Raw genomic sequence first — 114,862 nt, 5'->3', positions numbered from 1 at the left:
ACCATCAACAAGGGCCGCGCTTCCTACGAGCCGAATTCCATCGATGGCGGCTGGCCGAAGGAAACTCCCGAAGCCCCGAAGGGCGGCGGCTACGTCAGCTATCCCGAGGAAGTGTCCGGGCCGAAGATCCGCAAGCGCGCCGAGTCGTTCGGCGACCACTTCTCCCAGGCGCGGCTGTTCTTCAACAGCATGAGCGACGCCGAAAAAGCGCACATCGTCGCGGCTTACAGCTTCGAACTCGGCAAGGTCGAGCGCCTGTACATCCGTGAGCGCCAGGTGCACGAGATTCTCGCCAACATCGACCTGGATCTGGCCAAGCAGGTAGCAGCCAACGTCGGTGTCGACGCGCCGAGCGGGCCGACCGTGCAAGTGCCGGAAATCTCCCTCAAGGCGTCGCCGGCCCTGAGCCAGATGAACCTGCTGCCGGGCAATATCAAGTCGCGCAAGATCGCGATCCTGATTGGCGATGGCGTCAAGCAGGCGGATATCGATGCGCTTACCGTCGAGCTGGACAAGCAGGGTGCGCAGTTCAAGCTGCTGGCGCCGAGCGCCGCGCCGGTGAAGAGCGACGCCGGCAAGCAGCTGGTGCCCAACGACTCCATGCAGGGCCTGCCTTCGGTGGCCTTTGATGCGGTATGGGTGCCGGGTGGTGCGAGCTTCGCCAAGGCCCTGGAGGGCGATGGCGTGGCACTGCATTACCTGCTCGAAGCCTACAAGCACCTCAAGGCCATCGGCCTGTGCGGCGAATCGGCCGACCTGCTCAAGCTGCTGCGCCTCAAGGAAGATGAGGGGCTGCTCACCGGGAAGGCGGGTAGCGGGTTGGTTCAGCCGTTCACCGCGGCCATCGCCAAGCACCGCGTGTGGGCCCGCGAGCCACTGACCAAGGCGATTCCAGCCTGACGTGAAAAAGCCCCTGTACCGCGAGGTGCAGGGGCTTTCAGCTGGGTATTAGAAGCTTTTCACAATCGTCCGGCCCGACTCCAGCGCTTTGCCTGCAAAGTGGCGGCAGAGGCCGGTGAGCAGAACACTTTTGTAGGAGCGGCTTTAGCCGCGAGTTCTTTGTTCGCCTTGATAAAAAGCTCGGGGCTAAAGCCCCTCCTACGCGTTACGCGAACGGCCGCTTCTGCCTTATAGCTGCCTCTTCAACGTTGCCTGAAAATCGTCAACTGATTCTTAGCTCATCAGCACGTGCGCATGCTGCTGACAGGTACGCTGGGCACGGGCGCGCAGTTTGGCGCGTCGCGGTGCATGCTGGCGACGCCATACCGGATCGCTGGGTGAGGCGGGCAGGGCAGGGAAGTCTTCGGCCAGCTGGGCTTCGAGCTGATGACGTTTGAGCAGGCGCAACATGCCCCACAACATGGCCGCCGATACCAGTAACCAACCGGAAATCATCAACAGAATATAGCTTTCAGGACTCATGGGGCCTCCTCGGCCTGCGGGCGAGAGTCGACGTGCAAACGCTGTTTGACGCTCGTCCCCTGCAGGCATTGGTCTATCACGCTGCAGGCGTATTGTTGCAGCGTCATGAATGCATTTGGCTCTTTAACGGGGGCATCGACGAGCGTCCACGCCAGTGGCGATTTATGCAGGCTGTGTTGCAGGTGTTCGAGTTTCTCGGTCGGTAGCCCGTCATCGCGATCCAGCCAACCGTGCTCACCGATCAGCATCAGGCGTTCGACCCGCGCCGTCGGCAGCCCTTCGAGCAAGGCGATGATGGCGTCGTAGGTGCGTTCGAACCCCCCGATATGCAGCGAACGGCTGTTCAGCACCATGATCACCGCATCCGTGCCGGCCACGCTTCGCGCCACGCTGTCAGCGTCGAACGGCGTGCCGCTTTTGGCCGCCAGACCTGGGCGTGCAGCGATATCGGTCGGGTCATCGACGATCACCACGACCTGCAGACCGCGCTCCAGCGCGACGTCCTGCAACGCGTCGTTGACGCGATCCGGTGCGCCGTAGAGGGCGATTTTCTCGATGGGGCCAAGGTTGCTCATGATCGTGCTCAAGTCTGTCGCTGCTGGCCGGGTTCCTGGTCGGCCGCATCACCCATCGGCTTCACTTCGATATCGGTGATCTCGCTGGGCAGCTCGCTGCTGTGCAGCGATTCGATGTGGTAACGGGCCTGTTCGGGCGTTAGCACCGAGGCTGCAGCCTGCACTTCCGTGGATTTCTTCTGCTTGCCAAGCCGGTAGCTGACGAGAAAGTAGTGATTTCTGGACATCCGAACCTCCTTTCGTCGTGCGCCTCGGACGCGAGGCGGCGTGCTCGCCTGTCAGGACAATAGAGAAGCCGGCGTTGCATGGCGTTCAGGTTTTTCGCCCAGCGGTAAGCTGGCAAAAAAGGCAAACCTCTGGTCGAGGCACGGGTCGATTGCACAGGCGCGGGCGAGCGCAGCGCTGGACTTCATGAGCGAGCAGGCTGGAGCAACAGACTTGAGTTTCTGGGACGCGGTACTGGCCACGCTGGCCAGCGAATTTTCCGATCTGAGTACCCCCGAGCAGTTGACCCAGGTCACCCTGCGGCTGCTGCTGGCGGCGCTGCTAGGCGGCTTGCTGGGCTTCGAGCGAGAAACCAGCGGCAAGGCGGCCGGCGTGCGCACCCATATGCTGGTGGCCATCGGCTCGGCGATGTTCGTGCTGGTGCCGGCGCAGATGGGCGCCGAGCACGATGCCATGAGTCGGGTCATCCAGGGCCTGGTCGCCGGTATCGGCTTCCTGTGCGCCGGCACCATCATCAAGGGCGACTCGATGACCGAGGTGAAGGGCCTCACCACCGCCGCCGGCATCTGGCTGACCGCGGCCATCGGCATCACCATCGGCATGGGGCGCGAGGCCACGGCGGTGCTGGCCACGCTGATGGCGCTGTTCATCTTCAACACCGTGCCGCACCTGATCGCCTGGCTGGAGAAGCGCGCGCGTAGATGACGGGAACGTCTGCGAGCTGGCAGCGCTCTTATGGAGTACCTCGTGAAGATGGGAGCTGGGTATGTTCCGTAATTTCAAGGGATGCATTGCCTGGACGGACGCCATGAAGGACGGCCAACACTACGTTGGCCTGATCGAGTACCAACCCAAATGCGCCGGCGCTGCCGTGCAGTTGCTCTGGGTGCCAGCACTGGGCTCGGTGTGCGAGAGCGAGGCGGAAACCGCCGCCGACAACATGCTGCGCCAGATCCGCGACATCACCATCGACGGCGACGTGATCTACCGCGACGGCGTCGCGCTATAGCCCCATTCCCTCCCGGCGCGAGCCCGCGCCGTTGCCGCCGGGCCCTCCGGCGGATCACTGAAACTTTTGTTTTTACCGGCCAGTCACCCGTAAAGGCCAACATTACGGGAGATCGCCACATGGCGCGTGCAATCTGGAAAGGGGCGATCAGTTTCGGGCTGGTTCACATTCCCGTGTCGCTGGTTTCGGCCACCGAATCCAAGGGCATCGACTTCGACTGGCTGGATGCGCGCAGCATGGAGCCGGTTGGCTACAAGCGGGTCAACAAGGCCACCGGCAAGGAAGTCGACAAGGAGCACATCGCCAAGGGCGTGCAGGTGGAAAAGGGCCGCTACGTGATCATCAGCGAAGACGAGATTCGCGCTGCTCACCCCGAGTCCACCCAGACCATCGACATCTTCGGTTTTCTCGATGCCGAGAACATTCCCCTGCAGAACATCGAGCGCCCCTATTACCTGGCGCCGGACAAGCGCGGCGAAAAGGTCTATGCGCTGCTGCAGCAGACCCTCAAGAGCTCCGGCAAGGTGGCGCTCGCCAACGTGGTACTGCACGTCAAGCAGCACCTGGCGGCGGTGATGGTCGACGGCGATGCGCTGCTGCTGGTAATGCTGCGCTGGCCCGATGAAGTGCGTGGCCTGGATACCCTGGAGCTGAGTGCGGCGGTGACCGGCGCCAAGCTCAGCAAGGGCGAGCGCGATATGGCCAAGCGCCTGGTGCGTGACATGAGCGTCGAGTGGTCGCCCGATGAGTATCAGGACACCTTCCGCGACAAGATCATGAAACTGGTCGAGAAGAAGGCCAAAGCCGGCAAGATCGAAGACGTGGAAAGTGGTGAGCGCAAGCCGCCGAGCAAGAGCGCCGACGTCATCGACCTTACCGATCTGCTCAAGCGCAGCCTCGAGGGCAATTCCAGCAAACCGGCGCGCAAACGCTCGGCCAAGTGAGGTAAGCGGCCATGGCCAAGGCAACCAGTGCATACAACCGCAAGCGCAATTTCGACTCCACCAGCGAGCCCCGCGAACCTGCGCGGCGCAGCCGGGCCAAGGCGGGTGCATTGACGTTCGTGGTGCAGAAGCACGATGCCCGAAACCTGCACTACGACTTTCGCCTGGAGCTGGAAGGCACCCTGAAAAGCTGGGCCGTGCCCAAGGGGCCGAGCCTGGACCCTAAGCAGAAGCGCCTGGCTGTGCATGTCGAGGATCATCCGCTGGCTTACGCCAGCTTCGAGGGCAGCATTGCCGAGGGCAACTATGGCGCAGGCGATGTGATCGTCTGGGATCAGGGTATCTGGCAGCCCGAGGGCGATCCCGTCGCGGCGTATGAGGCCGGCAAGCTCAAGTTCACCCTGATCGGCGAGAAGCTCAGTGGTGCCTGGACCCTGGTGCGCACCCGCCTGAAAGGCAGCGGCGACAAGCAGCAGTGGCTGTTGATCAAGGAGCAGGATGACGTGGCCCGGCCCGCCGACGAGTACGACATCGTCAGCGAGCTGCCGGCCAGCGTGATCAGCGGCGAGCTGGTGGGTGGCATGGAAAAGCCCGCCGCCAACCAGGCGCGCGAGAGCCAATCGCGCAGCAAGGCACCGGCCAAGGCGAGCCGCAAGAAAGCCGCCAAGATTGCCATGCCGGATAGCCTGTCGCCCGAGCTGGCCACCCTGGTTGAGTCGCCGCCGGCCGGCGACTGGCTCTACGAGATCAAGTACGACGGTTACCGGATTATGGCCCGCGTCAAAGGCGGCGAAGTGACGCTGTTCAGCCGCAACGGCCACGACTGGACGGCGCGCATGGCGCCCCAGGCCAAGGCGCTGGAGAAACTGAGGCTTGGCGACAGCTGGCTGGACGGCGAGGCGGTGGTGCTCGACAAACAGGGCATGCCGGATTTCCAGGCCCTGCAGAACGCCTTCGATGACGCGCGCAGCGGCGACATCCTGTATTTCCTGTTCGACGCGCCCTGGCTCGATGGCGTCGACCAGCGCGAATTGCCGGTCGAGCAACGCCGCGAAGCGTTGCAGCAGAAGCTGCCTAAACGCAAAGGCCCGCTGCACTTCTCCGAGGCCTTCGAGGTCGATCATCAGAGCGTGCTGGGTAGCGCCTGTGCCCTGGGTCTGGAAGGGGTGATCGGCAAGCGTGCCGGCAGCCCCTATCGATCCTCGCGCAGCGCCGACTGGATCAAGCTCAAGTGCCGGCAGCGCCAGGAGTTCGTGGTGGTCGGTTTCACCAAGCCCCAGGGCAGCCGCTCGGGTTTCGGTGCGCTGCTGCTGGCGGTCAACGAGGCGAAGGGCCTGCGCTACGCTGGGCGGGTCGGCACCGGCTTCAACGAGGCGCTGCTCGCCAATCTGCACAAACGCATGAAAGCGCTGGCGCGGGATGACTCGCCGCTGCACAAGCAGCCAGGCGCGGCCCAGCGCCGTGGCGTGCAGTGGATCGAGCCGCAACTGGTGGTCGAGGTGGCCTTCGCCGGCTGGACCGGCGAGGGCCTGGTGCGCCAGGGCGCCTTCGTCGGCGAGCGCAGCGACAAGCCGGTCGAGCAGATCGTCGAGGAACAGCCGGCGTCAGCCAAGGTCGTGGAAGAGGGCGCGTCAGGAAATGAAGAGCCCGGCAAGGTTTCGCCGCGCAAGGGGCGTGAGCAGATCGGCGAGGTGTCGGTCAGTCATCCAGAGCGTGTCATCGACGAGCAGAGCGGCACCAGCAAGGCGCAGCTCGCACGCTTCTACGCCGAGATTGCCGACTGGCTGCTGCCCGACGTACGCAATCGGCCGGTCTCGCTGTTGCGCGCGCCAGGCGGCGTCGGCGGCGAGCAGTTCTTCCAGAAGCATGCCGAGCGCTTGGCGATTCCCAATATCCGTCATCTGGATGCCGACCTCGACCCCGGTCACGACCGGCTGATGGCCATCGACAGCGTACCGGCCCTGGTCGGCGCCGTGCAGATGGGCACCATCGAATTGCATACCTGGAATGCCGCCTACGCCAGCATCGAGCGGCCGGACCGGCTGATCCTCGACCTCGACCCGGACCCGGCGCTGCCCTGGCGCACCGTGCTGGAGGCCACGCGCCTGAGCCTCTCGGTGCTCGACGAACTGGGCCTGGAAATCTTCGTGAAAACCAGCGGCGGTGCTGGCATGCATCTCGTGGTGCCGTTGGCCCGGCATGTCGACTGGGACACGCTGAAGGCCTTCGGCAAGGCAATTTCGCAGTTCATGGCCAGCGAGTTGCCGGATCGCTTCAGCGCTCGTATGGGCCCCAAGAATCGCGTCGGCAAGGTTTACCTGGATTATCTGCGCAACGGCCGCGGCGCCAGCACCGTGGCTGCCTATTCGGTGCGCGCGCGGCCCGGCCTGCCGGTATCGGTGCCGATCAGCCGCGAAGAACTGGGGCAGTTGCGCGACTCGAAACAGTGGCATATCGGCAACCTGCAACAGCGGTTGGCCAAGCTCGATGAGGATCCTTGGACCGGTTATGCCACTCGCCAACGCATCACCAAGGCCATGTGGAGGAAGCTCGGTGTCGAGGCGCCCTGAGATCCTTTTTACGATCTTGGGGCTCGACTTCAGCGCTTTGATTGCAAAGTGGTGGATTGACCGATCGCGATCTTGTAGGAGCGGCTTTAGCCGCGAGTTTTTAAAGGCAAATAAAGAGCTCGAGGCTAAAGCCTCTCCCACGAGTGAACGACCGCTTCTGCTTTTTAGCACCTTATTCAATGCCGCCTTAACGGTCGTGTGCAGGTTCTGAGACACAGCTGCCTCGCCTCGGAAACTATGAACTTTGCCAAAGCCGCCAGGTTCGGAGATAGACAGGTCGCGGCACCCGGGAATCCTTGCGCCAGAGAAGGGCGACGGGTGCCGACGGCACACCGCATTCAGCCAGGTACTGTCGCCTGCAGCCCGTGGCGCGCCACGGCGCAACAGCTTATACGCCTGCCAGGCGTGAGGAGCCCGTTTCGATGCCATCTGCTTATTCGCAAGCCGACTTTCTGCAGGAACCGGTCCGTTTGAATCACGGAGAATTGTCGCTGGAGCGTGCGTTGCAGTTGCCGCGCCTGGCCATCGAGGAGGTCGAGCCGCAGGTCGAACAGGGGCGTTTCGCTGCCAAGGCCATCGCCGGGGATCGGGTCACGGTCAGCGCGCTGATCTTCGCCGATGGCCACGACAAGCTGGCCGGTGAGGTGCTGTGGCGCGACATGGGTGCGTCGGACTGGCATCGCGAACCACTAGTGGATGTCGGCCTCGAGCGCTGGCAGGCCGAGATCACTCCGCAGCGTGTCGGCGAGGTGGAGTTTCTCATCGAGGCCTGGTGGGACATCTACGCCAGTTACTGCTACGAGTTGTCGAAGAAATTCGGCGCCGGCGTCAACATTAACCTCGAACTGCAGGAAGGCCAGGCCTTGCTGCGCGAGGCCGCTGACAGGGCCGAGGGTGATCTGGCCATCAGCCTGCAGGCGCTGTGCGACGAGTTGCTGGAATTGCAGAGCTTGGACGAGCGCGTAGCGCTGCTGCTGGCGCCCGAAACCGCTGCCCTGGTACGCCGCGCCGAAGGCCATCCGCATCGCACCCGCAGCGCTACCTATCTGCTCGACGTGGAGCGCCCGCTGGCGCGCTTCGCCAGCTGGTACGAGCTGTTCCCCCGTTCGGAAACCGACGACCCCGAGCGCCATGGCACCTTGCGTGACGTGATCAAGCGCCTGCCGGCCATTCAGGCCATGGGCTTCGACGTGCTGTACTTCCCGCCGATTCATCCCATCGGCACCACCCATCGCAAGGGTCGCAACAATTCGCTGAGCCCTGGCCCGGACGATCCCGGCAGCCCCTACGCCATCGGCAGCCCGGACGGCGGCCACGAGGCCATTCACCCGCAGCTCGGCACCCGTGAGGATTTCGTCGCGCTGGTTGAGGCGGCCCGCGAGCATGACCTGGAAATCGCCCTGGATTTCGCCATCCAGTGCTCGCCCGATCACCCATGGCTCGAGCAGCATCCCGGCTGGTTCAGCTGGCGCCCGGACGGCACCATCCGCCATGCCGAAAACCCGCCGAAGAAGTACGAGGACATCGTCAACGTCGACTTCTACGCCAGGGATGCGGTGCCCGACCTATGGCTGGCGCTGCGCGACGTGGTGCGCGGCTGGGTGGAACTGGGCGTGTACCAGTTCCGGGTCGACAACCCGCACACCAAGCCGCTGCCGTTCTGGGAATGGCTGATCGCCGATATCCGCAAGACCCATCCGCAGGTGATGTTCCTCGCCGAAGCCTTCACCCGCCCTGCGATGATGGCGCGCCTGGGCAAGGTGGGCTTTACCCAGAGCTACACCTATTTCACCTGGCGCAACACCAAGGCCGAGCTGGAAAGTTACCTGACCCAGCTCAACGAGGCGCCGTGGCGCGATTGCTATCGCCCCAATTTCTTCGTCAACACGCCGGACATCAACCCGTACTTCCTGCACCACAGCGGCCGCGCGGGCTTTCTGATCCGCGCCGCGCTGGCGACCATGGGCTCGGGGCTGTGGGGCATGTATTCGGGCTTCGAGATCTGCGAATCCCTGCCGGTACCGGGCAAGGAGGAGTACCTGGATTCGGAGAAGTACGAGATTCGGGTGCGCGACTATCAGGCGCCGGGCAACATCGTCGCCGAGATCGCCCAGCTCAATCGCATTCGCCGGCAGAACCCGGCGCTGCAGACCCATCTGGGGTTCCAGGCCTACACCTGCTGGAACGACAACATCCTGTACTTCGGCAAGCGCACCGCCGACCGCGAGAACTTCATTCTGGTGGCGGTCAGTCTCGACCCGCACAACGCCCAGGAGGCGCACTTCGAGTTGCCGCTGTGGGAACTGGGCCTGGATGACCACGCTACTACCCACGGTGAAGACCTGATGACCGGCCACACCTGGCACTGGCACGGCAAGACCCAGTGGATGCGTATCGAGCCCTGGCACCAGCCGTTCGGCATCTGGCGCATCCGCGTGGCGAGCTGAGGAACCGTTCGATGGCACGCCGAGCCTGGCATTGCACCTTTCCTGATGACCGCTGCGGAGCGGGCCACTCGATGGCCGGTTCACTCGGTCGTCCTCTGGCATCTATTGGCTTCTGCTCGCCGAGGAGGCGCACATGACCAGCTCGCACTCAACGTCGGTCGATCCCATGCCGGAGCTGACCACCCTGGTGATCAACGACCAACTCGCCGAGCTGTTGCAACTGCCGGCTCGCGCGACTCTTGAGCAAGAGTCCCTGCCGGCTTACCTACCCAAGCGGCGCTGGTTCTCCGGCGGGGCCGAGGACGTGAAGCAGTTGAAGCTGCTGTATGCCGTCCCGTTCGGCAGCGCGGATCAACCTTACGTGCTCGCTGAAGTTGAGGTCGTACGCCAGTCCGGCAGTATCGAACACTATCAGGTGCCGCTCGGCTACGTGGGCGAGCAGGACGCCGGCAGCGACCTGCCGCAACAACTGGCCCTGGCCCGGCTGCGGCGCGGTAGTCAGGTAGGGCTGCTCACCGACGGCTATACACTGCCGGGTTTCGTGCGCCATGTGATGGGCCAGTTGAGTGCGCGCCGCGTGCTGGGCTGGCAGGCTAGTGAGATCCAGTTCGTGCCCACTGCGCGCCTGCAGGAGCTGGGCGACCTCAGCCATGCCGAGGTCAAGCTGATCTCCGCGGAGCAGTCCAACAGCTCGGCGATCATCGATGAACAGGCCGTGCTCAAGCTGGTACGTCGCGTGCTGCCGGGCATCCACCCGGAGGCGGAGATCGGCGGCTACCTGACGGCGGCGGGCTTCGCGCACATCGCACCACTGCTGGGCGAAGTGCGCCGCGTGGACGAGCAGGGCGTGCCCCACACCCTGATGATTCTGCAGGGCTACCTGAACAATCAGGGCGATGCCTGGCAGTGGACGCTGAACAACCTGGAGCGCGCGGTTCGCGAGGAACTCGCCGGCGGGCATGTCGAACAGGACAACCGGCATGGCGCCCTGGCCGAGCTGGAAACCTTCGCCGTCCTGTTGGGCAAGCGTTTGGGTGAGATGCATGTGGCCCTCGGCCAGGCCAGCGACAACCCTGACTTCGGCTACCACGAGACCGGCGACGCCGAAGTGGCCGAGTGGTCGCAGAACATCACCGCGCAAGTACGTGAGGCGCTGAAGGTAATCGCCGAGGGGCGCGGACACTTACCGGGTGAAGCCGCCAACCAGGCGGACTGGCTGGCCGCCCGCCATGAGCAGATTCTCGAACGGGTCGAAGACCTGGCGCGACGGTCGGCGGGTGGTATTCGCATGCGTGTGCATGGCGACCTGCACCTGGGCCAGGTACTGGTGGTGCAGGGCGACGCTTACCTGATCGATTTCGAGGGCGAACCGACTCGCACCCTGGAAGAGCGCCGCGCTTTCTACAGCCCGCTCAAGGACGTCGCCGGCATGCTGCGCTCCTTCGACTACGCGGCCGCCATGGCCATGCGCAGCGCCCAGAGCGGTGACGTCACTGCCGAGGCCGAACAGGCCCGCCAGCATATCGCCGGGCTGTATCGCAGCCAGGCCAGAACCGCATTCAATGAAGCCTACCGGCTGGCGGCAGCCGATCTGCCCCACGCCTGGCACGACCGCGAAGGTGAAGTGGCAGCCCTGGCGCTGTTCTGCATCGAGAAGGCGGCTTACGAAATTCTGTATGAAGCGCGCTATCGTCCTGATTGGCTGGAAGTTCCGGTGCAAGGGTTGATAGAGCTGAGCAACTATCTCTTGGGGAGCGGTAAACGATGAGCAATGGAGAAACCGAGCGCCAGGTGGCGGGTATCGAGCGCGCCGCCGTCGAGGCCCTGATACGGGGCGAGCATGGCGATCCGTTTTCGATTCTGGGCCCCCATGCGTTCGCCCACGGGCTGACCATTCGCGCCTACCTGCCCGGCGCCCTTGGTGTCGAGCTGATCCACGCGGTGAGTGGCGAGGTGCTCGGCACCCTGGAACAGTCCAGCGTGCCGGGGTTGTTCAGCATCCGCATCGAGCAGCAGGTGCCGTATCGCTATCGCATCCAGTGGGGCACCGGTGTACAGGAAACCGAAGACCCTTACGCCTTCGGTCAACTGCTCGGCGAGATGGACCTGTACCTGTTCGCCGAGGGCAATCACCGCGAACTGGGCAAGAGCCTGGGCGCCCAGTTCACCACCCATGAAGGCGTGCAGGGTGTGCGCTTTTCGGTGTGGGCGCCCAACGCGCGTCGGGTATCGGTGGTTGGTCACTTCAACGGCTGGGATGGCCGCCGCCATCCGATGCGCCTGCGCCAGCCCAGCGGCGTGTGGGAACTGTTCATCCCACGCCTGGCGCCGGGCGAAGTCTACAAATACGAGATTCTCGGTCGTGACGGCCTGCTGCCGCTCAAGGCCGACCCCATGGCGCTGGCCAGCGAGTTGCCGCCGGCCACTGGTTCGGTGGTCTCCGCGCCGCTGCAGTTCGACTGGCACGACGCGCATTGGCTCGAGCAGCGCCAGGCCCAGCAGGGCTACCAGGCGCCGATGTCGATCTATGAATTGCACGCCGGCTCCTGGCGCCGCGAGGGCGGCGAGAATGGCCGCCTACTGAGCTGGCGCGAGCTGAGCGAACAGCTGATTCCCTATGTGCAGCAACTGGGCTTCACCCATATCGAGCTGATGCCGATCATGGAGCACCCGTTCGGCGGCTCCTGGGGGTATCAGTTGCTGTCGCAATTCGCGCCGACCGCCCGTTACGGCAGCCCGGCGGATTTCGCCGCCTTCGTTGACGCCTGCCACCAGGCCGGCATCGGCGTGATCCTCGACTGGGTGCCCGCGCATTTCCCCACCGACGCCCATGGCTTGGGCCAGTTCGACGGCACCGCGCTGTATGAGTACGCCCATCCCTTCGAAGGCTTCCACCAGGATTGGGATACCTACATCTACAACCTGGGCCGCACCGAGGTGCACGGCTTCATGCTGGCCTCGGCGCTGCACTGGCTGCGCACCTATCACATCGACGGCCTGCGTGTGGATGCCGTGGCCTCGATGCTCTATCGCGACTATTCGCGCAAGGAAGGCGAGTGGATCCCCAACCGCTTCGGCGGGCGCGAGAACCTGGAAAGCATCGACTTCCTGCGCCACCTCAACGACGTGGTCGCCCAGGAAGTGCCCGGTGCCTTGGTGATCGCCGAGGAATCGACCGCCTGGCCCGGCGTCAGCCGACCGACCCAGGAAGGCGGCCTGGGTTTCTCCTACAAATGGAACATGGGTTGGATGCATGACAGCCTCAAATACGCTGCCGAGGATCCGCTGCACCGTCGCCACCATCACCATCAGCTGACGTTCGGCTTGCTGTACGCCTTCTCCGAGCATTTCGTGCTGCCCATCTCCCACGACGAAGTGGTGCACGGCAAGCGCTCGCTGCTCGACAAGATGCCCGGTGATCGCTGGCAGAAGTTCGCCAACCTGCGCCTGTACCTGAGCTTCATGTGGAGCCATCCGGGTAAGAAGCTGCTGTTCATGGGCTGCGAGTTCGGCCAGTGGCGCGAGTGGAACCACGACCACGAGCTGGACTGGTATCTGCTGCGCTACGGCGAGCACAAGGGCGTGCAGCAACTGGTCAGCGATCTCAATGGGCTGTACCGCCATGAGCCGGCGCTGCACCAGCTCGATGGCAGCGCCGAAGGCTTCGCCTGGCTGATCGGCGACGACGCCAGCAACAGCGTGTTCGCCTGGTTGCGCCACGACAAGGACGGCGCGCCGCTGCTGGTGGTGCACAACTTCACGCCCGAGCCGCGCAACGGCTACCGCATCGGCGTGCCGAAAGAGGGCGCCTGGCATGTGCTGCTCAACAGCGATGCCGAGCGTTACGCCGGCTCCAATGCGGGCTGCCAGGGTGGGCTGTTCAGCGAGTCATTGGCCAGCCATGGCCAGCCCCAATCGCTGAGCCTGGATCTGCCGCCACTTGGCACGCTGGTGATCAAGCCGCAATGAAACGAGAAAGGGTGGACCGATTGCTCGGCCCACCCTTTCTGCTTTCAAGCGCGGGACTTGTTCAGGCCCCTGTAGCCGTCACACGTAAGCTTGTGCGGCAAAACCTCGTGGCAGGCGATTGCGGCCGGGCAGGTCGGTCAGGTGCTGCTGCCAGGAAGTGCGCCAGTCGGTACGCGGCTGTGCGACCTTGGCCTTGCGGGCGGCGCGTCGCGAGGCATTGCGGGCATCACGGCGCGCCTGCTTGTACACCTCGGTGTTGCGGCAGTTGCGGCATTTCACCTGGTTGAGTTCCTTGCTGGAGGCCAGCTTTTCGCCGTGGGTGCCGCAGGCGAGATGACCGTCGATCTTGTAATGGGTAACCATGTGGATCTCCTTGCTCATATCGATCCTGGAGCGCAACTCGCTCCGCGTCCGCAGGCCAGGCGTTACGGGCCTTCGTGAGGGGTAGACCGCTTCGCTTGTGAATGGGTTCTGATTGTTTTGCCCAGCCCAGAGGGCGTTACGGACGGGTATGCCCGGCAAATAATCGCGGACACCGCAGCGTTGCCGTTGTCAGAGCTTCGAGCTTTCCATTGCGAGGAGTCATCGGTGACGCCCCATTTCCTGCGTTCATCTGCTGCGCTATTGGCCGTGTTGCTGGCTGGTTGCGCGTCCCAGCCACGTGAGCCGGTGCCCAAACCGGCCGAAGTGCGCGCGCAGATCGTGCGGCTGATGCCGATGAACACGCCGGATCGGGAAGGATGGGCCGCGGATATCTACGCTGCCTTCGCCGCTCAGGAGATCGCGCCGACCACCGAGAACATCTGCGCCGTGCTGGCGGTGACCGAACAGGAATCGACCTTCAACGCCGACCCGCCAGTGCCGGGGCTAGCCAAGGTCGCCCGGGCGGAAATCGATCGACGCGCAGCCAGTCTGCACGTGCCCCGGCTGCTGGTGAACGCGGCGCTGCGCATCCAGTCGCCGACCGGCAAGACCTACCAGCAGCGCCTGGACAGCGTGCGCACCGAAAGGCAGCTGAGCGAGATCTTCGATGACTTCACCGGCATGGTGCCGCTGGGGCGCCAGCTGTTCGGCGGGCTCAATCCGGTGCACACCGGCGGGCCGATGCAGGTGAGTGTTGCCTTTGCCCAGGCCCATGCCGAGAGCTATCCCTATCCGCCAGACGGCTCGATCCGCCGCGAGGTATTCAGCCGTCGTGGCGGCATGTACTTCGGTATCGCTCATCTGTTGGGCTACCCGGTCAACTACCCGAAACAGCTGTACCGTTTTGCCGACTTCAACGCCGGCTGGTACGCCAGCCGCAATGCGGCGTTTCAGAATGCAGTCAGCAGTGCGTCGGGCATTCCCCTGGCGCTGGATGGCGACCTGATCATTCACGGCAGCAGCAAGGTCAGCGCCACCGAGCTGGCAGTGCGCTCCCTTGGCATGCGGCTGAATCTCAGTGACCGGGCGATTCGCCGGGATCTGGAGCAGGGCAGCAGCCTGGAGTTCGAGGACAGCCGCCTGTACGAGCGGGTTTTCGCCCTGGCCGACGAGGCCGAGGGCAAGCGGGTGCAGCGCGAGTTGTTGCCGGGCATCGTGCTGGAAAGCCCGAAGATTACCCGCCGCCTGACCACCGCCTGGTTCGCTGAACGCGTGGATGCGCGCCACCAGCGCTGCATGGCGCGGGCCCGATGAACGGCTGCTCAAAAGTTCCAGAATGGGAGCAGCAGGTCGGTTAGCATGACCCGCTCACATCCCGTGGCGCTGGAGCAGGCATGAGGGCGCAGAGTTGGGTCGACCTAGCCCAGGACACAGAAACCGGTATCGAGACCATTCGCGCGCATTTTCGCGGCCATGCCTACGATCCCCACTGGCACGACGCCTACCTAGTCGGCTTCACCGAGCAGGGCGTGCAGCAGTTCAATTGCCGCAAGCAGTTGAACAGCAGCCTGGCCGGCCAGGTGTTCATGCTCGAGCCTGGCGAGTTGCACGACGGCCACGCGCCGGAGCCGGAAGGCTTCACCTACTCGATGCTGTACCTGGATACCCAGTGGCTGGAGCGTGAACTGCGCAGCCTGTTCGAGCAGGCACCGGCCGACTGCCTACCAGCCTTTGGCGCCACCCTGGCCAGTGACCCGCGCCTGCTCGCAGCGGTGGTCGAAGCGTTCGGCGCCCTGCATGGTCGGGATCTGCGCATGGTCAGGCAGTCCGCCCTCGATAATCTTCTGGCGCGTCTCACCGAGCGCCTGCATTGGCGCCGCCGCCTGGAGGTCGACCCGCGCCTGCCGCTGGTGGCCCAGCGTGCGCGGGACTTCCTGCATGACCAGCACACCCGCGATATCGGCCTGGATGACCTGGCCGCCGCCTGCGGCGTGGACCGCTTTCGGCTGAGCCGCGCCTTCAAGGCTACCTTTGGCCTCGCGCCCCATGCGTACCTGGTGCAACTGCGCCTGGCTCGTGCGCGGCACCTGCTGGCCCGTGGCGAGCCGCCGGTGCAGGTGGCGGCGATTCTCGGTTTTGCCGACCAGAGCCACCTGGGGCGCTGGTTCCGTCGCGCCTACGGCATCACCCCGGCGAACTACCAACGGCGCTGCTCAAACCTTCCAGACCGCTGAGGCGCCAGCGTCGATGATCAGGGCTCGGATCGTACAGGAGCCCGTCATGACCCAGTTGTTGCCCTTCATGCTGTTCGCCTTCGTTGCCTCCATCACCCCGGGGCCCACCAACGTGCTGGTGCTGGGCAGCAGCGCCCGCTATGGCGTGGCGGCTACATTGCCGCTGGTGCTCGGTGCCTGTGTGGGCGCGGCGGCCATCGTGGTGGCGGTCGGGCTTGGCCTGGGTGAATTGCTGCAACGGCACCCGCGTCTGCAATGGGCGATGGCCTGGTTTGGCGTGCTGTGGCTGAGCTACCTGGCCTGGCGCATTTTCAGCAGCCCTGCGGCGGCGCTGGATGGCTCGGCGGTGACGGCGGACGAGAAGTGCCTCGGGCTGTTCGCTGGCGCAGCGTTGCAGTTGGTCAACCCAAAAACATGGATGATGGCCCTGGCGGTGGTCAGCGTGTTCGCCACGCCGGGGCCCGGTCAGGCGCTGCGGGTAGCGCTGCTGGCGGCGATCTTCCTGGCCATCTCCCTGCCGTGCCTGGGTTGCTGGGCGTTGCTGGGGCGCGGCGCCGCACGCTTGTTCACGTCGGCCCGCGCCATGACCCGTTTCAACCAGATCATGGCCGTGCTGCTGTTGGCCTCGGCCTGGCTGGGTGCGCCGTTGTAATCGTTCACGTTCCTCGACGTGGCGGGGGCGAATGGCGCAAGGTCTATTGGCTGAAGCTTGTAGCTTCGTAGGATGGGTGAAACCCATCAACGCTAGATGGGTTTCACCGATCCTACATGTAGCAAATGAATTCATGTGGGAGCGCGCCATGCGCGCGAAATAGCGGCAACGCCGCGCCCAAGTCAAGACTCACGAAATTCTTCCAAGCGCCGACGCTGTTGCCCCAGTTCATCGAAATTGTCCGCGGCCAACCAGCGTACGAAGGCCTCGCGAATCGGCGGCCAATCGCCATCGATGATCGAGAACCAGGCGGTGTCGCGGTTCTGGCCCTTGATCACTGCATGCTGGCGGAACAGCCCCTCCTGGGTGAAACCCAGCCGCTCGGCGGCACGCACCGAGCGCGCGTTGCGTGCATTGCATTTCCATTCCAGGCGCCGATTGCCGAGCTCGTCCATGGCCTGCCTCATCAGCAGCCAGATCGCTTCGGTGGAGGCGGGCGAGCGCTGCATGGCGCGGCCAAAAGCGATATGGCCGATCTCGATGCAGCCATCGGCCGGGGCGATGCGCAGGAAGCTGAGCAGCCCTACGGCACGTTTCGACGCGGCGTCGATCACCGTGAAAAACAGGGGATCGTCGCTCGCCTGCTTGCCGGCGAGCCAGGCGTCGAAGGCACTGCGTTCGGCGAACGGGCCGTAAGGCAGATAGTCCCAAAGTGCCGAGTCGCTGTCCGGGCCTTGCAGGGCGAGCCATAGGTCTTCGCCGTGGCGCTGGGCGTCGAGCGGCTCCAGACGCACGAAGCGGCCGTCCAGTGGCGCACGGGGCGGTGGTGGGACGGGTTTCCAGTCGAGCAGGGAATCGTCGGTCATGGTCGGCTCCTGATCACAATTTCTTGCGGTACTGCACGAAGCCGGGCCGTTCGGCGATGCGGTCGTACAGCTGCATGGCGGTGGTGTTGCTCTCGTGGGTCAGCCAGTGCACCCGCGAGGCGCCGGCCTGGCGGGCCTGGGCGTATACGTGTTCGATCAGAGCGCGGCCGATGCCGCTGCCGCGCACCTGCTCGTCGACGAACAGGTCCTGTAGGTAGCAGTAGTTGCCCTCGGTCCAGCAGGAGCGATGGAAGATCCAGTGCACCATGCCGATGGCGCGGCCGTCCTGCCAGGCCAGGGCCGCGTGCATCGGCTCATCGGCGGCAAGGAACCGCTGCCAGGTCAGCGCAGTGGTGGCCTCGGGAATTTCGGTGGCGTAGAAGCGTTGGTAGCCCTGCCAGAGGTGCAGCCAGGCGTCGTGATCGTCAGCGGCAACGGCGAGTATTTCCATGCTCGGGTCTCCTGTGTTTATCGAGTGATTCAGTCAGCCATGCGCTGCGCCAGGGCGCGGTCGCGGGAATCGAGGCTGGCGGCGAGGCCGTCGTGTACGCCGTGCTGGTCGGCTTCGCTGCGGTTTTGGCCGAGCTTCCATTTACCTTCCAGGCGCTCGATGGGCAGGGCGAAGCCGACGATGGCGCGCAGCATGCCGTCGATGTAATCGCGCGGTGCGTCATCGATGGCCCAGGGTTGGGGGCGCAGGCTTTCGTGGCGGTCGGTGAGCTCGCCGAGGAGGTTCCGCAGGCGTTCGGCGTCGTCGAACACTTCGGCGCGGCCATAGGCGTGCACGGCGATGTAATTCCAGGTCGGCACCACCTTGCCGTGCTCGGCCTTGGCCGGGTACCAGGACGGGCTGACATAGGCATCGGCGCTGCTGAACACCACCAGGGCTTCGCCGCCTTCGGCCAGCAAGCGCGCGTGCGGGTTGGCTCGCGCCAGGTGGCCATACAGCGTGCCGTACTCGCCTTCTTCTGGGCGCAACAGTAGCGGCAGATGGCTGGCCTGCAGGCCGTTTTCGCCATGGCTGATCAGGGTGGCCAGGCGGCAGGCCTGGATCTCCCGGTGCAGAGTAGCGAGGTCGTTCTGACGAAAGGCGGAGGGTGTGTACATGGGCCGTTTCCTGAAGGGAATGACGTCATCCTAGATTTGTGATTGGTCTGTTGTAAGATCCATTTTCAGTGACTTTCATGGAGCCAATCGATGGCCGCTTCAGCTCCGCTTCCCGTCGACCTCACCGGCCTGTGCCTGCAGCCCGGCGCGGGCCTGGCGCGTCAGCTGTACCAGGCGCTGCGCGAGCGCATGCTCGACGGGCGCCTGCCGGGTGGCACGCGTCTGCCGGCCAGCCGTCAATTGGCCGAGCTGCTGGGCGTGTCACGCAACACCGTCAGCCGCGCCCTGGATCAGCTGTATGCCGAGGGCTACGTGCAGGCGCGGGTCGGCGACGGCACCTATGTGGCCGATCTCGCCGCCGGCGCGCCGCTGCCTGCGGCGATCCTGTCGAGCGAGGTCCGCAGCAGTGCCTTGCAGCGGCTGCAGAACTTTCACCTGCCGCCGCACCTGCCGGGGCCGCCACGGGCATTTCGCGTCGGGGTGCCGGCCTTCGACCTGTTTCCCTATGAAACCTGGGCGCGCCTGGCTGCGCGTTTCTGGCGGCGACCGGCACCCGCGCTGCTGGGCTACGGCGACCCGGCGGGCGATGCGCAGCTGCGCGAGTTGATCGCCGCCTACCTGCGCAGCAGTCGCGGCCTGCAGTGCGACCCGGGGCAGATCGTCATCACCTGCGGTGCTCAGCAGGCCATCAGCCTGTGCACCCAGTTGCTGCTCGAGCCCGGCGACCGGGTCGCTCTGGAGGATCCCGGCTACCGCGCCGCGGCCCACGCGTTCAGCGTCGCCGGGGCTCGGCTCGAAGGCATCGGTATCGACAGCGAGGGCCTGGATGTCGCCGCCCTGGAGCGGGCCGGGCCCTGTCGGCTGGCCTATGTCACACCATCGCACCAGTACCCGACCGGGGTGACGCTGTCGTTGCCCAGGCGTCTGGCACTGCTCGACTGGGCCGATCGCAACGATGCCTGGATCATCGAGGACGACTACGACGGCGAGTACCGCTACAGCGGCACACCGCTGGCCCCGCTGGCGGCATTGGATCGCGGCCAGCGCGTGCTGTACGTAGGCACCTTCAGCAAGATCGTCTTCCCGGCGCTGCGCCTGGGCTATCTAGTGGTGCCGCCGCGCCTGGCCCAGGCCTTCGCTCGGCGGCGCGGGGTGGATATGCGCCACTCCGATATCGGCACCCAGGCAGTGATGGCCGAGTTCATCGCCGCCGGGCATTTCCAGCGGCATATCCGCCGCATGCGCAATGCCGCCCGGTCACGGCGCGACGCCTTGCTGGCCGGTTGGCCGGATCAGGTGCCTGGCTGCTCAGCGCTGCCCGAGGTCCATGCCGGTCTGCACCTGAGCGTGCGCTGCGAGAGTCTGGCACGCGAGCGTGAACTGATCGCGGCGGCTGCCAACGTTGGTGTGGAAATCAACCCGCTGAGCGTGCAGTGGCTGCCAGAAGGGCGCACACCGCCGGATCAGCGTGCAGGGTTGGTGATGGGTTTTGCGGCGGTACCGGAGCGAGACATCTTCGAGGCGCTGCACGCCCTGCGCCGGGCGTGGGGCCTGCAGGCCTAGTCGCGCCCCGTCCTGTCAGGCAGGGCGCGGCTCTTCAGTGTTTTCCTGGCCAGCGTTCTGGCGCAGCTTCTTGGCGCGTTTTTCCAGCACCAGGTAGACCACGCAGGCAACCGCCAATGGCAGCAGGAAGTAGATGGCCCGATAGCCGATCAGTGCGGCGACGATGCTGCCCTTGGACATCTCGTGCTGCAGCATGGCGATAAATACCGCCTCGATCACTCCCAGGCCAGCGGGGATATGGGTGATCACCCCGGCGATGCTGCTGATCATCAGGATGCCGAGAATCGTCGGATAGAAGGCTTCCTCGGGCAGCAGCAGGTAAATGATCAGCGCCATCAGCGACCAGTTCAGCGCACCGAGGCCGGCCTGCAGCAGGGCCATGGGCAGCGACGGTAGGTTCAGCTCGTGGCCGCGGATCGTCCAGCTGCGGCGCTTGGAGAACTGGCAGGCCAGGAGATAACCGATGCCCACGGCGAGCAGCGCCAGGCCGATTATGCGCAGGCCCGTGGCACCGATCGCCCAGCCTTCTGGCAGCTTGAGCAGGCCAAAGGTGAATAGCACGCCGGCCAGCAGGATGTAGCCCAGCCAGTTGGTGATCAGGCTCATGCTCAGCACCCGGGTGATGGTCGAAACCTTCAGACCCAGGCGCGAATACAGGCGATAACGCAGCGCCACACCGCCGACCCAGGAACTCAGGTTGAGGGTGAAGGCGTAGCACACAAAGGTCAGCGGCAGCACCTGGCGGGTCGGTAGGCCGTGCTGGGTGTAGGCGCGGCCGATCAGGTCGAAGCTCGAATACACCCCGTAGCTCAGCGCTGTCACGCCCACTGCGGCGAGCAGGATGGTCGGGCTAAAGCCGCGCAGCGCCTGGCTGACTTCCTGCCAGTCGAGGTTCTTGACCAGCATGAACAGCAGCGCCGGCACCAGAATGAAAAAGCACAGGGTCAGCAGGCGCTTGGCCCAGCGCCACGCCGGCTTGCCCTGCTTGTCGTCGGGTTTGCTCACGAGACTTTCTCCTGGTCGACCTGCAAGGTGCCGCACTGCGGCGCTTCGATTTCGGGTTTGAGCAACTTGATGCGCGGCGAGTGGGCCGGGAACCAGCCAGCGATGGCCGGGAAATGGCGCAGGAAGTGAAAGCACAGGAAGATCAGCGGTGCGCGCCACCAGTAACCGCGCATAACCCGCTTGAGTGGCACGGATTTACAGCTCGATTCGGCCAGCTCGGAAAGGTGTTCATGCAGGCGGCGGTTGAGCGCCGCGTCTCGCACGATCACGTTGGCTTCCAGGTTGAGCGACAGGCTTAGCGGGTCGAGGTTGCTCGAGCCGATGGTGCACCACTCATGGTCGGCCAGCGCCACCTTGCCGTGCAGCGGGCGCTGGCAGTATTCATAGATGGTCACGCCATCGCGCAGCAGGTAGTTGTAGGTGAGCCGCGAGCACAGGCGCACCAGCGGCATATCCGGCATGCCTTGGAGGATCAGCGTCACTTTCACACCGCGCCGCGCCGCATTGCGCAGCTCGCGTAGCAGCCGATAACCGGGGAAGAAGTAGGCGTTGGCGATGATCAGCCGATGCTGGGCGTTGCGAATGGCGTCCAGGTAGTGCTGCTCAATGGTGTTGGTGTCGTCGCCATTGTCGCGGATGGTCATCAGCAGGCGGCTGTTGCCGGCGTGGCGGTGCTGGCCGGGCTGGCTGCCTCGGTGCGGCGTCGCCGGGCGGTCATCGCGGGCGTCGAGCAGGCGCACGGCGGCGGTGTGCAGGTCTGCGACGATGGGGCCACGCACACGCACGGCATAATCCTGCTTGGCCATCGGCCCGTAATCGGCGATATGGTCCTCGCCGTAGTTGATGCCGCCGATGTAGGCGACCTCGTTATCGACCACCACGATCTTGCGGTGCAGGCGGCGGAACAGGTTGAGGCGCATGCCAAACGGGCGCTTGCCCGGGTCGAACATGTGTACACGCACACCGGCAGCCACCAACGCTGCGACGTACTCGGTGGAGAGGTCCGCGGTGCCGTAGCCGTCCACGGTGATCTCCACCTCTGCGCCGTTGCGTGCCGCGGCGATCAGCGCCTGCTGCAGCTCCATGCCGATCTTGTCTTCGAAGATGATGAAGGTTTCCAGCAGCACTTGCTGGCGGGCATTGCGGATGCTCTCGAATACGGCGGGAAAGAAGTCCTCGCCGTTGATCAACAGGTCGATCTGGTTGCCATCACGCCATTCGTACTTCATAGCCGTATCTCCACAGCCAACGGTGCATGATCGGACAGGTGCGACCAGGGTCGGGTCGACAGCACCTGCGGGTTGTGAGTGGTGGCGTTGCGCACGTAGATACGATCCAGGCTCAGCAGCGGCCAGCGCGCGGGGAAGCTCTTGGCCGGTTTGCCATGCTCGCTGACGAACGCCTCCTTCAGGCCGCTGGCGGCCAGCAGGCCATCGGCGCGCTGGCGCCAGTCGTTGAAGTCGCCCGCCACGATCACCGGCGCGTCGGCCGGCAGACGATCGAGCACCTTGCAGAGCAGGCCCAGTTGCTGCTTGCGATGGATTTCGCGCAGGCCCAGGTGCACGCAGATGGCGTGCACTTCGGCGTGCCCCGGCACGTCGAGCACCGAGTGCAGCAGGCCGCGCTGCTCCTGGGTGCCGATGGAGATGTCGAGGTTCTCGTGGCGCAGGATCGGAAATTTGGAGAGCAGGGCGTTGCCGTGGTCGCCATGGGGGTACACGGCGTTGCGGCCGTAGGCGAACTGCGGCCACATGCTGTCGGCGAGAAACTCGTACTGCGGGGTCGGCGGCCAGTTCTCGTAGCGCTTGGCGTGGTGCTCGTGGGTGCCATGCACTTCCTGCAGAAACACCATGTCGGCCGACAGCGTGCGCACTGCATCGCGTAGCTCGGGAAGGATGAAACGCCGGTTCAGCGCGGTGAAACCCTTGTGGGTGTTGACCGTGAGAATCTTCAGCGTGTGAACCGCGCTGGCCAGTTCCGTGGGTGCCGGTTGGTGGGTGGTCATGGGCTTACTCCTGGCGACCGGCCGGGTGCGTTGGGCAGTTCCCGGGCTAGGTCGAACTTCTCTAACAGCGCGTGGGCGTCGTAGGGGGCGCGGACCTTGAGGTCGTTGTCGAAATAGCAGTACACGTCGCGCGACTTTCGGGCGCGCGGCTTGTGGCTGTCGATCAGCTGCGCGTCGCCGGGCTGCTGGCCACGGCTCCAGGTGGCGATGCGCTGGTGCCAGTGGTCGATGGCGTCTTCGTCGTAACCGCTTTCGTAGAGCTTCTTGTTACCGTGCAGGCGCAGGTACACGAAGTCGGCAGTCAGATCCTCGGCGTACGGCCACTTGCCGGCGCTGTCGGCGAACACCAGCACGACCTTGTGTTTGCGCAGCAACTTGATAAAGGCCGGGTCGCAAAAGCTCGGGTGACGGATTTCCACGGCGTGGCGCAACTTCTGGTGGTGATGCACCTGCAGGCTGCCGTCATGAAGGCGGTCGGACTTGCGCGCGCTACGTAGGGCCTGCTCGGAGTCCTGCGGCAGCAGGGCGAGAAAGTCGGCGAAGCGCTGCTCGTCGAACGCCATGCTCGGTGGGAACTGCCAGAGGATCGGCCCGAGTTTCTCGCCCAGCTGCATCGGCCCCGAAGCGAAGAAGTTGGCGATGGGCGTGGCCACGTCATCGAGGCGGCGGATATGGGTGATATAGCGCGGCGCCTTGACCGCGAAGCAGAAACCGTCCGGCGTCTCAGCGGCCCAACCGGCATAACGCTCGGGCGTTTGCAGCGCATAGAACGAGCCGTTGATCTCGATGCTGCTCACCGCTCGGGAGGCGAATGCCAGCTCCTTGCGCTGCTTCAGCCCTGCGGGATAGAAGTCGCCGCGCCAAGGCGCATAACGCCAGCCGGAAATACCGATACGGATGTGCGTCATTTGCCGACACCATCCGCTGTGCGATCAGTGCCTTCATTACTTATCGTTTGCCCGCTGTTCATCAGGGCTCGCCAGCCTTATCGCGCGCGTTATGCAGGCCGTGTTCATTGGCGAAGACGCCGCTGAGCTCGCCACTTACCAGGTCGCCGCTCGGCATGCACTCCATGAGGGCGTCGTCCTCGGAGAGCAGCGCCAGCAGCTCGTCGTACTCGCCATCTGTCAGCAGGGCTTGCGCCTCGTGGATGGCTTGGCTCGGCGTGACGGTCTGCACGCCGGGGAGCATCAGGTCGCTGACTTTCATGCGGTACTCCTGGCGATGGTCGTGGTGGTTTGGCGAATGGTCCGCGCGCAGCAGGCGCGCGGGCGTCGTTAAATTTCCGACTGGGTCAGCCAAGAGGCGGTTCAAGGTTTTTGCCCGCCGCGGGGGTAGGATCTGTTAACGCTGTCGCGTAATCCGAAGGGCCTCGGCGCGGTCGTGCGCAAGCGTTAACAGGCCCTAGAGCAGCGAGCGCAAGTAATCGCCAAAGCCGCCGCGGGCGCGGCAGTCCAGGCGGGCACTGGTATACACGCGCGGCAGCGCGCTCCAGGCGATGCGCGCGCCGATGCGCTGGAAGGCGGCGACCAGTTGCACGTCCTCGTCGACGACGATGTTCTGGAAACCCCCGGCGCGGTGGTAGGCGGCTGCGCTGAACGACAGATTGGCACCGTGGATGTGCCGATGTCCGTCGCGGTCTTGGTAAGCGCTCAGGTAGCGGCTCTGTACGTCGTCATCCAGTTCGCCCCATTCGGCGACTTCCACGGTGCCACAGACCATGTCGGCCTGCAGTTCGCGCTGGCGCACCAGCCAGTCGGCGGCGACCCGGCTGTCGGCGTCTGAGCAGGCAATCCAGCTGGCGCCGCGCTGCAGTTGCCAGGCCACGCCAGCGGCCCGCGCCTGGCCGACGTTGCGTGCCTGCAACGCAAGGCTCGCGACCGGGTAATTGGCGACCACGCTGGCCGAGCCGTCGCTGCAGCTGTCGAGCACCACCAGAATGCGCACCGGCTGGTCGAGCGCGGGGTGAGCGGCAGCTTGGAGCAGGGCGTCGAGGCAGGCGTCCAGGCTCTGTTCCTCGTTATGGGCGGGGATGACGATACCGATCACGCCGGCGGCTCCTGCGTCGTTTCCGGCGCCAGGCCCTCGCGCTGGGCGACCGACGTGGCCTCCGTGCCCCACACCTCGAGCAGCAGGTCGGCATCTTCATGGCGCAGCAGGCGCGGCAGGCCGAGGCGTTCGTGCAGGCGCTGGTGAACCTGGTCGCCGCTCAACGGGCATTCGTCGATCGGCCAACGCCAGTGGCAGGCCAGCAGGTTGCCGCCGGTGTTCAGGGCGGCCCGGGCGCAGTCGATCAGGCGATCGAGATCCTGCGCGTCCAGGTAGTAGCACAGCTCGCTGAGCACGATCAGGTCGAAACGCCCGGCCGGCCATTGCTCCGGCAGACGGGTTTGCAGCAGGCGTACGTTGCTGCGGTGCGCGAGGCGATTGCTCGCCAGCTCCAGGGCGATGGCCGAGGTATCGCTGCACAACAACTGCGTGCAACGTTCGGCCAGGCGCGCGCTGAGCTCGCCGTTGGCGCAGCCCGGCTCGAAAATGCTGCCGTAGTGGCTGCGCGGCAGGGCGGCGAGGGTTAGGTTGCGCTTGCGCTGTTCGTACCAGCGCTCGCGAAACGACCAGGGGTCTTCGCTGCTGCGGTAGAGGTTCTCGAAGTAGTTGTCGGCGACGCTCATAGAAACACCACCTCGAAGGGCTGTTGCAGGCGTTCCACCGCCGTGCCGGAAAGCACCGGCTCGTGGCCGCTATCGGGGTCGTCGTAGAGCTGGCTGGCGAAGGCCTGGATGGCGTGACGCTTGCGCGCCTGGGCCCACTTGTCGAGCTGCAGCTTGCGGGCGCGCTCCCACGGAATGCGCGGGTCCTCGGGGCTCGCCCAGTGCCAGGCCCAGATCGGAATCTCGTGGGCGCGGGCGCCGCATTCCAGGGCGGCCGTCAGGGCCGCGCGGCCAACGGCTTCGTGGTCGGCATGGCCATCCTCGCGCCAGGTGGCGAATACCACGTCGCTGGGTTGCAGGTAGGTCTTGAGAAATTCGCGCAGCTGCGCTTCGCAAGCGCCCACGCCGGTATCGGGAAAGCCGCCGTGCACCCACTGCACCTGATTGAGCGGCAGGCCGAGGCGCTTGAGGGCATCGGCGCTCTCCTGGGGGCGCACGATGCTTAGGCGTTGCGGGGTCCAGTAAGTCGAGCCCGGGTGGCTGGCGGCGCCATCGGTGACCGAGATCAGTAGAGTCTGCCGTTGCGCCTGGGCCAGCAGTTGCAGCAGGCCGCCGCTACCGAGGATTTCATCGTCCGGGTGGGGGGCGATGATCACCGCTCGACAGCCTTCGGGTACCAGTTGCACGCAGGTGATATCGGCCACCTGGGCCAGGCGCCGGGAGGTCTTCCAGGCTTGCGGCGAGGTGCCCTGGCCCTGGATCGGATTGGTGTTCATAGCATCCAGCTCTCTTGTGGTTGGCGGGCCGCGAGCACGCCGAGGGCCGCGAGGTCGCGTTCGGCATGGCTCTGGCGCAGGAACACCGGCAGGTCGGCCAGCAGCCTCGCCAGCACCGCGTCACGGCAATAGGGGGCAGCGCCGAGGGCACGGCCAACGTGGTCGATCACCGTGGTCGCGCGGTGCTCGACGATGGCGCGCACGCGGCGTACCGGCAGTTCGGCGTCGGCCGTGGGGTTGGCGTCGATCCAGGCGGCGCAGTCGCGTAGGGCACTGGCGGCGGCGGTCAGGGCGCAGTCCACATGGCCAAGGTGGGCGAGGGCGTGGGGCTCGTCGCGTTCGCTGCAGTGCCGGCGCAGCGCTTCGCCCAGGCGGCTCGCTGCACCGTACCAGCAGGCGGCGATGCCCGCGCCGCCTTGCCAGAAGCCTGGCCTGGCGAGGTAGCCGCCCGGCGGGCCGATCAACTGGCCATGGGCATCGTCGAAGCGAATCTCGACGCTCCCGGTAGCCGCCATGCCCACGGCCTGCCAGCCGTCATTGGTAATCTGCACGCCGGGCTGTACAAGGGCGACCGCCACCAGTTGCTGTTCACCCTCGGCATTCCACGCAGTGAGCAGGCCATGGCTGAGCACCTTGGCGCCCGAGCACCAGGCCTTGCGGCCGTGCAGACGCACGCTGCCGCCGTGCTGCTCGGCGGCCATCAGCGTCACGCGGGCCTGGGGTGGCTCGGCGGCCCACATGCCCCAGGTGGCATGCTCGGGCGCCTGCGCGCCGAAGTGCGCGAGGATCGCCAGGGCGTCGGTGTGGCCTTCATAGAGTTTGCACAGGCTCAGGTCCCATGCGGCGACCGTGGCCAGCGCCTGCCAACGTTGCAGGGTGCGGCCACCGCCGGGTTGCGGTAATTGGTCGAGGCCCGCGGCGCACAGCCCTTGCAGGGCGTGGCCGAGGGTCTCGGGGTGATGCAGGGTTGGGTGCGGCCACTCGTTCAGCAGGGCGCCGAGGCGTTCCACCAAACGGGTGCCGCCCCCGGTCATGCCAATTTTTCCTTTTGCAGCTCGAACAGCACCAGCGAGCGATGGGTGACGGTGAATTCGTCACCGAACTGGAACACTTCGTCGTCTTCCGGCTCGTCGATGCGGTTGGTATCGAGCATGCACGTCCAGTGGCTGCCCTGGGCAACTTCCGGCAGGCGGAAATTGACCACGTCGTGGTGCGAGTTGACCACCATCAGCAGGGTCGCGTCGGCGCCGCTGCGGCGGATACCAGTCGGCTGGGCGCGACCATCGAGCAGCATGCCCATGCAGCGGGCATGGGGGTCGTGCCAGTTGTCCTCGTTCATCTCCTCGCCACTGGGCGCCAGCCAGGTGACATCCTTGACGCCGAGCTCTTCGTTGAAGGCGCCGACGAAGAAGCGGCCACGACGCAGGATCGGGTAATTCATGCGCAGCTTGATCACCCGGGTGACAAATTCCTGCAACTGCTTGCCGCGCTCGCCCAGATCCCAGTTGATCCAGCCGATCTCACTGTCCTGGCAGTAGGCGTTGTTGTTGCCGTGCTGGGTGCGCGCGAACTCGTCGCCGGCCACCAGCATCGGCGTGCCCTGGGCGAGGATCAGCGTGGCCATGAAGTTGCGCATCTGGCGGAAGCGCAGGTCGTTGATGGCCTCGTCGTCGGTCGGGCCTTCGACGCCGTGGTTCCAGGACATGTTGTTGTTGCTGCCGTCCTGGTTGTTCTCGTCGTTGTCCTCGTTGTGCTTGTCGTTGTAGGAGACAAGGTCATTGAGGGTGAAACCATCGTGGGCGGTGATGAAGTTCACCGACGAGAACGGCCGGCGACCACGCTGGTTGTACAGGTCGCCCGAAGCGGTCAGACGGCTGGCCAGTTCGGCCAGCTGGCCTTCGTCGCCTTTCCAGAAGCTGCGCACGTTGTCGCGGAACTTGTCGTTCCACTCCGCCCAGCCCGGCGGAAAACCACCGACCTGATAACCGCCGGGGCCGCAGTCCCATGGCTCGGCGATCAGCTTGACCTTGCTCAGCACCGGGTCCTGACGACAGGCGACCAGGAAGCTGTGGCGTTCGTCGTAGCCGTCGTGGTGGCGGGCGAGAATGGTCGCCAGGTCGAAGCGGAAGCCGTCCACACCCATCTCGGTGGCCCAGTAGCGCAGCGAGTCGGTGACCATCTGCAACACGCATGGGTGGCTCAGGTCCAGGGTGTTGCCGGTGCCCGAATCGTTGATGTAGTAGCGTTTGTCATCGGGCATCAGCCGGTAGTAGCTGGCGTTGTCGATGCCGCGCATGGACAGGGTAGGGCCCAGCTCGTTGCCTTCGGCGGTGTGGTTGTAGACCACGTCGAGAATCAACTCCAGGCCGGCATCGTGCAGGTGCGCGGCCATTTCCTTGAATTCGTTGATGTGGCCGCTGGCCAGGTAACGCGGGTGCGGGGCGAAGAAACCAATGCTGTTGTAGCCCCAGTAGTTGTTCATGCCCTTTTCCAGCAGATGCTGGTCGTTGACGAAGGCATGGATGGGCAGCAGTTCGACCGACGAAACGCCGAGCTTGCGCATGTGCTTGATCACGTCGGCGTTCATCAGCCCGGCGAAGGTGCCACGCTTGTCTTCGGCCACCGACGGATGACGCATGGTCAGGCCGCGCAGGTGCGCTTCGTAGAACACCGTCTTGTCCCAGGCCACGCGATGATTACGATGCTTGCCCCAGGTATAGGCCGGGTCGATGACCTTGCACTTGGGCACGAAGGGTGCACTGTCACGCTCGTCAAAGCTGAGGTCGCCGTCCGGGTGGCCGATCTCGTAGCCGAACAGCGCTTCGGACCACTTCAGCTCGCCAACCAGTTGCTTGGCATACGGGTCGATCAGCAGCTTGTTGGGGTTGAAGCGATGACCGGCTTCCGGCTCGTAGGGGCCGTACACGCGGTAGCCGTAAATCAGCCCCGGGTGGGCGTCGGGCAGGTAGCCGTGCCAGATTTCGTCGGTGTACTCCGGCAATTCGATGCGCTCGATTTCTTCCAGGCCATCAGGGTCGAAAATGCACAGTTCGACCTTGGTGGCGTGAGCCGAGAAGAGCGCGAAGTTGACGCCCAAACCATCCCAGGTCGACCCCAACGGAAAGGGTTGACCTTCGGTTATACGCGAGCGTGGTTGACTCATTCTGGGTGGCTCCTGGTATCAGGCCTTGGGCTTCTTGGCGGCAGGCTTGGGGGTGGTGCTGGGTTTGGCCTTGGAGGGTGCCTTGGCCGGTTTGAGCAGAGCAGGTTTTTCGGTGTCGGCCTTGGGCGTTGCCTTGCTGGCGCGAGGTTTGATAGGTGCCGCAGGGGCGGCGCCTTCAGCAGCGGCCTTGGGCTTGCTTACGCGCTTGGGCGTGGCCTTGCCGGGCGTCTGCTCGGCTTCGACCAGCTTGGTGGCCATTTCCCAGTGGCGTTTGGCCTGGCCGTGGGGTTTCCCTTCGGATTCCCAGATCTGGTAGGCGAACTCACGGATGCGGTCTTCTTTTGCGCTCATGGGTGTTACTCCTGAGATTGGCTAGGGGCGATCAGCAGATTGACGGGGACATCGCGCAGCACCTTGCACAACGCGAGGTGACCGTTGTTGGGCATTGGGTTGGCAGGGTCGAACGCGCTGCGCAGGGGCTTGTCGGCGAGCGCAGCGGGCAGGGCGATACGGGTGTCGCCCCATTGGTCGGCGGCGATCAGCGGCATGGCGCTGTCGCCCAGCAATTTGGCGCTCAAGCGCGGCACCACGATGATGGCGTGCTGCTCGCCGTGGCTGCGCAGGAATGCGACGACCCGCTCGGCATGCTCACCCTCGACCTGCAGTGGCTGGTAATCGCCTTTGGCAAACAGTTGCGCGTGTTGCTGGCGAGCCTGCAGGGTGGCGGCGATCAGCGCCTGCTTCACGTGGCCGTCATGCCAGTGTTCGAGGGCCTGGGCAAGCGGTTGGCCGTCAGCCAGGGCCTGGCGGCGAGCGGCGAAATCCACCGGGCGGCGGTTGTCCGGGTCGACCAGGGAGAAGTCCCAGAATTCGCAGCCCTGATACAGATCGGGCACCCCTGGCACGCTCATGCGCAGCAGGCTTTGAACGAGGCTGTTGAGGGCGCCGGCAGGCGCGATTTCTGCGGCGGCGCGGCAGACCTCGCCGCGCAACTCGGTGGCCTGATCGCTGCTGAGCAGGGCGTGCAGATACTTTCTGCAGGCCTGCTCGTAACGCTCGTTAGGGTTGCTCCAGGTGCTGCGCAACTTGGCCTCGCGCACGGCCTTTTCCTGCCAGGCGGTGAGGCGCTCGGTGAGGCTCTGCAGGCCTTCGGCATCGTCGGCGCGCAGATCCAGCGGCCAGCAGGCAAGCAGGATCTGCAGCAGCATCAGCTCGTCACCGGGCGAGGGCGCCAGGCCGTCGTCCAATTCATCGCGCAGCGGCGCAGCCAGTTCGCGCCAGTGCTGGCAACGCTCGGCGAACCACTCGGCGCGTTCGCTCAGAACGGTCAGGCGCGCGCGGGTGTCTTCGCCGCGTTTGTGGTCGTGGGTCGCGGTGGTCAGCAGGTTGGCCGGGAAATGCCGGGCCCGCTCGACGCAACCGTCATGGAAGGCCTGCACCGGCGCGCTGAATTGCTGCGGGTCGAAGCCCACGTCGTTACGCGACAGCAGCACTGCACTGCGATAACAGGCGGTGTCTTCCACGGCCTTGGCGGCGGCTGGTGAGGTGAGTTGCTGGAAGCGCTCGATCATCTTCGCCCGGCGCTTGCGCTGGGGGCTCGGCGGCAGTTGCGACAGGGCCTGGCCGCCGAGCCAGCTGTCGAGGTGTTCGAGCAGCGGCCAGTCGCCTTCGGCCAGCGTCGTGCGGGCGCCTTCCAGGGCATGGTCGAACACCGCCTGGTCGTTGGCGCTGCGCCCAGCGGCCGACACGTAGGTGCGGTACACCGAGAAATGGGTGATCAGCTCCAGTAGCGCGCGGCGGATAGCGCCCAGGGTCAGGTCGCGGGTGGCGATGTCGTCACGGGCGACCAGCAACAGGCCCTGGGCCAGCGCTTCCAGGTCGCCGGCCAGGGAAGTGGTCAGCACCAGCTGGCGTGCCTCGCGTACCTCGGCCATGAAGTCGGCATCACGGCCACTGGTTTCGCTCCACAGTTTCGCCAGTACCGGTTCGCCATCCGGCGCGTGTTGCAGCAGCGATACCTGGTTCATGAATTCGTAACCGGTGGTGCCATCCACGCCCCAGTCGCGGGGTAGCTGTTCGCCTTCGCCGAGGATCTTCTCGACATAGATCGGAAAACGGCCACCCTGCAGATTCGTTGGTCGTTTCGGCAGCAGCCGCTCGACGCGGCGGCGCAGCTTGCGGCAGTAAGCACGTGGGTTGGCCAGGCCGTCGACATGGTCGATACGCAGGCCGTCGACCAGGCCTTTTTCGATCAGCTCGAAAATCTTCTCGTGGGTCGCTTCGAACACGTCGTGGCGCTCGACCTTGAGGCCGCCCAGTTCGTTGATGTCGAAAAAGCGCCGCCAGTTGATGTCATCCGCCGCAGTGCGCCAGCTGGCCAGACGGTAATGCTGGCGTTCGAGCAGCTGATGAAGGGCTTCGAAGTTCTGCCCCTCGGCAGGCCGCAGGCTGGCCAGGGCACGCTCGATGGCATGCCCGGCCTTGCTGGCCAGGGCGACCAGTTCGCGAAATAGCACGCTCGCCTGGCGCTGGCCGTCGGCGCTGTCGTCCAGGGCCGCAAAACGTCGGCCCAGGGCCTGCAGCTCGGGATGGCCGCTGTGTTGCAGCACGTCGCCGTAGGTCGGCGGATTGATCGGGAAGCGGTGGTCGTAGTGCTTGGCGTAGAACAGGCCGCGCTTGGCATCGAAGTGCAACTCGATCTCGCCGGCAGCCAGCACCTCGCCGTAGTCGCTGCGCAGGGACGGCACCAGCAACTGGCCGCGCAGCAGCGGGTCGTGGGACTGCCAGTGGATGTCGAAGAATTTCGCATAGGCGCTGTTGGCGCCCCATTCGAGCACATCCAGCCACCAGGGGTTGGCATCGCCGCCCACCGCCATGTGGTTGGAGACGATATCCAGGATCAGCCCCATGCCTTTGCTGCGCAGGGCCGTGACCAGCCGCTCCAGGGCCGCCTCGCCGCCCAGCTCGGGGTTGACGCGAGTCGGATCGACCACGTCGTAGCCGTGCATGGAGCCAGGTCGTGCGGTGAGCAGCGGCGAGGCGTAGATATGGCTGATGCCCAGGCGTGCGAAATAGTCGACCAGGGGCACGGCATCATCGAGGGTGAAGCCCTTGTGAAACTGCAGGCGAACACTGGCGCGCAACTCAGTCATGGCCGAGGCCCTCGGCCAGGTTGCGGGCCCACTGCAGGCGCTGGAGGCGGTGCGCGACTGCCGGGGCGTCGAGCATGCCCTCGGCAGGTTCGGCCCAGCGGCGGCGCCAGTTCGGGTGTTCGTCGCCCGGGCCTGGCAGGTTGGGCTGTTCGGTGGCAGCCATGGCATCTTCCAGCGGCAGCAGCACCAGCGGCGCTGGGGTGCTGCCGATGAAGGCGATGCTGGCGTCCAGTTGCTGGCCGTCATCCATCTGTTCGGCGGTGGCGTGGCCGTGATCGTGCAAGGCCTGGTGCAGTGCTCGGGTTTCCTGGGCGCGCAATTGGTGATCCTGTCTGGTGTAGTCGTCGCTGCGGTGGCCCGCAGCCTGGCGCCAATGAATGTCGCGGGAGGCGAGCCAGCCGCGAATGCTCGGCAGATCATGGGTGGTGGTGGTGGCCAGGGCGTCGCGCGGCCAATGGGCCGGGGCGTGGAAGTGGCCGTTGCTTTGCTCGAACAGCAGCACGCGCATGCCGAGAATGTTGCGCGCCGCCAGTTCTTCACGCAGGCCGTCGGGCACCGTGCCCAGGTCTTCGCCGATGATCAGCGCGCGGTGGCGCTCGGCCTCCAGGCACAGCAGACGCAGCAGATCATGGGACGGATAGTTGAGGTAGGCGCCGGCGGAAGAATCCTCGCCCTCGGGAATCACCCACAGACGGCGCAGGGTCATCACGTGGTCGATGCGCATACCACCGGCGTGAGCCAGGTTGGCGCGCAGCATTTCGATGTAGGCGCGAAAGCCGTTCTGTTGCAGGCCCTGGGGCGAAAACGCCGACACGCCCCAGTTCTGCCCCGAGCGGTTGAGGATGTCCGGCGGTGCGCCGACGCTGACCGACTGCAGCAGTTCGGCCTGGCGGCCCCAGGCCTGGCTGCCGGCGGCATCGGCGCCGACGGCCAGGTCGGCGATCAGGCCGACCGCCATGCCGGCTTCACGGGCTGCCGCCTGCGCGCCGTGCAGGCAGCGGGCGACCAGCCATTGGGCGAAGGCGTGGAATTCGATCTCGTGCTGATGGCCTTCGCAGAACTGCTCGACCGCCGCGCTGGCAGGGTCGCGGTACTGCTCGGGCCAAGCCCGCCAGTCGACCGGCAGGCCGTTGAGGTCCATGAAACCGCGCAGCGCCTCGAAGCGACAGTGCTGGCGCAGGGCCTCGCCGCCGGCCTGGCGAAAGGCCTCGAAGTCGGCCTGCAGCGGATGAATGCTGACAGCGAAATCGGCATGCAGCTGCCGCAATATCTGCACGCGCGCACTGGCGACGCCCGGCCAGTCGATCAGCTCCAGGCCTTCCAGGCGCGCTAGTTCGTCGGCCAGCCCGCAAGTGCGGATCGCCTGCTGAACCGCCGCTTCGCCGAGCACACTGGCCGGTGCAGCATGCAGCACGTTGAAGAACAGGCGGCTGGAGGGCGAGTAGGGGCTGTAAGTGTGCAGGTTGGCGCTGAACATTGCGTGCATCGGGCTGATCGCCACGGCATCGGCGCCGCGGGCCGCCGCGCTGCGCACCAGAGATTCCAGCGCCTGGGTGTCGCCCAGGCCGCCGTCACCCGGGCGACGCAGCGAATACAGCTGGGCGCTGAGGCCCCAGATCTTCGCGTCGCTGCGACCGGCCAGTTCGGCAACGCTCGGGCAGGCGGCGGGCGCTACGGCGAGGGTCACTTCGCCACCGGCGATGCGCAACTGGTGATAACCGATGGTGCCGATCACCGGCAGGCGACCGCTGTCGTCCAGTCGGCCGTCCAGGCGTTCGCCCTGTTCCAGCTGAATCTCGAATGGCGTGCCCGGCGGAAAGTACCGGGTCAGATCCAGGGCCTGCTGCTGATCGAGGGTGACCAGTGGGCCGAGGGCCAGGTTGTTCTGGCGGTGCTGCAGCTGCGCCAGGCTGGCGTCGATCTGCTCGTCGTCAGCCGCGGGGTAACCAAGGGCTTCGAGCAGGCGACGCTGGTGTTCGGGTTTGACCGATTGGGCGTTGCCGTCGGCGTCGATCCAGTCGACGCTCAGGCCCGCGGCCTTGCTCAGTTCTGCCAGGCGTGCATCGCTCATACCGTGCCCTCCAGCACAACCCGCACGCTGCGAGCGAGCAGATGATCACCATCGGCGCGATAACTGAACAGGGTGCGGGCGGATTGCGGTAAAGCAGAGCCAACCGGCTCGCCGCCCAGGTTAAGGGCGATATGCAGCACCTGGCCGTCGCCAAGCTGCCAGCTGGCAGCCACAGCGGCCTCGCCGAGCACCCGGCTATCCAGGGCCTGGCTACTGGCCAGGCGCGGCACGATGTGTTGGTGGCGCAAGCTCAGCAGCTCGCGATAGAACGCCAACCAGGCTCTGCCATCCGCCGTGTCGCGGCTGTGGTGGTCGGGCTTGGAGGTCTCGAAGGTGCTGGCGTCGTTGGGGGCAGGAATGGCCTGGCCGGAGAACTTGGAGAAATCCTTGAATTCGTTCTGGCGGCCCTTGCGTACCGCTTCACCGAGCTCGTCGTTGTGCGACGTGAAGAACTGGAACGGCTGCTCGCTGCCCCATTCCTCGCCCATGAACAGCAAGGGAATCATCGGGCTGAGCAGCAGCAGGGCGGTGGCGCTCTTCAGGGCGTCATCCTCGGCCAGCGTACGCAGACGCTCACCGACGGCACGGTTGCCGACCTGATCATGGTTCTGCAGGAACAGCACGAAGGCACTCGGCGGCAGGTGGCCGCTGCTGCTGCCACGAGCGGTGCCGTGGCGGGTGGTTTCACCCTGGTAGATGAACCCTTCGCGCAGGCAGCGGGCGAGCTTGTGCGTGGCATCGCTGGCGAAGTCGGCGTAGTAGCCTTCGTGCTCGCCGGTCAGCAGGTGATGCAGCACGTTGTGGCCGTCGTCGTTCCACTGGGCGACGAAGCCTTGCTGCAGCAGCTCGGCGTCATTGTGCTCGTTTTCCAGCACCAGGTGCAGATGACGCGAGGCGGGAATCGAGGCGTGCAGCCGTTCGGCCATTTCGATAAGGAAGTCGCGCTCGCCGATGGCGTGCACGGCGTCGAAGCGCAAGCCGTCGACCCGGTAGTCGTGCACCCACATCAGAGCGTTGTCGATGAAGTAGTCGCGCACCTGGCGACGACGAAAATCGATGGCCGGGCCCCAGGGCGTGTGCACGTCTTCGCGGAAGAAATCGCTGGCGTATTGGCCCAGGTAATTGCCGTCCGGGCCGAAGTGGTTGTACACCACGTCGATGAACACCATCAGGCCCAGTTCGTGGGCGTGGTCGATCAGTGCGCGCAACTGGTCCGGGGTGCCGTAGGACGAATCCGGGGCGAAGGGCAGCACGCCGTCGTAACCCCAGTTGCGACCGCCCGGGAATTCACCCAGGGGCATCAGTTCGATGGCGGTAACGCCCAGGTCGGCCAGTTCCTGCAAGCGCGCCTGCGCGCTCTGGTAACCGCCCAGGGTGCCGACGTGAACTTCGTAAAGCACCGTTTCCTGCCAGGGGCGCCCCTGCCAGCCAGCATTGCGCCATTGATAGCGGGATGGATCGGCGACCCGGCTGGGGCCGTGCACATCGTTGGCCTGCCAGCGCGAAGCGGGGTCGGGCACCAGCAGGTGCTCGTCGATCAGGTAGTGATAGTCGGTGCCTGCCGCCACCGGGAGGGTGGCGGCGTACCAGCCGTTGTCGCTGGCCGTCATCGCATGTTGGGTGTCGTCTTGCAGCTTTACCGCGACGCTTTTGGCGTCCGGCGCCCACAAGGCAAAGTGAGTGTGGCCGGTTTCATCCGGCCAGGCGCCGTGTCTCTGTTTCGCTTCAGGCATCAGACCAGTTTCCCACCCGATGTTTTCGCTGCTACCAGCTTGCGGTATAGCGCGGCATAGGGCTCCACCGACTGCTTCCAGTACAGTGGCGCGGCCATGGCATGGGCACGCATGGCGTTGAGCAGTTCCGGGTTGCGGTGGATGGCCATGGCGCGGCGCACGGCAGTCAGGTAGCTGTCGCTGCTCGGCTCCTTGAACAGGAAGCCGTTGACGCCGTCTTCGATGGTGTCGGCCAGGCCGCCGGTGGCGCGGGCGATCGGCAGCGAGCCGAAGCGCTGGGCGTACATCTGGCTGAGGCCGCAAGGTTCGAAACGCGACGGCATCAGGAGGAAGTCGCTGCCGGCGAACATGCAGCGCGCATCCGCTTCGTTGAAACCGACGTTGGCGCCGACCTTGCCTGGATGACGACGGGCCAGCTCTCGGACGGCTTCCTCAAGGTGCTCCTCGCCACGGCCGATGATCGCGATACGACCGCCTTCGGCAACGATGGTGTCGGCGATCTCCAGGGTCATGTCGATGCCTTTCTGCTGTACCAGGCGCGAAACCACGGCGAACAGCGGGCCTTCATTTTGCTCCAGACCGAACATCTGCTCGACGTGGCGTTTATTGGCGCGCTTGCCTTCCCAGTCGTGGGCATCAAAGCCCTGCACCAGGTGCGGGTCGTTGACCGAATCCCAGCTGTCGTCGATGCCGTTGGGGATGCCGCTGAGCTGATTGAGCTGCACCTTGAACTGCAGCATGCCTTCCAGGCCGCAGCCAAATTCCGGGGTGGTGATCTCGCGGGCGTAGTTCTCGCTCACCGTGGTGACGTGATCCGAGTACACCAGGCCGGCCTTGAGGAACGACAGGCGACCATAGAATTCCATGCCCTGGTGGCCACAAGCCGAGGAGGGCAGGCCCAGTTCCGGGCTGCATTCCAGGCTGCACAGGCCCTGGTAGGCGAGGTTGTGGATGGTGAACACGGTCGGCGTCTGCAGGCCGCGCCAGCTCATGTAGGCGGGCGCCAGGGCGGCGGGCCAGTCGTTGGCGTGAACCACTTCCGGGCACCAGCTCAGGCAGGCGGTGCCGGCGGCGATCTCGGCGGCGGCGAGGCCGAGGCTGGCGAAACGGATGTGGTTGTCCTGCCAGTCGCGCCCTTGGGCGTCGCCATAGGGCGTGCCATCGCGGTCGTACAGTTCGGGGCAAATGAGCACATAGACGATCAGCCCGTCGGGCAGCGTCATGCAGCCGATACGGGCGGGCGGCAGGGCCGCGTGTCCCGGCACGCTGCCGACATCGCGGATGGCGTGGCCGCTTTGCAGCACCTGGCGATAGCCGGGGATCAGCACGCGCACGTCGTGGTCGGCGTTCATTGCCCGTGGCAGCGACGCGGAAACGTCACCCAGGCCGCCCACCTTTATCAGGTCGGCCAGCTCGGGACTGACAAAGAGAATCTTCTTTTTGGCCGCGTGCAGGTTGGTAATGGTGTTATGTGGCTTGAGGGATGTTTCTACCGATACCGCTTGATCGAACCGTGTTACCGCAACAGCGTTTCCCATACCATCCTCCGCTCGATTCTGTCCTTGACTCGTAAATAATTCGTTCGCTTGCACGCCGACGGGAATAGGCCGCCTGTCTTTCCAGTTGATTGCCGTGTCGGGGCAGGAGGAAAAGCTGCTTGCTGGTCATTAATTCCCACGTAGTTGATGACCCAGCTCGCGAATAAGAAGTTTCGACTATTTTCAGAAGCCTGCTGGGGTATCGGGGAACTTATGCGTAACAGCAGGTTTTCGCTGCCACTACCAGAGAAGTTGCGGGTTTTCGCCTGCGATAGACGGTTTAATGGCAGGCTTTACGCTGTCATTCCAGCCCTCTGCGAGGGGCTTTTCGACGTTTATGCGGTCGCTAGGCGACGAGCGGTCATGTTTTGCCAGAACGGGCTTAGTTGTACAAAACCTTGACAGTTCCTTTACAACTTGCAGCGCAACTAAGTGAGCGGAAGTTGCATTTATTTTGAACGACCGAACAACTAACTAAGTTCACTGTTTTTGTTGTTCTACAAGCCGTTCGATATTTCATGTCAAAGGTTTAAGTGCCACTACTGGCCAGCACGAGTGCTGATGCTTTCAAAGCATTACGAATGAGGGATCTGCCGTGCGCTGAATGCATCGGTGAGGGAAGGTACGCTGTTGCAGATCATGAACGGCAACGGTGCCATCCGGTTCTGATAATGTTGCCGGGCCTCAATCAGTGCAGCCGGCCATGAACCTCGACAACCGCATCAAATTCCGTCACCTGACCTGCTTTCTGGAAATTGCCCGGCAGCGCAGCTTCGCCAAGGCGGCCGACGCCCTGGCGGTCAGCCAGCCGGCCATCTCGAAAACCATTCGGGAGTTGGAGGAAATCCTCGAGGCCTCATTGTTCGAACGCGGCAAGGCGGGCGTTAGCCTGACCTCGGCTGGGCTGGCCTTCATGCGTTACGCCGGTCCCTGCGTGCAGGCGCTGCGCGACGGCGTGAACAGCTTGCGTAGCGGCGAGCATGACGCGGGGCAGGTGCGCGTCGGTGTGCTGTCGACGGTAGAGAGCCTGCTGATTCCCGAGGTGGTGCGGCGCCTGCACATGCGCCACGCGGCACTCGTGGTCAGCGTCGCTACCGGCCCGAGCGCCTATCTGCTGGCGCAACTGCGCGTCGGCGAGCTGGATCTGGTGGTGGGGCGCATGACCGACAGCCCGGAGATCCAGGGGCTGACCTTCGAACACCTGTACAGCGAGTCGATGAGCCTTGTGGTGCGTACTGAGCATCCGCTGCTGGCTCTGGGCGATGCCGGCCTCAGCCAGTTGGGCAACTACCCAGTGGTGCTGCCGTTGGCCGGCACCACCATCCGCCGCTACGCCGACAGCCTGTTCGTGCAATGTGGCGTGGCCCTGCCGCGCCAGCGCCTGGAAACCCTGTCGCCGGCGCTCAGCCGCCGCTACGTGCAGCAGAGCGATGCGGTGTGGGTCGCGCCGCTCGACGCCGTGCGCCTCGACCTGGCGAACGGCGACCTGGCCGAGCTGGCCCTGGGTATTCGCGAGCCCGGCGGCTCGGTGGGCATCTGCAGCAACGCCGCGCTGCCGTTGTCGCTGGCGGCGCAGTGGTGCTGCGAGACGTTGCGGGAGTTGGCGGGCGAGTACCGAGAGCGTTCCCTGCCAGGCTCGCTTGCGTAGCTGGCCTCGCCCAATCCAGATCAGTTGAACTCGATCAGCACCTTGCCCACCTGCTTCTGCGCCGCGAAGTAGGCATAGGCGGCCGGGGTGTCTTCGAACTTGAAGGTTTTGCTGATCACCGTTTCGATGCGGTTGGCTTCGGTGGCGCGTAGCAGCTCCGTGAACATCTTGCGGCTGCCGTTGGCGATACCGCGGATGGTCACGTTTTTGAGGATCAGCGAGAGGTAGTTCGGAATCGGCGATTGCTGGCCGGGAGTTACGCCAATCACGACGATACGTGCGTTGGCGGCGGCCGCCGCGATGGATTGGCCGAGGGTGTCCTGGCCGCCGGTTTCGATGATCACGTCGGCGCCGACATTATCGGTGAGGGCCATGAGTTGGGCGGCCCAGTCCGCATGCTGGCGGTAGTTGATGGCGATATCGGCGCCCAGCTCGCGGACGATTTGCAGTTTCTCGTCGCTGGACGAGGTGATGGCCACCCGCGCGCCGCGCAGTTTGGCGAGCTTCAGTGCTGCCAGCGACACGCCGCCGGTGCCCAGACAAAGCACCAGTTCGCCCGGCTTGACCTTGCTGACTTCGACCAGCGCATTCCAGGCGGTGAGGCCGGCTGAGGCAAGGCCGGCAACATCCCTGTCGGCGAGGGAAGCCGGCACCTGTATGACCGCCGCGGCGGGCAGCACGACCCGTTCGGCCAGCCAGCCGTCATGGGAGATGCCGATGTCATGGGCGAACACCTCGGGGCGGAAGTCACCGTCCAGCCAGCTCGGGAAGTGTCCGCAGACCACGCGATCACCCGGCTTTACGTTCTCGACACCTGCACCGACAGCGATGACCTTGCCGACACCTTCGGAGGTCGGGATACGCTCGGGCGCCTGGCGGGCGCCGTAAACACCGCGCAGCAGCTGCACATCACGGCTGATCAAGCCGACCAGGCGTGGCGCGACCAGCACTTGGCCAGGGCCAGCGACGGGGTCAGGGCGAGTGACGGCGGTCAGGCTGTCCAGACCTTGCTGGTTACCGATTTGGAAGGCTTTCATGCGGATGATCCTTGTGTCGGAAAATGTGGGGCTTTTCATGGCCCAGGCGTTAATCGGGGCACATGGTGCCAGATGGCCCTTCGGCGCCGTCAAGGCCTGGCCAAACAGGAGGATCGACGCCATTCGATCTATCTGGCGGCCTGACAGCCAGGCCTTATCCGCCCGAGCCCCCCAGCGATTATCTGAACTCCCAACGCCGCCTCGCTTTCCACTTTGAACACCCATGAGGCAGGCACGCGATGCTCCCACATAGCCAGCAGGGCCAAGGCCCGATCACCTTCGTACTGATGCATTTTCTCGGCGGCTCGCACCGGACCTGGGGGCCGACCATTCCCTATCTGGATCGCCAACATCGCTGTGTAGCGCTCGATACGCCGGGCTTCGGTGATGCCAATGCGGTAACCGGTTATACGGTCAGCGAGATGGCCGATCAGGTCGACCAGAGCATTCGCGAGCTTGGGCTCGAGCGCTGCATCTTGGTCGGCCATTCGATGACCGGTAAGGTCGCGACGGTCCTGGCATCGCGGCAGCCGTCTTATCTCCATGGCCTGGTGCTGGTGGCACCGTCGCCGCCCGGCCCGCAGCCGATGCGCGAGGCCGACCGCGACCGCCAGCGCGCCTTTGATGCTTCGCGAGAGCAGGCCGAAGCCTTCGTCGATGAATCCAGTTTCCACCGTTTGCCGGATGACCTGCGTGAGGTCGCCATTGCCGACGCCCAGAGCGTGAACCTCGAAGCGTGGCGCGCCTGGGTCGACCACGGCAGCCGCGAGGATTGGCAAGGCCGCATCGGCAGCCTGCCTTACCCGGCGCTACTGATCTGCGGCGCCGACGACCGCCAGGTGCCGGATGCCGAAGAGCAGGGGCGTACCACCCTGGCGCACTTTCCCCACAGCGCCGTACTGACGCTACCCGGCGCGGGGCACTTGATGCCGCTGCAGACACCCCGCGCACTGGCCGAGCAGATGCTCGCATTCGCTCATTTGATCGCGACTCGTATCACTGAAGGAGAAGGTTGATGGACTTGGGCTTGAAAAATCGTGTGGCACTGATCAGTGGTGCGGCGGGCGGGATCGGTCTGGCGACCGCGCGCTTGCTGGCAGAGGAGGGCGTGCAGCTGGTGCTGACCGACCGCGAGCAGGATGCGTTGCAGAAGGCTGCCGCAGACCTGCCTGGTGAGCCCCTGCTGATCGCCGCGGACATGACCCGGCAAGCCGAGGTCGATGACCTGGTCCGCCAGGGCGAGGCGCACTTCGGCCAGATCGATATCGTCGTGCATACCGCCGGCGTGACCGGCGCCAAGGGCGACCCCCTGGAACTCTCGGACGCCGACTACCAGGAAGCCTGGGACACCGACTTCTTCACCGCTGTGCGCATCTCCCGGGCAACCTTGCCGGCCATGCGCAAGCGCGGCTGGGGCCGGCTGGTGTGCATCACCTCGGAAAACGCCGTGCAGCCGTACTGGGAAGAGGCCGTGTACAACGTGGCCAAGGCTGCGCTGGCCGCCTTCATCAAGAACCTGTCTTACAAGGAAGCGGCCCACGGCGTGCTGTGCAACACGGTATCGCCCGCGTTCATCGAAACCGGCATGACCGACGGCATGATGAAAAAACGGGCCGAAGAACTGGGCGTGAGCTTCGAGGAAGCGGTGCAGAGCTTCCTGAAGGAAGAACGCCCCGGAATCGTTCAGCAGCGTCGTGGCCAGCCCGAAGAAGTGGCAGCGGCCATCGCGCTGCTGGTATCGGAGCGCGCGTCGTTCATCAACGGCAGCAACCTGCGCGTCGACGGTGGGTCGGTGCAGAGCGTGCAGAACTGAAGGATGTCGCAATGCTCGCGAGCGTGAGCATTGCGCTAGCCAACTAACGCGCTTTCAATCTCAAGGACTGACCGACAGCGCGTTCTCACCATCCTCCGCCATCTGGGCTGGAGGCGCTGGCCTGGCTTTCAGCCACAAGCCAAAGGTCTTCACCACCTCGACCACCGGTCGCAGCCGCTCGCCTTCGGCGCTGAGGCAGTACTCCACCCGAGGAGGTATCTCCGGGTAGACGGTTCGCCGGATCAGGCCGGCCTGTTCCAGTGCGCGCAATTCCAGGGTCAGTACCCGTTGCGAAATCTGCGGCATATCGCGGCGCAGCTGGTTGAAGCGTTTGCTGCCGTCGAGCAGATACGACACCAGCAGCAGCCGCCATCGCCCGCCGATCAGGCGCATGGCTTCTTCAATCGAACAGCCCGAAACGTTCTTCTTCACGGCGCTTTCCAGGTAACCAATTTGTGCCCCACTCACCAAAAAGTGCGCTCTTACGCGCTGGGGCGAATTAAAGAATACTGGCCTTCCTTCTCTACCAGGACGCTCTCCATGAAGCTCTACTTCGCTCCCCATGCCTGCTCGCTGGCGCCCCATATCGTGCTGCGCGAGCTGGGGCTGCCGTTCTCGCTGATCAGGGTCAACAACCAGACCAAGCGCACCGCCGATGGGCGCGACTTCTATCAGATCAACCCGAAGGGCTACGTCGCGGCGCTGGAATTGGCGGACGGCACGGTGCTGACCGAGGGCGCGGCGATTCTACAGTACCTCGCCGACCTGCGCCCCGAGGCCGGGCTGGCCCCCGCGAACGGCACGCTGCAACGCACCCAACTGCAGGCTCAGTTGAGTTTCATCGGCAGCGAACTGCATGCGGGGATGAGCCCCTTGTTCAATGACGCCATCGCCGAAGACGCGAAAGTGCTGCTGCGCCAGCGCCTGACTCGTCGCCTTGGGTACATGGAGCAGGTGCTGGCCGAGAGCGGCTACGTCTATGGCGATCATTTCACCATTGCCGACGCCTATCTGTTCACGGTACTGGGTTGGACCGAGCACCTGCGCATCGATCTGACGTCTTTCCCGACCACCGAACGCTTCCGTCGCAGCATCGCGCAGAGACCCTGCGTGGTTACGGCAATGAGGGCGGAGGCCGAGTCTGAGCAAGTGGTTTGAACCAAGGGTGGCGCAGGTGCTACGAACTCCCCGTCGGCAGTGCAGTCCATGAAGCAGCCATCCTGCGCACGACATCCTAGCGAGACGATATGAAGACGCTGCAAACCCTGATCGACATCCAGGATCCCGGTCTCCCGGAATTACAGGCGATGCTGAGCGAGGCCGAGCGGCCTTGCGAGCTGTTGCCGCCTTCATCTGGCAACGACGATGTGCTCCTGCATCTGCAGGTCACCACGCGTTCGTTGCTGGGCACGGTGGCCTACGAAACCGGCGGCATCGTGATCGATCACGGCTGGCTGCGCATTCTCGGCTCCGGGCACGCGCGGCTGTCGCGCAACCTCAAGGACTGGAATGCCGATGCCAGTCGCGGCTATCTGCTGATAGCCGATGATGCCGCCGGCGGTTTCTTCGCCCTCAATGGCGGCGGGCTGGGCAGTGATGTCGGCGCGCTCTATTACTGGTCCCCTGACAGCCTGACCTGGGAGGCGCTGGAAATCGGCTACGGCGACTTTCTCGGCTGGGCGCTGAGCGAGCAATCCCAGCTGTTCTATGAGGGCTTGCGCTGGGCATCCTGGCAAACCGACGTACGCACCATGAATGCCGACCAGTGCGTGTCGTTCTTCCCGTTTCTCTGGACCCGCGAAGGCTCGCCGGATGGCAGCTCGCGTAAGGTGGTGAGCGTCGAAGAGCAGTTCGCCCTCAAATGCGAACTCGCTGATAGTGCGACCTGAGAATCTGCGCCGCTATGCATATCGATAACGCAATGACCGCCCGCTGCAGGAGTGTGCCTTGCCTGACGTAACCGACCTATCTTCAACCGTCGCACTGCCGATGCGCTGGTCGACCCGCATCCCCGGTTTACAGGCCCAGCGCCTGTGGGCCGATCCAGTGGGCGGGCAACTATTGGTTGCCGATGGCTGGGGCGTTGCCTTTGGCGCACTGCGCCTGCGCAGCCTCGATCTGCAGGACGGGCACGAACGGGCCAGTGTGCGCCTGGGCAATGCCGCTCGCGCATTGACCCGGGAGGCCGAGGGCAACTGGCTGGCCGCTACCGATCAGAAGCTGTTTCGTCTGGCTGCGGATAGCCTGCAGCCGTTGGCCAAGTGGACCTCGCGTATTCCCAAATACAGTGACCAGCTGCTCTGCCAGGATGGCTTCATGCTGGCCATGAACGCGGCGGCCAGCTCCGTTTCTGCCATCGATCTGGCGAGCGGTGCGGTCAAACGTCGTGCGTTGCCGGCAGCAGGGCGCTTGCATGGCATTGCCGGCGACGCGCTGCTGGCCTGTGTCGACGGCAGTGTCTGGCAGCTCACCAAGGGCCTGGTAAAAACGCCCAAACGCCTGGCCAGCCTGCCCGCGCACTGCGTCACGGCCGCCGACGAGTCGGGGCGCTTGTGGCTGTCGCTGGGCGCCGGTCGCCAAGCCGACGGCAATGGGGTGAGCTGGGCGGCGCCGACAACCCTGCTGGCCGTGTCGGTGTCACCCTATGAGGTTTGCGTCGAACAGGATCTGGGCCTGCCATTCTGGCAGCTTGAGGTTTCGCGCGATGGTCGCGTGCTGTGGGTGATCGGCGTATCGAGCTTCGAGCACGAAGGCGAAACGCGCTATCGGCAGAATCAGGTGGTCTGCTTCGATACGGCCGATTACCGCTGCATCGCCAGGGGCCGCGTTCCCGAAGGCTTCGAGGTAAAGCAGATATGCCCTGAGCTGGGACTGGTGTGGGCGATGCAGGCAGCCGATGACCAGACAGAGCTGAGTGCACTATTAGGGTGTTTCGAACTTGGTGTTGCTGCTGGTTGATGCACTGGGCGAGCTATTGCCCAGGATCGCTACACGTTCCCAAAACGAAAAGGGCCAGCCATTCAGGGTGGCTGCCCCCTTATAACGCCTGGCATTCGGATCAGAAGGAGAGGGCGAACATCAGCTGGGTGTAGACGTTACGGTCATTACTACCCAACTGGGTGCCGCCGTTATCAGCGCTTTTCTTCGGCTGGTAGAGGCCGACCAAGGGAATGACCGCCAGATTTTCCGTAAGGCCCCACTGGGCATACACATCGAGCTCACGGCCGGAGAGGTTGCCGAGGTCGTTCTTGATGGTGTCGTAGTTGAACCACAGTGCGCCTACGGTCAGGTTCTCCAGCGGCGTGACGCTGGCGCCTAAGTGGTGAATGCGGGTATTGCTGTTGAAGGGGCCTGCGTAGTTGCCGGCCACCTCGCCCTGGAACCAGGTGCCGAAGCCGCGGTTGAGGCCGTAGAACAGGGTGTCGTAGCCTTCCGAGAATCGGCTGTAGCGATAGTTGACCTTCGGTGACCAGGCGACATCGGAGAAGGTCCAGCCGGCTTCCAGATACCAGGCGTCTTCGTTATCCACCTTGCGTTTGTCCTGCCAGGCGTATTCGCCGGACAGGAACAAATCCTTCACGCCGGCATTGCCCTGGGCACGCAGGCTGTAGGTCTTCATGCCGTCGCGGTTCAGTTGCGTAGCGTTGGCGTATTTATCGTCCACGTCTTTGACGTCGATATAGGTCAGGCCTACGGTGCCGGCTTCGGCAACATGCTCCAGCGTGCCGACGTACATTTCCGAGCGCGCCTGGGCGCGGTTGTCGGATTTGATCCACATCAGGTCACTGCGCCAGCCTTCCTTACCGCCCAGGCGCAGCACGGCGGTCTGGTGGAAGTTCTTGCGGGCGGCAAGATAGTAGCCGCCGCCGCGATTGAATTCGCCGTCGGCCACGCCCTTGCCGAGGTTCAGGGCGTCGCCATTGATCAGGAAGCCATCGCCGACCACGATGTTCTGGCGGCCGAAGGACAGATCCACGCCGTCCTCACCCAGCACCGGAAACAGGTCAGCCGAGCGCCAGCCCATATAGGCATCTTCGATCTTGGTGGTGCGCTCCGAGCCATCGGTGAAGCTGGCTGCATCGCCGTCGCCCCAGGTGCCCGAAGAGAGGAAACCGAACGCGCCATAAGCCGTGCCGGCGCCGCCAAGCCCCTGGTCGGCGCTGACGCCATACTTGAGGTAGCCCTCGCGCCACGACGCCGAACCGGCGCGTGTAGCGCCCGTGGTGGCATAGCGCTCCTGGCTGTGGAAGATGCCGAACACGGCTTCGAGGTTGGCATTCACATGGGTGTCATCGTCGCCGTAGAGCTCGTACGCGCCTGCCTGGGAGGCCGCGGCGATCAAGAGGGCGAGGGCGGAGCGTTGCAGCACGAAGGACTTGGGCATGGTTGGCTTCCCTGGGTTTTTCTTATGGGGCGAAGGGTGAGTCGATACTAGGTGTTTGCCCAAGACAGCCCTTGAGCGTCCTTGCCATTCATTTGTCTTTCCTTGCCAACACTAGATCAGCTTTCTCCAAACGCTCCCGCTGAACTCGAACCTGGAGAGCCGGCTGCATGACGTACGGGTGCTTCAAAATAATTTATTGGATAACCATCAGGTTATGTATGTGCCGTTCTTTTTCATTAGTCGGCTCGTTCTTCCTGGCTGATCATGGCCCGCAGAGCCTGCATTGGCGCCTCGGCGCCCATATGACCGGCGACTCCACAAATTCAATAAACAGGAGCGTCCCATGTCCGAGGACAGCCGTTTCATCATCCGTGATCGCAATTGGCACCCCAAAGCCTTCACCCCCGATTACAAAACCTCCATCGCCCGTTCGCCACGCCAAGCACTGGTGAGCATTCCGCAATCGGTTTCGGAAACCACCGGGCCGGATTTCACCCATCTGAAGATGGGCAAGCACGACAACGACCTGCTGCTCAATTTCAATAATGGTGGTCTGCCCATCGGTGAGCGCATTCTGGTGTGTGGTCGGGTAATGGATCAGTACGGCAAGCCGATTCCCCATACCTTCGTGGAGATGTGGCAGGCCAATGCCGGCGGCCGCTACCGTCACAAGAACGATCGCTACCTGGCGCCGCTGGATCCGAACTTCGGCGGCGTCGGCCGCGCGCTGACCGACAGCGAGGGCAATTACAGCTTCCGTACCGTCAAGCCGGGCCCATACCCGTGGCGCAACGGCCCGAATGACTGGCGCCCGGCGCACATTCACTTCTCCATCAGTGGTCCGTCGATTTCCACCAAACTGATCACCCAGCTGTATTTCGAAGGGGATCCGTTGATCCCGCTGTGCCCGATCGTCAAGTCCATCGCCAACCCGGACGCGGTACAGACGCTGATCGCCAAGCTCGACATGAGCATGGCCAACCCCATGGACTGCCTGGCCTACCGTTTCGACATCGTGCTGCGCGGCCAGCGCAAGACCCACTTCGAGAACTGCTGAGGAGCCCGCCATGCCTGTCGAACTCTTGCCCGAAACCGCTTCGCAAACCGCCGGCCCCTACGTACATATCGGCCTGGCCCTGGCCGCTGCCGGCAACCCGACCCGCGACCAGGAAATCTGGAACCAGATGGCCAAACCCGGTGCGCCGGGCGAGCACATCACCCTGATCGGCCACGTCTACGACGGCAACGGCCACCTGGTGCGCGACGCCTTTCTGGAGCTCTGGCAAGCCGATAACCAGGGCCGTTACGACGCCGAGTACAACCTGGACAAACCCTTCAACGGTTTTGGCCGTACCGCCACCACCTTCGATGCCGGCAGCGAGTGGACGGTGCAGACCGTCAAGCCCGGTGTGGTCAACAATGCCGCCGGTGTGCCGATGGCGCCCCACGTGAACATCGCGCTGTTCGCCCGCGGCATCAATATTCACCTGCACACCCGTCTGTATTTCGAGGATGAAGCCGATGCCAACGCCAAGGACCCGGTACTCAACCTGATCGAGCAGCCGTCGCGCCGCGAAACCCTGATCGCCAAGCGCTGCGAGGTTGACGGCAAGCCGGCCTACCGATTTGATATCCGCATTCAGGGGGACGGCGAAACGGTGTTTTTTGATTTCTGACAGCGACCTGGATGCGCCCGTCGAGCAGATCGACGCGCGCATCCATCAAGGTTTCACCGCGGCGCTCGAAGCCCGTGGCTTTCACGCCGACAGTCAGCAACAGCAAGCAATTGATACCCTGGGGCAGTGGCTGCAAGGCTGGTGCACGGGGCGTCGTGGCTGGCTGCGCAAGCCGGCGGCCGGCGTTTATCTGTGGGGCGGCGTGGGGCGCGGCAAGAGCTTCGTGATGGACGCCTTCTTCGTGGCGGCGCCGTTCAGCGCCAAGCGCCGCGTACATTTCCATGCCTTTTTGCAGGAGCTGCAGCAGCGCATGCAGCTGTTCGCCGGTCAGCCTGACCCGCTGGTACTGGCGATCCGCGCGCTCGCCCAGGACATCCGTCTGCTGTGCTTCGATGAGTTCCACGTGCATGACATCGGTGATGCCATGCTCTTGCGCCGCTTGCTCGACGTGCTGGTCGAGGAGGGCGTCGGCCTGGTCATGACCTCCAACTATCCGCCGGCCGGGCTGTGCCCCAATCCGTTGTACCGTGAGCGCTTCACCCCGGCGATCCAGATGCTCGAGAAGCGTTTTACCGTGCTGACCCTGGATGCCGGCACCGATTACCGCGAACTGCCGGGCAACGCCCAGCAGTGGGGCGAGTACCTGTGGCCGCAGTCGGCGGGCGGCCAGGCTTATCTGGAACGCTGGCTGGCGCTGGATGAGCAGGCCCAGCGTGATCAGCTGCTGACCGTCAATCATCATCCGCTGCAGGTGCGCGCCCTGGCGCCCGGTCGCGCCTGGCTGGAGTTCGCCGAGCTGTGCGGCAACGCCCACTCCACGGCAGACTTTCTCTGGCTGTTGCAGCGTTATCCGCGCCTGGCCCTGACCGGCGTGCCGACCCTGGATTCCCAACCCACCGATGCCTGCCAGCGGTTCATCAATCTGGTAGATATCGCGTACGATGCCGGCGCCACGCTGCTGTTGTGCAGCGAATTCAGTCTCGAGCGCCTGTGCCGCGGCTCCGCCCATCAGGATTTCGTACGAACCCGCAGCCGTCTCGGTCAATTGCACAGGCAAGAATTGGCTATGACCGAAGGCACCGGCCCAGAGGTCCGCGCTACCTGCGACAAGGAATGCTGAACCCGTGCTGCAAATCCTCCAGATCACCGCACCGATCTTCCTGCTGATTGGCCTCGGCTACCTCGCCGCCATGGGCGGCCTGCTCAACCGCGAGCAGGTGCGCGGCATCGGCGCCTTCGTGATCACCTTCGCCATGCCGGCGCTGCTGATCAAGACCCTGGGCACTTCGCCGATCCAGCAGGCCATGGCGCCCGGTTATCTGCTTGCCTATGCGGTCGGCTCCCTGGCAGCCTTTGCTGCAGCTTTCGGCGTGTCGCGCTGGTGGCGCGGCGACAACCTGTCGGGCTCGGCCATCAACGCCATGGGCATGTCGGTTTCCAATAGCGGATTCGTCGGCTACCCGATGGTGGCGGCAGCGCTTGGCTCGCCTGCGGTGTTGGGCATGGCGATGGGCATGCTGGTCGAGAACCTGCTGATGATCCCCCTGGCGCTGGTATTGGCCGAGGCGGGCAAGCAGCAGGGTGGCGGTCTCAAGGTGCTGGGCATGACCTTTGGGCGGCTGCTGAAAAATCCGGTGATCATCGGCATCAGCATTGGCGTGGCCGTTTCCCTGTTGGGGATCGAGATTCCGCCGCTGCTGTTCAAACCCATCGATATGCTCGCCGGCGTATCGGCGCCCTTGGCGCTGTTCGTGATCGGCGCCGGTCTGTTTGGCATGAAGGCGCGCGGCGTCTGGGTCGATGCCGCGTGGATCGCCAGCGGCAAGCTGATCATCCACCCTTTGGCGGTGCTGGTCGCCTTTATGCTGGTGCCAGGCGTCGACCCGATGATGAAGGCCGTGGGCGTACTGTTCGCCTGCTCACCGATGATGAGTATCTTCCCCATTCTCGGCCAGCGCTTCGGTCTGGAGGACCGCTGCAGCGCGACCCTGCTGGTGGCGACGGTGCTGTCGTTCTTCACCATCAGCGTGGCGTTGGTGTTTATAGGGGCGGGGTCGTCCTGAGCGGGGTTGTGGGAGCGGGCCATGCCCGCGAATGTGTGTGTACAGCTCGTAGGATGGGTGAAACCCATCGAAGATCGAAGGGTTGATGGGGTTCACCTACGCGGCCCGAATCATCCTACCTCTTTGAACGGGTTCTAAGCCAAATCACGGGCATGGCCCGATCCCACAATAGCCGTAGTATGGGCGTCTCGTGGATCGACGCTTATACCCGACTACCCAGCAACTCCGCTCGCCTTATCCAGTTCTGGCGCTGGTTCTCCGAAGAGGGACGCACCGGCGAGAACGTCTCCAGACGGCGCGTTTTGATGCCGCAGAAGCCGAGGATGGTGCGCTTCATCTGCCGATGGGCCGGCGCGCCGTAGATCCAGTGAAAGTACCAGCGTGGCGTGTCGAGGGTGACCAGCAGGTCGGCGGTGCGGCCGCTGAGCAGTTTGTCCCAGAGCTGCGAATCGCTGCGGTACTTGAAGGCGAAGCCGGGCAGCAGCACGCGGTCGAAGAAGCCCTTGAGCTGGGCCGGCAGGCCGCCCCACCAGACCGGGTAGACGAATACCAGGTGCTGGGCCCAGTGGATCTGCCGCTGCGCTTCGAGCAGGTCCGGCTCCAGGGCCTGGCTCTGGCTGTAGCCCTCGTGCAGTACCGGGTCGAAGCTCAGATCGCCCAGGCGGATCTGCCGCACCACGTGGCCTTCGCTGCGCGCGCCCTGGGCGTAGGCCTCGGCCAGGGAATGGCAAAAGCTGTCGCTTTTCGGCGAGCCGATGATCATCAGGATCCGCTTGCCATCGCCCTCCAGCGGGGTGGCGCCACTCTTGGCGCCGTCAGTCATGTTGGCCGGCCTGCAGCATGGTTTCCGGGCGCACCCAGGCGTCGAACTGCTCCTCGGTGAGGTGCCCCAGCGCCAGGGCCGCCTCGCGCAGGGTGGTGCCTTCGCTGTAGGCCTTCTTGGCGATTTCCGCGGCCTTGTCGTAACCGATATGCGGGTTCAGCGCGGTGACCAGCATCAGGCCGCGCTCCAGGTGCTCGGCCATGCGCGGGGCGTCGGGCTCCATGCCGAGCACGCAGTGCTCGCGGAAGTTACTGCAGCCATCGGCCAGCAGGCGGATCGACTGCAGCACGTTATGAATGATCACTGGCTTGTAGACGTTCAATTGCAGGTGCCCCTGGCTGGCCGCGAAGCCGATGGTCACGTCGTTGCCCATCACCTGGCAGGCAAGCATCGACAGCGCTTCGCACTGGGTTGGGTTGACCTTGCCGGGCATGATCGAGCTGCCCGGCTCGTTGGCCGGCAGGCGCACCTCGGCAAAGCCGCCGCGCGGGCCGGAGCCCAGCAGGCGCAGGTCGTTGGCGATTTTCATCAGTGCCACGGCCAGGGTCTTCAGGGCGCCGGAGAGGGCCGTCAGCGGCTCGTGGCCGGCGAGGGCAGCGAATTTGTTCGGCGCGCTCTTCAATGGCAGGCCGCTCAAGGCTGCCAGCTCCGCGGCAATCGCTTCACCGAAGCCGGGGGGCGAATTCAGGCCAGTGCCGACGGCGGTGCCACCCTGAGCCAGTTCGCAGACTGCCGGCAGGGTCGCGCGAATCGCCTGCTGCGCCAGCTCCAGTTGGGCGACGAAGGCCGACAGCTCCTGGCCGAAGGTGATCGGCGTGGCATCCATCATGTGCGTGCGGCCGGTCTTCACCAGGCGGTTATGGCGCGCGGCCTGATCGGCCAGGGCTTCGGACAGCTCGGCGATGGCCGGCAGCAGGTCGCGCTGCACGGCGCCGGCAGCGGCGATGTGCATGGCGGTGGGGAAGCAGTCGTTGGAGCTCTGCGCGCGGTTGACGTGGTCGTTGGGGTGCACCGGGCTCTTGCCGCCTCGCGGGTTGCCGGCCAGCTCGTTGGCGCGCCCGGCGATCACCTCGTTGACGTTCATGTTGCTCTGGGTGCCACTGCCGGTCTGCCAGACCACCAGCGGGAACTGCGCGTCGTGCTGGCCGGCGATCACTTCGTCGGCAGCCTGCTCGATCAGCCGGGCGATGTCGTGGGGCAGGTCGCCGATGCGATCATTGATACGCGCTGCGGCTTTCTTGATCAGCGCCAGGGAATGCACCACCGCCAGCGGCATGTGTTCCTCGCCAATCGCGAAATTGATCCGCGAACGCTGGGTCTGGGCGCCCCAGTAGGCGTCCTCGGGGACTTCGATGGGGCCGATGCTGTCGGTTTCGGTACGGCTCATTGCGGGACTCTCCGTCGCGTTTCAATCACGTTAGGCTGCACTGGTGACCACACGTTCCAACTACCAGCGTGTTCGGCTCATGCCTATCCAGCCTTGTGCGGCGCGTACCGGTACGCGTTCGCCGAGGGCATTGCGCAGCAGGCCGTCGTACTGGCCGAACCACTCGTAGGTGTCTGCATAGGCCAGGCCGAAACCGAGGCGCGGTTTGGCGACATGGGCCTGGCGCGGGGTGAAGGTGAGGTCGACCTGGCCATCTTCGGTGGTCAGCTGCCAGGGCGCCAGCGGGTCGTTGCGCGTCTGCTGGATCTGCACGGTCTGCTCCAGATGCAGCAGAGCGCCGCCGAACCACAGGGCGTTTTCCGTCAGGCCGCTGTGCTCGGTCCAGCCGCTGCCGAAGTTGCCGCCAATGCCGCCGGGCGCGGCGAACACTGCCCGAGTCCAGTGACTATGGAGCGGCCATACGCCACGGCCGAAGTCCATCGAGGCGAAACTCTGGCCGCTGGCGCATTCGTAATCGGTGTCGCCCAGGTGCACGCTGCCCGTGACCGGCAGGCCAACCTGACGGCAGGTGGCGTGAAAGCCCTTGTTACCGAAGGGCACCACCAGGTTCACCGACTCCAGGTGCACGGGGCGCTGGATGTCCAGCGCCAGGTGCAGGGGCTGGCCGCCGATGTTCGGTGAGGTGGCGGTCAGCCGCACGCGGCCGGGAAATTCGTTGAAGTGCAACTGCACGCGCGAGTGATCGAAGGCATGGCTGCCCAGCGGCGTATCCGGCAGGTTGCAGCCGCGAGCCAGCAGGCTCAGTTGGTTGAGCGTCACGTGCTGGCCGCTGTTCAGGTCGAGAAAATACACGGCGCCGTAGCCGACGTAGTCGAGGTCAGCCTGGATCAGCGACAGTGTCCAGTCAGGCGTGCAGATATTCCAATGATTCCAACGTTTGCGGCGGCCCAGGTTGCCAGGCAGGGAGCAATCGACCCGAGGCTGCGCCGACCAGCCGACTGCATCAGGATTGAGCCGCCCATGGGCATCGCACAGGGGGATCGGCGGTGGTGCAATGAAGGGGCTGTTCATCGGACACGTCCATGTGTGCAGGCAAAGAGTCGCGGAGCATGCAGCTGTCTATGGCTGCGGGCAAGTGCTGGCAGTGTGAGCCTCGACGTAAAGATGCGCCAGTAGACATTTGGTGCTACTCGACTGCCATTGGTGGTAGCCAGATCGCAGCGTGCGACATTCAAAAAGGCTTGAGAGCCAAGGCGCCGGGGCACAAAATGCACCGCTGTCGGTCAAAGCACTTCACCCTTGTGTTCAGGAGTACCCCGATGTCCCGTATCCCCGCGTTCTGCATTGCCGCTCTGATGGCCGTCGGTAGCACCCAGGTACTGGCCGATGCCCGCAGCCATGCCGCCGATGCCGAGCGCTTCCTGCAGCTCGCCAACGCCGACAAGCTGGCGGTGCCGGTCTACGCCCAAGTACAGCAGATGTTCGCCCAGCGTTTCGCCGAGGCCAAGGCGCCGGAGAGCAAGAAGGCCGTGCTGGAAAGCTACCAGGCCAAAGCCAACGCTGAGCTGGACAAAGCAGTCGGCTGGGACAAGCTCAAGCCCGACATGGTCAAGCTGTACACCAGCAACTTCAGTGAGCAGGAGCTCAAGGACCTGATCGCCTTCTACCAGTCGCCGCTCGGCCAGAAGGTGCTCAAGCAGATGCCGGCGCTCACCGCCCAGTCCGCACAGATCACCCAAGCCAAGCTGGAAAGCGCCGTGCCGGCGGTCAACAAGCTGCTCAGTGACATGGGCAACGAACTGGGCGCCAAGAAGCCCTGATACCCGAGATGGCCGGCGCTATGCCGGTCATCGCCTTACCCCCGGAGCTCGCAATGCCCAAGATCGACCTGCTGCGTACTGCCTTCGCCGCCCTGCAACCCGAGCACCTCGAGGTGCTGGACGAAAGCCATATGCACAGCCGTGGCCTGGAAACCCATTACAAGGCGGTAATCGTCAGTTCGCAGTTCGATGGCCTGAATGCCGTCAAACGCCATCAGAAGGTCTATGGTGTGCTGGGCGAGCTGATGAGCCAGGTGCATGCGCTGGCCCTGCACACCTACACGCCGCAAGAGTGGGCGCAGCAGGGGGTTGCCCCGGATTCGCCAACCTGCCGCGGTGGCAGCAAGCACGACCATTGATTTCTGCGTGCCCCGCCTTCTGCGCAGGGGCACTTCTCTGTAAACCTTGCTAGTCAGGCAGCCCTGGGTATCGCTTCGCTCAACCCAGGCTACGTGCATTTACCACTCGACCACGATCTTGCCGAAATGGCTGCCGCTTTCCTGCAGGCGGAAGGCGTCGGCCAGGTTTTCCAGCGCGAAGCTCTGGTCGAGGATCGGGCGTACACCGGACTGCTCCAGCGCGCGGATGTAGTCCTGCTGGTGACGACGGCTGCCGACGATCAACCCCTGCAGGCGTACCTGCTTGGCCATCAGTACTGCAGTCGGCACGTCGCCCTGGCGCCCGGTCAGCACGCCGATCAGGGCGATATGGCCGCCTACCCGTACTGCGGTGATCGATTGCGCCAGGGTGCCCGGGCCGCCCACCTCGACCACCTGATCCACACCGCGGCCATCGGTCAGCTCCATTACCCGTTTGCCCCAGTCCGGCGTCTGCCGGTAGTTGATGGTGTGATCGGCGCCCAGTTGGCGCAGGCGCTCAAGCTTCTCGTCGGACGAGGAGGTGGCGATCACCGTGGCGCCCATCATCCTGGTGATCTGTAGGGCTGCGATGGACACGCCGCCGCTGCCCAGCACCAGCACGCTGTCGCCGGCTTTGAGCCCTCCATCGACCACCAGCGCCCGCCAAGCGGTCAGCCCAGCGGTGGTGATGGTCGCTGCCTCGGCATGGCTCCAGCCTTTTGGTGCATGAGTAAAGGCGCTGGCAGCACGCACCGCATGCTGGACAGCGAAGCCGTCGATGCCATCGCCGGGGGTACCAGCAAAATTGCTGACCGGCGCGCCCACGTCACCGTCGGGCCACTGCGGGAAGAACCCGGACACCACGTGATCGCCGACCTTGAATTCGCTCACGCCTTCACCCACGGCCTCGACCACGCCGGCGCCGTCGGACATCAGCACCCGACCATCGGCCGTCGGGATGCTGCCATTGGCCACCAGCAGGTCGTGGAAATTCAGCGAGCTGGCGTGCAGGGCGACGCGAATCTCGCCGGGTCCGGGCTGGCCGGGGTCGTCGATATCGGTCACTTCGATGTTGTTCAGGCCTGCGGGTGCTCGCACGACGACGGCTTTCATGTCGGTTTCTCCTCTGGCTGCCAATAGAGTTGATAATTGACGGCGCGCAAGGCCGCCACTCTTTCTCGACCCTGTTAATCACCGGGCGTTCCGGCGGCGTGCACTACACCTGGGCGGCCAACACCAGTAAACTGCGCGGCCCACATTCACCTGTCCGTGCTCTGGCATTACCAGCGGCATGCGGCGGTATTGTTTTTGTCCACGGTCCGCCCTTTGCGAGGGCGACTACTGAAGGAAATCTGCAATGACCGACAATTCCATCGTCGTCGCGGCGCTCTACAAGTTCGTGTCCCTGCCGGACTACGAAGCGCTGCGCCAACCCTTGCTCGACACCCTGGTCGCCAATGGCATCAAGGGCACGCTGCTGCTCGCCGAAGAGGGCATCAACGGCACGGTTTCCGGTAGCCGCGAAGGCATCGACGCGTTGTTCGCCTGGTTCGCCCTCGACCCGCGCCTGGCCGACGTCGACCACAAGGAGTCGTACTGCGCCGAGCAGCCGTTCTATCGCACCAAGGTCAAGCTCAAGAAGGAGATCGTCACCCTGGGCGTACCGGGCGTCGATCCCAACCAGCGCGTGGGCACCTACGTGGAGCCGAAGGACTGGAACGCGTTGATCAGCGACCCCGAGGTGCTGCTGATCGACACGCGTAACGACTACGAAGTGTCGATCGGCACCTTCGAGGGCGCCATCGATCCCAAGACCAAGTCCTTCCGTGAATTTCCGGACTACATCCGCGAGCACTTCGACCCCAGCAAACACAGGAAGGTGGCGATGTTCTGCACCGGCGGCATCCGCTGCGAGAAGGCCTCCAGCTACATGCTCACCGAGGGCTTCGAAGAGGTTTATCACCTCAAGGGCGGCATTCTCAAATACCTGGAGGAAGTGCCGCAGGAAGAAACCAAGTGGCAGGGCGACTGCTTCGTGTTCGACAACCGGGTGACCGTGCGCCACGACCTCAGCGAAGGCGATTACGACCAGTGCCACGCTTGCCGCACGCCGGTTTCGGTCGAGGATCGCGCATCGGAATTCTTCAGCCCCGGCGTCAGCTGCCCGCATTGCTGGGACTCGCTGCCGGAGAAGACCCGCGAGGGCGCCCGCGAGCGTCAACGCCAGATCGAACTGGCGAAAGCGCGTAATCAGCCCCATCCTCTGGGTAACAATCCCCGCCAGAAAAACGAGGCCTGAGCCATGGATGCGCGCCTGCTCTACGTGATGGACCCAATGTGTTCCTGGTGTTGGGGCTTCGCGCCGGTGGTCGAGGCGCTGGCCGCCCAGGCCGCGGAGCAGGGCGTGCCCATGCAACTGGTGCTCGGCGGCTTGCGCCGCGATCAAGTGGCTATCGACGCGGCGGCGCGGGTGCGCTACCTGGGCTACTGGCAGGCAGTCAACGCCAGCACCGGCCAACTATTCAATTTCGACGCCGGGATACCCCTGGGCATGCGTTACGACACCGAGGCGGCGTGCCGCGCGGTGGTCACCGTGCGTGATCTCGACCCGCAAAGCGCCTGGCCGATGGCGCAACGCATCCAGCAGGCGTTCTATCAGCAGGGCGCCGACGTGACCCTGGCCGCGACCCTGGTGCAACTGGCCGAGGAGGTCGGCATCCCGCGGATCGAATTCGCCGAGGCCTTCGACAGCGAGGTCCAGCACCGCGCCACCGCCGCCGACTTCACCTGGGTGCAGGATCTCGGCATTGCCGGCTTCCCGACGTTGCTGGCCGAGAAGGGCGGGCGTCTGGCGCTGCTCACCAACGGCTATCAGCCGCTCGACGCCCTATCGCCACTGCTCGCGCGCTGGCTGGAGCATGCCGTCGATGGTTGATCGCCTGAGTTGGGCGGAAATCCGTCGCCTGGCCCTGCGCCACAAGCGTGCGCTGATCCTTGCCAACCTGGTCGCTGTCCTGGCGACACTGTGCAGTGTGCCGATTCCTTTGCTGCTGCCATTGCTGGTCGACGAAGTGCTGCTGGGCGACGGTAACAGGGCACTGCGCATCATGGATCTGTTGCTGCCGGCGGCCTGGCAGGGGGCGGTCGGCTACATCCTGCTGATGCTGGGGCTGACCTTCCTGCTGCGTGGCGGCGCGCTGATCTTCAACGTGGTGCAGGCGCGGCTGTTCGCCCGGCTCGCCAAGGACATCGTCTACCGCATCCGCATCCGCCTGATCGAGCGGCTCAAGCGCATTTCCCTGGCCGAGTACGAAAGCCTGGGTGGCGGCACCGTGACCACCCACCTGGTCACCGATCTCGACACCCTGGACAAATTCATCGGCGAAACCCTCAGCCGTTTTCTGGTCGGCGTGCTGACCCTGGCCGGCACCTCGGCGATTCTGGTGTGGATGCACTGGAAGCTGGCGCTGTTGATCCTGCTGTTCAACCCGCTGGTGATCTACGCCACGGTGCAGCTGGGCAAGCGCGTCAAACATCTGAAGAAGCTCGAGAACGACAGCACTTCGCGCTTCACCCAGGCGCTGACCGAAACGCTCGATTCGATCCAGGAAGTGCGCGCCGGCAACCGTCAGGGCTATTTTCTCGGCCGCCTCGGCGGGCGCGCCAGGGAAGTGCGCGATTACGCCGTGGCCTCGCAATGGAAGACCGATGCCTCGAACCGTGCCAGCGGCCTGTTGTTCCAGTTCGGCATCGACATCTTCCGCGCCGCGGCGATGCTTACCGTGCTGTTCTCGGACCTGTCCATCGGCCAGATGCTCGCGGTGTTCAGCTACCTGTGGTTCATGATCGGCCCGGTGGAGCAGTTGCTCAACCTGCAGTACGCCTTCTACGCCGCCGGGGGCGCGCTGACCCGCATCAACGAGCTGCTCGGCCGTCGCGACGAGCCGGATTACGTGGGCGGCGCCGATCCCTTCGCCGGCCGCGAAACCGTTGGCATCGAGATCCGCGACCTGAGCTTCGCTTACGGCGAGGAACCGGTGCTGAGCGGGCTGAATATGTCCATCGCGCCGGGCGAGAAGGTCGCCATCGTCGGTGCCAGCGGCGGCGGCAAGAGCACTCTGGTGCAACTGCTGCTGGGCCTCTACACGCCCCAGGCCGGGGTGATCCGCTTTGGCGGCAACAGCCAGGAAGAGATTGGCCTGTCGACCATTCGCGAGCACGTGGCGGTGGTGCTGCAGCATCCGGCGCTGTTCAACGACACGGTGCGCGCCAACCTGTGCATGGGGCGTGAGCGTAGCGACGAGGCCTGTTGGCAGGCACTGACCATCGCCCAGTTGGCGCAGACCGTACGCCAGCTGCCCCAGGGGCTGGATACCATTGTTGGGCGCTCCGGCGTGCGGCTGTCCGGCGGCCAACGCCAGCGCCTGGCCATCGCCCGCATGGTGCTGGCCGACCCCAAGGTGGTGATTCTCGACGAAGCCACTTCGGCCCTGGACGCCGCCACCGAATATGCGCTGCACCAGGCGCTGGCGCAGTTCCTCAATGGCCGTACCACGCTGATCATCGCCCACCGTCTGAGCGCGGTGAAGCAGGCTGATCGGGTGCTGGTATTCGACGGTGGCAGCGTCGCCGAAGATGGCGACCACCGCCAGTTGATCGCCGAGGGCGGGCTCTACGCCAAGCTCTACGGCAACTTGCAGCACTAGGTCGGGTGCGTTAATCAGAAATAGCTGCGTTGATCCGCCTTCGTAGCCCGCGGTTGAGCGAAGCGATACCCAAGACGATAACCGGGTATCGCTGCACCCAACGTCGGGATGCCCGAAAATCCTACTCCTGCGGCAGCTTGCTACCCCATTGCTGGATCGCCTTGACGCGCTGCTGGCTGGCGTTGACCGCCTTGTCGATCTCCTGGTTGTAGTCGTCCAGCCAGCTGCGCGAGCCGGGCACCATGTCCGCCAGGTCGCGCATGCCGTTCTTCAGCGCCGCCAGGCTTTGCTGATAGCTCTGTTCCTGGCCGAGCAGGGTACGGCCCATGAGCTTCAGCGCAGCGATGTCCTGGGAAGGTGGCGCTGCAGGCGCGGCAGCCGCTGGGGGCGGCGGTGGAGGCGTGGCGGCCAGTTTCAGCAGGGCGTCCTGGCGCTTCTGGTCTTCCTTGAGCGTGTTCAACTCCGTCTCCAGCTGCTCGGCGCGGTGCTGCAGGGCGGCGAAGGCTTCCGGGTCGAAGGGTGGCGGCTCGTCGGCCAGCATCTTCACCACGGCCGAGGTCGCCAGGCTGGAGAGAATGATGAACAGCAGCATGGCCAGGGCGAAGATCAGAATGCGGTTGAAGCGATTGGCCTTTTCCAGCTTGGCCAGGCGCTCCTCGTCGCTGGCGGGCGCCAGATCGAAGGCGGCGGGGCTTTCAGCTTCTTTAGGCGTTTCACTGCTCATGGCGGCCTCGTTGTCATGGCGCTGGTGGATGCTGTCATTCTGGCAGCGTTTTAGACGATCTGCCTGCGCATCGCCAGCATCCTGTCGGCAGGTTAATCGACCGCGTTGTAAAGAAAGGTTTACGAAAGCAGCCGTTCAACGAGTCTGGAAGTCCCGATTGCCGGCTGTTTGCTTGAGCATGTAGCGAAGCCTTGCCAGCGCCAGGCGTAGCACCGGGCTTAGGCGCGTTGCGCGGCCTTGTTCGCCTGCGGCACCTCGATTGTCATGAAGCCATAACGACAACGAGGACAACCCCCATGAACGCCGTGTCCAGAATCGAGCAGCACAACCCCATTGGCACCGACGGTTTCGAGTTCGTCGAATTCACCGCGCCGACGCCCGAAGGTATCGAACAGCTGCGCCAGCTGTTCACCGCCATGGGCTTCACCGAAACCGCGAAGCACCGTAGCAAAGAGGTGTGGCTGTTCCAGCAGCATGACGTGAACTTCGTGCTCAACGGCAGCCCGACCGGGCATGTACATGCCTTCGCGCAAAAGCATGGGCCAAGCGCCTGCGCCATGGCGTTCCGGGTCAGGAATGCCGCCCAGGCCGCGGCCTACGTGAAAGAGAAGGGCGCCACGCTGGTCGGCAGCCATGCCAATTTTGGCGAGCTGAACATCCCCTGCGTCGAGGGCATCGGCGGCTCCTTGCTGTATCTGGTCGATCGTTATCGCAACGAGAGCGGCGAGCACAGCATCTATGACGTCGATTTCGAGTTCATCGAAGGCCGCTCGGCCAATGACAATGCCGTGGGCCTGCAATGCATCGACCACCTGACCCACAACGTCAAACGCGGGCAGATGGACGTGTGGTCCGGCTTCTACGAGCGCATCGCCGGTTTCCGCGAGATTCGCTACTTCGATATCGAAGGCAAGCTCACCGGCCTGCTGTCCCGGGCCATGACCGCGCCGTGCGGCAAGATCCGCATCCCGATCAACGAGTCGGCCGACGACAAATCGCAGATCGAGGAATTCATCCGTGAGTACCACGGGGAGGGCATCCAGCACATCGCCCTGGCCACCGACGACATCTACGCCACGGTGCGCCAGTTGCAGGCCAATGGCGTGTCGTTCATGAGCACCCCGGCCACCTATTACGAGAAGGTCGACCAGCGCGTGGCCGGCCACGGCGAGCCGCTGGACGTGCTGCGCGAGCTGAATCTGCTGATCGATGGCGCGCCGCAAGACGACGGCATCCTGCTGCAGATCTTCACCAACACGGTGATCGGCCCGATCTTCTTCGAGATCATCCAGCGCAAGGGTAACCAGGGCTTTGGCGAGGGCAATTTCAAGGCCCTGTTCGAGTCCATCGAAGAAGACCAGCTGCGTCGCGGTGTGATCAGCGAGGAGTGAGGCCATGAGCCGTAAATGGATCAGCTTTCCCCTGCGTGAAGGCGAGCACTCGCGCCAGGCCCACTGCGATTTTCCCGCCGACACCTACGAGCGGGAAATGGGCCGCGAGGGCTTCTTCGGCCCCGTGACGCACCTGCACCACAAGCATCCGCCCACCGGCTGGATCGACTGGCAGGGGCCGCTGCGCCCCCACGCCTTCAACTTCAATAAGATTCCCAGCGAGCACGATTGTCCGTTCGAGGCGCCACTGACTCTGCACAACGCCGACGTTCGCTTGCGCGTTTGGAAGACTGCCAGCGCCATGCGCCACCTGGTGCGCAACAGCGACGGCGACGAGCTGCTGTTCGTCCACGACGGCGCCGGGCACCTGCATTGCGATTTCGGCCACCTGGAATACCGCGATGGCGATTACCTGGTGATTCCCCGTGGCACCGCCTGGCGTATAGAACCGACTGCGCCGAGTCATTTCCTGCTGGTCGAGAATACCGACGGTGCCTATCAGTTGCCGGAAAAAGGCCTGCTCGGCGGTCAGGCGATCTTCGACCCGGCGGTGCTCGATCACCCGCGTATCGACGATACCTTCAAGGCTCAGCAGGACGAGAACACCTGGCAGATCCGCATCAAACGGCGTAACCAGATCAGTACCGTCACCTATCCCTACAACCCGCTCGATGCGGTGGGCTGGCATGGCGACAACACCGTGGTGCGGGTGAACTGGCGCGACATCCGTCCGCTGATGAGCCATCGCTACCACCTGCCGCCGTCGGTGCACACCACCTTCGTGGCCAAGGGCTTCGTGGTCTGCACCTTCACGCCGCGGCCGGTGGAGTCCGACCCCGGCGCGCTCAAGGTGCCGTTCTTCCATAACAACGACGACTACGACGAAGTGCTGTTCTATCACCGCGGCAACTTCTTCAGCCGCGACAATATCGAGGCCGGCATGGTCACCCTGCACCCGTGCGGCTTCCCCCATGGCCCCCATCCCAAGGCGCTGAAAAAGGCGCAGACCGACCCGGCCACCTTCGCCGAGGAAGTGGCGGTGATGATCGACACCCGCCATGGCCTGGAAGTGACCGACGCCGCCGCCGCGGTGGATGTCGTCGAATACGTGAATTCCTGGCGCGCGCCAGGCAAGGAGTCCTGATGAAACTGGCATCGCTGAATCAGGGCCGCGACGGCGCCCTGGTGGTGGTTTCCCGCGACCTGAGTCGCGCCGTGCGCGTGGCGCAGATCGCCCCGACGCTGCAGGCCGCGCTGGACGACTGGGCGAGCAAACGCCCGCAGCTCGAAGCGGTGTACCAGCGCCTCAACGACGGGCTGGAGGCGCAAGCCTTCGACTTCGATCAGCGCGCCTGCCACAGCCCGCTGCCACGGGCTTTTCACTGGGCCGATGGCAGTGCCTACGTCAATCACGTGGAGTTGGTGCGCAAGGCGCGCGGCGCCGAGATACCGGAATCCTTCTGGCACGATCCGCTGATGTACCAGGGCGGCTCGGACACCTTCATCGCGCCCCACGCGCCGATTCGTCTGAGCGACGAAGCCTGGGGCATCGACCTGGAGGCCGAGCTGGCGGTGATCACCGATGACGTGCCCATGGGCGCGACGCCGGCCCAGGCGGCCGGGCATATCCAGCTGCTGATGCTGGTCAACGACGTGTCGTTGCGCAACCTGATTCCCGGCGAGCTGGGCAAGGGTTTCGGCTTCTACCAGAGCAAGCCTTCGTCGAGCTTCTCGCCGGTGGCGGTGACGCCGGACGAGTTGGGTGACAGCTGGCGCGACGGCCGCGTGCATCGGCCGCTGGTGTCGCACATCAACGGCGCACTGTTCGGCCAGCCGGATGCCGGCACCGACATGACCTTCGACTTCCCAACTCTGATCGCCCACGCCGCCCGCACCCGGCCCCTGGGCAGCGGCACCATCATCGGCTCGGGCACCGTCTCCAACTACGACCGCAGCGCCGGCTCCAGCTGCCTGGCCGAAAAGCGCATGCTCGAAGTGATCGAACACGGCGAGGCGAAGACGCCATTTCTCAAGTTCGGCGACCGGGTGCGCATCGAGATGTTCGATGCCGCCGGTGCGAGCATCTTCGGCGCCATCGACCAGCAGGTGGAACGCTACGACGCCCATTGATCCGTGGGAGCGGCTTCAGCCGCGAGGTTTCAGCACCTTTGATATTGATCGCGGCTGAAGCCGCTCCCACAGTCTTGTTTCGAAGGGAGCCTGCATCGTGACTTGGGCTCTGCGAATAGGGTGCACATTGACTTGGTGAAATGCTGTAGCGCCGCTGATGCGTAGGAGCGGCTTCAGCCGCGAGTTCTGGGCGCTTCAAGCCTGATCGCGGCTCAAACCGCTCCTACGAAAGCCTGCTCTAAAAGGAATCCGCAATGTTGAAGCTCTACGGCTACTGGCGCTCCAGCGCCGCCTACCGTGTACGCATCGTGCTGAACCTCAAAGGCCTGGCTTATCAGCAGGTGCCGGTGCATCTGGTGCGCGATGGCGGTGAGCAACATGGCCAGGCGTATCAAGGCCTGAATCCCCAGGGCCTGGTACCGCTGCTGGTGGACGAAGAGAACGGCGATGTGCGCATCGCCCAGTCCCTGGCGATCATCGAATACCTGGAGGAAATCTTTCCGGTGCCGGCGATTCTGCCGGCCGATCCCGTCGCCCGTGCTCAGGTGCGCGCCTTGGCGCTGCATCTCGCCTGTGACGTGCATCCCCTCAACAACCTGCGGGTGCTGCAGTACCTGAGCCGCGAGCTGGGCGTGGACGATGCAGCAAAAAACACCTGGTATCGCCACTGGGTGGCCGCTGGCCTGGCAGCAGTAGAGCAGGGCCTGGCGATCTACGGCGATGGATTTTCCCTCGGCACGCGGCCCGGCTATCTGGAAGCCTGTTTGATTCCACAGGTGTACAATGCGCGCCGTTTCGACTGTGACCTCGATGCGTATCCACGCATCCTCGCGCTCGCCGCCCGTTGTGAGGCCCTTGATGCATTCCGGCATGCCGCGCCGGAGGCTCAGCCCGACGCGCAGTAGACGGCGAGAAATGCCCCAGCCACTCCGCCAGGCCACGAGCCGGGCGGGTTCGATCCTGTCACGGTCGATCACCCACAGGTGACAGATGCCAAGCGAAATGCTCCAGACCGGCCCGCTCAAGCGCGGCCTGAAGAACCGCCACATTCAGTTGATCGCCCTGGGCGGTGCCATCGGTACCGGCCTGTTCCTGGGTTCGGCCGGGGTCATGGCTTCGGCCGGCCCTTCGATGATCCTCGGTTATGCGATTGGCGGTTTCATCGCCTTTCTGATCATGCGCCAGCTCGGCGAGATGATCGTCGAGGAGCCGGTCGCCGGCTCGTTCAGCCACTTCGCCCATGCCTACTGGGGCCCGTTCGCCGGTTTCCTGTCCGGCTGGAACTATTGGGTGCTCTACGTGCTGGTGGGCATGGCTGAACTGACGGCGGTGGGCAAGTACGTGCAGTACTGGTGGCCGGAGATCCCCACCTGGGTCACCGCGGCAGCGTTCTTCGTGCTTATCAACGCCATCAACCTGACCAACGTGCGGGTGTTCGGCGAGGCCGAGTTCTGGTTCTCGATCATCAAGGTGGCAGCGATCGTGGGCATGATCCTGCTCGGCTGCTACCTGCTGTTCAGCGGCGCCGGTGGCGAGCAGGCAACGGTCAGCAACCTGTGGAGCCACGGCGGCTTCTTCCCCAACGGGGTTTCCGGGCTGGTGATGATGATGGCCATCATCATGTTCTCCTTTGGCGGTCTGGAACTGGTGGGCATCACCGCGGCCGAGGCCGATCAGCCGAAGACGGTGATACCCAAGGCCATCAATCAGGTGGTCTACCGCATCCTGATCTTCTACATCGGCGCGCTGACCGTGCTGCTCTCGCTGCACCCCTGGGACGATCTGGTGGCGACCCTGACCGCCGGCGGCGACTCCTACGGCAGCAGCCCCTTCGTGCAGATCTTCTCGCTGATCGGCAGCGACACCGCCGCGCACCTGCTCAACTTCGTGGTGCTCACCGCGGCGCTGTCGGTCTACAACAGCGGCGTGTACTGCAACAGTCGCATGCTCTACGGCCTGGCCGAGCAGGGCAACGCGCCGAAGCAGTTGCTCAAGGTCGACAAGCGCGGCGTACCGGTGCTGGCCATCGCCATCTCGGCGCTGTTCACGCTGATCTGCGTGGTGATCAACTACCTGGTGCCCAAGAGCGCACTGGAGCTGCTGATGTCCCTGGTGGTCGCCGCCCTGGTGATCAACTGGGCGATGATCAGCCTGGCCCACATCAAGTTCCGCAAGGCCATGCAGGCCAAGGGCGTGGAGCCGTCGTTCAAGGCCTTCTGGTTCCCCTTCGCCAACTACCTGTGCCTGGCCTTCGTACTGTTCATCCTGGGCGTAATGCTGTTCATCCCCGGCATTCGTCTCTCGGTATTCGCCATTCCGTTCTGGCTGCTGTTCATCTGGGGCTGTTACCAGATTCGCCAGCGTCGTCTGGCCAATTAACGGTCAGTATTGCTCCCGCCCGCAGTGCAATGCTGCGGGCGGCATTTGTGCCAGATTCCTGACCACCTCGACAGTTCTGTAACTGTTTGTCTCAGGTGCGGACGGCGACTCCACGTACGCCGGTATAGTGGCGACTTGATGGCGCCAGTGATTTGCTTTTTCCCTCAGGATTTTCCGCTTGCGGCCGATTAGGGTCCTGAAGCCAGGGTCGCGCGCTCACAAGGCGCCTGCGTACCGCACTCATACAAAAACAAATGGAGCCGCTTGGATGTTGCATTCTGCCACTCGACTGTTCGTCGACCTCTCCGTAGGCAAGAAACTTCTGGTCGGTTTTGGCCTGGTATTGCTGTTGACCGTCGCCGTGACCGCTTCCGGTTTCGTGGCCGTAAAGGCTGTGATGCAGGGACATGCCCAGTCGGTGTCGCTGTCGAGCATCGACGCCCAGATCCTCGGCGCCCGGCGCCTGGAGCGCGACTACGCGATCAGCCACAGTGAGGCCGACGCCCAACGCATGCGTGAGCAGCTCGCCAAGGTCCGTGCCGGTCTTGTCGAACAAATGACCACGGCTACGCCCAGCGAGCGCGAGCGCTTGCAGGCCATGGACGCGGCCACTGCCGACTATCTTCAGCAGTTCGACGCCAGCGTGCAGCAGCAGGCGCGCGCCAACGAAGCGCGCAAGCAGATGGACGAGGCTGCCCAGGAGGCGCGTAGCCAGTTCGAGATGATCGAGTTGGGCATGTACGACGCCGTGCGCGAACTGCGCCTTGCCGGCGATAAGCTGCGTGGCAGCGACCCGCTGACCCTGGCGGAAACCGCTTCCAATCTCAGCAAGCGCATGCTCGAGCTGCGCAGCCACGAAAGCCAGTTCATCATCGATGGCTCACCATCCGCGCTGGAAGACTGGAATTTTGTCATCTACGACCTGCAATCCTCGGCCAATGGCCTGATGGTCTGGCTGAGCGACGATCAGAAGCGCGCCATCGAGGCTGCCCTCGCGGCGTTGACGAGCTACCAGCAGGCGTTCACCAACTTCCAGCAGGTGCATGAGCAGAGCCTGGCCAGCGACGCTGCCATGCTCAAACAGGCCGATCAGGTGCTGGCGTTGGCCGAGCAGGCCAAGAGTGCCGAAGAACAGGCCATGGGCGATGACAGCCGCAACGCCATCCTGCTGCTCGGCAGCATGGGCATCGCGGCGGTAGTGATTGGCCTGTTCGCCGCCTTCACCATCAGCCGTTCCATCGTCGCGCCGCTGCGCCAGACCGTGGAATTCGCGCGGCGCATTGCCGGCGGTGACCTGAGCCAGGATCTACCGCAGAACCGCAACGACGAACTCGGCCAACTGCTCGAAGCCATGCAGGGCATGACCCGCAGCCTGCGTGACCTGGTCGGCCGCATCGGCACCGGTGTCGGGCAGATCGCTGCCGCTGCCGAGCAGTTGTCAGCCATCACTGCCCAGACCAGTGCCGGCGTACAGACCCAGAAAGAGGAAACCGAACAGACTGCCACCGCCATGCACCAGATGGCCGCCACGGTGCAGGAGGTGGCGCAGAACGCCGAACAGGCTTCGTTGGCTGCTGCCGACGCCGACCGCGAGGCGCAGCAGGGCAATCAGGTGGTACAGCAGGCGATCAGCCAGGTCGGCAAGCTGGCGGAGGAGGTGGAGCAATCGGCCGAAGCCATGCAGGCGCTCAACAAGGAAAGCGGTCGCATCGGCGGTGTGCTGGAAGTAATTCGGGCGGTGGCCGAGCAGACCAACCTGCTGGCGCTCAACGCCGCCATCGAGGCTGCCCGTGCCGGTGACCAGGGCCGCGGTTTTGCGGTGGTCGCCGATGAAGTGCGCGCCCTGGCGCGCCGTACCCATGACTCTACGCAGGAAATCGAGAGCCTGATCGCCAATCTGCAGCGCCTGGCTGATGGTGCAGTCACGCAGATGGAAGGCAGTCGCGCGCTGACCCAGCGTACCGTGGGCTTGGCCGGCGAGGCGGGCGATGCCCTCGGCCGCATCACCCAGGCGGTCAGTACCATCGAACAGATGAACCAGCAGATCGCCGCCGCCGCGGAAGAGCAGAGCGCCGTGGCGGAAACCATCAGCGAAAGCGTCACCCGGGTGCGCGATATCGGCGAGCAGAGCGCCAGTGCCAGCCAACAGACCGCGGCCTCGAGCGCCGAACTGGCGCGTCTGGGCGTCGAGCTGCAGGGCTTGGTGCGGCAGTTCAGGACCTGAGATCGCGAATGCCCGAGAGAGGGCTTCCCGGGTATCGCTTCGCTCCACCCAGGCTACGGTTCGGGGCCTTGGCATGGTCTGATTCGTAGCCCGGGTTGAGCCTGCGATACCCGGGTAGATTTCTGTGTTTGATAGCGGGTGCCGTTACAGCGCTGGGTCGCTTGTGTCACTCGCGGAGCTTGCAGCTTTGCGGCCCGGTTTCAGGTCATTATGGGCCGCGCCACCACCTTGCGGATCACGACTCAGCTCGCCGGCCCACAATGCCAACGGCACAGGCGTCGCGGGCTTCCAGATGCGTTGCCAGAGCAGGGCCAGGCGCTGCATATCGCCACGCTCCGACGGCCAGCGCTCGATATAAGGCTGCACCTGCCACGCGCCGTTCTGCCAATGGGCGAAGTCGAAGCGGAAAGGGTGAAAGCCGGTCATGCCCAGGCGAATGTCGGTGACTACCAGGTGATCGCCGATGTGGTCGTAACGCAGTACGTCATTGGTGAACCACTTCAGCCGCTGATGGGCGGGCGAATCCTCCAGGGGCTGGCCCAGCGCCGCACCGCGTGGCATGCGTTCCAGCACGGGCGGCGCACTGTCGAACCAGCCGACCAGCGCTTCGTGATAATCCTCGCCTTCGATGGTCACCACGCGCCACAGCAGTGTGTTGAACGGCGTCGGCGAGCTAAAAATGGCCTCGGCTTCGATGCCCTGGCGCGCCAGTTCCTGCTCCACGCGGTGTTCGGCCATGTACTTGCCGCCCAGAGTCGAGGCGAGATAGACAGTGGAAAACGCCAGGGCCCAGTTGACTACCGGGTTGGCCTTGTCCTTCAAGCCGGCGATCAGCCCGTAGATCACCGCGCCCAGCAACGGCAGGCTGTAGATCGGGTCAATGATGAAGATGCTCGACCAGGCCGCCGGCGTTGGTGCGAATGGCCAGAGCAGTTGTGTGCCGTAGCTGGTGAAGGCGTCGAGAAGGGGATGGGTGATCAGCACCAGCCAGATGGCCAGGAACAGTCGGCGTGATGAATACCCCGGATTGGGTCGCCATCGGCGCAAGAACCAGGTCAACAGCAGGGCGAGGCCGGTCAGCACGAACAGCGAATGGCTGAAGCCGCGATGGTAGGTCATGGCCGCTACCGCATCGCCGTAGTCGATCATCACGTCCATATCGGGCAGCGTGCCCAGTACAGCGCCATATAGCAGCGCCTTGCGCCCTTGCCAGCGGCCCAGCAGTGCGCCCTGAATGCTGGCGCCAAGTACGGCTTGGGTGATCGAATCCATGGGGTGTTCTCGCAGGCGGTGGAGGCGGGTGGCTTAACTTACTTGAGCGCTGCAAAGGGCATAGAAGCAAATTTCAAGCAAAGGTTTCAGCCATGCTGGCGTCTACCTTGGGCTATCCTGCACGCCCACCCGAAACAAGGCGCCCCATGCTGGTCATCTCCAACAGCGTTCATCTGCCTGACGATGAAATCGAGCTCACCGCCATTCGCGCTCAGGGCGCGGGTGGGCAGAACGTCAACAAGGTGTCCAGCGCGATGCACCTGCGCTTCGACAGCCAAGCATCCTCACTGCCGCTCTTCTACAAGGAACGGCTGCTGGCCCTGCGTGACAGCCGCATCACCGCCGATGGCGTGGTGATCATCAAGGCCCAGCAATACCGCACTCAGGAACAGAACCGTGCCGATGCCCTGGAGCGCCTGGCTGAGCTGATTCGCTCTGCCGGCAAGACCGAAGAGGCCCGGCGCCCGACCAAGCCGACCCTCGGCTCCAAGAAACGCCGACTGGAAGGCAAGTCCAAGCGCGGAGCGATCAAGGCAGGTAGGGGCAAGGTCGACTTCTAAGAGCCTGGTCTGGTCATAATCTTTCAGCCCAGTCTGCAGATTTTGGCAGCGAAGGTGCGGAGGCGGTCATCAATGCAGCATCTGTGGGAGCGCGCCATGCCCTCGATTTTTTGCGCGCATGGCGCGCTCCCACAGTGGATACGATGGCTCCCACGCTCCAGCGTGGTAGCTCAGGCCGCGGTGCTCTGCGCCTGCTCCGGCTGCACACGGCATACAACAGCGAACGCAGAGCGTCCTCGGAGGCATTCCCCAGAAGAGCGTGAGGAGCGATCAGTTGAGTGGCCGCTTCTGCCTTGTAGTTGCCGCATCAGGCGCATAGAGATCATGAACAGGCTCTGAACCGTACGCTCAATCCCATTGCGGCGCGAAGTCCGGGTTGGCCAGGCGTTCGCCGCGCTCCAGCTTGGCGATAGCGGCCATGTCTTGCTCGCTAAGGGTGAGCTTCAAGGCGCCCAGGTTGCTCTCCAGATTGCTGCGTTTGGTCGACGACGGAATTACCGCGAAGCCCTGTTGCAGTGCCCAGGCCAGCGCGACCTGCGCCGGGTTGGCGGCATGCTTGCTGGCAATTTCCTGGATCACCGGATCGGTCATTACCTTGCCGTAGGCCAGCGGCATATAGGCGGTGAGATGAATGCCGTGCTCGCGGGCGAAGTCCACTACCTTGCGGTTCTGCAGGAACGGATGGATCTCCACCTGGTTGGTAGCGATCTGGTCGGCGCCGACCACTTCCATGGCCTGCTGCAGATGTGCGTTGGTGAAGTTGGATACGCCGAGCTGCGCCGTCAGGCCGGCGGCCTTGGCTTCCATAAGGGCAGCCATGTATTCGGCGACCTGGATTTCATCGTTCGGCGAGGGCCAGTGGATCAGCGTCAGGTCGACCTGCTCCATCTGCAGCTTGCGCAGGCTTTCCTTCAGGCTGGGGATCAGCTTGTCGGCGCTCAGGCTGTCGATCCAGATCTTGGTGGTGACGAACAGCTCGCTGCGCGGCACGCCGGCGGCAGCGATGGCCTGGCCGACCTCGGCTTCATTGCCATAAATCTGCGCGGTATCGATATGCCGGTAGCCGAGTTCCAGGCCGTTGCGGACCGAGTCGATGACCTGCTGTTCCTTGAGGCGGTAGGTGCCGAGGCCGAGGGCGGGAATCTGTTGCATATGTCGCTCCTGTCTAATGGGTGACTGTCTGTAGCTGACCGCGATCCGCATGGGTGGTTTCGCGTTTCTGGGTGCAGTCTGGGCCATGGACTTGTGTGGAAAAACCGCGTTTCATGGCAAACATATTTGCTTGCTGGTCACGAATGCCTCCATGAAAACTTCCCTCGACGAGCTACTTGCCTTCAGCACCGTGGTCGCCGCCGGCTCGATTAGCGCGGCGGCGCAGCAGCTCGGGCAGACTGCCTCGGGCATCAGCCGCGCCCTCAGTCGGCTGGAGGAAAAGCTCGAAGTCACCCTGCTGCAGCGCACCACCCGGCGCCTGGAACTGACCGAAGAAGGGCAGGCGTTTCTGCTTCAGGCACGGCGCATCATCGCCAGCGTCGAGGAGGCCGAAGAGCAGATGAGCATGCGTAGGCAAACACCAGCCGGAAGGCTGCGCGTCAACGCCGCGGCGCCATTCGTGCTGCATGCGGTGGTGCCGCTGATCAAAGGCTTTCGCGAGCGTTACCCGAACATCGAGCTGGAATTGCACAGCAGCGACCAGATCATCGATCTGATCGAGCAGCGCACCGACGTGGCCATCCGTATCGGCCAGCTACGCGATTCGACCCTGCACGCGCGGCCACTGGGCAGTAGTCGCCGTCGCGTGCTGGCCAGCCCGGCCTACCTGGCAGAGCACGGTGTGCCGGAAAGCGTCGAGGCATTGCATCAGCACAGCTTGCTCGGCTTCACCCAGCCGGAAAGCCTCAACCAGTGGCCGCTGCGCCATGCACAGGGCGACAGTTTCACCATCGTGCCCAGCCTCAATGCGTCCAGCGGCGAGACGCTGCGGCAGCTGGCGCTGGAGGGCGTGGGCATCGTCTGCCTGTCGGATTTCATGACCCATCTGGACCTTAGCCGTGGCAGCTTGGTGGAGATCCTCGCCGAGCACACGCTGGAGGTGCGCCAACCGATTCACGCCGTGTACTACCGCAACACGGCGCTGACCTCGCGCATCACCTGTTTTCTCGATTACCTGAGCAGTGAATTGAGCACGATGGGGTGATGAAGTACGGCCTTGGAAGCAAGGCGCTCCATACGTCTTGAGACCCCGTGATTATTGGCCTGAAGGGCAGGGCAAAGACGTTGCAGATATAGGCGGAACTGGCTGTGTGCCACATGGGTCTAGGATGATGGTTGATAAGGAGATACCAAAATGACCAAATCCCCGTTCTTTCGTCGTCTGGCTGCCATGCTGGCAGTGTTCCATGCCCTGATGATCGCCCAGGTTCCACTCGCCAATGCCGCGATGATCGGCACGGGTGAAGTGCTGACCCAGCAGCAACAGCAAGTCGACCGTCAGCAGCTGCTGTCGATGCTCGATGATCAGCAGGTCAAGGACAAACTGCTCGCCATGGGTGTGGAGCGTGATCAGGTAGAGAACCGCATCAACAACCTGACCAGCGCCGAACTCGCGCAATTCAACCAGCAGCTGTCCGAGGCACCGGCAGGTGCCGGTGTCGTGGGCATCATCGTGTTGTTCTTGGTGATCTTCATCATCACCGATATGCTCTGCGCCACCGACATCTTCAGTTTCGTGAAATGCATAAATCGCTAAGACTGCTTTCCGCTTCACTGCTGATCGTCCTGCTCGGCGCATGCGCCAGGTCTCCGGTACTGTCACCGGAGGCCCAGCGCCTGCCCGAGCGGGTCGAGCTCACCAGCGTCCCCTTCTATCCGCAGACTGCTTATCAGTGTGGGCCGGCCGCTCTGGCGACCATGCTCAACCAGCGTGGTGTGCTGACCACGCCGGGCTATCTGCAGGAGCAGGTCTACATTCCAGGTCGTGAAGGCAGCCTGCAGGTCGAGATGGTCGCCGCGGCGCGTGCCCATGATCTGCTCGTCTATCCCCTCAAGCCGAAGCTCGATTCACTGTTGACCGAAGTGGCTGCCGGCAACCCGGTGCTGGTGCTGCAGAATCTTGGCTTCGATTGGTATCCGCAGTGGCACTTCGCGGTACTAGTCGGTTATGACCAGCGCGAGAAGACCCTGACCCTGCGTTCCGGCACCACCAGTCGCTGGGTCACCAGTTTTGCAGCCTTCGACAAAACCTGGGCACGCGGCCAACGCTGGGCAGTGCTGACCATGCACCCGGAAGATCTGCCGGCCACTGCCGAGCCGACCGTGTGGTTGAAAGCCGCGGCTGATCTGGAAGAGGTAGGCCGCAAGGATGTCGCCCAGTCTGCCTATCGCACCGCTACCAAGCGCTGGCCGGAGCAGGCGGTAGGCTGGTTCGCCCTGGCCAACAGCCGTTACGCCGGTGGCGACCTGCGCGGCGCTGAAGCGGCGTTTCGCGAGAGCGTCAGCCGCCAGGCAGATTTCGCGCCGGGCTGGTTCAACCTGTCCCAGGTACTCGACGAGCGCGGCTGCAAGGCCGAAGCCGCCAGTGCCCGCCAGTGCGCTCAGCGCCTGAAGCCGGATGACAAGCGTTTCACTGTTATCGGCAAGCAGGGCAATGCCAGTGAGCAGTGCGCGGCACCGGTGGCCTGTCCGGTTCAGTAACGGTGGATGAGGGGAAACAAACGGCGCTTATCGAGCGCCGTTTTTTGTATGTGTCGAAAATAGCGTAAGGCGACTCCCACACCTAGTCGGATGCGGGTTACCCACGGAAGATCACCGCTCCCCGTAACTGACCGTAGGATGGGCGCAGCCCATCGATAGCTGCATCGAGATACGAGGCTTACCCACGGCACGCCCTCCACCTAAGCGCTGAGTCGTAGCCTGGGTCGAGCGAAGCGATACCCAGGAATTCTGGCAGCCTCGCTCCACGGGGGCAGGGCATCCAACCCACCAAATCAAAAAAACTCAGTTTTTTTAGTCAGTTAGCGAAAAAAGGTGTTGACTCTTTTTCGCTGCTCCGTAGAATGCGCACCCACAGCAGGCACATAGCTCAGTTGGTTAGAGCACCACCTTGACATGGTGGGGGTCGTTGGTTCGAATCCAATTGTGCCTACCAAATTCTTTAAATGGTCGCTTAGGCGGCCATTTTTTTTGCTCGTCGTTTTTGCGTCGTCGTCGCGGGCTCGCTCGGCGCTTCGGGATTTTCGAAGTTGGCCGGTTTGCCTTGTCAGGCCCGTGCGATTCTGAAAGCATCCACCGTTTCACATCCTCCAGTGACTGCGGTTCGTTCTCGGTTGGCCTCACGGCCCCTGCCTCTGTATGGCAGATACGCCACCGGATCGCTTACTGGCTCATCCCAACCCATGTGGCCTTTGGTAGAGGTCACCACTAGGAGAGGAGGCGCCATGCCCACCATTACTCTTCCCGATGGCAGTCAGCGTTCGTTCGATCACCCGGTATCCGTACTCGAGGTGGCGCAATCAATTGGCGCCGGCCTGGCCAAGGCCACCGTTGCCGGCAAGGTCGACGGCCGTCTGGTCGACGCCTGCGACCTGATCGAAAACGACGCGACCCTGCAGATCATCACGCCGAAGGATCAGGAGGGTGTCGAGATCATCCGCCACTCCTGCGCCCACCTGGTCGGTCACGCGGTCAAGCAGCTGTACCCGACTGCGCGCATGGTCATCGGTCCGGTCATCGACGATGGCTTCTATTACGACATCGCCTACGAGCGCCCCTTCACGCCTGAAGACGTGACTGCCATCGAAGCGCGCATGAAAGAGCTGATCGACAAGGACTACGACGTCATCAAGAAAGTGACGCCGCGTGCCGAAGTCATCGACGTGTTCAAGTCCCGTGGCGAAGACTACAAGCTGCGCCTGGTCGACGACATGCCGGACGAACAGGCCATGGGCCTGTACTACCACGAAGAGTACGTGGACATGTGCCGCGGCCCGCATGTGCCCAACACCCGCTTCCTCAAGGCGTTCAAGCTGACCAAGCTGTCCGGCGCCTACTGGCGTGGCGATGCCAAGAACGAGCAGCTGCAGCGCGTTTACGGCACCGCTTGGGCGGACAAGAAGCAGCTGGCGGCCTACATCCAGCGCATCGAAGAAGCCGAGAAGCGTGATCACCGCAAGATCGGCAAGCAGCTCGACCTGTTCCACCTGCAGGAAGAAGCGCCGGGCATGGTGTTCTGGCACGCCAACGGCTGGACCGTTTACCAGGTGCTCGAGCAGTACATGCGCCAGGTTCAGCGCGAGAACGGTTACTCGGAAATCAAGACCCCGCAGGTCGTCGATCGCATCCTTTGGGAGCGCTCCGGTCACTGGTCCAACTACGCCGAGAACATGTTCACCACCTCGTCGGAAAGCCGCGACTACGCGGTGAAGCCGATGAACTGCCCGTGCCACGTGCAGGTGTTCAATCAGGGCTTGAAGTCTTACCGCGACCTGCCGCTGCGCCTCGCCGAGTTCGGTGCTTGCCATCGCAACGAGCCGTCCGGCGCGCTGCACGGCATCATGCGCGTGCGTGGCTTCGTGCAGGACGATGCGCACATCTTCTGCACCGAAGAGCAGGTGAAGAAGGAAGCGGCCGATTTCATCAAGCTGACCCTGGACGTCTACAAGGACTTCGGCTTCACCGACATCGCCATGAAGCTGTCGACTCGCCCGGCCAAGCGTGTGGGTTCCGAGGAGTTGTGGGATCGCGCCGAAGGCGCCCTGGCCGATGCGCTGAACGAATCCGGCCTGGAGTGGGAATACCAGCCAGGCGAGGGCGCGTTCTACGGCCCGAAGATCGAGTTCACCCTGCGCGACTGCCTCGGCCGTAACTGGCAGTGCGGCACTCTGCAGTACGACCCGAACCTGCCGGAGCGCCTCGACGCCAGCTACATCGCCGAAGACAACAGCCGCGTGCGCCCGGTCATGCTGCACCGCGCCATCCTCGGTTCGTTCGAGCGCTTCATCGGCATGCTGATCGAGCACTATGCCGGCGTGTTCCCGGCGTGGCTGGCGCCGACCCAGGCGGTGATCATGAACATCACCGACAAGCAGGCCGATTTCGCCCTCGAAGTCGAAAAAACGTTGAATCAAAACGGATTTCGTGCCAAGTCGGACTTGAGGAACGAGAAGATTGGCTTTAAAATCCGCGAGCATACTTTGCTCAAGGTTCCCTATCTGCTGGTGATCGGCGATCGGGAAGTCGAGACAAGAACTGTCGCTGTGCGCACTCGTGAGGGTGCCGATCTGGGCTCCATGCCCGTCGCTCAATTCACTGAATTGCTCGCGCAAGCGGTTTCCCGGCGTGGTCGCCAAGAATTGGAGTAATCATTATTAAGCGTGATATGAGACAAGATAAACGAGGCGCCCCGAAGGCTCCGATCAACGAGAATATCTCGGCACGCGAGGTTCGGTTAATTGGCGCTGACGGTGAGCAAATTGGCATCGTCTCTATTGATGAAGCGCTTAGGATCGCTGAAGAGGCCAAGCTGGATCTGGTAGAAATCTCTGCCGACGCCCAGCCGCCTGTGTGCAGGATCATGGACTACGGCAAGCACCTCTTCGAGAAGAAGAAGCAAGCTGCCATTGCCAAGAAGAACCAGCACCAGCAGCAGATCAAGGAAATCAAGTTTCGTCCAGGGACGGAAGAAGGGGATTACCAGGTAAAACTACGCAACCTGGTACGTTTCCTGATGGAAGGGGACAAGGCCAAGATCTCTCTGAGATTCCGTGGTCGTGAGATGGCCCACCAGGAGCTGGGTATGGAACTGTTGAAGCGGGTCGAAGCCGACCTCGCCGAACACGGTACCGTCGAACAGCATCCTAAGATGGAAGGACGCCAGCTAATGATGGTCATCGCTCCCAAACGCAAGAAATAACCTCCAGGGCACGGCAGGCCTTATGGTTATCTATATCAACTGAATGCGGAGTTACGAACATGCCAAAGATGAAAACCAAGAGCGGCGCTGCCAAGCGCTTTCTCAAAACGGCTGCGGGCTTCAAGCACAAGCATGCTTTCAAGAGCCACATCCTGACCAAGATGTCCACCAAGCGTAAGCGTCAACTTCGCGGTAGCGAACTGATGCATCCGTCGGACAAGGCAAAAGTCGAGCGCATGCTGCGCGTTCGTTAATCTCGGTCAAGATAGAGGAAATTACTCATGGCTCGTGTTAAGCGTGGCGTTATCGCTCGTGCTCGTCACAAAAAAATCCTGAAACTGGCTAAAGGCTACTACGGCGCACGTTCGCGTGTATTCCGTGTTGCCAAGCAGGCTGTCATCAAGGCGGGTCAATACGCCTACCGTGACCGTCGCCAGAAGAAGCGTCAGTTCCGCGCTCTGTGGATCGCTCGTATCAACGCTGGTGCTCGCATCAACGGTCTGTCCTACAGCCGTCTGATCGCTGGCCTGAAAAAAGCGTCGATCGAAATCGACCGCAAGGTTCTGGCTGATCTGGCAGTGAACGAAAAAGCGGCGTTTGCTGCGATTGTCGAGAAAGCGAAAGCCGTACTGGCTTAAGTCCCCGACAATCACCGGGTTTCCCGGTGCACTAGAGGCGACAGGCGTAACCCGCAGGTCGACTCTAAAGGTCATCGACAGGGGAAGAGCCTTCAAGCTCTTCCCCTGTTTCGTATCTGGAGTCTGTAAATGGAAAATCTGGATGTGCTGGTCTCGCAAGCGCTCGAGGCTGTCAGTCACACCGACGATGTGAACGCCCTGGAACAACTGCGGGTTCACTATCTGGGCAAGAAAGGCGAGCTGACCCAGGTCATGAAGACTCTGGGCAACCTGTCTGCCGAAGAACGCCCCAAGGCGGGCGCGCTGATCAACTCTGCCAAGGAGCGCGTCCAGGACGCCCTCAACAGCCGTAAAGAGATTCTCGAGTCGGCGGCCCTGAGTGCCAAGCTCGCTGCCGAACGTATCGATGTCACCCTGCCGGGCCGCGGCCAGGCGTCCGGTGGCTTGCATCCGGTTACCCGTACCCTGGAGCGCGTAGAGCAGTTCTTTACCCGCATTGGTTACGGCATCGCCGAAGGCCCCGAAGTGGAGAACGACTACCACAACTTCGAGGCGCTCAACATTCCGGGCCACCACCCGGCGCGTGCCATGCACGACACCTTCTATTTCAACGCCAACATGCTGCTGCGCACCCATACCTCGCCGGTACAGGTTCGCACCATGGAAGCCCAGCAGCCGCCGATCCGTATCGTCTGCCCGGGCCGCGTGTACCGTTGCGATTCCGATATCACCCACTCGCCGATGTTCCACCAGGTCGAAGGCCTGTTCGTGGACGAAGGCGTGAGCTTCGCCGACCTCAAGGGCACCATCGAGGAATTCCTCCGCGTGTTCTTCGAGAAGCCCCTGGGCGTGCGTTTCCGTCCTTCCTTCTTCCCGTTCACCGAGCCTTCGGCCGAAGTCGACATGCAGTGCGTGATGTGTAGCGGCAAAGGCTGCCGCGTGTGCAAGCAGACCGGTTGGCTGGAAGTGATGGGCTGCGGCATGGTGCACCCGAACGTGCTGCGCATGAGCGGCATCGACCCGGAAAAATACTCCGGCTTCGCCTTTGGCATGGGCGTCGAGCGCCTGGCCATGCTGCGCTACGGCGTCAACGATTTACGGCTGTTCTTCGATAACGACCTGCGGTTCCTGGCGCAATTTCGCTAGCCCCCAGCAGTTTCGTAATCGAATTCGATCAGGAGAACAGACAACATGAAATTCAGTGAACAGTGGCTGCGCAGCTGGGTGAGCCCCCAGGCTAGCCGTGACGAGCTGGTCGCGCGCCTGTCCATGGCCGGCCTGGAAGTTGACAGCGTCAGCCCCGTGGCCGGTGCTTTTAGCGGCGTGATCGTCGGTGAAGTGCTGAGCACCGAGCAGCATCCCGATGCCGACAAACTGCGCGTGTGCCAGGTCAGCAACGGCAGCGAAACCTTCCAGGTGGTGTGCGGCGCGCCCAACGTGCGCCCCGGCCTGAAGATTCCGTTCGCCACCATCGGCGCCGAACTGCCCGGCGACTTCAAGATCAAGAAGGCCAAGCTGCGCGGCGTCGAGTCCAACGGCATGCTCTGCTCGGCCTCCGAGCTGCAGATCAGCGAAGACAACGACGGCTTGCTGGAACTGCCGGCCGATGCGCCGGTTGGCCAGGACATCCGCGAGTACTTCGAACTCAACGACGTCAGCATCGAGGTCGATCTGACCCCCAACCGCGGCGACTGCCTGTCCCTGGCGGGTCTCGCCCGTGAAGTCGGCGCCCTGTACGACGCACCGGTCACCCGTCCGCAAATCGCTGCGGTCGTCCCGGCCCACGATGAAGTGCGCCCGGTCGAAGTGCTGGCCCCGCAGGCCTGCCCCCGTTACCTGGGCCGCGTGGTGCGCAACGTCGACCTGTCCAAGCCGACCCCGCGCTGGATGGTCGAGCGCCTTCGCCGCGCCGACGTGCGCAGCATCGATGCCGCAGTCGACGTCACCAACTACGTGATGCTCGAACTCGGCCAGCCGATGCACGCCTTCGACTTGGACGTGATCCAGGGCGGCATTCGCGTGCGCATGGCCGAAGAGGGCGAGAAGCTGGTGCTGCTCGACGGCCAGGAAGTCACCCTGCGTGCCGACACCCTGGTAATCGCCGACCACCAGCGCGCCTTGGCCATCGCCGGCGTGATGGGCGGCGAGCATAGCGGCGTCAGCGACACCACCCGTGATCTGTTCCTGGAAAGTGCCTTTTTCGACACCATCGCCGTGGCCGGCAAGGCTCGTTCCTACGGCCTGCACACCGATTCTTCGCACCGCTTCGAGCGTGGCGTGGACTCGCAAATGGCCCGCGAAGCCATGGAGCGCGCCACGGCGCTGCTGCTGGAAATCGTTGGCGGCGAAGCTGGCCCGATCATCGAGGTGGTCGACCCGGCACAACTGCCGAACGTCGCGCCGATCAGCCTGCGTGCCGAGCGTGTCGAGCAGATGCTCGGCCTCAAGCTCGACGACGAGCTGATCGTCAAGCTGCTGGGCGCCTTGGGTCTGGGCATCGAAGGTGGAGCAGGGCAGTGGCAGGTCAAGGTGCCGAGCCACCGCTTCGACATCAGCCTGGAAGTCGACCTGATCGAAGAGCTGGCCCGCCTTTACGGCTACAACCGCTTGCCGGTGCGTTACCCGCAAGCGCGTCTGGCGCCGCAGACCAAGGCTGAGGCCGTCGCCGACCTGCCGGTGCTGCGCCGCCTACTGGTGGCCCGTGGTTATCAGGAAGCGATCACCTACAGCTTCATCGATCCCAAGCTGTTCGAGCTGTTCAGCCCGGGCGTCAAGCCGCTGACCCTGGCCAACCCGATCTCCGCCGACATGGCCGCCATGCGCGCCTCGCTGTGGCCGGGCCTGGTCAAGGCGGTGGAGCACAACCTCAACCGCCAGCAGTCGCGCGTGCGCCTGTTCGAAAGCGGCCTGCGCTTCGTCGGTCAGCTGGACGAGCTCAAGCAGGAGCCGATGCTCGCTGGTGTGATCACCGGCAGCCGCCTGCCGGAAAGCTGGGCCCATGGCCGTGACAGCGTCGACTTCTTCGACGCCAAGGCGGACGTGGAAGCCCTGCTGGCCGCTGCAGGCGACGCCGCCAGCTTCGCCTTCGTGCCGGGCGAGCACAGTGCGCTGCACCCGGGCCAGACCGCACGCATCGAGCGCGAAGGGCGCCTGGTCGGCTACCTGGGTGCCATCCACCCGGAGCTGGCCAAGACCCTCGGCCTGGATCAGCCGCTGTTCCTGTTCGAGCTGCTGCTGAGCGAAATCACCGCAGGCCGCATGCCGGCGTTCAAGGAACTGTCGCGCTTCCCCGAAGTGCGTCGCGACCTGGCGCTGCTGGTCGACCGTGACGTGCCGGCCCAGAACCTGTTGGCCGACATTCGCGAGCAGGCTGGCGAGTGGCTCGCCGACCTCAGGTTGTTTGATGTTTATCAGGGTAAAGGTATTGATCCGCTTAGAAAAAGCTTGGCGGTCGGCTTGACCTGGCAACATCCATCGCGCACTCTAAATGACGATGAGGTGAGCACCGCCACGCAAAACATCCTCACCTCCCTGGAACAAAGGTTCAACGCCACGTTAAGGAACTAGCGTATGGGGGCACTGACGAAAGCTGAGATGGCCGAACGTCTGTACGATGAGCTGGGCCTGAACAAACGAGAAGCCAAGGAACTGGTGGAACTCTTCTTCGAAGAAATCCGCCAGGCACTGGAACTCAATGAACAGGTGAAGCTCTCAGGCTTCGGTAACTTCGATCTGCGCGATAAGCGTCAGCGCCCCGGTCGTAATCCAAAAACAGGGGAGGAGATCCCGATCACGGCCCGCCGTGTCGTGACCTTCCGCCCCGGCCAGAAGCTCAAAGCCAGGGTTGAAGCCTATGCTGGAACCAAGTCATAACGACGAACTGCCTGTCATACCCGGCAAGCGGTACTTCACCATCGGCGAGGTCAGTGAACTCTGTGCGGTCAAACCGCACGTGCTTCGTTATTGGGAGCAGGAGTTTCCACAGCTCAACCCGGTCAAGCGCCGCGGCAACCGTCGGTATTACCAGCGCCAGGATGTGCTGATGATCCGCCAGATCCGCGCTTTGCTGTACGATCAGGGCTTCACCATCGGTGGCGCACGCCTGCGCCTGACCGGAGAAGAAGCCAAGGACGATACCACCCAGTACAAGCAGCTCATCAAGCAGATGATCGCCGAGCTGGAAGATGTACTCCACGTCCTGCGCAAATGAATTTGTAGAAAAACCTTCCACAATTCAGATGCTTAGTTTATAGTCTCTCCCGCTTTCGGCTAACGCCAAAGGCACCAGCAACACCCGTCGGGGCGTAGCGCAGCCCGGTAGCGCACTTGCATGGGGTGCAAGGGGTCGAGTGTTCGAATCACTCCGTCCCGACCAAAATACCCTAGAATCCAAGCACTTAGCGGTGCTTGGATTTTTTCATTTCAGGGCTTGCGCAACACTGGCGCAAAAGCTGCGCAAAACTTCCAGCGATCCTCGGCCTTCTTGTGGCGTCTGTTGTGGTCTCTGGCCTATTCTTGAACGGTCTGCCGCAGTTGCCCGACGGCGCTTACTACCCGCTTTGCCTCTGCGCGGATTTCAAGCATGACGTCTCCGGCCTGGCCTGCTAGGGCAACACCTTTCTTCACTTTCTCCTGGCTACCTAGCATGCTCGCTACAGCGCTCTGCGTCAGGTTCTGGTTCAGTTGAACAACTTCGTTGATTTCCACGGTAGCTTGGCTGGTTCGAGACGCCAGGTTACGAACTTCATCTGCCACCACGGCGAAGCCCCGCCCAAGTTCGCCCGCTCTGGCAGCCTCAATCGCTGCATTGAGTGCGAGTAAATTGGTCTGATCGGCGATGCCCTTGATGACCTGAACAATACTGTTGATGCGTTCCGATTGAATACTGAGTGCGCTGATTTGCTCAGATGCCTTATCGAGCTCTTCGGAAATTCCGCGAACTACCTGCATCGTCTCATCTACAGTGGCAGCCCCCTTTACCGAGCTCTCATCCGTTTCCCGGGCTATCTCATAGGCCAATTGCGCGGCTTCCGACTCAGCGTTTCGGCGTTCTACCTGCGCGGTGATATCACTCGCGAACTTAACAACTCCATAGAGTTTTCCGGCAACATCATAAAGAGGATTGTAAGTCGCTCTAAGCCATACAACACGGCCATTTTTGGCAACGCGCTTGAAAACTTCGTGTATGTAGTCGCCCTGATTCAAACGCTGCCAAAAACGGCGATAGTCATCGCTGTTAACCTCCGCAGGTTCGCAAAACAGGCGGTGGTGCTTTCCACGAATCTCGTCCAAACGGTAACCCATGGTCTTCAGGAAGTTTTCGTTTGCTTCGAGTACCTCACCGTTCAGATTGAATTCAATTACGGCCATTGAGCGATCAATGGCGCTAAGCAGGCTGGTTTGTTTGTTGTCTGCCTGTATCTCCCTGGTGATATCGGCTGCGATTTTGATAACGCTCACCACCTGACCCGCGCCGTTGTGCACCGGCATATAGGTCGCTTCAAGCCAGATCTCGCTGCCATCTTTGGTCAGCCGCATAAAGCGGCTGCTGAAACTTTCACCCTTGGAGAGTCGGCTCCAGAATTGGCGATATTCCGGGCTATTCACCAAGCTTACAGGGCAAAAAATTCGGTGGTGCTGACCTACCACTTCCTCGAGGTGATAACCCACTACGTTCAGAAATGCCTGATTTGCGTCCACGATCTCTCCAGTCGGAGTGAACACAATCATCGCCATACTGCTGCGAATCGCCGCCATTTTCTGATCAACGTTTTCAAAGCGATTTTTGTATGCTTGCAACTCATTGCGAAGCTGTGAACCGAACATGATGACCTCAATGCAACGGCTAAGGTTGGGTGGAGAATTCTTCTTGCGAAATATCGTTAGAGGTCGTTGAAGATGCGGATCCACGTATAAAATTATCATCTGAATGCAACCCACCTAGCCTTCGGCTCGATGGCTGTTAGCTGCTTTTATACCGGGGCAGCAATCCGCCGTACCTTTGGTTCCGATTACTTTAGAGCTCTGACAGCTCTGCGTCAGGAAGAAGAGAGATTTTTTCTGACCTCTATTCCTAGGAATAGATCAACCTCAAGCTGCTGCTGTTTGACGCGGCGTGAATTCCTTCCAGCCTTTTAGGGAAAAAGTAAGTACCTCAGCAATGGTGCTCTGAGAGCCCGCCACCTTTTTTAAGCCAGTCAATAAGGTCGACCGGTGACAATGGCTTGGCGAAGTAATAGCCCTGACCCTGCTGACAGCCCCAGCCGCGCAGCAGGTGGTAATGCAAATCTGTTTCAACCCCTTCAGCCACGACGATCAGGCTAAGGTCCCGCACCAAGCTGATCAGGCCCCGGATGATGTGCCATTCGCTGTTACCTGGTTGAAGATCAGCCAGCAGTGAGCGATCCAGCTTGACGCTGGTTGCCGGGATCTGGCGCAAGTAGGCCCAGTTGCTGTAACCACTGCCAAAGTCGTCGATCCCAATGCCCACGCCCAGATCACGAAAACGCTGCAGCTGAACTCGCACGGTCTCAAAATCGGTTACCAGGACACTCTCGGTGAATTCGAGCTCGATCAACCTTGGGGCTACCCCGAACGCTTCCAGTGCTTCGACCAGCTGATCGAACAGATGCCCGTCGGTCAAATCCAGGGCAGATACGTTCAAGGAGGCAGTCATTTCCAGGCCCTGAGCATGCCAATCCGACAACTGCTCGCAGACGCGTCGCACTACCCAGCTAGTGATGTGACGAATAGAGGCCGTGGTTTCGGCCAGCGGGATGAATTCAGCGGGGCTTATCTCACCCAGCGTAGGGTGCGACCACCGTAGCAGCGCCTCGACGGCAACGCATCGGTTGCTGCCCAGGTCGATACGAGGCTGATAGACCAGTCGAAACTGATCTGAGGCGGCAAGTGCCGCTTCGATGTCATTGAGCACTGCCGTGCTGCGACGCAGACCCGAATCGATCACAGGATCATAATCGAGCCAACGTCGCTCACTCCGACGCGCAGTATCGGTAATGCTGGACATCAAACGCAGGACGTCTTTGGATGCGCCGGTTTCGCGTTCAAGCTGCAGTACGCAGATCCCTACGTCGGAAAAAACGGGAATGTCCGCGCAGTACATAGGCCGTTCGAAAGCGTGCACCACGCTGTCGACTAGGTTGGATATCGACAGTGTCCGACGGCTCAAGAGTACGACAAAGCCCAAGGTGCCGGAGCGGTACAAGCGTGCTCCAGTGGGCAGCAACTCCAGTAGCAGTTCTTTGACCGCCAGCATGAAATTGGTGAAAAACTCTCTCCCAAGGGACTTTGCCAAACGGTCCAGCGCTATTGCGGATAGCGGCTCGATAAGGATAGCGACTCGGTCATCCTGCTCAGCTGCCTGCAAAATGTCCGCTTCAAACCGCTGGCGGTTGGGTAAACCTGTCATTGGGTCGATGTAGTGCGAGCGATGTATGGATTCCAGTCGCGCCACCACAACCTTGGCCGCGTTACGTAGCAGAGTTCGGCCTTGCTCGTCCATTGGCGCGCGGGCCTCATGGTCGATCACGCAGAGCCTGCCCAGATTGCGCCCTGATTGGATGGTCAGTGGGGTACCCGCGTAATAGCGTATGAACGGCGCGCCCGTCACGAGGGGGTTGTCCGAGAAACGCGGGTCGGTGGCAGGATTGCATATTTCCAGTACTGCCCCTTTATCGAGGTCGTGCACGCAGAAAGACATTTCCCGCGACGTCCGTTCAGGCTCCATGCCCACACGCGCTTTGAAAACCTGATACTCGCGTTCGATGATGCTGACCAAAGAAGTGGGCACACTAAAATAGCTGGAAACCATTGCAACGATGCCATTGAGCACAGGGTCCGAGCCACTCTCCAGATCCGAGGTCAAGCGATCTACGTCGACTAGGCGTGCTCGTTCTTCTTCAGGTGATAAGTTGCACGTGGTCATGTTGGCTACTACGGGGTACAGGGATGCTGGGAACACCTTGCTTAGGTGTTCATGGAGTGCCTTGAGCTTATCACCTCGCCATACATCCACAATTGTAGTTAGCCATCACGCTCTTAGTTAGAAACTATAGGCTTTGACTGTGAATTGCTTAAAGCTGAAGCACTGATTGCCGATAAATCCCGGCGATGACAAATCTTCGCCGTATCGGCTGTTCACCACTAGCATTCGATCTTTCCACCCGGCCCTAACGGAGCCACATTTGATTAATTTCCTCTCTCGCAGCCTTGAGCTGGTACGCCGACTGGCGCGGATTCAACCAAGCACGCCGATTCGCTATGTGGGCACTGTCGTGGTCATAGCTCTTTGTGGAATCGTGCGCACTCAGCTTCCCTTCACGGCGCTACCGTACCTGTTTTTCATTCCTGGTCTGATGCTCGTTGGTTTCTGCTTCGGTGTGGTCCCGTCTCTTCTGGGCTGCGTTCTGGCAGTGCTCACAGCCCACTACTTTTTCATTGGCGAAATCGGCCTCAACGATGGCTTGACCGCCTGGCTCAGCAGCGCGAGTTTCGCCTTGGTCACGTTCGGTATGGCCATTGTCTGCGCCTTGTTCCGAAGAACCCTGAACACGCTCTCCGGTGTCAATGACCGTCTGGAACAGGAGGTCGAGCGTCGTACTCTGGAGCGCGATGGCATCTGGAATGTGTCCCCTGACCTGATCTGTACGCTGTCCGAGGGTGGCGACGTGGTGGCGATGAATCCGGCCTGGCAAAGTGAAACTGGGCATTCTGAGCAGGCGCTCAAGAACGGTGCGTTTTTCAGCTTCATCTCCCCATCACAACTGTCGGATGCGCTGCGCACGCTTGGCAAAGGGGGGATTGCAGAGCTTGATACCCAAGGGTTCCGCACCAATGGCAAACCGCTCTACCTGAATTGGAGAATTACACGTCGACAGGGGCTGTACTTCGCGGTCGCACGGGACATCACCTTGAACAAGGAACGTCAGGAAGCGCTCGAAAAAGTAAGCTCGCAGTTGCAGCAAAGCCAAAAGATGGAAGCTGTGGGCCAGCTAACAGGAGGACTGGCTCACGACTTCAATAACCTGCTCACTGTGATCACTGGCAGCCTGGATATGTTGGAGCAGCGTATCGCCCAGGGAAATCAAGAGGAGCTGCCTCGATACCTCGGACTCGCCCGTACTGCGTCCGGTCGTGCTGCCTCGCTGACGCACCGACTGCTGGCCTATGCAAGGCGTCAGCCCTTGGCCAGTTCAGTCGTGGACCTCGCGATGCTGGCTCAGGATATGAGAGAGCTGATCAGCAGAACCCTCACACCGCGGATAGAACTGGAGATACTCGCACCGGAAAACGCCTTGCTGTGCTTTTGTGATGTCCATCAGCTGGAAAACGCGATACTGAACCTGTGCATCAACGCGCGCGATGCCATGCCTCACGGAGGCCGGCTGCAGATCGAAATCCGACAGACCCGTATAGATACTTCCCAGCGCACTGCAACTCTGAACGCTGGGCAATACGCACTTTTTCGAGTAACGGATACAGGTATGGGGATGCCACAAAGCGTGCTTGAACGGGCGTTTGATCCATTCTTTACCACCAAACCCCTAGGCTCTGGTACAGGCCTCGGTCTTTCAATGGTGTATGGCTTTGCTCAGCAATCATCGGGTGATGCTTGGATCGAATCGGTAGTGGGAAAGGGCACTTCGGTAAGTCTTCTGCTGCCACTGCATCACAGTCAGAACTCAAGCGTCGATGCCGGCGTGTCTACCACTGATGAGTACGATTTCCCGGTGGATAACGCCAGAGTGCTTGTGGTCGACGATGAGATTGCCATTCGTGACCTCATCGCCGAGACGTTGGAGGAGGTGGGCTATCGAGTCACAAAGGTCGGAACCGCTGCACAAGCGTTACTGGAGTTGGCGGGTGAATCCGATGCAGTGTTACTTATCACGGACATCGGCTTGCCCGGTGGCATGAGTGGTGACGAATTGGCTGTGACCGCGCTCGACAGGTGCCCGACGCTCAAAGTGCTGTTTATTTCAGGCTTCGTGGAAAATGCTGTCCCGGCGATCGCGCTGAAAAGCGGACAGACCGAACTACTGCTGAAGCCCTTCGCGGTAAAGGAGCTGAAGGGCATGGTTCAGCGTCTTCTGACCCAGGGCTGAGGCCGCTCAGCTACTGCCGCTGATCTGCAAGCGCCTGATGCTTCACTCATGGGGCGGCCTCAAGGGCGTCAATATCATCACCGGGTCATTTTTAATGGCCTAACGTCGCCAGCCTGGCACATTTTTGCTGCTGCCTAACCTTTGACCAAGCTGGAAGAATGGCGCCGTACGTAGCTTTGCCACGCGTGCGGCACGCGCTTCCAGCCAGGATTAACAAGAAAGAAAGCCCGCATCAGCGGGCTTTATTGCGCTTGCTCATATCTTTTCAGCGGTGCGGAGCGCAGGGGGGCAAGTGCTGTAGTCTCAGGAGAAGTGGTGCAAGGTAGGACCGAATCAAGGTCCGCACTCCCAGTTGCCCTCAATGACACGCATCGAACTGTTATTTCGGATGTAGGTGAGGGTTGCGGCAGGGAAGGAGGCCGCTCCGTCAGTTCCAGCTTTCTCAGGCTGATCGGCTTTCTCCTTCTCCTTCAGCTTCACTTCGGCCACCACACGCTCGCCCTTGAATAGGGTGCCATGTTGCATGGAGTCGAACCCACCCGGGGCGTGGACCTTTATCACCTGGTCGCCGAACTTCAGAATCCCCTCTGAGTCACCCTTGGTTGCCACGTTTCCGGCACCGTACAAGAACGTGCTGCGCCCGGCGGAGAAAGTGCATACAAGCTCTCCCTTAACCGGATTTCCCGTGATATCGCTTTCGTTAAGGGGCGAAAGTTTGGTGCTGGTTGAGACCATCTGAGAGCCGTTAGATAAAGCGTCGCTCCCGCTTTCATCATTGGCTACGCAGCCCGATAAAATCGTAAAACCGGCTATAGCGGTGAGGGTGATGCACGCTTTGCGATTGATCCGGTTGAGCAAACTGAGCGGACGAAGTACTGCGTATCGCATGGGAAAAACTGATCCTGGTATTGGGCGCCCACCCATTGAGCGCTCGCTATGGAAGTCGACCCTAAGCAGCTGGATACATTGCTATAAATTTGTGAGCGATATTGAGAGCTCTTATCTCATCTCTGCTCACGTCAGTTTCAGTAGTGAACCTGGTGCGCCTCGCTTGGCAGCGGCACCTCCCACTTGAACAGCATGCGGCGGATATCCTCGTTACGCAGGCTGGTGTCGCGCCGGCCGTTGCGCCGGTAGATCTCCTTCTCGGGCATCTCCAGATACTGGATCTGCACCCTGGCCTGGTAGGCGTACAGCAGGTCAAGGGTCTTCTTGCGCATCTGCGCCGACAGGTGCGTGGAGTTCCAGACGAAGGGCTGCTTCTCGCGCAGCAGCGACTTGGCCCGGTCGATGGCGAAGTGCGCGGCGGCGCCTTCGTTCTCGCCATGGCGCAGGCCCAGGGCCTCGCGGGCGTCGTCGAAGGAGATCACCGGCAAATCCGGGTGGTGCTTGGCCACCCAGGTGTTCTTGCCACTGGCCGGCATGCCGGAAAGCATGACCACGTGCGAGCCTTCCGGCTCGTGCAGCGGGTAGTCGGGATGTACCCGGGCACCCCGGAAGTACTGGATACGGGTGTAGTCATCGACGAACGCCCGTGGCCCATACAGGCAGCCTTCCTCGTCGGCCAGCTCGCGAAACAGCTCGATCTCGTCGAGCACGGCCTGCTTGCCCACGTAGGTGCGCCCCTGCATGTCCGCTTCCGCGACCGCGCAGAGCATCCATACCGGCAACTCCCACGACAGCTTGTGCAGGATGAACTCCGGGCTCTGCCCACTGCGGTTGCCCGACAGCGCGAAGAACGGCAACTGGTGCACCGAGATGATCCGGCAGACCTGCTCGCGCAGCTCGAACGGTACGCCTGCACGCCACAGCAGCAGCCGTGCATCCACAGCGCCGCGTCGCGAGTGCCCAGGCTGGCCGATGCGCCCGGTTTCGCTATCGATCACCGTGGTGTCCGGCTTGGAGATGTCGTGCAGCAGCGCGGCCAGGAACAGCACCAGGCGCTGTTCCTCGGTCGCTTGCTGATAGCGCGGTTGCGCGAGCAAGGCCTCGACCACCATGCAGGTGTGAATCCACACGTCGCCCTCGGCGTGGTAGTACGGATCCTGGGGCGTGCTGGCCAAACGTTGCAGGGCCGGAATCGCCTCCAGGCACCCCTGCGCGTCGAAGCGCTGGCCCGGTTCTGGAACCAGGCCTTGCAGTTGTTGAATGTCCATTTTGTTGGTCTCCTTCAATAACCAGACCGCTGGCCATCCCAGTCCATCGACAGGCGAGGGGCGTAGAGGTCTACCCCGTCGGCCAGCAGGTTGGGAATGAACGGCTGGTTCGCATGATGCTGGTCCGCATCGAGGATCGCCTGGACGAAGTCCTGGCGGACCCACTTGAGGCGTCCATTGGTTTGTTTCTCGTCTTCGAGCTTCAGGTACAGGCCTTCCATCACCGTCGACTTGTCGCACTGCCGCCAGGCCCGTTCCAGGTCCAGGCCTTCGCGCTGCACCGTGGCTTCGAACGCGCTGCGCCATGCCGGCGACTTGGCCAGGGAATCGCCGAGCAGCTCGAGCAGATCCTTGAGCCGCGCTGGCGCCAGCCCTTCATGCAGCACCGGCACCGACAGCACCGGGCCGTCGCGCAGCAACTGGCGCCGTGCGGCTGTCGAGAGGAACAGGCCATGGGCCCGATCCCATACGTCGAACTCGCAGAAGAAGTGCGGCAGGCGGTCGTAGAACACCGAATGCTTCTTGTGCATCCACTCGCCGAACAGTACGTAGCGGTCTTCAAGGCGGCTCAGCAACCAGTCCTCGTGGGCCACAGCCCATTGTTTGAACAGGTTGAACTGGCGCTCCCGACCGCCACCGGTCAGGTAGTGGCCACGGGATTGCAGCAGCAGTTCACCGGCCGCGGAGAAACTGATGCCGGCATTGGCACCGTCCAGTTTTTCCTCGACGACCAGCCACTGCCCGCTCAGCGAGGCATAACGAACCTGATCGCTATCGGTATCGCCCGGCTGCAGGCGAGAGCTCTCCAGGTGGGGCGTGCGTGGGTATTTGTGCAGCTCGAGGTTTTGCGCATAGGCGCGGAAATCCATGTTCATGGGTTTTCTCCATTGCAATTGGAAAAACCGACGACAAGGGTTCAGGCGGGCAAAATGTGGAAAGCGGCCACGCAAGTGCGCAGGCAGCCATCAGGCACGATGGACCGTCGTCGGTATCAGGCTTGTTGGCTGGAGCAGGGCACTTCGTTCACCACTTGAGAGAGAGGGGGAAATAAGGGGGCGCATTCAACACACGAGAAAATCAGAAGTCAACCTTTATCTGGCCTTTGAACCGATGAGATGGAAGCGGTGCGCTATTCGCTTGGTACGGATCGAAGCACGGCGAGGCCGCATATCGAGGCAGATTCCGCATGACTCGTTAGAGACTTCTAAGGCCTGTGTTTAGGCGGTTGTGCCGACTTTCCACCGATTTTTACGGAAAACGTAGAAAATCGTCAGATTGCATAGGGACATCGTCGCTGCGAGTGCCCTAGATGTTGCATTGAAAATCAATAGGTTATAAGCTCGACGTACGCGTAAGGCTGCAAGGAGTCGAGTGTTCGAATCACTTCGTCCCGATCAAATATCTAGAAATCCAGTCGCTTAGCGGTGGCTGGATTTTTTTATACCTTGGCGTTTGTACTTGATCAAAAAGCGTCGTTCTAGTTGGTAATTGAGACGTTCTACAAGATATTCTCAGTACAACGGATAAAGCTCTTTGGGGGGCGTCATGGACAGGGCGCAGTATTCTGAACGCGACATCTGCACGAAGCTCATAACACCGGCCATACAGCAAGCAGGCTGGCTGCAGCATCAGTTCCGTGAGGAAGTAAGTCTCACCGACGGTCGAGTAATGGTACGTGGCAAGCTGGCGACCCGTATCAAGAACCCTGAAGTCAAGGGTGGCCCTAAGCGTGCGGATTTTGTGCTTTATGCTCGGCCAAACGTTCCGATTGCGGTGATTGAGGCCAAGCAAGCCAAGTTTTCTGTTGGGCATGGAATGCAGCAGGCTCTGGCTTATGCGGAGATGTTGGATGCCCCATTTGCTATTAGTAGCAACGGCGAAGGATTTCTCTTTCACGACCGTACTGGCTTAACGCAGCCTATCGAGCGTGAGCTCTCGCTCACCGAGTTCCCATCACTAGACAAGCTGTGGCCGCTTTACCAGAAATGGAAGGGGCTTTGCACGGACACTGCGGTCAAACTCGTCGAGCAGCCTTTTTACTCTGACGGCAGTGGCAAGGAGCCGCGTTATTACCAGCGAGTCGCTATCAACCGTTCCATTGAGGCCATCGCCAAAGGCCAGCAGAGGGTACTGTTGGTCATGGCCACCGGTACCGGCAAAACCTATACGGCATTCCAGATCATCTGGCGGCTGTGGAAGGCAAAGGCCAAGAAGCGCATTTTGTTTCTGGCCGACCGCAACATCCTCGTTGACCAGACTATGCAGCAGGATTTCGCCCCTTTTGGCGAGGTGATGCACAAGGTCACTAATCGCGAGGTCAAGAAGAACTACGAAATCTATCTGGCACTCTATCAGGCCGTAACTGGGCGTGAGGAGTGGAAGCAGATCTATCGTCAGTTTCCGGCCGATTTCTTCGATCTGGTGGTCATCGACGAATGCCATCGCGGCAGTGCCGCTGATGACTCTGCCTGGCGGGACGTACTTGAATACTTTAACAGTGCCACCCACCTAGGCCTGACCGCCACACCCAAGGAGACGAAGGAAGTCAGCAACATCATCTACTTTGGTGATCCTGTTTATACGTATTCACTCAAGCAGGGCATCGAGGATGGTTTCCTCGCTCCTTACAAGGTTATCCGAATCGCTACCGATGCCGATGCGGTAGGTTATACCCCCGAGAAGGGCAAGGTAGATAAGCTCGGCCAAATGGTGGAACAGCGCCAATACAACACCAAGGATTTTGACCGCAATTTGGTACTGGAAAAGCGCACCAAGCTCGTCGCTAGCAAGGTATGGGAATACCTCAAGGCCACCGACCCGATGGCCAAAACCATCGTGTTTTGCGACGACCAGGATCACGCCGAGCGGATGCGGCAAGAGCTGGTCAAGCTTATTCCCGCCGCTGCCAGCAACCGTCGCTACGTGATGCGCATCACTGGTGATGACAACGTAGGCAAGGCTCAGCTCTCCTACTTCATCGACAACGACGAGCTTTACCCGGTCATCGCCACCACCTCCAAGCTGCTCACCACCGGCGTGGATGCCAAAACCTGCAAGCTCATCGTGTTGGACCAGAGCATCAACTCGATGACAGAGTTCAAGCAGATTATTGGCCGTGGCACCCGCCTGCGAGAGGACTATCAGAAACTCTACTTCACCATCATGGATTTCAAGGGCGCCACGCGTTTATTTGCTGACCCTGATTTCGACGGCGAGCCTGTGGTGATCTACGAGCCTAAACCTGACGAGTCTGTGGTGCCGCCAGAAGTCATCGAAGTGCCTGGTATTGGCGAGCAAGAGCCGCCGCCCTACGGACTCGATGCCACTGGCAGCGATGAAAGCCCCCCTGGTAGCAATATCGGCGGCACAGGTGGCGAAGGTCGCGTCAAATATGTGATTGACGACGTAAATGTGCGCGTCGCGGTAGAGCGCTCGCAATACCTCGACGCCGACGGCAAACTCATCACCGAGGATTACCGTGTCCTGCTCAAGGACGATATCAGGAAGGCATTGCAAGCGGAGTTCGGCACGCTCACAGATTTTCTGCGCCGCTGGAACAGTGCTGAGCGCAAGCAGGCTGTGCTCAAAGAACTGATCGACCATGGCGTCCCACTCGAAATCCTGCAGCAGGCCGTCGCTAACGGCAGCGAGCTGGATGTCTTCGATCTGGTCACCCACGTCGCTTTCGACCAGAAACCGCTCACCCGCCGCGAGCGCGCTAACAACGTCAAGAAGCGCGATGTGTTCACTAAATACGGTGAGCAGGCTCGCGCCGTGCTTGAAGCCCTACTGGATAAATTTGCCGACCACGGTGTGCAGGACATTGAAGACGCGAAGGTGTTGGAGCTACCGCCGTTTGACCAGTTCGGCAGCAAAACCCAGATCCGGCGCGGCATCTTCGGCAGCATCGAGCAATACACCCAGGCCGTGCAAGAGCTTGAACAAGCGCTTTACGACCAGAACGAACTGAAACAAGCCTGACCCGAGTCAGGCCACGTGAGTCGAGAACAACACGATGAACCTCAGTAGTACCATCAAATCCATCCAGGACATCATGCGTAAGGATGACGGCGTTGATGGCGACGCCCAGCGCCTGGGCCAACTCACCTGGATGCTCTTCCTCAAAGTGTTCGACCAGCGCGAAGAAGAATGGGAAGACGACAAGGCTGATTACCAGTCCCCCTTGCCTGAGCGATTCCGCTGGCGTAACTGGGCAAAATATCTTCCAGATGCCGATGGCAAGAAAAAGCCGCAGATCGCGGGCAGCGAGTTAATAGGCTTCGTCAACAATGAGCTGTTTCCTGCACTCAAAGATCAGATAGATGCCGACCGCAGCCCCCAGCACAAGGTCATCCGTGAAGTTTTCCGCGATGCCAACAACTACATGAAATCCGGCTCGCAGATGCTCGCCGTGATCGAAAAGTTGGACGAGGCCATCAACTTCCATGATTTCAAAACCCGCGCCAACCTGGGTGACGTCTACGAGCAGATGCTTAACGACCTGCGCGGCGCCGGCAACGCGGGTGAGTTCTACACCCCACGTGCGATTACTGCCTTCATGGCCGACCGCGTTAATCCGCGTCTGGACAAGCGCGAAACTGTGATGGACCCGGCCTGCGGTACCGGCGGCTTTTTGACCGCCGCCATCGACCACTTCCGCAATCAGCTCAGCGCCAAATCCAGTGCCGAAGACAGGCGCGCCATTGAAGAGCTGATCCACGGCATCGAAAAAAAGCAGCTACCCCACCTTCTGTGCACTACCAACATGCTGTTGCACGGCATCGACGTGCCCAGCCAGATCGAGCACAAAAACACGCTGGGCATAGGATGGAACGAATGGAGTGCTAACGACAAGGTCGATTGCATTATCACCAATCCGCCTTTTGGTGGCTATGAGGATGACGGTGTCGGCAGCGACTACCCAGCCGACCTGCGCACCCGCGAGACCGCCGACATGTTCATGGCGCTCATCATCAAAAAACTCTTGAAAGAGAACGGCCGCGCCGCCGTGGTGCTGCCCGATGGTTTCTTGTTTGGCGATGGCATCAAAGGCACACTGAAAAAGCTCCTGCTGCGTGACTGCAAGCTGCACACCATCATCCGCCTACCCAAGGGCGTGTTCGCCCCTTACACCACCATCAAGACCAACCTGCTGTTTTTCACCAAGGGCAGCACCGTGGATGATGGTACCGAGCACTTCCACACCGAAACCATCTGGTTCTACGAGCACCCTTATCCGTCGGGCTACAAGAGCTATTCCAAAACCAAGCCCATCCGGCTGGAAGAGTTCAAACCCGAGCAGGACTGGTGGGGCAGTGAGGCCAACGACTTTGCCGACCGCGTGGAAAGTGAATTCGCCTGGAAGGTGGATTTCAAAACCAAACGTGAGCAGGCGGAAGCCACCGCACAGCCACACTGGCAGCGTGCTGAAACGCTGAGCAACCAAGCCGCCGCGCTGGAAGGCGAGGCCCGCGACCTGCGCAACAGCCTGGTCGGCAGCACCGACATTGCCTACCGCGCAAAGATCGAGGCGCAGATTGCCGAACTGCGCGCCCAAGCGGAGCCGCTACGTTTGCAAGCGCGTGATGCACAGTCGGCGGGTGATCGTCTCTACTGGCCCATCTTCAACCTCGACTTGAAAAACCCCAACGCGGCTGAAGAGGAAAGCCACGACCCGGATCTGCTGCTGGAGAAATACAAAAAGCTGCTGGGCGAAATCGAAGAAACTGAAAACCAGCTCAAGAGCGAACTAGCTGCCGCGCTGGCGCATCACTTTATTGGTGAGGACGCCTGATGGATGCGCAAAAGTTTTTGGCGGAGTTTGGGGTTATCGCGAATGCGCCAGGAGGCGTGACGCGATTGCGAGAGTTGATATTGGCTTTGGCAGTGCAGGGGCGCCTTGTCTCACAGGACGAGTCAGAAGAGCCGGCCATCAAGCAACTGGAGCGTATCAAGACAATTGCGCAGAGCAGGCCTGCAACAGGAAGACGAAAGAAAGCAGTCGCGACCATCCATAGAGGCAGCCAAGAAAGTTCGCAGTTGCCGCAGGGTTGGGTCAGCACTCGGTTGTGTGATCTTGTTCGTGTTCTCAATGGTCGCGCGTACTCAAAAGCAGAGTTATTGGAAGCGGGTACACCAGTTTTGCGTGTTGGAAACCTCTTCACGTCCAACCGTTGGTACTTCTCCAACTTGGAGCTAGATGAAGACAAGTACTGCGATGCAGGTGATCTGCTATTCGCTTGGTCTGCATCATTTGGCCCCTTCATTTGGCGTGGGGGGCGCGTCATCTACCACTACCACATATGGAAGCTCGACCTGTTCAGTAGCGAGGAAATTAATAAATCATTTCTGTACACGTGGTTGCTGGAGAAGACTCAGGAAATCAAGGCGTCTGGCCATGGGATTTCTATGGCACACATGACGAAGGAAAAATTTGAACAGCTTGAAATTTCAATACCTCCGCTTGAAGAACAATTCCGCATCGTCGCCAAAGTCGATGAACTGATAGCCCTTTGCGATCAGTTAGAGGCACAGCAGCAAGAGCGCCTTAAACTGCAAAACTCCCTGCGCCAGTCCACCCTGCAAGCCGTCGCCAGCGCCACAAGCCCGTACGAACTGCAAGCTACCTGGGCACGCCTTGCCGACAACTTCGGGCAGCTGTTTCATACGCCGGAGGATGTGGATGTCGTTGTCGCTGAGCTGAAAAACCTAGCCGTTCGCGGCCTGCTTGCGGAAGCCTCTGTGGCGCTACCTGACCTTGATGTGATCAAAGCAGATTGCTCGCAATTGCGGGCTCAGTACATTACAGATGGCTTGATGCGTCGCCAAAAGCTTGTTGGCATGGCTGAGTGCGAAGAGATCTATCCCGATCATTGGGCGGTCACCGCTTTCGATGAAGTGGCGGTCGTTATTGGTGGCGTTACCAAAGGGCGCGATCTTCGTGGCAAGCAGGTGATGGTCTGCCCGTACTTGGCCGTAGCCAATGTTCAGAGAGGGCATTTCAAACTCGAAGGTTTGAAGTCGATAGAGATTGCCGCTGAGGAGCTGGCGAAGTATCAGATCCACGAAGGCGATCTCTTGATCACAGAAGGTGGAGATTGGGACAAGGTTGGACGCACGGCGATTTGGCGTGGCGGTGTAGCAAACTGCCTCCATCAAAATCACGTGTTTAAGGCACGAGTCCCCAGCGGGCAGCTGCTTAATGAATGGGTTGAATTGGTCTTCAACTCCGGCATTGGACGAGATTATTTTGCCGGGGCTTCCAAGCAGACGACGAATCTTGCGTCTATCAACATGACGCAGGTTCGCAGTTTTGCGCTTCCGATCCCGCCACTGGACGAGCAGCAGCGAATTCTCTCTGCGCTCTCTGAATTGACCACTCATTGCAACAAATGGCGTCGCCAGTTGGAGCGGAAGCAGGCGCTGTCAGCGCTCCTTGCTGGCGCCGTTGTTTCTAGCTTCACCGGCATCGCCATCGAACAAGATGAGGAACCTATGAAAGCCCCGCAAACCGAATTGATCGCTCCTCTACGCTTGGGAACAGCGCCTGATATCAAAGCTCAAGCACCGCTTGCCACTACTCTGGCACGCCACAATGGCGAGATGAGCGCCAAGGATTTGTGGCAGCGCTTTGGTGGCGAAATAGATGCCTTTTACGCGCAGCTGAAAACCGAAGTGGCCTGCGGCTGGATTCTGGAGCCGACCCCGGCCGAAATGCGTGAAAAGTCGGCCGATACGGTGAGCGCCTGATATGCAGCTGCTCCGCATCCGCATCCCTGCCTTTCGCAATCTGCGTGATCTCGACATCAGCTTCGCGACGCACTTGCGATCCAGCGAGAGTGCGCCTGCAGATGTACAGCCGAAGCAGATTCGCAGCCATGCCTTGATCGGACAGAACGGCACCGGCAAGTCCAACCTGATCGAAGCGCTTATCACCATCTTCCGTGATGTCGATTTGGACCGCGAAGCAGCCTTCGATTACACGCTGGAATACAGCATTCGGGACTACGTGGTGCACATAGAAGCCGACACGGCCAAACAAAAGCGCCCCTATGTGTGGGTGGACGGAAAGGCCGAATCGCAAGGCTATCTGCTGAAAAACCGTGAGCTGCTGCCAGCGCACATTTTTGCCTATTACTCCGGTCGCAACGAACGCATCGAGGTGCTGTTCCAGGAGCATCAGCGCCGCTTCAACCTGCGCCAGGAAATCACTACCGACGAGGTGCTACCCGACACCTATGAAGCTCCTGATCGGATGATTGAGCTTGAAGAAGCCTTGCGTAGGTTCAGCGGGAAAGATCAGAGCGACCTCAGCGATGCTGAATTCGATGAGCTTCGTATGATTCAGGATGAACTAAAGCCATTTCACGAGCAAAGAACACAATTCTTTGCCAAAGCAGAAGATCGGCATCGTGGACGCTTGAAGCACCTTGGCGACGACCGCCTGCGTCGCCTGTTCTATTGCCGTGGCGGTCATAGCCAGTTGGTGTTGCTGGCGTGTTTGCTATCTGATGACCCGGTGTTCCAGAAGGTTCTGAAGAACCTGCACATCGAATCGCTTGAGTCCGCACTTTTCGTACTTAAAGAGCCTCACCGCCTGCGCGAAAAGCGCCGGAGTGGCAAGTTCGACGAACAGGACCTAAATGAAGGCGATCCGCGCTTCTGGTATGCGCGAGGCAACGTGGTCAGCGAGTTTCTTGACAAGCTCTGGCAAGTGTCCTGGGCGCCCATTGAGCAGGAGGCGACCAAGCAGATCGACTTCCGTGGTCGCACCGAAAGACAAAAGCAGCTCTATCTGTTCGTGCCGAGTCAGGAGAAGCTCAAACAACTGGGCGAGCTGGTCGGCAGCACCGACAGCTTCTTTCGCTATGCAGAGGGAGCATACATTGGCGACCTGATCGATGAAGTGCGGATTACAGTCAAAAAGCGCGATGAGCACGGCGGCAAGGTGAGCTTTACGCATCTGTCGGAAGGCGAGCTGCAAATGCTTACCGTGCTAGGCCTGATGCGCATTACCCGCGAAGACAATTGCCTGTTCCTGCTAGATGAGCCAGACACTCATCTGAATCCGATCTGGAAGCTGCGGTATTTCGATGACATCGAAGGTGTACTGGCCTCGGATGACGGTACGCTAGTGCAAGGTGAATCGCAGATACTCCTCACCACTCACGACCCCATGATGGTGGGCAGCCTGAAGCGCGAGCAGGTACATATCCTGAGACGCAACGGTAGTCTGACGGTAGTGGATATACCTGATGAACACCCGCAAGGCATGGGTGTGACTGGACTCCTTAAGAGCGAGTTGTTCGGTCTGTCGTCCACTCTGGATATCGAAACCGAGCGGCGCCTGTTCCGGCGCAATGAGCTGTTTGTAAAGCAACCGCGCTCGCCAGCAGAAGATGCTGAGCTGTCACGGCTTTCCGCCGAGCTGGCTGATTTGGGTTTTTCTACCGCCGACTTTCGCGACCCAGATTACGCTTTGTTCGTGCGCAAGATGGCGCAGCACCGCCGTTTTAGAAAACCAGCGCTAACGCCGGAAGAGCAAGCTGAACAAGATGCGATTGCAGACTCAATAATTGACGAAATTCTGCGTGAGGAGGCCGCTGAGTGATTTGGATCGATCTCAAGAATAAATACCCTACTTCTGTTATCCCGAACTGGGATCCCAAAGCCAAAGCTCAGCAATGGATTCCTTGGACGCAGGAGAAGTGGGATGCATGGTTAGCTAGGTCGAAACAGTTGGTTGCCGAATTGGCGGCGCTTGACGCTGCAGGTCAACGTGAAGAGCGAAATGCGTTGCTAGATGCAAATAGAGGGCATTGGGGAGAGCTGAAAGATTGGTTATTAGCATTATCGGCTGGTAAATGTTGGTTTTCGGAAGTTCGTGAGCTGTACTCGCACTACGATGTTGAGCACTTTCGACCAAAGAAAGAAGCTAAGGCTTTAGATTCAGTTGTGCGTGATGGCTACTGGTGGCTGGCTTTTGATTACATGAATTTTCGTGTTTGCGGTAATGTTGGTAACCGTAAGAAAGGGGGCTGGTTTCCACTTAAAGATGGATCTCTCTGCTCAACATTTGCTGACCAATGTGAGGAGTCGGAGACACGTTATCTGCTTGATCCTATTGACGATGACGATGTGGATTTGATCGCCTTCGATGAGGAAGGAAAAGTCATCCCTATGCCTGGCACATCTGAGTGGGATCAACAGCGTGTTCAAGAAACTGTTACTCGACTGAAACTCAATGATCATGTGCCTTTAGCTGAGGAAAGACGGAAGGTTTGGCAGAAAATTGATGACCTTATTGAAGATTTTAAGGCCGCTAAAGCACGTTGTGGGGGTAATAACCCAGCGGCGAAGGCTAAGCTTTTAGAAGTGCGCAGTAATATTCGGGAAATGACAAGTCGGACCGCTGAACTGTCGGCTGTTGCCCGCTGGTGCGTGCTGTTTCGGAACGATCCGCTTTTATCCAAGCTAGTTAGCTAGGCTAATAAGTTTTTATACATGTATATTACCTTTATATTTCTCGATAGGGGGCGGATGACTAGCCTATGAATGGTGCGTGGCAAATCTGGAGTCTTTACGACGCTTTCCGCGTGCTTGAAGTAAGCGGTAGTTAGCTGAAATTAGCTAGCATCTCATGCGAGGCCGGGGGCGGGCTTGAGGGGCTCTTTGCTAAGTATCAAGTGCTTGAGCCTCAGATGAAAGGATTCGGTAGTTGCCGGTGCGTCGAAGCTTGGTGCTTTGCCAAGGAAGTTTTGCTGGCCGTTGGCTCGCGCTGAAGCTAGGCACTGGAAATTATCAGGGATGATGTTAGCGAATCGGGTTGGGGCGAAATACAGCCGCTCCTAGCAGGAATTATTCGCGACATGGGCTGTGCTCGACGTCGTAATTGACGCTATGACTGGCCATGAGAAGTTGTCGCTGGAAGTGCTGGCTAATGAAACCAAGAGCCGGGCTTTTGCGCTGGTGATTTTGAAAATGCTAAAGTCCGCAACGGAGTAGGATGATAACCGTCAACGCAGCGTTTAATGAGCCAGCATAGTTAGGGCATAACGATGGCAATTCCAGATTTTCAAAGCGTGATGCGCCCGCTGCTAGTCATTCTGCAGAGCGGAACTCCGCTGCCTCTGACTGAACTACGTGAATCTGTTGCAATAGTGTTCTCGCTTACAGATGAAGAACGTAAAGAGCGGGTGCCCTCAGGTCAGACATTCATAAATAACCGGATTGGATGGGCTAGGACCTATCTGCACAAGGCCGGTTTACTGACCATTCCTGCTAAAGGCATGACGCAGATAACATCTCGCGGGCTAGATGCTTTGGCTAATGGCCCAGAGCGAATCACGATTAGTTGGCTGAAGCAATTCCCTGAGTTTGTGGAGTTCCATACAGCCAAGGTTCAAAGCGTTGAAGTGCCAGCATTACCAGTACGCGACTCTACAGATGCGACACCTGATGAGCAGCTAGCTAGCGCTCACCAGGAACTTGTAAGGGCGTTGGCTGATGATGTGCTGGCTCAGGTCAAAGCGGGTACGCCGGGCTTTTTCGAAAAGCTAGTGGTCGAGCTGATGATCGCCATGGGCTACGGTGGCTCGCGCAAGGAGGCCGGCAAAGCGACTCAGGCAACTAATGATGACGGTATTGACGGCATCATCAAGGAAGACAAACTTGGCCTTGATGTCATTTATCTGCAGGCCAAACGGTGGAACAACACGGTTCATCGTCCGGAAATCGATAAGTTTATTGGCGCCCTGACCCGTAAGCGGGCACGCAAGGGCGTTTTCATCACCACGTCCGATTTCTCCCTTGGCGCTCGTGATGCGGCATTAGGATTGGATATTAAAGTTGTACTTATCGACGGCGTGGAGCTGGCGCGTCTCATGGTTGAAAACAATCTGGGCGTGAGTGTGAAGCAAGTCTATGAGGTGAAGCAGATTGATAGCGATTACTACGCTGAAGAGTGAGGCAGCAGCCATCCAATAATTGTTTTTGGGGACGGTAGTTTGTCTTTAACGTCAAAGCATATGCAGTTTTCCCTCATATACTTTGACGCTCACTCTTCGCTGCGTTTGACTCAGCCAGTCCCCTCCAACCTCTGCTGAATCCGACTCATAAACGCCACCTCGAACGCCTTCCGATCCGTCTCATCCTGCAAGGCATCTCGCTCGAAGATCAGCGCAGCCCATAACCAATGGCTGCGCTTGCCGTTTAGCCAGCGCTCTGCCGCGCGAATGCCTTCATGGAAGGCTGGGCGGCAGTCTTTCGACCATGAGATGGTCAGGCCGGGGTAGCCATCGTTGGCGGGCAGGGTGGTGGTCGTGCCTTTAGTCATGGCGGTTACCTCCCAGGTTATCGCAGCTTGCTCGGCGGTAGAGCACCGTCAGTTCGTTGAGCAATTCCTGGGCGGCCACGCAGGTCATTCGTACGCGAAGCGGGTCGGGGCGTTCTCGCTCCTTGCGCAGAAGGTCTTCGAGTAATTCGTATAGCAGTGCGGCGCGCAGGTCGGCATCGGCTAGCGCGTTTTGGGTTTGGAAGGTGGCGCCCGTAATCGGGTTAGGGCGTCTGGGGAAGTTGAGTACACGGCCGAGTGGGTTAGCCATGGGGCACCTCCGGGGTGGAGGTCTGTGGGCCGTTTGGGCGAGCAGGGTGGTGCCCTGGCGTAAAAGCTGGGTGGCGCATTTTCCTTATGCTCCTCGAACTAGTTAAGGAGCCGCCACCGCCGTTGTCACGCGGTTATGGTGACGGACCGTACGAGGGTGACAAACCGGCGTCCGAGGGAACCGGCCAGGCCGAAACCTGCCCCGTACGGCCCGCCATAGAAATGCAGTAGCACGGTATGAAACCGGCTAGGCAATTTGGACGCACCGCGTCCTCGAACATTCAGGTTGTCACACCCGGTCGCGGGATTGACCACGACCCGCGCACTCTAGCCCGCAGGTTTGCAGATGGCAACCTCGCTTGGGCTTATCGAAACCAGGACCGGCCGTTGCCGCTTGTCGAAACCATTGCACTCCCGTTACGCGCGGCTTTTCAGACCTGTATGCGCAGATGTCCTGCGTCGTTACGGGAGTGTGGTCATGGCAGTCGAACATAACGAATCGGAATCCGCTTTCGAGTCCTCCAGCGACAAGGAAGTAGATACCGGGGCAGGGCATGGCTCGGGGCTGGAGAAGGCCAAGTCGGAGCCCAAACAGGGCAGCAACGAGGCCGAGGCCAAGAAGAATCGTGTGGACTGGACGCCGCCAGCGGGCAATCCGGGTTCGGATCAGGATGCGCTGAAAGAGCGTGAGAATGGTACGGCGCGGACGGATGAGCGTTAGGTCATTTTGTCTAGGCGATGAGTCGGTTGCGTTGCTGTGAGGTGGCGCGGCTGAGGTGGTGCCTTCCTTTCGGGAGTGTGTTGTGGCAGCGATTTTTCGCGGGCATGAACTGGGCGTCCGCGCCCGCTCCCACAATTCCCGCGTCGTGATTTTGCCTTGCTGCCACCTGTGGCCGGTAAGGCGGGTTGCATGGGGCTTAGGCCGCAGCTTTAAAGACAGACAGGACGTGAGCAATGCCCGCCGCAAGTACCCCGCCAACTCCCACATTGAAGCGCGCCATCACCGGCTCGATGCTGACGTTGTTCATTCTCGGTGACGTGCTGGGCGCTGGGGTGTATGCGTTGGCGTTGCTGGTGGCGCTGGGTTTTGCGTTGCTCACGGCGGGTTCGTACGCCGAGCTGGTTACCAAGTACCCGCATGCGGGCGCGTCGGCGGTGTTTGCGGCCAGGGCGTACCAGTCGCCGCTGGTGTCGTTTCTGGTGGGCTTTTGCATGCTGGCGGCGGTTACCAGCGCGGCGGGGCTGTCTCTGGCGTTCGCCGGGGACTACCTGGCGGCGGTTGTCGACATGCCCGCCCATGTGGCGGCGCTGGTTTTTCTGGTGGTGATCGGCCTGCTCAATGCGCGCTCAATGCGCGGGGCATCAGGGAGTCGCTGTCGGCCAACCTGGTGATGACCACCATCGAGCTCTCTGGCCTGCTGCTGGTGATCGTCGCCGCAGCGTGGTTCCTGCGCGGCTGCGAGGGGAATTTCGGCCGGGTGGTGGAGTTCAAGGCGGGGGTCAACCCGGCCTATGCAGTGCTGGGTGCGGCGCTGCTGGCGTTCTATTCCTTCGTGGGTTTCGAGACCTCGGGCAATCTCGCCGAGGAGATTCGTGACGTGCGCAAGACCTACCCGCGGGCGCTTTTCGGTGCGCTGCTGCTGGCCGGGGCGATCTACATGGCGGTGGCCATCGGTGCGGCGGTGGTGATGCCCGTGGAACAGTTGGCTCATTCCACGGCGCCACTGCTGGAGGTGGTGAAGGCCTCGGGCCTGGGCATCCCGGCGCAGCTGTTCGCCTTTATCGCGTTGATCGCCGTGGCCAACGGCGCCTTGCTGACGATGATCATGGCCAGCCGCCTGGCCTATGGCATGGCCCATCAGGGCTTGTTGCCGCGTTTGCTGGGCGGTGTGCTGCCCGAGCGGCGCACACCGGCGGCGGCAATCGTGGCGGCCACGCTGGTGGCCATCGTGCTGACGCTGACCGGCTCGCTGGCCACCCTGGCGCAGACCGTGGTGCTGTTGTTGCTGTTCGTGTTCATCAGCACCAACCTGGCGGTACTGGTGCTGCGCCGTGACAAGGTAGCGGCGGATCACTTCCGCGTGCCGACCTGGGTGCCGGTGCTCGGCGTCGCTTCGTGCCTGCTGCTGATGACCCAGCAGGATGCGCAAACCTGGCTACGGGCCGGCGCGCTATTGCTGGTCGGTGTGGTGCTGTACGGCATCAGCCGAGCCGGCGGGGTGAAGCCGCTCAAGGCCGAGGACTACAAGGTGATGGACAGTTGAATGTGGTGACAGGGAAGGGGTGAAGCACAGCGGTGCGGTGGTCAGTTTCACTGTGCCATTAGAACGCCTGTGCTAATGACCGGGCTGTGATGCGGGGTTATGGTTCGGTGGTATCTCCAACGTTTTCAAGCCCTTGCGCAATCGCGGCGAGGCAACCGTTCGTTGTGGAGCATCACTACAATTTCAAGGAAGCACACCATGAAACTGCGTTCCCCGGTCACCTCCTTTGCGCTGCTTGGCGCCCTGTTCGTCGGCCTAGCTGGTTGCAGCAATATCAAACCCTCCGAAGACAAGCTCAAGACGCTGGCCGAGACTAACCTGGGCGAGACGGTAAGCAGTGTCGGCAACGTGCGCAGTGATTCCATGCAGACCTATTACGTAGCCCGTACCGGCTCCGGTGACTACAACTGCACGGTCGCCAGCGGTGCCAGCGGCGCCACCTTTACCGTCGCCAGCTTCGGCCTGATGCAGCCTACCGCCTATTGCCAGCGCAAAGGCTCCGGCAGCGGCGTGCCTGCGCCGTTCGCCCAGTAAGCCCAGGGCCACTGGCCCGAATCCAGAGCCCCAGTGTGAAAGCCCGGCCAGGGATGGCCGGGCTTTTTCACGTCTATCGCCCGGCTGAGGCCGTCTTCATGAAAGCCGCGAGGTCCTCGTTGAAGCGCTCGGCTTCTTCGAAAAAGGGCGCGTGCCCGGACTGCGCATAACGTTTCGCCTGCGCACGCGGGTTGAGCGCCTGGGCGCGGGCGATGCTCGGTTGCACCTGCACGAGCTGGTCCCTGGCGCCGTAGAGCAACAGCAGAGGAACCTGCGCTCTGGGCAGTCCCTCGGCGGCCGCGCTGCGCATGCCTGGGATGGAACGGGTCATCGGCCAGGAGGCCATCGCTGCGTTGGTCAGCAGTACCTCCATGCTGGCTGTGTCTGGCTGGGTGTGGAAGCACAGGCGCACGAAGGCGCGTAGGGCGTCGAGGTGGGTTTTCAGGTCATCCGAGGCCAGGCCGGCGTAGACCTCGGGGTGTGGTGTGATCAGCGCTTGGGTCAATTCGATGACGGCATTGACATAGACCGCACCGCCGATCGCAGCATCGCCATGGGCGGCCAGGTAATCGGATATCACCAGCCCGCCCAGGGACCAGCCCACCAGCACGGGCCGCTTGGCACCCGATGCGGCCAGCACGGCTGCCAGGTCGTCGGCGTAGCGGCGGCCATCGTTGTAGGCATCGCTATCGGCCGGCTTGTAGGAAAGGCCGTGGCCGCGCATGTCGTAGGTGATCAGCCGATAGTCTTGCAGCAGCGGGCTGTTCACCTGCCGCTGCCAGTTCAGCCGGCTGCCCAGCAGGCCATGGATGAACACGATGGCCGGGCCATCGGGGTTGCCCGCTTCCTGCACGGCCAATTGCAGGCCATCGGGCGTGGTCACGCGGTAGTGTTTTTCAGCGGCGAAGGCGGCGCTGGAGAGGGCGGCAAGCAAGAACGCGAGCCAGAGATGGCGCAGGGTTCTGAAAAGGCTTGAGGGATGCATGGGGGCTCCTGAGTCTGAACGAATGGCGTTGAGTCTAGGGCGCTGTTCTGGGACGATCCATGACGTATCGTTTTTTATTATTGATCATTCGTCCTGAATTTTGGAGGTGCATGCATGGCTGCGAGTGACCTGATCAGCGAGCTGCTGAGCGGCATGCGCTTGTGTGGTGTGCAGTTTCGTCGCCTCAGGATGCGGGCTGGCGGGGGCATCGCGTTTACCAACGAGCTGGGGCGCGGGCAGTTTCACTTCGTGGCGCGCGGACCAGTCTGGCTGCATGGCCCAGGCGGCGACGTGCATTGCCTGGAGAGCGGTGATGCGGTGCTGCTGCCGCGCGGCGGGCAGCATGCGATTTTGGCGGCACCGAAGGTCGGCAGCGATGCCATCCAGGCATTCGACCTGAACCTGCCGGCTGACGAGCAGCCCGCCGACCCACAGGCAGCGATCCTTTTCAGTTGCTGCATGCAGCTGCAGTTGGGCGGCATGCAGCCGCTGGTGGCGGCCATGCCGGCGGTAATGCGCGTTGACACGCTGCTCGACTGCTCGCCGGAGATTCGCCCGCTGCTCGAGGCGATGGAGCGCGAATCCCTGCTGTTGCTGGTTGGCCATGGCGGCATCTTGGCGCGGTTGGCCGAGGTGGTGGCGGCGCTGATCGTGCGGGGCTGGGTTACCGGCAGTGGCGGCGAGGCGGGCGGGTGGCTCGGTGCGCTGCATGATCCGCGCTTGAGCAAAGCGCTGCTGGCGATGCACCGGCACCCAGAGCGACCATGGACGGTGGCGTCGCTGGCGAGCGAGGCAGGGCAGTCGCGTTCCGTGTTCGCGCAGCGGTTTCTACACGCCCTGGGTTTGGCGCCGTTGCGCTACTTGACCGACTTGAGGATGCGCCTGGCCATGCAGCACCTGAGTGATGAGCCGGCATCGGTCGAGCGGGTAGCCGAGGCGCTTGGCTATGGCTCGCTGGCGGCGTTCAGCCGTGCGTTCAAACGGTCGGTTGGCGTGTCGCCGGGGGCGGTGAAGCGCCGTGCCGGGCTGCCTGCGCGGGCAGGGCAAGAGCGGCAGGTTTAGGCATGTCGCACCCCGACAAAAGCCCCGGCAGGCGAAGCTGCCAAGGCATTGTTGCGGGTCATTCGAGCTCATGCAGGATGGTGACGCCGGAGTACAGGCCAATCACGAACAGAGTCAGGAGTACCACTGCCGAGCCGATCAGGAATGTAGTCATGGTGCGGACCTTTTCTTCTTGGAGCGCCTCGTTCCCGGCGCGATAAAAAGGTAGAGGCGCTGCGCTGCGAATCCGTTCAGGTGATTTTTCTCAAGGCGCTGTTGCCTTGATCAGCGCTGCCGTTGGTGGCTGAGTGCCGGCGACCAGGTACGCTGGGTGCAGCGCGGGCAACTGGCCTGTTGCCCTGCGACCATAGGCTGGATATGGCCGCAGCGTATGCAGGCATAAACGCCGTTCTGCGACACTTCTTGGTACTCCGGGCGGTGCTCGGCCGGCAACACGCTAAGGCCGGGCTTTACCGCATCGGCGGCGAAGAAGTACAGGCTCATGTCGCCGTCGGTTTCCAGAATGCCGAGGCGCACCTGACCCAGATGCTCGACGCCTTGCTGGCGCAGCTCCATGAAGAATTCGTCGGACGAAATGTTCAGGTGATCCAGGCTGTTCAGCTCGTAGAGCCCGTCCTTGATGATGGTTACGGGCTTGCCTTCCATCCAGTCGGAAAAGCGCTCGCTGCGGCGCATCATCGTCACGGTGGCGCGGTACAGCACCAGCAGGGTGACGAACACCATGGCCACCGGTAGCAGCGGCACGTCGTCGTAGAACGACACGTCACCGGCCGCCGAGCCGAGGGTGAGGATGACCACCAGCTCGAACAGCGACAGCTGGCGAATGCCGCGCCGGCCGCTGACCTTGAGAAACACGAACACCACCACGAAGGCGAACAGCGCGCGAAACGCCACTTCGCCCAGAAACAGCCAGGGGAAATCTCCCAGCAGCATGCGCTGCCAATCGAATGCGCTCATCGGTCGCTCCACACGGTGGCCTGTTCTGGCTCAGACCGCCGGGCGAGGGATTGGGTCGAAAAACGTTCAGCGGCGATTCGTGGCCACCCAGCTTCTGCCGGGGCTTCGGCCCGTTGCGCTACCTCCTGACGCCTGCCCTTAACCACCTTCATACAAAAAAACGCTGAACCAAGCGAAGCGGCGTACGTCAATGCGATATCACTTTGATATTGCTGTTTCGGGCTGCGTGTTTCGCGGTGTCTCGAGCCAAGCAAAATTTCAGGATGACGACTGGGAGGTCGTCCCGAACCGCGCTGGGAGTGCGGCTGGCCAAAAAGAAAAGCGCCCAGTTTTGATTACTTGAATGTGCAGTTGGAGCAATCGATGAATACGTGGTTTGGCAACATCAGCGTGACCCTGAAATTGGCTCTCGGCTTCGGCCTTGTGCTGCTCCTGACCATGGCCCTGGCCTTCGTGGGCTGGACCAGCCTCGGCAAGGTGGTGGAGCGTACCGAGCGTATGACCGATGTCAATCAGCTCACCCATACCCTGACCGATCTGCGGGTGGCACGTTTGCAGTATCTGCTCTCCAACGGCAGTGCGACGGAGGCCGACAAGGTGCAGCAGCATATCCGCACCCTTTCGCAGCTGCAGCAGGCCATACGGCCGAAGTTTCGCAGCCCGGAAAATGTGCGGCTGATAAATGAACAAATCGAACTGATCGACCAGTACCAGAAGGCTTACGACAAGACCAATGCGGTATACGCCAGCGCCAACAAGTCCCGGGCCGAGATGGTCCAACTGGCCGATCGGGCACTTGAGCTGGTCGACAAGGTCCGGGAGGATGTGCTGCGCGGCGCCGCTGCCGATGCGGCGGGTTTGGCGCGCTACCAGGCCGTCGCTCGCACCAAGGACGACCTGCAGACCCTGCGTTACCGCATGCTGAGTTACACCGCCGACACCAACGAGCAGACCGAGCGGGCGTTGAACCAGCAAATCGAGGGTACCGACCAGGGGTTGGATAATTTGACCTCGACGTTCAGCGGTGACTACCGCGACCTGATCCAGCAACTGGAAAGCGCTGTAGGCAGTTACCGTGCCCTGCTGGATACCTATCGCACGGCAATCGCCGAGCGCGTCCAGCTGCGCGATGCCATGACCGAGCAGGTGCTGCAGATCGTCAAGGGCAGCGATGCGCTGCTGGCCATGCAGATCAAACTGCGCGACAGCGATACTTCCTTCGCTACCCGGATGATGACCGCCGCCACACTGCTGGCGCTGCTGGTCGGCATCGTCGCAGCCTGGCTGATCACCCGGCAGATCACCCGCCCGTTGCAAGAGACTCTGGAGGCGGTCGAGCGCATCACCAGTGGCGACCTGACCCAGACGCTGCAGGTCACCCGCCGCGACGAACTGGGCGTAGTGCAACAGGGCATCGCCCGCATGGGCAGCACCTTGCGCGACCTGATCGGCGGTATTCGTGATGGTGTCACCCAGATCGCCAGCGCCGCTGAGCAGTTGTCGGCCGTTACCGAACAGACCAGCGCCGGCGTGAACAGCCAGAAGGTGGAAACCGATCAGGTGGCTACCGCCATGCAGGAAATGTCCGCCACCGTGCAGGAAGTGGCGCGCAGCGCGGCCGATGCCTCGCAAGCGGCGTCCGATGCTGATATCGAGGCTGCCCAAGGCGATCGCGTGGTGGCCGAGGCCATCGCGCAGATCGACAGGCTAGCGACTGAGGTCAGCCGCTCCAGCGACGCCATGGGCGAGCTGCAGAGCGAGAGCAAGAAGATCGGCGGGGTGATGGACGTGATCAAGGCCGTGGCCGAGCAGACCAACCTGCTGGCCCTCAACGCCGCCATCGAGGCGGCGCGGGCCGGGGAGGCCGGACGGGGGTTCGCCGTGGTGGCGGATGAGGTACGCGGCCTGGCGCAGCGCACCCAGAAGTCCACCGAGGAAATCGAAGGGCTGATCGCCGGCCTGCAGCAGGGTACTCAGCAGGTGGCGACCATCATGCAGGGTAGCCGCGAGCTGACCGACAGCAGCGTGGCGCTGGCCCGCCGCGCCGGCGATGCGCTAGGCGCGATCACCAGCAAGGTATCGAGCATCCAGGCGATGAACCAGCAGATCGCCGCCGCTGCCGAGCAGCAGGGCGCGGTGGCCGAGGAGATCAGCCGCAGCGTGGTCAACGTGCGCGACATTTCCGAGCAGACCGCCGAGGCCAGCGAAGAGACGGCCGCTTCGAGCGCCGAACTCGCGCGCCTGGGCAATGAGCTGCAGCTGATGGTCAGCCACTTTCGGGTTTGAGGGCTGGTGAAAGAGCAGAAGCGGCGGCTTGATCGCCGCTTCGCTTGCCACGCCTGCGCTCTATCAGGTAATAAACATTGCCTATCAAGGCGCTGGCTTTTTCCAATTTAGCCAGGCGGCGGGCCTCTCGTAATTTGGTGCGAGCGCATGACGCGCGTACTCATAAAAACGACGAGGATTCACCGATGAAACCCACCACCTCATGGGCGCCCGCCCTTGGTTTGATGACCGCGGCCTTGTCCGCTTCGCTCCTTGGTCTGTCTGCCCAAGCTGCGCCGCTGACTCGCGACAATGGCGCACCGGTAGGCGATAACCAGAATTCACAGACCGCAGGCGACACCGGCCCGACCCTACTGCAGGACGTGCAGCTGATCCAGAAGCTGCAGCGCTTCGACCGCGAGCGCATCCCCGAGCGCGTGGTGCATGCCCGCGGTACCGGCGCCCATGGCGAGTTCACCGCCACGGCGGACATCTCCGACCTGACCCGCGCCAAGGTCTTCAGCAAGGGCACCACCACACCGGTTTTCGTGCGTTTTTCCAGTGTGGTGCACGGCAACCATTCGCCGGAAACCCTGCGTGACCCGCGCGGTTTCGCCACCAAGTTCTACACCAGCGAAGGCAACTGGGACCTGGTCGGCAACAACTTCCCGACCTTCTTCATCCGCGATGCCATCAAGTTCCCGGACATGGTGCATGCCTTCAAGCCCGACCCGAACACCAATTACGGCAGTAACCGTACCCAGTTCGACTTCTTCAGTCACGTGCCTGAAGCCACCCGCACCCTGACCCTGCTTTATTCCAATGAGGGCACGCCGGCCAACTACCGGCAAATGAACGGCAACAGCGTGCACGCCTACAAGCTGGTCAACGCCAAAAACGAGTACCGCTACGTCAAGTTTCAGTGGCGCAGCCTGCAGGGCGTGAAGAACAACGATCCGCAGCAGACCGAGCAGATCCAGGGAAAGGATTTCAACCACATGAGCCGTGACCTGATCACCACGATCAACGCTGGCGACTACCCCAAGTGGGACCTGTACATCCAGGTGCTCGAACCGGCTGACCTGGCCAAGTACGACTTCGATCCGCTGGATGCCACCAAGATCTGGCCGGACGTGCCCTACAAGAAGATCGGCCAGATGGTCTTGAACAAGAACCCGGACAACGTGTTCCAGGAAACCGAACAGGTGGCCATGGCGCCGTCCAACCTGGTGCCGGGCATCGAGCCGTCCGAGGATCGTCTGCTGCAGGGCCGGCTGTTCTCCTATGCCGACACACAGATGTACCGCCTGGGCGCCAACCATGCCTTCCTGCCGATCAACCAGGCCAAGGTGCCGGTCAACAACGGCAACCAGGATGGCGCAGCGAACATCGGCCACACCACCACCGAGGTGAACTACGAGCCCAGCCGCATCAACCCGCGGCCTCCCACCGAGCATGCGCGCTACAGCAACCTGCCGCTGAGCGGCACCACCGAGCAGAAGAAGATCCAGCGTGAGCAGAACTTCAAGCAGGCCGGCGAGCTGTACCGCTCCTATGACAAGAAGATGCAGGGCGATCTGATCGCCAGCCTGGGCGGCGCCCTGGCCGAAGCCGAAGACGAGAGCAAGCACATCATGCTGTCGTTCTTCTACAAGGCCGATGCGCAGTATGGCGAAGGCCTGACCAAGGTAGCCGGTGGCGACCTGGCGCGGGTCAAGGCGCTGGCCGCCAAACTGCAGGACTGAGCCTGCCACTGCATGGCGTGCGGCTCAGGCGAGCCGCACGTCACGACCAGACGCGGCGCAAGGCCGCGCGGGAGGATTGCATGCTGCGTAATTTCTGTTTCGTTCTGGCGCTGGGCATTGCTGCGCCGCTGCTCGCCGACACTTCTGTGCCGGATGCCGAGCGCGTCCAGGCGCAATTGCGCGATTACTACTTCCAGGCGGCCCGCGAGGGCAATGTGGCAATGCTCGATGAGTTCATCGCTGCCGGCTACAACCTCAATACCGCGGACGAGAACGGCTACACCGCGCTGATCCTGACGGCCTACCACGGTCATCGCGACGCGGTGGAGCGTTTGCTGGCTGCAGGCGCCGATGCCTGTGCTCAGGATCAGCGCGGCAACACGGCGTTGATGGGGGCGATCTTCAAGGGCGAAGTGCGTATCGCCCGGCGCCTGCTCGACGCTGATTGCAGCCCGGACCAGCGTAACGGCAATGGACAGACGGCCGCCATGTATGCAGCGCTGTTCAAACGTACCGAGATGCTTAATGCGCTGGCGGGTAAGGGGGCCGACCTCAAGGCTGAAGACGCTTTCGGAAATACTGCGAGTAATCTGGAGAAGGGCGATATCCGCACACAGTGGTCGGCCAAACAGCCCTGACTCACGGGCCTGGCCATCTTCTGGCCAGTACCCATTCGTCAGAAGTGCGCGCCAAAGCCGGTGAGCGGCATTCAAAAGGCTACAAAGCGAGAACCTGTAGCAACTATAGGTAACTCCAAAAAAAGGTTCTGCGTGAGCCTGCCATTAGCCTGACTGCCACCATCAGCTAAGAACCCGTTCAAAGTCTGCTGCGCGTCGGCACTGCAGCGTTAAAAACAGGCTCGGACTGCTCATTTACAGCTCGTAAACTCCGCGTCCTCGCCTGTTTTCGCCTTGCATTGCTCTAGCTCGCGAGACTTTGAACAGGCTCTGAGGACGCCGCCCGATGCCCGACTTCGCCAAAGCCGACCCGCAGGTGGTACCGCGCTTGCTCCACGACATGGAGCGACAGGGGTATGCCGTTATCGAAGGATTTCTCACTGACGAGCAGCTGCAGGTCGCACGCGCCCACGTCTACCACGAAGTGGCGCGCCACGAGCACGAGTACTTCGCGCTGCAGGGGCTGGACGCCGTGAAGGGCAGCATCTTCGAGCAGATGAGCGTCTCGCCCCAGGTCAAGGATCTGTTCCGGCGGATCTATCAGGGCGGCATCGGCCAGCCGCCGCGCTCGCCGGATATCTTTCCGGCGCTGCGCTGCCTGCAGGGGCTGACTGGCAAGCGCGAGTCCTACTACTTTCACTACGACGCCGCGGCGCTGACGGCGTTGATCCCGCTGGTCACGCCCACCGAGGGCCGTTGCTGCGGCGACTTCATCTTCTTCCCCAACCTGCGCAACATCCGCTCCAATCTGTACTTCAACATTCTGGAGAAGGCCCTGATGCAGAACACTCTGACCCAGAAGCTGGTCACCTTCGCGGTCAAGCGCGGCTGGCTGAAACCGATCACCATCAAGATCGTGCCCGGCAACGCCTATTTCTTCTGGGGCTACCGCTCGCTGCACGCCAACGAGCCCTGCGACCCGAAGGCGCTGCGCTCCACGGTGCTTTTGCACTATGGCGAACCCCACAGCCGCGACAACCTGGCCTCGCGGCTGCTTCTGGGCTGGAATTTCCGCCGCGCGCGGATCAGCAACGAGCGCACCACGCGCAAGGATGTCGGCTAGCTGTACGCGTCGTCAGGCCGCTGCCAGGCGTAGCGTCTTCTGCCAGAACCAGAGGCCGGCCAGGCTCAGCGTTGCACCCAGCACGCAGACCCCGTTCCAGCCAAACACGGCATACACCGAAGTAGAGCTGATCGCACCCAAGCCGCTGCCCACCGCATAGAAGAGCATGTAGCCGCTGACCAGCCGTGAGTGAGCTGCCGGCTGTGTGGCGAAAATCAGGCTCTGGTTGGTGACGTGAATGGCCTGGCCGGCCATATCCAGCAGCAGGATGCCCAGCAGCAGCGCGCCGAACGATGCCGGCGCGAACCACAGCGGCAGCCATGAGGCCAGCAACAGGAGCAGGGCATAGCCGGTGGTGCGCTGGCCCAGGCCTTTGTCCGCCCAGTGTCCGGCCCGCGCCGCCGCCAGCGCGCCGAGCAGGCCGACCAGCCCCAGTGCGCCGATG

General features: G+C 62.3%; 101 protein-coding genes, 2 tRNA genes and 1 pseudogene (2 of these 104 running past the window's edge). 62 read left to right on the top strand and 42 right to left on the bottom strand.

All coding sequences use genetic code 11. From position 1 onward, the window contains the following. Nucleotides 1–900, top strand: partial view of a catalase HPII gene (katE, locus tag BM279_RS05205; RefSeq protein WP_093501629.1) — the end only. The gene continues 1,239 nt to the left of window position 1, outside the view; only the last 900 of its 2,139 coding nucleotides appear in the window; the start codon falls outside the window, past its left edge; its stop codon occupies nt 898–900. A gap of 273 nt (nt 901–1,173) precedes the next feature. On the opposite strand, the gene BM279_RS05200 is transcribed toward katE, so the two are convergent. From BM279_RS05200 to BM279_RS05190, 3 genes are read right to left on the bottom strand one after another with little or no spacing between them, the layout of a single operon-like run. Continuing rightward, nucleotides 1,174–1,422 carry a hypothetical protein gene (locus BM279_RS05200; protein WP_093501627.1) on the bottom strand — a complete coding sequence of 83 codons (249 nt, stop codon included), beginning with the start codon at nt 1,420–1,422 and terminating at the stop codon, nt 1,174–1,176. Then, nucleotides 1,419–1,997 carry an NAD(P)H-binding protein gene (locus tag BM279_RS05195; RefSeq protein WP_093501625.1) on the bottom strand — a complete coding sequence of 193 codons (579 nt, stop codon included), beginning with the start codon at nt 1,995–1,997 and terminating at the stop codon, nt 1,419–1,421. Before BM279_RS05195 ends, BM279_RS05200 begins: the two co-directional genes overlap by 4 nt. Nucleotides 1,998–2,005: 8 nt before the next feature. After that, a complete protein-coding gene (locus tag BM279_RS05190) occupies nt 2,006–2,224 on the bottom strand; it encodes a hypothetical protein (RefSeq protein ID WP_093501623.1) in 219 nt (72 codons plus the stop codon). Between the two features lie 211 nt (nt 2,225–2,435). Here BM279_RS05190 and BM279_RS05185 point away from each other — a divergent pair, with 211 nt between their 5' ends. The 7 genes from BM279_RS05185 to glgB all read left to right on the top strand — a co-directional run bounded on the left by BM279_RS05185 (nt 2,436) and on the right by glgB (nt 13,161). Further along, a complete protein-coding gene (locus tag BM279_RS05185) occupies nt 2,436–2,927 on the top strand; it encodes an MgtC/SapB family protein (RefSeq protein ID WP_425272664.1) in 492 nt (163 codons plus the stop codon). A 61-nt stretch (nt 2,928–2,988) separates the two neighbouring features. Continuing rightward, complete coding sequence (locus tag BM279_RS05180; RefSeq protein WP_013791909.1) at nt 2,989–3,231, top strand: hypothetical protein; 243 nt, start codon at nt 2,989–2,991, stop codon at nt 3,229–3,231. A 119-nt stretch (nt 3,232–3,350) separates the two neighbouring features. After that, nucleotides 3,351–4,175, top strand: a complete 825-nt coding sequence (gene ku, locus BM279_RS05175; RefSeq protein ID WP_093501619.1) for a non-homologous end joining protein Ku — start codon at nt 3,351–3,353, stop codon at nt 4,173–4,175. An 11-nt stretch (nt 4,176–4,186) separates the two neighbouring features. Then, nucleotides 4,187–6,745, top strand: coding sequence for a DNA ligase D (ligD, locus tag BM279_RS05170; protein ID WP_093501617.1), 2,559 nt, complete (start codon nt 4,187–4,189; stop codon nt 6,743–6,745). Between the two features lie 422 nt (nt 6,746–7,167). Next, nucleotides 7,168–9,192 (top strand): alpha-1,4-glucan--maltose-1-phosphate maltosyltransferase, encoded by a 2,025-nt coding sequence (locus BM279_RS05165; RefSeq protein WP_244154122.1) that lies wholly within the window; start codon nt 7,168–7,170, stop codon nt 9,190–9,192. A 133-nt stretch (nt 9,193–9,325) separates the two neighbouring features. Continuing rightward, nucleotides 9,326–10,960, top strand: coding sequence for a putative maltokinase (locus BM279_RS05160; RefSeq protein ID WP_093501615.1), 1,635 nt, complete (start codon nt 9,326–9,328; stop codon nt 10,958–10,960). Beyond that, the gene (gene glgB / locus BM279_RS05155) at nt 10,957–13,161 is read left to right on the top strand and encodes a 1,4-alpha-glucan branching protein GlgB (protein WP_093501613.1); all 2,205 of its coding nucleotides are present in this window, start codon (nt 10,957–10,959) and stop codon (nt 13,159–13,161) included. Before BM279_RS05160 ends, glgB begins: the two co-directional genes overlap by 4 nt. 78 nt (nt 13,162–13,239) lie before the next feature. On the opposite strand, the gene BM279_RS05150 is transcribed toward glgB, so the two are convergent. Beyond that, nucleotides 13,240–13,524 carry a hypothetical protein gene (locus BM279_RS05150; protein WP_093502500.1) on the bottom strand — a complete coding sequence of 95 codons (285 nt, stop codon included), beginning with the start codon at nt 13,522–13,524 and terminating at the stop codon, nt 13,240–13,242. Nucleotides 13,525–13,749: 225 nt separating this feature from the next. On the opposite strand from BM279_RS05150, the gene BM279_RS05145 reads away from it, so the two are divergent. The 3 genes from BM279_RS05145 (at nt 13,750) to BM279_RS05135 (ending at nt 16,410) form a co-directional block, all read left to right on the top strand. Beyond that, nucleotides 13,750–14,838 carry a DUF1615 domain-containing protein gene (locus BM279_RS05145; protein WP_093501611.1) on the top strand — a complete coding sequence of 363 codons (1,089 nt, stop codon included), beginning with the start codon at nt 13,750–13,752 and terminating at the stop codon, nt 14,836–14,838. 80 nt (nt 14,839–14,918) lie between these two features. After that, on the top strand, nt 14,919–15,758 hold the full coding sequence (locus BM279_RS05140; RefSeq protein ID WP_093501609.1) for an AraC family transcriptional regulator: 840 nt from the start codon (nt 14,919–14,921) through the stop codon (nt 15,756–15,758). Nucleotides 15,759–15,804: 46 nt separating this feature from the next. Then, on the top strand, nt 15,805–16,410 hold the full coding sequence (locus tag BM279_RS05135) for a LysE family translocator (RefSeq protein WP_093501607.1): 606 nt from the start codon (nt 15,805–15,807) through the stop codon (nt 16,408–16,410). Nucleotides 16,411–16,592: 182 nt separating this feature from the next. On the opposite strand, the gene BM279_RS05130 is transcribed toward BM279_RS05135, so the two are convergent. From BM279_RS05130 to BM279_RS05120, 3 genes are read right to left on the bottom strand one after another with little or no spacing between them, the layout of a single operon-like run. Beyond that, complete coding sequence (locus tag BM279_RS05130; RefSeq protein ID WP_093501605.1) at nt 16,593–17,276, bottom strand: GNAT family N-acetyltransferase; 684 nt, start codon at nt 17,274–17,276, stop codon at nt 16,593–16,595. Nucleotides 17,277–17,289: 13 nt separating this feature from the next. Next, nucleotides 17,290–17,727 (bottom strand): GNAT family N-acetyltransferase, encoded by a 438-nt coding sequence (locus BM279_RS05125; RefSeq protein WP_093501603.1) that lies wholly within the window; start codon nt 17,725–17,727, stop codon nt 17,290–17,292. A 29-nt stretch (nt 17,728–17,756) separates the two neighbouring features. Further along, the gene (locus BM279_RS05120) at nt 17,757–18,383 is read right to left on the bottom strand and encodes an FMN-binding negative transcriptional regulator (RefSeq protein WP_093501601.1); all 627 of its coding nucleotides are present in this window, start codon (nt 18,381–18,383) and stop codon (nt 17,757–17,759) included. Between the two features lie 90 nt (nt 18,384–18,473). Between BM279_RS05120 and pdxR the strand changes: the two genes are divergently transcribed. Beyond that, a complete protein-coding gene (gene pdxR / locus BM279_RS05115; RefSeq protein WP_093501599.1) occupies nt 18,474–19,946 on the top strand; it encodes a MocR-like pyridoxine biosynthesis transcription factor PdxR in 1,473 nt (490 codons plus the stop codon). Between the two features lie 15 nt (nt 19,947–19,961). On the opposite strand, the gene BM279_RS05110 is transcribed toward pdxR, so the two are convergent. The 15 genes from BM279_RS05110 to glgA all read right to left on the bottom strand — a co-directional run bounded on the left by BM279_RS05110 (nt 19,962) and on the right by glgA (nt 38,040). Further along, nucleotides 19,962–20,951 carry a lysylphosphatidylglycerol synthase domain-containing protein gene (locus tag BM279_RS05110; protein WP_093501597.1) on the bottom strand — a complete coding sequence of 330 codons (990 nt, stop codon included), beginning with the start codon at nt 20,949–20,951 and terminating at the stop codon, nt 19,962–19,964. Beyond that, nucleotides 20,948–22,180, bottom strand: coding sequence for a cardiolipin synthase ClsB (clsB, locus tag BM279_RS05105; RefSeq protein ID WP_093501595.1), 1,233 nt, complete (start codon nt 22,178–22,180; stop codon nt 20,948–20,950). The genes BM279_RS05110 and clsB overlap by 4 nt, the downstream gene beginning before the upstream one ends. After that, nucleotides 22,177–22,956 carry an endonuclease/exonuclease/phosphatase family protein gene (locus tag BM279_RS05100; RefSeq protein ID WP_093501593.1) on the bottom strand — a complete coding sequence of 260 codons (780 nt, stop codon included), beginning with the start codon at nt 22,954–22,956 and terminating at the stop codon, nt 22,177–22,179. The genes clsB and BM279_RS05100 overlap by 4 nt, the downstream gene beginning before the upstream one ends. After that, the gene (locus BM279_RS05095; protein WP_093501591.1) at nt 22,953–23,864 is read right to left on the bottom strand and encodes a DUF72 domain-containing protein; all 912 of its coding nucleotides are present in this window, start codon (nt 23,862–23,864) and stop codon (nt 22,953–22,955) included. Before BM279_RS05095 ends, BM279_RS05100 begins: the two co-directional genes overlap by 4 nt. Nucleotides 23,865–23,925: 61 nt before the next feature. Next, nucleotides 23,926–24,165, bottom strand: coding sequence for a CBS domain-containing protein (locus BM279_RS05090; protein ID WP_093501589.1), 240 nt, complete (start codon nt 24,163–24,165; stop codon nt 23,926–23,928). A gap of 195 nt (nt 24,166–24,360) precedes the next feature. Next, nucleotides 24,361–25,005, bottom strand: a complete 645-nt coding sequence (locus BM279_RS05085; protein WP_093501587.1) for a glycosyltransferase family 2 protein — start codon at nt 25,003–25,005, stop codon at nt 24,361–24,363. After that, nucleotides 25,002–25,628 carry a class I SAM-dependent DNA methyltransferase gene (locus BM279_RS05080; protein ID WP_093501585.1) on the bottom strand — a complete coding sequence of 209 codons (627 nt, stop codon included), beginning with the start codon at nt 25,626–25,628 and terminating at the stop codon, nt 25,002–25,004. Before BM279_RS05080 ends, BM279_RS05085 begins: the two co-directional genes overlap by 4 nt. Beyond that, nucleotides 25,625–26,383, bottom strand: coding sequence for a PIG-L deacetylase family protein (locus BM279_RS05075; protein ID WP_093501583.1), 759 nt, complete (start codon nt 26,381–26,383; stop codon nt 25,625–25,627). The genes BM279_RS05080 and BM279_RS05075 overlap by 4 nt, the downstream gene beginning before the upstream one ends. Further along, nucleotides 26,380–27,396 carry an acyl-CoA dehydrogenase gene (locus BM279_RS05070; RefSeq protein WP_425272672.1) on the bottom strand — a complete coding sequence of 339 codons (1,017 nt, stop codon included), beginning with the start codon at nt 27,394–27,396 and terminating at the stop codon, nt 26,380–26,382. The genes BM279_RS05075 and BM279_RS05070 overlap by 4 nt, the downstream gene beginning before the upstream one ends. A gap of 17 nt (nt 27,397–27,413) precedes the next feature. After that, nucleotides 27,414–29,546, bottom strand: a complete 2,133-nt coding sequence (gene glgX, locus BM279_RS05065) for a glycogen debranching protein GlgX (RefSeq protein ID WP_093501578.1) — start codon at nt 29,544–29,546, stop codon at nt 27,414–27,416. 18 nt (nt 29,547–29,564) lie between these two features. Further along, nucleotides 29,565–29,897: a DUF2934 domain-containing protein gene (locus BM279_RS05060; RefSeq protein WP_093501576.1), complete on the bottom strand. Its 333-nt coding sequence runs from the start codon at nt 29,895–29,897 to the stop codon at nt 29,565–29,567. Nucleotides 29,898–29,902: 5 nt separating this feature from the next. Continuing rightward, a complete protein-coding gene (locus BM279_RS05055) occupies nt 29,903–32,698 on the bottom strand; it encodes a malto-oligosyltrehalose synthase (RefSeq protein WP_093501574.1) in 2,796 nt (931 codons plus the stop codon). Beyond that, entirely contained in the window at nt 32,691–34,769 is a 2,079-nt protein-coding gene (malQ, locus tag BM279_RS05050) for a 4-alpha-glucanotransferase (protein ID WP_093501572.1), read from the bottom strand. Before malQ ends, BM279_RS05055 begins: the two co-directional genes overlap by 8 nt. Beyond that, a complete protein-coding gene (gene treZ / locus BM279_RS05045) occupies nt 34,766–36,502 on the bottom strand; it encodes a malto-oligosyltrehalose trehalohydrolase (RefSeq protein ID WP_093501570.1) in 1,737 nt (578 codons plus the stop codon). Before treZ ends, malQ begins: the two co-directional genes overlap by 4 nt. Continuing rightward, complete coding sequence (gene glgA / locus BM279_RS05040; protein WP_093501568.1) at nt 36,502–38,040, bottom strand: glycogen synthase GlgA; 1,539 nt, start codon at nt 38,038–38,040, stop codon at nt 36,502–36,504. The genes treZ and glgA overlap by 1 nt, the downstream gene beginning before the upstream one ends. Nucleotides 38,041–38,743: 703 nt before the next feature. On the opposite strand from glgA, the gene pcaQ reads away from it, so the two are divergent. After that, entirely contained in the window at nt 38,744–39,688 is a 945-nt protein-coding gene (pcaQ, locus tag BM279_RS05035) for a pca operon transcription factor PcaQ (RefSeq protein ID WP_093501566.1), read from the top strand. Between the two features lie 20 nt (nt 39,689–39,708). On the opposite strand, the gene BM279_RS05030 is transcribed toward pcaQ, so the two are convergent. Then, the gene (locus BM279_RS05030) at nt 39,709–40,725 is read right to left on the bottom strand and encodes a zinc-dependent alcohol dehydrogenase family protein (protein ID WP_093501564.1); all 1,017 of its coding nucleotides are present in this window, start codon (nt 40,723–40,725) and stop codon (nt 39,709–39,711) included. Between the two features lie 239 nt (nt 40,726–40,964). Between BM279_RS05030 and BM279_RS05025 the strand changes: the two genes are divergently transcribed. Together BM279_RS05025 and BM279_RS05020 are read left to right on the top strand one after the other, a co-directional pair. Then, nucleotides 40,965–41,741: an alpha/beta fold hydrolase gene (locus BM279_RS05025; RefSeq protein WP_093501562.1), complete on the top strand. Its 777-nt coding sequence runs from the start codon at nt 40,965–40,967 to the stop codon at nt 41,739–41,741. Between the two features lie 11 nt (nt 41,742–41,752). Next, nucleotides 41,753–42,538, top strand: coding sequence for an SDR family NAD(P)-dependent oxidoreductase (locus BM279_RS05020; protein ID WP_244154121.1), 786 nt, complete (start codon nt 41,753–41,755; stop codon nt 42,536–42,538). A gap of 60 nt (nt 42,539–42,598) precedes the next feature. Here BM279_RS05020 and BM279_RS05015 read toward each other — a convergent pair whose 3' ends face one another. Then, a complete protein-coding gene (locus tag BM279_RS05015) occupies nt 42,599–42,970 on the bottom strand; it encodes a winged helix-turn-helix transcriptional regulator (protein WP_093501558.1) in 372 nt (123 codons plus the stop codon). Between the two features lie 108 nt (nt 42,971–43,078). Between BM279_RS05015 and gstA the strand changes: the two genes are divergently transcribed. From gstA to BM279_RS05000, 3 genes are all read left to right on the top strand, one after another. Then, the gene (gene gstA, locus BM279_RS05010) at nt 43,079–43,696 is read left to right on the top strand and encodes a glutathione transferase GstA (protein ID WP_093501555.1); all 618 of its coding nucleotides are present in this window, start codon (nt 43,079–43,081) and stop codon (nt 43,694–43,696) included. 89 nt (nt 43,697–43,785) lie between these two features. Continuing rightward, complete coding sequence (locus BM279_RS05005; RefSeq protein WP_093501553.1) at nt 43,786–44,427, top strand: DUF2625 domain-containing protein; 642 nt, start codon at nt 43,786–43,788, stop codon at nt 44,425–44,427. Between the two features lie 58 nt (nt 44,428–44,485). Beyond that, nucleotides 44,486–45,496 (top strand): hypothetical protein, encoded by a 1,011-nt coding sequence (locus BM279_RS05000; protein ID WP_093501551.1) that lies wholly within the window; start codon nt 44,486–44,488, stop codon nt 45,494–45,496. 100 nt (nt 45,497–45,596) lie between these two features. Here BM279_RS05000 and BM279_RS04995 read toward each other — a convergent pair whose 3' ends face one another. Continuing rightward, nucleotides 45,597–46,922 carry an alginate export family protein gene (locus BM279_RS04995; protein ID WP_093501549.1) on the bottom strand — a complete coding sequence of 442 codons (1,326 nt, stop codon included), beginning with the start codon at nt 46,920–46,922 and terminating at the stop codon, nt 45,597–45,599. Nucleotides 46,923–47,265: 343 nt separating this feature from the next. Here BM279_RS04995 and pcaH point away from each other — a divergent pair, with 343 nt between their 5' ends. From pcaH to BM279_RS04975, 4 genes are read left to right on the top strand one after another with little or no spacing between them, the layout of a single operon-like run. Further along, entirely contained in the window at nt 47,266–47,979 is a 714-nt protein-coding gene (pcaH, locus tag BM279_RS04990) for a protocatechuate 3,4-dioxygenase subunit beta (RefSeq protein WP_093501547.1), read from the top strand. Nucleotides 47,980–47,989: 10 nt separating this feature from the next. Continuing rightward, on the top strand, nt 47,990–48,598 hold the full coding sequence (gene pcaG, locus BM279_RS04985) for a protocatechuate 3,4-dioxygenase subunit alpha (RefSeq protein WP_093501545.1): 609 nt from the start codon (nt 47,990–47,992) through the stop codon (nt 48,596–48,598). Then, on the top strand, nt 48,588–49,718 hold the full coding sequence (gene zapE, locus BM279_RS04980) for a cell division protein ZapE (RefSeq protein WP_093501543.1): 1,131 nt from the start codon (nt 48,588–48,590) through the stop codon (nt 49,716–49,718). The genes pcaG and zapE overlap by 11 nt, the downstream gene beginning before the upstream one ends. Before the next feature lie 4 nt (nt 49,719–49,722). Next, a complete protein-coding gene (locus tag BM279_RS04975; RefSeq protein ID WP_093501541.1) occupies nt 49,723–50,661 on the top strand; it encodes an AEC family transporter in 939 nt (312 codons plus the stop codon). A gap of 202 nt (nt 50,662–50,863) precedes the next feature. Here BM279_RS04975 and BM279_RS04970 read toward each other — a convergent pair whose 3' ends face one another. Genes BM279_RS04970 through BM279_RS04960 form a run of 3 tightly spaced genes read right to left on the bottom strand, consistent with a single transcriptional unit; the run spans nt 50,864 to nt 53,942 of the window. Then, a complete protein-coding gene (locus tag BM279_RS04970) occupies nt 50,864–51,484 on the bottom strand; it encodes an NAD(P)H-dependent oxidoreductase (RefSeq protein WP_093501539.1) in 621 nt (206 codons plus the stop codon). Then, nucleotides 51,477–52,871 carry a class II fumarate hydratase gene (locus BM279_RS04965; protein WP_075932595.1) on the bottom strand — a complete coding sequence of 465 codons (1,395 nt, stop codon included), beginning with the start codon at nt 52,869–52,871 and terminating at the stop codon, nt 51,477–51,479. The genes BM279_RS04970 and BM279_RS04965 overlap by 8 nt, the downstream gene beginning before the upstream one ends. 60 nt (nt 52,872–52,931) lie before the next feature. Beyond that, nucleotides 52,932–53,942, bottom strand: coding sequence for a DUF2804 domain-containing protein (locus BM279_RS04960; protein ID WP_093501537.1), 1,011 nt, complete (start codon nt 53,940–53,942; stop codon nt 52,932–52,934). A 248-nt stretch (nt 53,943–54,190) separates the two neighbouring features. On the opposite strand from BM279_RS04960, the gene BM279_RS04955 reads away from it, so the two are divergent. Both BM279_RS04955 and BM279_RS04950 read left to right on the top strand, forming a co-directional pair. Next, nucleotides 54,191–54,691 carry a DUF2059 domain-containing protein gene (locus BM279_RS04955; RefSeq protein ID WP_093501535.1) on the top strand — a complete coding sequence of 167 codons (501 nt, stop codon included), beginning with the start codon at nt 54,191–54,193 and terminating at the stop codon, nt 54,689–54,691. Between the two features lie 53 nt (nt 54,692–54,744). Beyond that, on the top strand, nt 54,745–55,050 hold the full coding sequence (locus BM279_RS04950) for a BolA family protein (RefSeq protein ID WP_093501533.1): 306 nt from the start codon (nt 54,745–54,747) through the stop codon (nt 55,048–55,050). Nucleotides 55,051–55,149: 99 nt separating this feature from the next. Here BM279_RS04950 and BM279_RS04945 read toward each other — a convergent pair whose 3' ends face one another. After that, complete coding sequence (locus BM279_RS04945; RefSeq protein ID WP_093501531.1) at nt 55,150–56,163, bottom strand: zinc-dependent alcohol dehydrogenase family protein; 1,014 nt, start codon at nt 56,161–56,163, stop codon at nt 55,150–55,152. 244 nt (nt 56,164–56,407) lie between these two features. Between BM279_RS04945 and trhO the strand changes: the two genes are divergently transcribed. The 3 genes from trhO to BM279_RS04930 are packed head-to-tail and all read left to right on the top strand — an operon-like array spanning nt 56,408 to nt 59,756. Further along, complete coding sequence (trhO, locus tag BM279_RS04940; RefSeq protein WP_093501529.1) at nt 56,408–57,349, top strand: oxygen-dependent tRNA uridine(34) hydroxylase TrhO; 942 nt, start codon at nt 56,408–56,410, stop codon at nt 57,347–57,349. A 3-nt stretch (nt 57,350–57,352) separates the two neighbouring features. Beyond that, on the top strand, nt 57,353–57,985 hold the full coding sequence (locus tag BM279_RS04935; protein WP_093501527.1) for a DsbA family protein: 633 nt from the start codon (nt 57,353–57,355) through the stop codon (nt 57,983–57,985). Continuing rightward, complete coding sequence (locus BM279_RS04930; protein WP_093501525.1) at nt 57,978–59,756, top strand: ABC transporter ATP-binding protein; 1,779 nt, start codon at nt 57,978–57,980, stop codon at nt 59,754–59,756. Before BM279_RS04935 ends, BM279_RS04930 begins: the two co-directional genes overlap by 8 nt. A gap of 121 nt (nt 59,757–59,877) precedes the next feature. On the opposite strand, the gene BM279_RS04925 is transcribed toward BM279_RS04930, so the two are convergent. After that, nucleotides 59,878–60,480: a hypothetical protein gene (locus BM279_RS04925; protein WP_093501523.1), complete on the bottom strand. Its 603-nt coding sequence runs from the start codon at nt 60,478–60,480 to the stop codon at nt 59,878–59,880. Nucleotides 60,481–60,776: 296 nt separating this feature from the next. Here BM279_RS04925 and hppD point away from each other — a divergent pair, with 296 nt between their 5' ends. The 6 genes from hppD (at nt 60,777) to BM279_RS04895 (ending at nt 68,604) form a co-directional block, all read left to right on the top strand. After that, nucleotides 60,777–61,871 carry a 4-hydroxyphenylpyruvate dioxygenase gene (gene hppD / locus BM279_RS04920; RefSeq protein ID WP_093501521.1) on the top strand — a complete coding sequence of 365 codons (1,095 nt, stop codon included), beginning with the start codon at nt 60,777–60,779 and terminating at the stop codon, nt 61,869–61,871. 4 nt (nt 61,872–61,875) lie between these two features. Beyond that, entirely contained in the window at nt 61,876–63,015 is a 1,140-nt protein-coding gene (locus tag BM279_RS04915) for a homogentisate 1,2-dioxygenase (protein WP_093501519.1), read from the top strand. Continuing rightward, the gene (locus tag BM279_RS04910) at nt 63,015–64,001 is read left to right on the top strand and encodes a fumarylacetoacetate hydrolase family protein (RefSeq protein ID WP_093501517.1); all 987 of its coding nucleotides are present in this window, start codon (nt 63,015–63,017) and stop codon (nt 63,999–64,001) included. Before BM279_RS04915 ends, BM279_RS04910 begins: the two co-directional genes overlap by 1 nt. A 254-nt stretch (nt 64,002–64,255) precedes the next feature. Continuing rightward, nucleotides 64,256–64,906 (top strand): maleylacetoacetate isomerase, encoded by a 651-nt coding sequence (gene maiA / locus BM279_RS04905; protein WP_093501515.1) that lies wholly within the window; start codon nt 64,256–64,258, stop codon nt 64,904–64,906. Between the two features lie 85 nt (nt 64,907–64,991). Beyond that, entirely contained in the window at nt 64,992–66,380 is a 1,389-nt protein-coding gene (locus BM279_RS04900; protein ID WP_027906416.1) for an amino acid permease, read from the top strand. A gap of 268 nt (nt 66,381–66,648) precedes the next feature. Next, complete coding sequence (locus BM279_RS04895; RefSeq protein ID WP_093501513.1) at nt 66,649–68,604, top strand: methyl-accepting chemotaxis protein; 1,956 nt, start codon at nt 66,649–66,651, stop codon at nt 68,602–68,604. A 144-nt stretch (nt 68,605–68,748) separates the two neighbouring features. On the opposite strand, the gene BM279_RS04890 is transcribed toward BM279_RS04895, so the two are convergent. Next, nucleotides 68,749–69,876 carry a metal-dependent hydrolase gene (locus tag BM279_RS04890; protein ID WP_093501511.1) on the bottom strand — a complete coding sequence of 376 codons (1,128 nt, stop codon included), beginning with the start codon at nt 69,874–69,876 and terminating at the stop codon, nt 68,749–68,751. 146 nt (nt 69,877–70,022) lie between these two features. On the opposite strand from BM279_RS04890, the gene arfB reads away from it, so the two are divergent. Beyond that, entirely contained in the window at nt 70,023–70,436 is a 414-nt protein-coding gene (arfB, locus tag BM279_RS04885; protein ID WP_093501509.1) for an alternative ribosome rescue aminoacyl-tRNA hydrolase ArfB, read from the top strand. A 348-nt stretch (nt 70,437–70,784) separates the two neighbouring features. On the opposite strand, the gene dkgB is transcribed toward arfB, so the two are convergent. Further along, a complete protein-coding gene (gene dkgB, locus BM279_RS04880; protein WP_093501507.1) occupies nt 70,785–71,588 on the bottom strand; it encodes a 2,5-didehydrogluconate reductase DkgB in 804 nt (267 codons plus the stop codon). 151 nt (nt 71,589–71,739) lie between these two features. Here dkgB and BM279_RS04875 point away from each other — a divergent pair, with 151 nt between their 5' ends. The 13 genes from BM279_RS04875 to BM279_RS04815 all read left to right on the top strand — a co-directional run bounded on the left by BM279_RS04875 (nt 71,740) and on the right by BM279_RS04815 (nt 82,359). Continuing rightward, nucleotides 71,740–72,633, top strand: a complete 894-nt coding sequence (locus BM279_RS04875) for a LysR family transcriptional regulator (RefSeq protein WP_093501505.1) — start codon at nt 71,740–71,742, stop codon at nt 72,631–72,633. 150 nt (nt 72,634–72,783) lie between these two features. Then, a complete protein-coding gene (locus BM279_RS04870) occupies nt 72,784–73,185 on the top strand; it encodes a PA2779 family protein (protein WP_093501503.1) in 402 nt (133 codons plus the stop codon). Then, complete coding sequence (locus BM279_RS04865) at nt 73,170–74,129, top strand: PA2778 family cysteine peptidase (RefSeq protein ID WP_167363099.1); 960 nt, start codon at nt 73,170–73,172, stop codon at nt 74,127–74,129. Before BM279_RS04870 ends, BM279_RS04865 begins: the two co-directional genes overlap by 16 nt. A gap of 377 nt (nt 74,130–74,506) precedes the next feature. After that, nucleotides 74,507–74,583: transfer RNA gene (locus tag BM279_RS04860), tRNA-Val, on the top strand. Nucleotides 74,584–74,872: 289 nt separating this feature from the next. Next, the gene (gene thrS, locus BM279_RS04855; protein WP_075932575.1) at nt 74,873–76,795 is read left to right on the top strand and encodes a threonine--tRNA ligase; all 1,923 of its coding nucleotides are present in this window, start codon (nt 74,873–74,875) and stop codon (nt 76,793–76,795) included. Next, a complete protein-coding gene (gene infC / locus BM279_RS04850) occupies nt 76,795–77,346 on the top strand; it encodes a translation initiation factor IF-3 (protein ID WP_170833973.1) in 552 nt (183 codons plus the stop codon). The genes thrS and infC overlap by 1 nt, the downstream gene beginning before the upstream one ends. Before the next feature lie 59 nt (nt 77,347–77,405). Further along, entirely contained in the window at nt 77,406–77,600 is a 195-nt protein-coding gene (gene rpmI / locus BM279_RS04845) for a 50S ribosomal protein L35 (RefSeq protein ID WP_013791845.1), read from the top strand. Between the two features lie 27 nt (nt 77,601–77,627). Next, on the top strand, nt 77,628–77,984 hold the full coding sequence (gene rplT / locus BM279_RS04840) for a 50S ribosomal protein L20 (protein WP_013791844.1): 357 nt from the start codon (nt 77,628–77,630) through the stop codon (nt 77,982–77,984). A 129-nt stretch (nt 77,985–78,113) separates the two neighbouring features. Continuing rightward, nucleotides 78,114–79,130, top strand: coding sequence for a phenylalanine--tRNA ligase subunit alpha (gene pheS / locus BM279_RS04835; protein ID WP_013791843.1), 1,017 nt, complete (start codon nt 78,114–78,116; stop codon nt 79,128–79,130). A 45-nt stretch (nt 79,131–79,175) separates the two neighbouring features. Continuing rightward, nucleotides 79,176–81,551, top strand: coding sequence for a phenylalanine--tRNA ligase subunit beta (gene pheT / locus BM279_RS04830; protein ID WP_093501501.1), 2,376 nt, complete (start codon nt 79,176–79,178; stop codon nt 81,549–81,551). Nucleotides 81,552–81,554: 3 nt separating this feature from the next. Continuing rightward, a complete protein-coding gene (gene ihfA, locus BM279_RS04825; protein WP_013791841.1) occupies nt 81,555–81,857 on the top strand; it encodes an integration host factor subunit alpha in 303 nt (100 codons plus the stop codon). Next, complete coding sequence (locus BM279_RS04820; RefSeq protein WP_013791840.1) at nt 81,838–82,194, top strand: MerR family transcriptional regulator; 357 nt, start codon at nt 81,838–81,840, stop codon at nt 82,192–82,194. The genes ihfA and BM279_RS04820 overlap by 20 nt, the downstream gene beginning before the upstream one ends. Before the next feature lie 88 nt (nt 82,195–82,282). After that, nucleotides 82,283–82,359, top strand: a tRNA-Pro gene (locus tag BM279_RS04815). Nucleotides 82,360–82,493: 134 nt separating this feature from the next. Here the strand turns inward: BM279_RS04815 and BM279_RS23625 are convergent. Beyond that, entirely contained in the window at nt 82,494–83,810 is a 1,317-nt protein-coding gene (locus tag BM279_RS23625) for a methyl-accepting chemotaxis protein (RefSeq protein WP_093501498.1), read from the bottom strand. A 328-nt stretch (nt 83,811–84,138) separates the two neighbouring features. Then, nucleotides 84,139–85,869: a sensor domain-containing phosphodiesterase gene (locus tag BM279_RS04805; protein WP_244154120.1), complete on the bottom strand. Its 1,731-nt coding sequence runs from the start codon at nt 85,867–85,869 to the stop codon at nt 84,139–84,141. Between the two features lie 319 nt (nt 85,870–86,188). Between BM279_RS04805 and BM279_RS04800 the strand changes: the two genes are divergently transcribed. Further along, complete coding sequence (locus tag BM279_RS04800) at nt 86,189–88,108, top strand: ATP-binding protein (RefSeq protein WP_093501494.1); 1,920 nt, start codon at nt 86,189–86,191, stop codon at nt 88,106–88,108. A gap of 333 nt (nt 88,109–88,441) precedes the next feature. Here BM279_RS04800 and BM279_RS04795 read toward each other — a convergent pair whose 3' ends face one another. The 3 genes from BM279_RS04795 to BM279_RS04785 all read right to left on the bottom strand — a co-directional run bounded on the left by BM279_RS04795 (nt 88,442) and on the right by BM279_RS04785 (nt 91,139). Further along, nucleotides 88,442–88,996, bottom strand: coding sequence for a hypothetical protein (locus BM279_RS04795; protein ID WP_093501492.1), 555 nt, complete (start codon nt 88,994–88,996; stop codon nt 88,442–88,444). 137 nt (nt 88,997–89,133) lie between these two features. Next, complete coding sequence (locus BM279_RS04790) at nt 89,134–90,264, bottom strand: AAA family ATPase (protein ID WP_093501490.1); 1,131 nt, start codon at nt 90,262–90,264, stop codon at nt 89,134–89,136. Nucleotides 90,265–90,278: 14 nt separating this feature from the next. Next, on the bottom strand, nt 90,279–91,139 hold the full coding sequence (locus BM279_RS04785; protein ID WP_093501488.1) for an RNA ligase family protein: 861 nt from the start codon (nt 91,137–91,139) through the stop codon (nt 90,279–90,281). Nucleotides 91,140–91,809: 670 nt separating this feature from the next. On the opposite strand from BM279_RS04785, the gene hsdR reads away from it, so the two are divergent. The 6 genes from hsdR (at nt 91,810) to BM279_RS04755 (ending at nt 102,230) form a co-directional block, all read left to right on the top strand. Beyond that, nucleotides 91,810–94,245, top strand: coding sequence for an EcoAI/FtnUII family type I restriction enzme subunit R (gene hsdR / locus BM279_RS04780; protein ID WP_093501486.1), 2,436 nt, complete (start codon nt 91,810–91,812; stop codon nt 94,243–94,245). 34 nt (nt 94,246–94,279) lie between these two features. Continuing rightward, the gene (locus BM279_RS04775; RefSeq protein ID WP_093501484.1) at nt 94,280–96,058 is read left to right on the top strand and encodes a class I SAM-dependent DNA methyltransferase; all 1,779 of its coding nucleotides are present in this window, start codon (nt 94,280–94,282) and stop codon (nt 96,056–96,058) included. Next, entirely contained in the window at nt 96,058–98,013 is a 1,956-nt protein-coding gene (locus BM279_RS04770; protein ID WP_093501482.1) for a restriction endonuclease subunit S, read from the top strand. Before BM279_RS04775 ends, BM279_RS04770 begins: the two co-directional genes overlap by 1 nt. Before the next feature lies 1 nt (nt 98,014). Further along, a complete protein-coding gene (locus tag BM279_RS04765) occupies nt 98,015–99,874 on the top strand; it encodes an AAA family ATPase (protein ID WP_093501480.1) in 1,860 nt (619 codons plus the stop codon). Next, nucleotides 99,871–100,749, top strand: a complete 879-nt coding sequence (locus BM279_RS04760) for a hypothetical protein (RefSeq protein ID WP_093501477.1) — start codon at nt 99,871–99,873, stop codon at nt 100,747–100,749. The genes BM279_RS04765 and BM279_RS04760 overlap by 4 nt, the downstream gene beginning before the upstream one ends. Nucleotides 100,750–101,321: 572 nt before the next feature. After that, nucleotides 101,322–102,230 (top strand): restriction endonuclease, encoded by a 909-nt coding sequence (locus tag BM279_RS04755; protein WP_093501475.1) that lies wholly within the window; start codon nt 101,322–101,324, stop codon nt 102,228–102,230. Nucleotides 102,231–102,340: 110 nt separating this feature from the next. Here BM279_RS04755 and BM279_RS04750 read toward each other — a convergent pair whose 3' ends face one another. Both BM279_RS04750 and BM279_RS04745 read right to left on the bottom strand, forming a co-directional pair. Continuing rightward, nucleotides 102,341–102,598: a LasR-specific antiactivator QslA gene (locus tag BM279_RS04750; RefSeq protein ID WP_093501473.1), complete on the bottom strand. Its 258-nt coding sequence runs from the start codon at nt 102,596–102,598 to the stop codon at nt 102,341–102,343. After that, on the bottom strand, nt 102,591–102,866 hold the full coding sequence (locus tag BM279_RS04745) for a hypothetical protein (RefSeq protein WP_093501471.1): 276 nt from the start codon (nt 102,864–102,866) through the stop codon (nt 102,591–102,593). Before BM279_RS04745 ends, BM279_RS04750 begins: the two co-directional genes overlap by 8 nt. Nucleotides 102,867–103,343: 477 nt before the next feature. Between BM279_RS04745 and BM279_RS04740 the strand changes: the two genes are divergently transcribed. The 3 genes and pseudogenes from BM279_RS04740 to BM279_RS04730 all read left to right on the top strand — a co-directional run bounded on the left by BM279_RS04740 (nt 103,344) and on the right by BM279_RS04730 (nt 105,663). After that, on the top strand, nt 103,344–103,586 hold the full coding sequence (locus BM279_RS04740; protein WP_093501469.1) for a hypothetical protein: 243 nt from the start codon (nt 103,344–103,346) through the stop codon (nt 103,584–103,586). A gap of 233 nt (nt 103,587–103,819) precedes the next feature. Next, a pseudogene (locus BM279_RS04735) lies at nt 103,820–105,129 on the top strand (APC family permease). 198 nt (nt 105,130–105,327) lie between these two features. Continuing rightward, nucleotides 105,328–105,663: a hypothetical protein gene (locus BM279_RS04730; RefSeq protein WP_093501467.1), complete on the top strand. Its 336-nt coding sequence runs from the start codon at nt 105,328–105,330 to the stop codon at nt 105,661–105,663. Between the two features lie 73 nt (nt 105,664–105,736). Here the strand turns inward: BM279_RS04730 and BM279_RS04725 are convergent, their stop codons facing one another. Continuing rightward, the gene (locus BM279_RS04725; protein ID WP_093501465.1) at nt 105,737–106,648 is read right to left on the bottom strand and encodes an alpha/beta fold hydrolase; all 912 of its coding nucleotides are present in this window, start codon (nt 106,646–106,648) and stop codon (nt 105,737–105,739) included. Nucleotides 106,649–106,762: 114 nt separating this feature from the next. Between BM279_RS04725 and BM279_RS04720 the strand changes: the two genes are divergently transcribed. Then, complete coding sequence (locus BM279_RS04720) at nt 106,763–107,710, top strand: AraC family transcriptional regulator (protein ID WP_093501463.1); 948 nt, start codon at nt 106,763–106,765, stop codon at nt 107,708–107,710. 264 nt (nt 107,711–107,974) lie between these two features. Here the strand turns inward: BM279_RS04720 and BM279_RS04715 are convergent, their stop codons facing one another. Further along, on the bottom strand, nt 107,975–108,667 hold the full coding sequence (locus BM279_RS04715; protein WP_093501461.1) for a DUF421 domain-containing protein: 693 nt from the start codon (nt 108,665–108,667) through the stop codon (nt 107,975–107,977). 363 nt (nt 108,668–109,030) lie between these two features. Between BM279_RS04715 and BM279_RS04710 the strand changes: the two genes are divergently transcribed. The 4 genes from BM279_RS04710 (at nt 109,031) to BM279_RS04695 (ending at nt 114,417) form a co-directional block, all read left to right on the top strand. Next, nucleotides 109,031–110,953, top strand: coding sequence for a HAMP domain-containing methyl-accepting chemotaxis protein (locus tag BM279_RS04710; protein ID WP_093501459.1), 1,923 nt, complete (start codon nt 109,031–109,033; stop codon nt 110,951–110,953). A gap of 224 nt (nt 110,954–111,177) precedes the next feature. Continuing rightward, complete coding sequence (locus BM279_RS04705; protein WP_425272671.1) at nt 111,178–112,677, top strand: catalase; 1,500 nt, start codon at nt 111,178–111,180, stop codon at nt 112,675–112,677. 80 nt (nt 112,678–112,757) lie between these two features. Then, complete coding sequence (locus BM279_RS04700; RefSeq protein WP_093501455.1) at nt 112,758–113,315, top strand: ankyrin repeat domain-containing protein; 558 nt, start codon at nt 112,758–112,760, stop codon at nt 113,313–113,315. Nucleotides 113,316–113,640: 325 nt separating this feature from the next. After that, complete coding sequence (locus BM279_RS04695; protein ID WP_093501453.1) at nt 113,641–114,417, top strand: hypothetical protein; 777 nt, start codon at nt 113,641–113,643, stop codon at nt 114,415–114,417. 12 nt (nt 114,418–114,429) lie between these two features. Here BM279_RS04695 and BM279_RS04690 read toward each other — a convergent pair whose 3' ends face one another. Beyond that, a protein-coding gene (locus BM279_RS04690) for an MFS transporter (RefSeq protein ID WP_093501451.1) crosses the window boundary here: on the bottom strand, nt 114,430–114,862 show its 3' portion. It continues 773 nt past the right edge of the window; 433 of the gene's 1,206 nt are visible here — the last part of the coding sequence; the start codon falls outside the window, past its right edge — the gene reads right to left on this strand; it ends in the stop codon at nt 114,430–114,432.

Source organism: Phytopseudomonas straminea, from assembly GCF_900112645.1.
Lineage (GTDB): Bacteria > Pseudomonadota > Gammaproteobacteria > Pseudomonadales > Pseudomonadaceae > Aquipseudomonas > Aquipseudomonas straminea.
The sequence above is the reverse complement of the archived record's forward strand: the minus strand, read 5'-3'. Positions and strand labels throughout refer to the sequence as shown.

Coding starts and splice junctions, on each gene's coding strand:
- thrS (WP_075932575.1), top strand. CDS start 74,873: ATGCCCACCATTACTCTTCCCGATGGCAGTCAGCGTTCGTTCGATCAC.
- rplT (WP_013791844.1), top strand. CDS start 77,628: ATGGCTCGTGTTAAGCGTGGCGTTATCGCTCGTGCTCGTCACAAAAAA.
- arfB (WP_093501509.1), top strand. CDS start 70,023: ATGCTGGTCATCTCCAACAGCGTTCATCTGCCTGACGATGAAATCGAG.
- BM279_RS04955 (WP_093501535.1), top strand. CDS start 54,191: ATGTCCCGTATCCCCGCGTTCTGCATTGCCGCTCTGATGGCCGTCGGT.
- BM279_RS04890 (WP_093501511.1), bottom strand. CDS start 69,876: ATGGATTCGATCACCCAAGCCGTACTTGGCGCCAGCATTCAGGGCGCA.
- BM279_RS04995 (WP_093501549.1), bottom strand. CDS start 46,922: ATGCCCAAGTCCTTCGTGCTGCAACGCTCCGCCCTCGCCCTCTTGATC.
- BM279_RS05195 (WP_093501625.1), bottom strand. CDS start 1,997: ATGAGCAACCTTGGCCCCATCGAGAAAATCGCCCTCTACGGCGCACCG.
- BM279_RS04790 (WP_093501490.1), bottom strand. CDS start 90,264: ATGGACATTCAACAACTGCAAGGCCTGGTTCCAGAACCGGGCCAGCGC.
- BM279_RS05150 (WP_093502500.1), bottom strand. CDS start 13,524: ATGGTTACCCATTACAAGATCGACGGTCATCTCGCCTGCGGCACCCAC.
- pcaG (WP_093501545.1), top strand. CDS start 47,990: ATGCCTGTCGAACTCTTGCCCGAAACCGCTTCGCAAACCGCCGGCCCC.
- BM279_RS05200 (WP_093501627.1), bottom strand. CDS start 1,422: ATGAGTCCTGAAAGCTATATTCTGTTGATGATTTCCGGTTGGTTACTG.
- BM279_RS05190 (WP_093501623.1), bottom strand. CDS start 2,224: ATGTCCAGAAATCACTACTTTCTCGTCAGCTACCGGCTTGGCAAGCAG.
- BM279_RS04875 (WP_093501505.1), top strand. CDS start 71,740: ATGAAAACTTCCCTCGACGAGCTACTTGCCTTCAGCACCGTGGTCGCC.
- BM279_RS04945 (WP_093501531.1), bottom strand. CDS start 56,163: ATGAAAGCCGTCGTCGTGCGAGCACCCGCAGGCCTGAACAACATCGAA.
- BM279_RS04950 (WP_093501533.1), top strand. CDS start 54,745: ATGCCCAAGATCGACCTGCTGCGTACTGCCTTCGCCGCCCTGCAACCC.
- pcaQ (WP_093501566.1), top strand. CDS start 38,744: ATGAACCTCGACAACCGCATCAAATTCCGTCACCTGACCTGCTTTCTG.
- glgB (WP_093501613.1), top strand. CDS start 10,957: ATGAGCAATGGAGAAACCGAGCGCCAGGTGGCGGGTATCGAGCGCGCC.
- BM279_RS05055 (WP_093501574.1), bottom strand. CDS start 32,698: ATGACTGAGTTGCGCGCCAGTGTTCGCCTGCAGTTTCACAAGGGCTTC.
- glgA (WP_093501568.1), bottom strand. CDS start 38,040: ATGGGAAACGCTGTTGCGGTAACACGGTTCGATCAAGCGGTATCGGTA.
- trhO (WP_093501529.1), top strand. CDS start 56,408: ATGACCGACAATTCCATCGTCGTCGCGGCGCTCTACAAGTTCGTGTCC.
- BM279_RS04915 (WP_093501519.1), top strand. CDS start 61,876: ATGAGCCGTAAATGGATCAGCTTTCCCCTGCGTGAAGGCGAGCACTCG.
- BM279_RS04930 (WP_093501525.1), top strand. CDS start 57,978: ATGGTTGATCGCCTGAGTTGGGCGGAAATCCGTCGCCTGGCCCTGCGC.
- rpmI (WP_013791845.1), top strand. CDS start 77,406: ATGCCAAAGATGAAAACCAAGAGCGGCGCTGCCAAGCGCTTTCTCAAA.
- BM279_RS04935 (WP_093501527.1), top strand. CDS start 57,353: ATGGATGCGCGCCTGCTCTACGTGATGGACCCAATGTGTTCCTGGTGT.
- BM279_RS04965 (WP_075932595.1), bottom strand. CDS start 52,871: ATGAGCCGTACCGAAACCGACAGCATCGGCCCCATCGAAGTCCCCGAG.
- ku (WP_093501619.1), top strand. CDS start 3,351: ATGGCGCGTGCAATCTGGAAAGGGGCGATCAGTTTCGGGCTGGTTCAC.
- BM279_RS05075 (WP_093501583.1), bottom strand. CDS start 26,383: ATGAACACCAATCCGATCCAGGGCCAGGGCACCTCGCCGCAAGCCTGG.
- BM279_RS05090 (WP_093501589.1), bottom strand. CDS start 24,165: ATGAAAGTCAGCGACCTGATGCTCCCCGGCGTGCAGACCGTCACGCCG.
- treZ (WP_093501570.1), bottom strand. CDS start 36,502: ATGCCTGAAGCGAAACAGAGACACGGCGCCTGGCCGGATGAAACCGGC.
- BM279_RS04740 (WP_093501469.1), top strand. CDS start 103,344: ATGGCAGTCGAACATAACGAATCGGAATCCGCTTTCGAGTCCTCCAGC.
- BM279_RS04870 (WP_093501503.1), top strand. CDS start 72,784: ATGACCAAATCCCCGTTCTTTCGTCGTCTGGCTGCCATGCTGGCAGTG.
- BM279_RS04970 (WP_093501539.1), bottom strand. CDS start 51,484: ATGACTGACGGCGCCAAGAGTGGCGCCACCCCGCTGGAGGGCGATGGC.
- BM279_RS04895 (WP_093501513.1), top strand. CDS start 66,649: ATGTTGCATTCTGCCACTCGACTGTTCGTCGACCTCTCCGTAGGCAAG.
- dkgB (WP_093501507.1), bottom strand. CDS start 71,588: ATGCAACAGATTCCCGCCCTCGGCCTCGGCACCTACCGCCTCAAGGAA.
- BM279_RS23625 (WP_093501498.1), bottom strand. CDS start 83,810: ATGTTCGGTTCACAGCTTCGCAATGAGTTGCAAGCATACAAAAATCGC.
- pcaH (WP_093501547.1), top strand. CDS start 47,266: ATGTCCGAGGACAGCCGTTTCATCATCCGTGATCGCAATTGGCACCCC.
- BM279_RS04745 (WP_093501471.1), bottom strand. CDS start 102,866: ATGGCTAACCCACTCGGCCGTGTACTCAACTTCCCCAGACGCCCTAAC.
- BM279_RS04865 (WP_167363099.1), top strand. CDS start 73,170: ATGCATAAATCGCTAAGACTGCTTTCCGCTTCACTGCTGATCGTCCTG.
- malQ (WP_093501572.1), bottom strand. CDS start 34,769: ATGAGCGATGCACGCCTGGCAGAACTGAGCAAGGCCGCGGGCCTGAGC.
- BM279_RS05130 (WP_093501605.1), bottom strand. CDS start 17,276: ATGACCGACGATTCCCTGCTCGACTGGAAACCCGTCCCACCACCGCCC.
- BM279_RS04785 (WP_093501488.1), bottom strand. CDS start 91,139: ATGAACATGGATTTCCGCGCCTATGCGCAAAACCTCGAGCTGCACAAA.
- pheT (WP_093501501.1), top strand. CDS start 79,176: ATGAAATTCAGTGAACAGTGGCTGCGCAGCTGGGTGAGCCCCCAGGCT.
- ihfA (WP_013791841.1), top strand. CDS start 81,555: ATGGGGGCACTGACGAAAGCTGAGATGGCCGAACGTCTGTACGATGAG.
- BM279_RS04710 (WP_093501459.1), top strand. CDS start 109,031: ATGAATACGTGGTTTGGCAACATCAGCGTGACCCTGAAATTGGCTCTC.
- BM279_RS04925 (WP_093501523.1), bottom strand. CDS start 60,480: ATGAGCAGTGAAACGCCTAAAGAAGCTGAAAGCCCCGCCGCCTTCGAT.
- BM279_RS05060 (WP_093501576.1), bottom strand. CDS start 29,897: ATGAGCGCAAAAGAAGACCGCATCCGTGAGTTCGCCTACCAGATCTGG.
- BM279_RS05025 (WP_093501562.1), top strand. CDS start 40,965: ATGCTCCCACATAGCCAGCAGGGCCAAGGCCCGATCACCTTCGTACTG.
- BM279_RS05080 (WP_093501585.1), bottom strand. CDS start 25,628: ATGAGCGTCGCCGACAACTACTTCGAGAACCTCTACCGCAGCAGCGAA.
- BM279_RS05135 (WP_093501607.1), top strand. CDS start 15,805: ATGACCCAGTTGTTGCCCTTCATGCTGTTCGCCTTCGTTGCCTCCATC.
- glgX (WP_093501578.1), bottom strand. CDS start 29,546: ATGAGTCAACCACGCTCGCGTATAACCGAAGGTCAACCCTTTCCGTTG.
- BM279_RS04755 (WP_093501475.1), top strand. CDS start 101,322: ATGGCAATTCCAGATTTTCAAAGCGTGATGCGCCCGCTGCTAGTCATT.
- BM279_RS04700 (WP_093501455.1), top strand. CDS start 112,758: ATGCTGCGTAATTTCTGTTTCGTTCTGGCGCTGGGCATTGCTGCGCCG.
- BM279_RS04765 (WP_093501480.1), top strand. CDS start 98,015: ATGCAGCTGCTCCGCATCCGCATCCCTGCCTTTCGCAATCTGCGTGAT.
- BM279_RS05100 (WP_093501593.1), bottom strand. CDS start 22,956: ATGACCACCCACCAACCGGCACCCACGGAACTGGCCAGCGCGGTTCAC.
- hppD (WP_093501521.1), top strand. CDS start 60,777: ATGAACGCCGTGTCCAGAATCGAGCAGCACAACCCCATTGGCACCGAC.
- BM279_RS05030 (WP_093501564.1), bottom strand. CDS start 40,725: ATGAAAGCCTTCCAAATCGGTAACCAGCAAGGTCTGGACAGCCTGACC.
- BM279_RS05005 (WP_093501553.1), top strand. CDS start 43,786: ATGAAGACGCTGCAAACCCTGATCGACATCCAGGATCCCGGTCTCCCG.
- BM279_RS05125 (WP_093501603.1), bottom strand. CDS start 17,727: ATGGAAATACTCGCCGTTGCCGCTGACGATCACGACGCCTGGCTGCAC.
- BM279_RS04725 (WP_093501465.1), bottom strand. CDS start 106,648: ATGCATCCCTCAAGCCTTTTCAGAACCCTGCGCCATCTCTGGCTCGCG.
- BM279_RS05095 (WP_093501591.1), bottom strand. CDS start 23,864: ATGACGCACATCCGTATCGGTATTTCCGGCTGGCGTTATGCGCCTTGG.
- BM279_RS05180 (WP_013791909.1), top strand. CDS start 2,989: ATGTTCCGTAATTTCAAGGGATGCATTGCCTGGACGGACGCCATGAAG.
- BM279_RS04720 (WP_093501463.1), top strand. CDS start 106,763: ATGGCTGCGAGTGACCTGATCAGCGAGCTGCTGAGCGGCATGCGCTTG.
- ligD (WP_093501617.1), top strand. CDS start 4,187: ATGGCCAAGGCAACCAGTGCATACAACCGCAAGCGCAATTTCGACTCC.
- pdxR (WP_093501599.1), top strand. CDS start 18,474: ATGGCCGCTTCAGCTCCGCTTCCCGTCGACCTCACCGGCCTGTGCCTG.
- BM279_RS05120 (WP_093501601.1), bottom strand. CDS start 18,383: ATGTACACACCCTCCGCCTTTCGTCAGAACGACCTCGCTACTCTGCAC.
- BM279_RS05165 (WP_244154122.1), top strand. CDS start 7,168: ATGCCATCTGCTTATTCGCAAGCCGACTTTCTGCAGGAACCGGTCCGT.
- BM279_RS05140 (WP_093501609.1), top strand. CDS start 14,919: ATGAGGGCGCAGAGTTGGGTCGACCTAGCCCAGGACACAGAAACCGGT.
- BM279_RS04795 (WP_093501492.1), bottom strand. CDS start 88,996: ATGCGATACGCAGTACTTCGTCCGCTCAGTTTGCTCAACCGGATCAAT.
- BM279_RS04770 (WP_093501482.1), top strand. CDS start 96,058: ATGGATGCGCAAAAGTTTTTGGCGGAGTTTGGGGTTATCGCGAATGCG.
- BM279_RS05160 (WP_093501615.1), top strand. CDS start 9,326: ATGACCAGCTCGCACTCAACGTCGGTCGATCCCATGCCGGAGCTGACC.
- hsdR (WP_093501486.1), top strand. CDS start 91,810: ATGGACAGGGCGCAGTATTCTGAACGCGACATCTGCACGAAGCTCATA.
- gstA (WP_093501555.1), top strand. CDS start 43,079: ATGAAGCTCTACTTCGCTCCCCATGCCTGCTCGCTGGCGCCCCATATC.
- BM279_RS04775 (WP_093501484.1), top strand. CDS start 94,280: ATGAACCTCAGTAGTACCATCAAATCCATCCAGGACATCATGCGTAAG.
- maiA (WP_093501515.1), top strand. CDS start 64,256: ATGTTGAAGCTCTACGGCTACTGGCGCTCCAGCGCCGCCTACCGTGTA.
- BM279_RS04750 (WP_093501473.1), bottom strand. CDS start 102,598: ATGACTAAAGGCACGACCACCACCCTGCCCGCCAACGATGGCTACCCC.
- BM279_RS04900 (WP_027906416.1), top strand. CDS start 64,992: ATGCCAAGCGAAATGCTCCAGACCGGCCCGCTCAAGCGCGGCCTGAAG.
- BM279_RS04705 (WP_425272671.1), top strand. CDS start 111,178: ATGACCGCGGCCTTGTCCGCTTCGCTCCTTGGTCTGTCTGCCCAAGCT.
- BM279_RS04960 (WP_093501537.1), bottom strand. CDS start 53,942: ATGAACAGCCCCTTCATTGCACCACCGCCGATCCCCCTGTGCGATGCC.
- BM279_RS04730 (WP_093501467.1), top strand. CDS start 105,328: ATGAAACTGCGTTCCCCGGTCACCTCCTTTGCGCTGCTTGGCGCCCTG.
- BM279_RS04715 (WP_093501461.1), bottom strand. CDS start 108,667: ATGAGCGCATTCGATTGGCAGCGCATGCTGCTGGGAGATTTCCCCTGG.
- clsB (WP_093501595.1), bottom strand. CDS start 22,180: ATGAAGTACGAATGGCGTGATGGCAACCAGATCGACCTGTTGATCAAC.
- BM279_RS04910 (WP_093501517.1), top strand. CDS start 63,015: ATGAAACTGGCATCGCTGAATCAGGGCCGCGACGGCGCCCTGGTGGTG.
- BM279_RS04695 (WP_093501453.1), top strand. CDS start 113,641: ATGCCCGACTTCGCCAAAGCCGACCCGCAGGTGGTACCGCGCTTGCTC.
- pheS (WP_013791843.1), top strand. CDS start 78,114: ATGGAAAATCTGGATGTGCTGGTCTCGCAAGCGCTCGAGGCTGTCAGT.
- BM279_RS04820 (WP_013791840.1), top strand. CDS start 81,838: ATGCTGGAACCAAGTCATAACGACGAACTGCCTGTCATACCCGGCAAG.